Annotated in this window: 90 protein-coding genes, 4 tRNA genes and 1 riboswitch (1 of these 95 running past the window's edge); of the genes, 4 read left to right on the top strand and 90 right to left on the bottom strand. The window is 40.3% G+C overall.

What is annotated here, in order from left to right:
* The 14 genes from ftsH to EO122_RS03365 all read right to left on the bottom strand — a co-directional run.
* Window positions 1-533, bottom strand: partial view of an ATP-dependent zinc metalloprotease FtsH gene (gene ftsH / locus EO122_RS03430; RefSeq protein ID WP_127009381.1) — the 5' end (the start) only. It extends 1,378 nt beyond the left edge of the window; only the first 533 of its 1,911 coding nucleotides appear in the window; it begins with the start codon at window positions 531-533; its stop codon lies beyond the left edge, outside the window.
* A gap of 77 nt (window positions 534-610) precedes the next feature.
* Window positions 611-1,147, bottom strand: a complete 537-nt coding sequence (gene hpt / locus EO122_RS03425) for a hypoxanthine phosphoribosyltransferase (RefSeq protein ID WP_127009380.1) — start codon at window positions 1,145-1,147, stop codon at window positions 611-613.
* Window positions 1,148-1,163: 16 nt separating this feature from the next.
* Window positions 1,164-2,468 (bottom strand): tRNA lysidine(34) synthetase TilS, encoded by a 1,305-nt coding sequence (tilS, locus tag EO122_RS03420; protein ID WP_127009379.1) that lies wholly within the window; start codon window positions 2,466-2,468, stop codon window positions 1,164-1,166.
* On the bottom strand, window positions 2,455-3,369 hold the full coding sequence (locus tag EO122_RS03415) for a phosphatase (protein ID WP_240632643.1): 915 nt from the start codon (window positions 3,367-3,369) through the stop codon (window positions 2,455-2,457). The genes tilS and EO122_RS03415 overlap by 14 nt, the downstream gene beginning before the upstream one ends.
* A gap of 87 nt (window positions 3,370-3,456) precedes the next feature.
* On the bottom strand, window positions 3,457-3,756 hold the full coding sequence (locus EO122_RS03410) for a septum formation initiator family protein (RefSeq protein WP_127009378.1): 300 nt from the start codon (window positions 3,754-3,756) through the stop codon (window positions 3,457-3,459).
* 134 nt (window positions 3,757-3,890) lie between these two features.
* The gene (locus EO122_RS03405; protein ID WP_127009377.1) at window positions 3,891-5,297 is read right to left on the bottom strand and encodes a pyruvate carboxylase subunit B; all 1,407 of its coding nucleotides are present in this window, start codon (window positions 5,295-5,297) and stop codon (window positions 3,891-3,893) included.
* A 254-nt stretch (window positions 5,298-5,551) separates the two neighbouring features.
* The gene (locus EO122_RS03400) at window positions 5,552-5,872 is read right to left on the bottom strand and encodes a hypothetical protein (RefSeq protein WP_127009376.1); all 321 of its coding nucleotides are present in this window, start codon (window positions 5,870-5,872) and stop codon (window positions 5,552-5,554) included.
* 104 nt (window positions 5,873-5,976) lie between these two features.
* Window positions 5,977-6,882 carry a hypothetical protein gene (locus EO122_RS03395; RefSeq protein WP_127009375.1) on the bottom strand — a complete coding sequence of 302 codons (906 nt, stop codon included), beginning with the start codon at window positions 6,880-6,882 and terminating at the stop codon, window positions 5,977-5,979.
* Window positions 6,883-6,890: 8 nt separating this feature from the next.
* Window positions 6,891-7,835 (bottom strand): phosphodiester glycosidase family protein, encoded by a 945-nt coding sequence (locus EO122_RS03390; protein ID WP_127009374.1) that lies wholly within the window; start codon window positions 7,833-7,835, stop codon window positions 6,891-6,893.
* 97 nt (window positions 7,836-7,932) lie between these two features.
* The gene (gene folK / locus EO122_RS03385; RefSeq protein ID WP_127009373.1) at window positions 7,933-8,412 is read right to left on the bottom strand and encodes a 2-amino-4-hydroxy-6-hydroxymethyldihydropteridine diphosphokinase; all 480 of its coding nucleotides are present in this window, start codon (window positions 8,410-8,412) and stop codon (window positions 7,933-7,935) included.
* Window positions 8,412-8,774, bottom strand: coding sequence for a dihydroneopterin aldolase (gene folB / locus EO122_RS03380; protein ID WP_127009372.1), 363 nt, complete (start codon window positions 8,772-8,774; stop codon window positions 8,412-8,414). The genes folK and folB overlap by 1 nt, the downstream gene beginning before the upstream one ends.
* Window positions 8,774-9,607 carry a dihydropteroate synthase gene (gene folP, locus EO122_RS03375; RefSeq protein ID WP_127009371.1) on the bottom strand — a complete coding sequence of 278 codons (834 nt, stop codon included), beginning with the start codon at window positions 9,605-9,607 and terminating at the stop codon, window positions 8,774-8,776. Before folP ends, folB begins: the two co-directional genes overlap by 1 nt.
* Window positions 9,600-10,166: a GTP cyclohydrolase I gene (gene folE / locus EO122_RS03370; RefSeq protein WP_127009370.1), complete on the bottom strand. Its 567-nt coding sequence runs from the start codon at window positions 10,164-10,166 to the stop codon at window positions 9,600-9,602. The genes folP and folE overlap by 8 nt, the downstream gene beginning before the upstream one ends.
* Window positions 10,167-10,175: 9 nt before the next feature.
* Window positions 10,176-11,732 carry an ABC-F family ATP-binding cassette domain-containing protein gene (locus tag EO122_RS03365; protein ID WP_127009369.1) on the bottom strand — a complete coding sequence of 519 codons (1,557 nt, stop codon included), beginning with the start codon at window positions 11,730-11,732 and terminating at the stop codon, window positions 10,176-10,178.
* 209 nt (window positions 11,733-11,941) lie between these two features.
* On the opposite strand from EO122_RS03365, the gene EO122_RS03360 reads away from it, so the two are divergent.
* Both EO122_RS03360 and EO122_RS03355 read left to right on the top strand, forming a co-directional pair.
* Window positions 11,942-12,784: a pyridoxamine kinase gene (locus tag EO122_RS03360; RefSeq protein ID WP_127009368.1), complete on the top strand. Its 843-nt coding sequence runs from the start codon at window positions 11,942-11,944 to the stop codon at window positions 12,782-12,784.
* Window positions 12,785-12,793: 9 nt separating this feature from the next.
* Complete coding sequence (locus EO122_RS03355) at window positions 12,794-13,393, top strand: ECF transporter S component (RefSeq protein WP_127009367.1); 600 nt, start codon at window positions 12,794-12,796, stop codon at window positions 13,391-13,393.
* Window positions 13,394-13,772: 379 nt separating this feature from the next.
* Here EO122_RS03355 and EO122_RS03350 read toward each other — a convergent pair whose 3' ends face one another.
* From EO122_RS03350 to EO122_RS03330, 6 genes are all read right to left on the bottom strand, one after another.
* Complete coding sequence (locus tag EO122_RS03350) at window positions 13,773-14,156, bottom strand: thioesterase family protein (RefSeq protein WP_127009366.1); 384 nt, start codon at window positions 14,154-14,156, stop codon at window positions 13,773-13,775.
* Window positions 14,157-14,278: 122 nt separating this feature from the next.
* Window positions 14,279-14,671 (bottom strand): type II toxin-antitoxin system death-on-curing family toxin, encoded by a 393-nt coding sequence (locus tag EO122_RS03345; protein ID WP_127009365.1) that lies wholly within the window; start codon window positions 14,669-14,671, stop codon window positions 14,279-14,281.
* A complete protein-coding gene (locus EO122_RS08215) occupies window positions 14,671-14,811 on the bottom strand; it encodes a hypothetical protein (protein WP_164725943.1) in 141 nt (46 codons plus the stop codon). The genes EO122_RS03345 and EO122_RS08215 overlap by 1 nt, the downstream gene beginning before the upstream one ends.
* Before the next feature lie 192 nt (window positions 14,812-15,003).
* Window positions 15,004-21,090: a YadA-like family protein gene (locus EO122_RS03340; protein ID WP_127009364.1), complete on the bottom strand. Its 6,087-nt coding sequence runs from the start codon at window positions 21,088-21,090 to the stop codon at window positions 15,004-15,006.
* Window positions 21,091-21,839: 749 nt separating this feature from the next.
* Window positions 21,840-27,032 carry a YadA-like family protein gene (locus tag EO122_RS03335; protein ID WP_127009363.1) on the bottom strand — a complete coding sequence of 1,731 codons (5,193 nt, stop codon included), beginning with the start codon at window positions 27,030-27,032 and terminating at the stop codon, window positions 21,840-21,842.
* Between the two features lie 686 nt (window positions 27,033-27,718).
* Entirely contained in the window at window positions 27,719-43,435 is a 15,717-nt protein-coding gene (locus tag EO122_RS03330; protein ID WP_164725948.1) for a YadA-like family protein, read from the bottom strand.
* Window positions 43,436-44,162: 727 nt separating this feature from the next.
* Here EO122_RS03330 and EO122_RS08410 point away from each other — a divergent pair.
* Window positions 44,163-46,139, top strand: coding sequence for a YadA-like family protein (locus EO122_RS08410; RefSeq protein WP_127009361.1), 1,977 nt, complete (start codon window positions 44,163-44,165; stop codon window positions 46,137-46,139).
* A 113-nt stretch (window positions 46,140-46,252) separates the two neighbouring features.
* On the opposite strand, the gene EO122_RS03320 is transcribed toward EO122_RS08410, so the two are convergent.
* The 4 genes from EO122_RS03320 to metE all read right to left on the bottom strand — a co-directional run bounded on the left by EO122_RS03320 (window position 46,253) and on the right by metE (window position 52,274).
* Window positions 46,253-46,441, bottom strand: coding sequence for a hypothetical protein (locus EO122_RS03320; RefSeq protein WP_127009360.1), 189 nt, complete (start codon window positions 46,439-46,441; stop codon window positions 46,253-46,255).
* A gap of 162 nt (window positions 46,442-46,603) precedes the next feature.
* Window positions 46,604-48,217, bottom strand: a complete 1,614-nt coding sequence (locus tag EO122_RS03315; protein ID WP_127009359.1) for an IS1182 family transposase — start codon at window positions 48,215-48,217, stop codon at window positions 46,604-46,606.
* A 229-nt stretch (window positions 48,218-48,446) separates the two neighbouring features.
* Window positions 48,447-49,529, bottom strand: coding sequence for an Abi family protein (locus EO122_RS03310; protein ID WP_240632640.1), 1,083 nt, complete (start codon window positions 49,527-49,529; stop codon window positions 48,447-48,449).
* Between the two features lie 435 nt (window positions 49,530-49,964).
* Window positions 49,965-52,274, bottom strand: coding sequence for a 5-methyltetrahydropteroyltriglutamate--homocysteine S-methyltransferase (gene metE, locus EO122_RS03305; protein ID WP_240632639.1), 2,310 nt, complete (start codon window positions 52,272-52,274; stop codon window positions 49,965-49,967).
* Between the two features lie 314 nt (window positions 52,275-52,588).
* Between metE and EO122_RS03300 the strand changes: the two genes are divergently transcribed.
* Complete coding sequence (locus EO122_RS03300) at window positions 52,589-53,296, top strand: nicotinamide mononucleotide transporter (protein ID WP_127009356.1); 708 nt, start codon at window positions 52,589-52,591, stop codon at window positions 53,294-53,296.
* Between the two features lie 256 nt (window positions 53,297-53,552).
* On the opposite strand, the gene EO122_RS03295 is transcribed toward EO122_RS03300, so the two are convergent.
* The 66 genes from EO122_RS03295 to EO122_RS02970 all read right to left on the bottom strand — a co-directional run.
* Entirely contained in the window at window positions 53,553-54,344 is a 792-nt protein-coding gene (locus tag EO122_RS03295; protein WP_127009355.1) for an Rpn family recombination-promoting nuclease/putative transposase, read from the bottom strand.
* Window positions 54,345-54,838: 494 nt separating this feature from the next.
* Window positions 54,839-54,915: transfer RNA gene (locus EO122_RS03290), tRNA-Arg, on the bottom strand.
* 103 nt (window positions 54,916-55,018) lie between these two features.
* Window positions 55,019-55,092, bottom strand: a tRNA-Gly gene (locus tag EO122_RS03285).
* A gap of 11 nt (window positions 55,093-55,103) precedes the next feature.
* Window positions 55,104-55,180: transfer RNA gene (locus tag EO122_RS03280), tRNA-Pro, on the bottom strand.
* 289 nt (window positions 55,181-55,469) lie between these two features.
* Window positions 55,470-57,626, bottom strand: coding sequence for an SMI1/KNR4 family protein (locus EO122_RS03275; protein ID WP_127009354.1), 2,157 nt, complete (start codon window positions 57,624-57,626; stop codon window positions 55,470-55,472).
* Between the two features lie 16 nt (window positions 57,627-57,642).
* Window positions 57,643-57,876, bottom strand: coding sequence for a DUF4911 domain-containing protein (locus EO122_RS03270; RefSeq protein ID WP_127009353.1), 234 nt, complete (start codon window positions 57,874-57,876; stop codon window positions 57,643-57,645).
* A gap of 21 nt (window positions 57,877-57,897) precedes the next feature.
* Window positions 57,898-59,127 (bottom strand): U32 family peptidase, encoded by a 1,230-nt coding sequence (locus tag EO122_RS03265; RefSeq protein ID WP_127009352.1) that lies wholly within the window; start codon window positions 59,125-59,127, stop codon window positions 57,898-57,900.
* Window positions 59,120-59,728, bottom strand: a complete 609-nt coding sequence (locus tag EO122_RS03260) for an O-methyltransferase (RefSeq protein WP_127009351.1) — start codon at window positions 59,726-59,728, stop codon at window positions 59,120-59,122. Before EO122_RS03260 ends, EO122_RS03265 begins: the two co-directional genes overlap by 8 nt.
* Entirely contained in the window at window positions 59,718-60,725 is a 1,008-nt protein-coding gene (gene mltG, locus EO122_RS03255; RefSeq protein ID WP_127009350.1) for an endolytic transglycosylase MltG, read from the bottom strand. The genes EO122_RS03260 and mltG overlap by 11 nt, the downstream gene beginning before the upstream one ends.
* Before the next feature lie 282 nt (window positions 60,726-61,007).
* The gene (locus tag EO122_RS03250) at window positions 61,008-63,116 is read right to left on the bottom strand and encodes a DUF4261 domain-containing protein (protein WP_164725947.1); all 2,109 of its coding nucleotides are present in this window, start codon (window positions 63,114-63,116) and stop codon (window positions 61,008-61,010) included.
* Window positions 63,117-63,228: 112 nt separating this feature from the next.
* Window positions 63,229-63,501, bottom strand: a complete 273-nt coding sequence (locus EO122_RS03245; protein ID WP_126937049.1) for a DUF1292 domain-containing protein — start codon at window positions 63,499-63,501, stop codon at window positions 63,229-63,231.
* A 10-nt stretch (window positions 63,502-63,511) separates the two neighbouring features.
* Window positions 63,512-63,922 carry a Holliday junction resolvase RuvX gene (gene ruvX, locus EO122_RS03240; protein ID WP_127009348.1) on the bottom strand — a complete coding sequence of 137 codons (411 nt, stop codon included), beginning with the start codon at window positions 63,920-63,922 and terminating at the stop codon, window positions 63,512-63,514.
* Window positions 63,922-64,182 carry an IreB family regulatory phosphoprotein gene (locus EO122_RS03235; RefSeq protein WP_126937051.1) on the bottom strand — a complete coding sequence of 87 codons (261 nt, stop codon included), beginning with the start codon at window positions 64,180-64,182 and terminating at the stop codon, window positions 63,922-63,924. Before EO122_RS03235 ends, ruvX begins: the two co-directional genes overlap by 1 nt.
* 53 nt (window positions 64,183-64,235) lie before the next feature.
* Entirely contained in the window at window positions 64,236-66,845 is a 2,610-nt protein-coding gene (alaS, locus tag EO122_RS03230; RefSeq protein WP_127009347.1) for an alanine--tRNA ligase, read from the bottom strand.
* A 59-nt stretch (window positions 66,846-66,904) separates the two neighbouring features.
* The gene (locus EO122_RS03225; protein WP_127009346.1) at window positions 66,905-67,708 is read right to left on the bottom strand and encodes a metal ABC transporter permease; all 804 of its coding nucleotides are present in this window, start codon (window positions 67,706-67,708) and stop codon (window positions 66,905-66,907) included.
* Between the two features lies 1 nt (window position 67,709).
* Window positions 67,710-68,420, bottom strand: a complete 711-nt coding sequence (locus EO122_RS03220; protein WP_127009345.1) for a metal ABC transporter ATP-binding protein — start codon at window positions 68,418-68,420, stop codon at window positions 67,710-67,712.
* Between the two features lie 71 nt (window positions 68,421-68,491).
* The gene (locus tag EO122_RS03215; protein WP_127009344.1) at window positions 68,492-69,352 is read right to left on the bottom strand and encodes an NlpC/P60 family protein; all 861 of its coding nucleotides are present in this window, start codon (window positions 69,350-69,352) and stop codon (window positions 68,492-68,494) included.
* 26 nt (window positions 69,353-69,378) lie between these two features.
* Window positions 69,379-70,317 carry a glycosyltransferase family 2 protein gene (locus tag EO122_RS03210; RefSeq protein WP_127009343.1) on the bottom strand — a complete coding sequence of 313 codons (939 nt, stop codon included), beginning with the start codon at window positions 70,315-70,317 and terminating at the stop codon, window positions 69,379-69,381.
* 280 nt (window positions 70,318-70,597) lie between these two features.
* Window positions 70,598-71,314 (bottom strand): thiamine phosphate synthase, encoded by a 717-nt coding sequence (locus EO122_RS03205; protein ID WP_164725946.1) that lies wholly within the window; start codon window positions 71,312-71,314, stop codon window positions 70,598-70,600.
* Complete coding sequence (thiH, locus tag EO122_RS03200; protein ID WP_127009341.1) at window positions 71,301-72,497, bottom strand: 2-iminoacetate synthase ThiH; 1,197 nt, start codon at window positions 72,495-72,497, stop codon at window positions 71,301-71,303. The genes EO122_RS03205 and thiH overlap by 14 nt, the downstream gene beginning before the upstream one ends.
* A 26-nt stretch (window positions 72,498-72,523) precedes the next feature.
* Complete coding sequence (locus EO122_RS03195; RefSeq protein ID WP_127009340.1) at window positions 72,524-73,315, bottom strand: thiazole synthase; 792 nt, start codon at window positions 73,313-73,315, stop codon at window positions 72,524-72,526.
* Window positions 73,316-73,328: 13 nt separating this feature from the next.
* On the bottom strand, window positions 73,329-73,904 hold the full coding sequence (gene thiF, locus EO122_RS03190) for a sulfur carrier protein ThiS adenylyltransferase ThiF (RefSeq protein WP_126937060.1): 576 nt from the start codon (window positions 73,902-73,904) through the stop codon (window positions 73,329-73,331).
* On the bottom strand, window positions 73,905-74,099 hold the full coding sequence (gene thiS / locus EO122_RS03185; RefSeq protein WP_126937061.1) for a sulfur carrier protein ThiS: 195 nt from the start codon (window positions 74,097-74,099) through the stop codon (window positions 73,905-73,907).
* Window positions 74,100-74,355: 256 nt separating this feature from the next.
* Window positions 74,356-74,455: riboswitch (TPP riboswitch) on the bottom strand.
* Between the two features lie 76 nt (window positions 74,456-74,531).
* The gene (locus tag EO122_RS03180) at window positions 74,532-75,188 is read right to left on the bottom strand and encodes a coenzyme F420-0:L-glutamate ligase (protein WP_126937062.1); all 657 of its coding nucleotides are present in this window, start codon (window positions 75,186-75,188) and stop codon (window positions 74,532-74,534) included.
* A gap of 11 nt (window positions 75,189-75,199) precedes the next feature.
* Window positions 75,200-75,739, bottom strand: coding sequence for a hypothetical protein (locus tag EO122_RS03175; RefSeq protein ID WP_127009339.1), 540 nt, complete (start codon window positions 75,737-75,739; stop codon window positions 75,200-75,202).
* Window positions 75,740-75,747: 8 nt separating this feature from the next.
* Complete coding sequence (gene murI / locus EO122_RS03170; RefSeq protein WP_126937064.1) at window positions 75,748-76,566, bottom strand: glutamate racemase; 819 nt, start codon at window positions 76,564-76,566, stop codon at window positions 75,748-75,750.
* Between the two features lie 3 nt (window positions 76,567-76,569).
* On the bottom strand, window positions 76,570-76,980 hold the full coding sequence (locus tag EO122_RS03165) for a thioesterase family protein (protein ID WP_127009338.1): 411 nt from the start codon (window positions 76,978-76,980) through the stop codon (window positions 76,570-76,572).
* A 48-nt stretch (window positions 76,981-77,028) separates the two neighbouring features.
* Window positions 77,029-77,373, bottom strand: coding sequence for a YkvA family protein (locus tag EO122_RS03160; RefSeq protein WP_126937066.1), 345 nt, complete (start codon window positions 77,371-77,373; stop codon window positions 77,029-77,031).
* An 18-nt stretch (window positions 77,374-77,391) separates the two neighbouring features.
* Window positions 77,392-78,465, bottom strand: a complete 1,074-nt coding sequence (locus EO122_RS03155) for a hypothetical protein (protein WP_127009337.1) — start codon at window positions 78,463-78,465, stop codon at window positions 77,392-77,394.
* Between the two features lie 78 nt (window positions 78,466-78,543).
* The gene (locus EO122_RS03150; protein WP_127009336.1) at window positions 78,544-79,314 is read right to left on the bottom strand and encodes an SDR family NAD(P)-dependent oxidoreductase; all 771 of its coding nucleotides are present in this window, start codon (window positions 79,312-79,314) and stop codon (window positions 78,544-78,546) included.
* An 11-nt stretch (window positions 79,315-79,325) separates the two neighbouring features.
* Window positions 79,326-80,105, bottom strand: coding sequence for a TSUP family transporter (locus EO122_RS03145; RefSeq protein ID WP_240632638.1), 780 nt, complete (start codon window positions 80,103-80,105; stop codon window positions 79,326-79,328).
* An 85-nt stretch (window positions 80,106-80,190) separates the two neighbouring features.
* Window positions 80,191-80,481 carry a YerC/YecD family TrpR-related protein gene (locus EO122_RS03140; protein WP_126937069.1) on the bottom strand — a complete coding sequence of 97 codons (291 nt, stop codon included), beginning with the start codon at window positions 80,479-80,481 and terminating at the stop codon, window positions 80,191-80,193.
* Between the two features lie 215 nt (window positions 80,482-80,696).
* Window positions 80,697-81,506: a MetQ/NlpA family ABC transporter substrate-binding protein gene (locus tag EO122_RS03135; RefSeq protein ID WP_127009335.1), complete on the bottom strand. Its 810-nt coding sequence runs from the start codon at window positions 81,504-81,506 to the stop codon at window positions 80,697-80,699.
* Between the two features lie 11 nt (window positions 81,507-81,517).
* Window positions 81,518-82,171, bottom strand: a complete 654-nt coding sequence (locus EO122_RS03130; RefSeq protein ID WP_127009334.1) for a methionine ABC transporter permease — start codon at window positions 82,169-82,171, stop codon at window positions 81,518-81,520.
* Window positions 82,152-83,198 (bottom strand): methionine ABC transporter ATP-binding protein, encoded by a 1,047-nt coding sequence (locus tag EO122_RS03125; protein WP_127009333.1) that lies wholly within the window; start codon window positions 83,196-83,198, stop codon window positions 82,152-82,154. The genes EO122_RS03130 and EO122_RS03125 overlap by 20 nt, the downstream gene beginning before the upstream one ends.
* A 282-nt stretch (window positions 83,199-83,480) precedes the next feature.
* The gene (locus EO122_RS03120) at window positions 83,481-84,002 is read right to left on the bottom strand and encodes an ECF transporter S component (RefSeq protein WP_127009332.1); all 522 of its coding nucleotides are present in this window, start codon (window positions 84,000-84,002) and stop codon (window positions 83,481-83,483) included.
* The gene (gene dat / locus EO122_RS03115; RefSeq protein ID WP_127009331.1) at window positions 84,002-84,856 is read right to left on the bottom strand and encodes a D-amino-acid transaminase; all 855 of its coding nucleotides are present in this window, start codon (window positions 84,854-84,856) and stop codon (window positions 84,002-84,004) included. The genes EO122_RS03120 and dat overlap by 1 nt, the downstream gene beginning before the upstream one ends.
* A 776-nt stretch (window positions 84,857-85,632) precedes the next feature.
* The gene (locus tag EO122_RS03110) at window positions 85,633-86,736 is read right to left on the bottom strand and encodes an acyltransferase (RefSeq protein WP_127009330.1); all 1,104 of its coding nucleotides are present in this window, start codon (window positions 86,734-86,736) and stop codon (window positions 85,633-85,635) included.
* Between the two features lie 49 nt (window positions 86,737-86,785).
* Window positions 86,786-88,537 carry a DUF4127 family protein gene (locus EO122_RS03105; protein WP_127009329.1) on the bottom strand — a complete coding sequence of 584 codons (1,752 nt, stop codon included), beginning with the start codon at window positions 88,535-88,537 and terminating at the stop codon, window positions 86,786-86,788.
* Window positions 88,538-88,665: 128 nt separating this feature from the next.
* The gene (locus EO122_RS03100) at window positions 88,666-89,316 is read right to left on the bottom strand and encodes a trimeric intracellular cation channel family protein (protein WP_127009328.1); all 651 of its coding nucleotides are present in this window, start codon (window positions 89,314-89,316) and stop codon (window positions 88,666-88,668) included.
* A 212-nt stretch (window positions 89,317-89,528) separates the two neighbouring features.
* Window positions 89,529-89,619: transfer RNA gene (locus EO122_RS03095), tRNA-Ser, on the bottom strand.
* 383 nt (window positions 89,620-90,002) lie between these two features.
* Window positions 90,003-90,566 carry a manganese efflux pump MntP family protein gene (locus tag EO122_RS03090; protein ID WP_127009327.1) on the bottom strand — a complete coding sequence of 188 codons (564 nt, stop codon included), beginning with the start codon at window positions 90,564-90,566 and terminating at the stop codon, window positions 90,003-90,005.
* A gap of 106 nt (window positions 90,567-90,672) precedes the next feature.
* Entirely contained in the window at window positions 90,673-92,091 is a 1,419-nt protein-coding gene (locus EO122_RS03085; RefSeq protein WP_127009326.1) for an Rne/Rng family ribonuclease, read from the bottom strand.
* 9 nt (window positions 92,092-92,100) lie between these two features.
* Window positions 92,101-92,790 (bottom strand): TIGR03936 family radical SAM-associated protein, encoded by a 690-nt coding sequence (locus tag EO122_RS03080; RefSeq protein ID WP_127009386.1) that lies wholly within the window; start codon window positions 92,788-92,790, stop codon window positions 92,101-92,103.
* Window positions 92,762-94,645: a TIGR03960 family B12-binding radical SAM protein gene (locus EO122_RS03075; protein WP_127009325.1), complete on the bottom strand. Its 1,884-nt coding sequence runs from the start codon at window positions 94,643-94,645 to the stop codon at window positions 92,762-92,764. The genes EO122_RS03080 and EO122_RS03075 overlap by 29 nt, the downstream gene beginning before the upstream one ends.
* Window positions 94,646-94,682: 37 nt before the next feature.
* On the bottom strand, window positions 94,683-95,786 hold the full coding sequence (rodA, locus tag EO122_RS03070) for a rod shape-determining protein RodA (protein WP_127009324.1): 1,104 nt from the start codon (window positions 95,784-95,786) through the stop codon (window positions 94,683-94,685).
* 9 nt (window positions 95,787-95,795) lie between these two features.
* Window positions 95,796-97,712: a penicillin-binding protein 2 gene (gene mrdA, locus EO122_RS03065; protein WP_127009323.1), complete on the bottom strand. Its 1,917-nt coding sequence runs from the start codon at window positions 97,710-97,712 to the stop codon at window positions 95,796-95,798.
* A gap of 12 nt (window positions 97,713-97,724) precedes the next feature.
* Window positions 97,725-98,216, bottom strand: a complete 492-nt coding sequence (gene mreD, locus EO122_RS03060) for a rod shape-determining protein MreD (RefSeq protein WP_127009322.1) — start codon at window positions 98,214-98,216, stop codon at window positions 97,725-97,727.
* On the bottom strand, window positions 98,213-99,130 hold the full coding sequence (mreC, locus tag EO122_RS03055; RefSeq protein WP_127009321.1) for a rod shape-determining protein MreC: 918 nt from the start codon (window positions 99,128-99,130) through the stop codon (window positions 98,213-98,215). The genes mreD and mreC overlap by 4 nt, the downstream gene beginning before the upstream one ends.
* Window positions 99,130-100,164: a rod shape-determining protein gene (locus EO122_RS03050; protein ID WP_127009320.1), complete on the bottom strand. Its 1,035-nt coding sequence runs from the start codon at window positions 100,162-100,164 to the stop codon at window positions 99,130-99,132. The genes mreC and EO122_RS03050 overlap by 1 nt, the downstream gene beginning before the upstream one ends.
* Window positions 100,165-100,278: 114 nt before the next feature.
* Window positions 100,279-100,443, bottom strand: coding sequence for a 4Fe-4S binding protein (locus EO122_RS03045; RefSeq protein WP_126937086.1), 165 nt, complete (start codon window positions 100,441-100,443; stop codon window positions 100,279-100,281).
* A gap of 412 nt (window positions 100,444-100,855) precedes the next feature.
* Window positions 100,856-101,194 (bottom strand): helix-turn-helix domain-containing protein, encoded by a 339-nt coding sequence (locus EO122_RS03040; protein WP_164725945.1) that lies wholly within the window; start codon window positions 101,192-101,194, stop codon window positions 100,856-100,858.
* 126 nt (window positions 101,195-101,320) lie between these two features.
* Window positions 101,321-102,316 carry a hypothetical protein gene (locus EO122_RS03035; protein WP_127009318.1) on the bottom strand — a complete coding sequence of 332 codons (996 nt, stop codon included), beginning with the start codon at window positions 102,314-102,316 and terminating at the stop codon, window positions 101,321-101,323.
* A gap of 256 nt (window positions 102,317-102,572) precedes the next feature.
* A complete protein-coding gene (locus EO122_RS03030) occupies window positions 102,573-103,841 on the bottom strand; it encodes an O-acetylhomoserine aminocarboxypropyltransferase/cysteine synthase family protein (RefSeq protein WP_127009317.1) in 1,269 nt (422 codons plus the stop codon).
* Between the two features lie 47 nt (window positions 103,842-103,888).
* Window positions 103,889-104,848, bottom strand: coding sequence for a homoserine O-succinyltransferase (metA, locus tag EO122_RS03025; RefSeq protein WP_127009316.1), 960 nt, complete (start codon window positions 104,846-104,848; stop codon window positions 103,889-103,891).
* A 429-nt stretch (window positions 104,849-105,277) separates the two neighbouring features.
* Window positions 105,278-106,696: a [FeFe] hydrogenase H-cluster radical SAM maturase HydG gene (gene hydG, locus EO122_RS03020; RefSeq protein WP_126937090.1), complete on the bottom strand. Its 1,419-nt coding sequence runs from the start codon at window positions 106,694-106,696 to the stop codon at window positions 105,278-105,280.
* A gap of 363 nt (window positions 106,697-107,059) precedes the next feature.
* The gene (rpmA, locus tag EO122_RS03015; protein WP_009353004.1) at window positions 107,060-107,347 is read right to left on the bottom strand and encodes a 50S ribosomal protein L27; all 288 of its coding nucleotides are present in this window, start codon (window positions 107,345-107,347) and stop codon (window positions 107,060-107,062) included.
* A gap of 12 nt (window positions 107,348-107,359) precedes the next feature.
* The gene (locus EO122_RS03010; protein WP_127009315.1) at window positions 107,360-107,674 is read right to left on the bottom strand and encodes a ribosomal-processing cysteine protease Prp; all 315 of its coding nucleotides are present in this window, start codon (window positions 107,672-107,674) and stop codon (window positions 107,360-107,362) included.
* A gap of 5 nt (window positions 107,675-107,679) precedes the next feature.
* Window positions 107,680-107,991 (bottom strand): 50S ribosomal protein L21, encoded by a 312-nt coding sequence (gene rplU, locus EO122_RS03005; RefSeq protein WP_009352881.1) that lies wholly within the window; start codon window positions 107,989-107,991, stop codon window positions 107,680-107,682.
* 213 nt (window positions 107,992-108,204) lie between these two features.
* Entirely contained in the window at window positions 108,205-109,392 is a 1,188-nt protein-coding gene (locus tag EO122_RS03000; protein WP_127009314.1) for an NADP-dependent malic enzyme, read from the bottom strand.
* Between the two features lie 11 nt (window positions 109,393-109,403).
* On the bottom strand, window positions 109,404-110,192 hold the full coding sequence (gene speD, locus EO122_RS02995; RefSeq protein ID WP_126937196.1) for an adenosylmethionine decarboxylase: 789 nt from the start codon (window positions 110,190-110,192) through the stop codon (window positions 109,404-109,406).
* Window positions 110,193-110,288: 96 nt separating this feature from the next.
* Window positions 110,289-111,626 carry a ribonuclease PH gene (rph, locus tag EO122_RS08425; RefSeq protein ID WP_127009385.1) on the bottom strand — a complete coding sequence of 446 codons (1,338 nt, stop codon included), beginning with the start codon at window positions 111,624-111,626 and terminating at the stop codon, window positions 110,289-110,291.
* A gap of 568 nt (window positions 111,627-112,194) precedes the next feature.
* Window positions 112,195-112,962 (bottom strand): amino acid ABC transporter ATP-binding protein, encoded by a 768-nt coding sequence (locus EO122_RS02985; protein ID WP_127009313.1) that lies wholly within the window; start codon window positions 112,960-112,962, stop codon window positions 112,195-112,197.
* Between the two features lie 9 nt (window positions 112,963-112,971).
* Window positions 112,972-113,631 carry an amino acid ABC transporter permease gene (locus tag EO122_RS02980; protein ID WP_206168500.1) on the bottom strand — a complete coding sequence of 220 codons (660 nt, stop codon included), beginning with the start codon at window positions 113,629-113,631 and terminating at the stop codon, window positions 112,972-112,974.
* 2 nt (window positions 113,632-113,633) lie between these two features.
* On the bottom strand, window positions 113,634-114,455 hold the full coding sequence (locus EO122_RS02975; protein WP_127009312.1) for an amino acid ABC transporter substrate-binding protein: 822 nt from the start codon (window positions 114,453-114,455) through the stop codon (window positions 113,634-113,636).
* Between the two features lie 402 nt (window positions 114,456-114,857).
* The coding region (locus EO122_RS02970) for a transposase (protein WP_164725944.1) at window positions 114,858-115,343 on the bottom strand (486 nt) is incomplete at its 5' end.

Raw genomic sequence — 115,343 nt, 5'->3', positions numbered from 1 at the left:
TTACTTGGATTACGCAAGAATTCAACAACTTCTTCTAACTCTTGTTTTGCTTCATCTGCACCAGCGACATCTTTAAATGTGACATTCACTTTGCCTTCTCCTTGCATTTTTGCACGAGATTTGCCAAAGTTCATCACACGACCAGATCCACCTTGTGTAGACTGCATCATAAAGAACCAGAAGCCAATAATTAAGACGATCGGTAAAGCAGAACTCAACAAGCTAATCCACCATGCTGGTTGCTCTGGTGGTTGCGCTGTTACATCCACACCACCTTCAGTCAATTTATTATAGATACTTTCATCGCTTGGTGCGTAGGTTGTAAATTCTGTACCAGTCTTCAACTTACCTGTAATGGAATGATCCCCTGTAATTGTGACACTCTCTACATTTTTTCGTTGTACCTCTTGTAGGAACGATGTATATGTGATTTCTGATTTGCTTTTTGTGCCTTCAGAAAACGAGTTAATAGCTGCCACAGCTGCTACAATAATCAACAGATACAGGAGTACATTTTTTAAGCCTCGCTTCAAATTTTTCTCCTTTCCTAACAATATAAACTATATTGATACTTATTAATCATATCAAATTTTGTCGAATATATCAACGATTATTGATATACCTCTTCTTTTAAAATCCCAATATATGGCAAGTGACGATATTTTTCATCAAAATCCAAGCCATAACCGATTACGAACTCATCTGGAATCACAAAACCTTCATAATCTACATGAACATCAACTTTGCGACGATCCGGTTTATTCAACAAAGAACATAGACGGACACTAGCAGCTTTACGAGATTGTAAGTTTTCCAATAAATAGGACAGTGTGGTACCAGTGTCCACAATGTCTTCTACTACAATCACATGTTTGCCTTCAACAGGGCGATCCAAATCCTTTAAAATACGAACTACGCCGCTGCTCACAGTACTACTACCATAGCTGGAGCAAGAGATAAAATCCATTTTTATATCGCCTTGTATTTGACGTGCTAAATCAGTAAAAAATACGATAGCTCCCTTTAACACGCCTACAAGGACCACTTCTTTACCTGCATAATCTTCTGTAATTTGACGGCCTAATTCTGCCACTCGTTTTTGAATTTGTTCTTCTGTCAGTAAGATTTCTTTTACTTCTTGTATCATAGTAACTCCCTTTCAATCAGGTCTCTTTATTTTCTATGTCACCACATAGAACAACCTTAATTGTATCATATGACGTAAAAACTTGCACCTGACGCCAATGAAATTCTTTTCCTTTTGGCCCTTTCACCAGTGAAAGTAGTGCATCTACTACCTTTTGCCCTAGTTGTTCTCCACGTACATAAGGACTTAGTAGACGTTTCCACAATCGGCTTACCAAAGCATCATGCTCGCCTAACAAGCCTCTCTTATCTAATACGATAGTATTTCCTTCTCGTTGCACGTATTGCTTTTCTAGGCGCTCTACTTCACCTTGCAAATAGGACACATCTTGTTGTACTAATCGACTCATTCTGTTCAGTGCATCCACTGCACTAGGATATCGCTCCTCACAAGTAGGCACAAGGATTTGACGAATCCAATTTCTATCATATGTGGTATCTTGATTCGTTGCATCTTCCCCATGAAAGCAATGTAACCATTGCGCATACTGTATTAACATATCCTTAGGCACAGACAAACAAGGTCTCCATATATCATCCGCAACAGCTTGCATCCCCTGCAACCCTTCTAATCCAGCTCCTCTAAGCATATGAGCTAATACAGTTTCCGCTTGATCATTTTTATGATGGGCTGTCACTATATACTCATAGCCTTCTTCATCTGCAATACGTCGCAAATGCTGATATCGCAATTCTCGACCCATCATTTCAAAGGATACCTTGTGGTGTGCTGCCTTCTCTTCCACCGCCTCTTGCACAGAATAGCAAGGCATGCCGAATTGCAACGCATACCATTCCACGAGAGATACTTCCTCTACTGCTTCAGGGCGAAGCCCATGGTCCATTGTAAAGACCCCTACTTGCGTAAACCCTTCTAGATACAAAAAGTGCAGCAATGCAATGGAATCTACACCTCCAGAACATGCTAACAATACAGGAGTTTCTTTCGTAATGCCCTCTTTCATAGAGGCTGTCACACTAGCTCGCAGCTGTTGTACCATCTTCCAAGATTCCCCATACAGAGTTTTTTCTTGGCTCCGTCTCATAGGCTGGCTACCACTAGCCATTCGATGCCGATACGTATGATACTGATTAATACAGTCCTCTCCATACCATTTACCCAACATGTGGCGACTGTGATCCACTTGCTCCGCCAACTCTTCCATCGTCAGTAAAGGCACCACCATCTTCACATGTTTCCGTGTTTCATTCGCTTTTTCTACTTCTATCACCGTTTGAAAATCACCTTGACTTTCATAGGCATCTAGCAAGCTATCTACTAAGGGTGCCCAAGAATAATAGGAATCTCTATTTGCCACCATATTGTGATTGCCACCCTTCTAATCCATCCGATTCACTGATTACAATAGAGCCAATTTGATACGTATCCATCAGTGATGTAATAATCTCAGCCCCTGGTACAATGATATCTACACGCCCCGGTTGTAATCCTGGCACCTGTAATCGTTCTTCGCGGCTCATATACCGAAGTTGTAAAATCATAGCTTCAATAGCACCCCGTTCTAATCGGTGCCCTTGTATCTGTGCCTGGTCATATGCTTCCATCTTTAAATCGATAGCCGCTAAGGTGGTAGCCGTACCACCTATAGCAATAAATTCTCCCAACGGGCCTTCGATAGGTAAGGGTTCCCACATGGGTGCCGTTTCTTCCCACACCCTTTGTGGGCCTTCTACTGACAAGCTTTGCATGCGAACAGCTCCTGCTGGATAGGATTTTGCCGCGTAGACTTGCCCATCATGGCCTACAGCAATCTCTGTACTGCCACCGCCTACATCAATGGTCGCATAATGAAAGTCTGGCGCTTCATACACCGTTGCCCCTCTAAACCCAAAGACAGCCTCTTCTTCACCGGACAAAATTCGATACTCCATAGGACATACTTGTTGGGCCCGCTCTAAAAAGGCCTTGCCATTTCCAGCTTCACGAATCGCACTCGTAGCAAGACCTATCCGTATAGTAGCGCCATATTCGTCCATGACCCTATGTATTTCTTGCAATGCCTCTAACCCTCTAGCTATCGCTTCCTCTGTCAGCTGCCCTCTATCATCACGTTGCCCTAAGCGTGTGGTCCACAATTGCTTAGGCTGATTTTTCCATGTCCCTCCGTGATACTCACCTAACAAAAGGCGAAACGAATTTGACCCTAAGTCCACAATTCCTATTTTAGTTCCTGTTTCTATAATCACTGACGTTCCCATCATCTCACATCCTATCTATTCTATGTACTATTCTATATACTGTTCTATGTATATGACACAAAAAAAGTGATACAAATGTATCACTTTCCCTTATCGTACATAAGGAACTTCCCCTGGTTTTACAAGGCCTAACTCTTCTCGAGCTACACTTTCAATATGTTTATTATCCTCTAAGAGTTTTTTCTGCTCCGATAAGGTTTCATTCTCTTTTTTAAGATCCTCTAATTGCTGCTCTAGCTGTTGCTTTTCTTGATGCAAGCTATATAATGTATACCCTTGTTGTATCAAGGCAATTAGAAATAATACAGCAAGAACTAGACGCGCCATCCCCCACATTCGTTTTGAGGACTTTTTGACACGTCTTTTGGGAGTTCTTTTTAGGTCAGACATAGTCACCTCTCCTATCATCTAGTAAGTCCTATATTTGTATTATAGCACATCTATTTCTATTCGTGTGGAAAATATAAGCATAACAAAAGCGACCTCCGAAGAGGTCGCCTTTTGTATGTGAATGAAAGGATTAATTATTCACCTTTGTAGTTCAATACTTTTTGAGTTACAGGTGTTGCATGTTTTTCGAAGTATTGAAGTGCCACTTCTGGGAACATAGCGTATGTTAATACGTCTTCTTCAGTTACGCCAGTGAAGCCTTTAGCTTCTAAGTCAGCACGCATTTTATCCATTTCTGGAGCTACATCGTCAGCTGGACGATGAGTGATAGGAGTTTCATCTCCAATGATCAATTCTTTAATTTCTGGTTTTACAGCTGCTGGAAGAGCACCGTATTTACCACGAACTAAGTCTTTTACTTCAGCTGGAGTAGTCATATAACGAGGGTTTCCTTGAGATTGGAACAATACGTTCATCATAGCCATTGTACCAACGATTTGGGATGTTGGAGTTACCAATGGAGGGAAGCCAAGATCTTCACGAACGCGTGGCATTTCATCCATTACGTCGAAGAATTTGTCAGCCATACCCATTTCTTTCAATTGGTTTTGAGTATTGGACAACATACCGCCAGGGATTTGGTAATGACGAACTTCTGGCAATACTTCATGAGCTGGAGTTAAGCCAAATTCATCAGCGATTTCTTTACGAACGCCACGGAAGTATGTAGCTAATTCACGCATTTTAGCAAGGTCTAAACCAGTGTCATATGGAGTGCCTTTGAAGATTTCTACGATAGATTCAGTTGCTGGTTGGCTAGTTGCATGACCGAATGGGCTCAATGCAGTGTCGATGATATCAACGCCAGCTTCTACTGCTTTTAAGTAAGTAGCAGATGCTAAACCACAAGTGAAATGGCTGTGTAAATCGATATCGAATTTGTCGCCGAATTCTTTGCGTAAGTCTTTTACTAAGGATTCTGCATCATATGGAGCTAACAAGCCAGACATATCTTTGATACAAAGGGAATCGATACCCATTTCTTTTAATTCACGAGCTACTTTTACGAAGCTTTCATTTGTGTGAACTGGGCTGATTGTGTAAACCATTGTACCTTGTACATGAACACCAGCTTTGTTACCAGCTTCGATAGCTGCACGCATGTTGCGAGGATCATTCAATGCGTCAAAAATACGGATACGGTCCATACCGTTTTCTTTTGCTTTGCGAACGAAAGCTTCTACAACATCATCTGCATAATGTTTGTAACCCAATAAGTTTTGGCCTCGAAGCAACATTTGTAGAGGTGTATTTTTTAAGTTTGCTTTTAAAGTACGAAGACGTTCCCAAGGGTTTTCGTCCAAGAAACGAATACAGCTATCAAATGTAGCACCGCCCCAGCACTCTAATGCATCATAACCAATTTCATCTAATTGTTGTAATGCTGGAAGCATGTGTTTCATGCGCATACGCGTAGCCAAAATAGATTGATGACCATCACGAAGAACTGTTTCAACTAATCTTACTCTTTTTGCACTCATAATCCTTCTCCTTCACATTGACCCTTTCCTATCAAGACGTTTCCTCTCGATGGAAGGGGAATTATTAAATACATGAGTCTAAGTTATCTCATGTAAATGTACATAACTATATTAGACTACTAAATGTGATATTTGTCAACCAAATTACATGCTTTTTAGTCATATGAATTTTATCGATATGCTTCCATGTTTTTCCACTATTTTAGGGGGATTTTAAGTATTTTTTAACGATATCAATTGTCAACAGCGACGACTTATTTAACCTTTTTGGGAGACGTCTCTAAGACAATATCCTTCCCATTTCTTTTGACTTGGATAGAAAAATCTTTTACGTCTTCTTTGTAGTAATCCATCTTAATAGCTAGTAAGAGCTTGCCAATTTCTGTTTTTATCCGCTCGGTTAAAAATTCTTGATAAAAATCATCATCCGTTTTTGCAGGGTTAGGCTTGTTGTTCGCTTTGCGCACTGTAGTGGCATCATCTTTCAATATAGCAGTTTCAAATGTTTCTTGTTCCTGAAACCCTTTCATCATATCTGCATCGCTTAAGCCTTTTTGAATTTTAAATTTTGCCATTGTATGACTTCCTTTTCATATATTATGTAAAATTTTGTTTTTATTATGACTAATTGTTATAGCTTTTTCTAAAAATAGTGAATTTTCTCATTGCATAAATTCATCTATTGTTTTTTCTTATCCCCAGATTGGCTACCGTTTCCCGCTTCTTTATCCTTTAAAATAGACTCAACAGTAATTTCTGTTAATTCTTTTGGGTTATCGTAGGTATAAATTTTATTAAACCCTACCCCTAGCTTACCTTCATAGGCTTCTAATGCTCTATTTTTGTCATCCACTTTTACAATGTAGATCTGTTGGCCCTGTGTAACACCGATCAATCGGAATTTACCCGGTGGGTTGATGGCACGCCAACCACCTTCTGTGCCGTTGAACATAAACACATCACCTGTACGAGCATTATCATAGAAGAAGCGATCTTCATTATAAAACATGCCAATACGCCCGATATCAGAGGCTTGCATATATACACGGCGAGTATCATAGTTAGCATCCGTCCGATATACACGGTACGCCCCATCACCGACACGAACTTTCATATACACCACATTGGTCGCTGCGGAGTAGGCCACATCTGTAATGCGAGATCCCGCTGGCACCGAATTAATAGTCGTATCAATTTCATGGTCTGGCGCCTCTGGATCAATACGAGCCAGTACAATATCATTGTGATGACCGCCATACAACCCTACAATGGCCAAATTACGGTCTGACATCCATTCAAAATACGACACTTCACGTTCTTTTAAATCTAACGTCACAGGGGCTTCTTTACCCGCTGTATAAATGTCAACTTTATTTTGCTCTACTACCGCCATATACTTATGGTCATGAGAATAATAGCGAGTCCCTTCTTTTACGTCAGGGAAATTCTTATCTACTTCTTCTCCATTTGTCACCTGAAAGTGCGTGGTGGGTGCCAAATATACTTGGTCTAAGTATACATAGATACCACCTTGTAAAACTAAGCCTAACAAAAAGGCTGTTGTTACTTTTCCAAACGTATTCATAGACTCTCCTATTTTACGATAAATACAGTAGGAATCATCCGTTCACCTAATAAATCTGCTGGTTTATTCACAGTTTTTCCATTGTAATACAATGTGGTACTGGAACCACCATCTAAATTGGCCGCAATCACAGCGCCTTCTTGGTACAAGATATCCTGCACATCACGTAATGTGGCCCCTGCAGAGTAAGCTTGACGTCCATCGATAACTAAAAATAATACGGTACCATCTTTCTTTTGCGCAATGGCAGTACGAGGTCCAATACCCCAGCCACCGTCTCCATCAGTGATCATCTTTTTGCCGTTCACAATCAATGGAGGCCCAAATGTAAGGCCTTCTTTGGCTCCCATTTCTTTTAATTCCCGCTTATTATACGTTCCTGCAATCAAGTTACCAGACTTTGTAAAACCGATAAAATCAACTTCTTCATCAGGTCCTACATCTTTACCAATCACGTATTCTCCATCATGCAAAATAAAACCATAAGGAGAACGACCTGTACCAGTCCCATTCGGATCATGGAATCCACCGCCATTAATGGCTGCCACAGCTCCATTCAAGCGAGCAATATTACTAGTGGTTTCTCCTTTTTCATTTAAATGCGGAGCCGTAGCCACTTGAATACGTCTAGGATCTGGGATTTCTAATAAAAATCCTGTGTATCGTGTAGACTCAATTTTACGTAGATTCAAGGAAGTATCATCCTTCACATCGAAGCTAAACAACTCCTGACTTTCACCAGTCCCTACGGTACCTACGATATTTTGTATTTCCTCTGGACTAAACAACCACGTAATATATTGTGGATGACGAGACCGCAATATGGCTCCTACCACTGTGCGTTTAATATTATCAAAGGGCCCAAAGAGAACCACTACTGGCGATGTGACCACTGTAAATATAAACATGAGAAGGATGAACTTTACCCATCCTCTTCTAAAAAAAGAACCCATCTATTCTGCTCCTTATCTATGTATGCATTTCCTATGGTCAGGAAATGTTAGTTATACAACGTTTGAAAGCTATCCCCCTTAGGGATAGTAGTTCTAGTTAGGACTCTACACTTCGTAATTCCTCTAATCGTACACGAATCGGAACCCCCTGATACAAGAAGTCTGGATATACCTCTTGCAAAGGTTCTAACACAAATAAGCGTTCCCAAAAATACGGATGAGGTACTACTAACCTAAGTTCATTCACTCGAACCATATATCCTTGTGTATCTTCTATCCAAACGATATCTAAATCTAATGTTCTTGGTCCCCAATGAATCTCTCGCTGTCTTCCTGCTAATCGCTCAATATGCAATATAGTATCTAACATATCTGCTGGTTCAATACTAGAGACTACTTTCACAATACCATTTAAAAATGGACCTTGTTCTACTGGTCCCCAAGGTGGTGTTTCTATCCAGCTAGAATGAACCACACTGTGAACCCCTTCTGTATTTGTCAATTCTGAAATAGCAAATGACAAATAATTTTCGCGATCGCCTAGATTAGAACCAATGCCAATATAATAGGTATACATTATATGTGTCCTCGTGTAATGACAACTTCTACATGGTCAAAAAGACCAGGAATCGGTGCCTCTGGTTTACGCACTGTCACAGACAGACCTATGAGCCCTTCATAGTGTCCCCAAATGGCTTCCGCAATTAATGTCCCTACTCGCTCAATCAAACGGTGGGGCTTACCTTCCACAATCTGTTTTGTACGCTCATAAATCTCAGCATAATTAATAGAATCTTCTAAGTTATCAGATTGACCCGCTTTGGAAAGATCTAAGGCCATGGAAATATCTACGAAGAAACGTTGTCCTAACTCATTTTCACTGGCTAGATTACCATGGTAACCATAGAACGCCATATTGCACAAATTAATTCTGTCCATCACTCACCTCGTAATAGCACATCTGCCACCGTGATAGCTCGTTTATGCATTTCTACATTGTGTACACGCACCATGTCAACACCTTGAATCATGCCCGTAATACAAGTCGCTACCGTTCCTTCATCCCGCTCTTGTGCTGGCAGGTCATTTAAAATCGTACCGATAAAACGCTTACGACTAGGCGCTAATAACACAGGATATTCATAAACAGTAATCTCACCCAACCGTTGGATCACTTCCACATTTTGGGCATAGTCTTTACCAAAGCCAATGCCTGGGTCAAGCCATATATTTTGTGGTTTTACGCCTTCTTTCAAGGCTAAGTCCACAGATGAGAAAAAGAATGCTTTCATATCGTCGATGATATCATCATAATTTGTGGTGTTTTGATTGTGCATAATAATCACTGGCACATCGTATTTTGCCGCTACTGCCGCCATATCTTTATCATATTTTAAGCCCCAAATATCGTTTAAGATATGAGCCCCATGAGACAAGGCAAAATCAGCTGTTTCTGCACGATACGTATCTACAGAAACAGGTACTGTTGCTACCTCCAAGACAGGCAATAAAATGTCTTGCATGCGCTGAATTTCTTCTGCTACAGAAATTTGTGTATGCCCTGGGCGTGTCGATTCTACCCCTACGTCGAGGATATCTGCGCCTTGCTGTATCATTTCTTTTGCATGCGCTACAGCTGTTTCAGAAGTGTTATAACGACCACCATCGGAAAAGGAATCAGGAGTACCATTCAAGATACCCATAATCAATGTGCGATCTTTTAGCTCTAATTGTTTGCCATCTTGCCAATTGTACTTGCGGTACTTAAACATGATCGTTACCTCCTAATAACACCAACGCTTCTTCCCGTACGGTTCCCACGGGTTCTAATATACCGGTGGCGACGATTGTTTTCGCTACCGTTTCTTGTGCTACTTCACCTTTCATAAGCATGCATAAATGTGTGGCTTCCACCATCACCATCGCTCCCAACGCATCTCCATCTTCTACTAAAGATGTAGCAATATCATGGGTCAATCGTTCCTGTAATTGCGGCCGCTTAGCAAATACATCCACTAAGGCTTTCAAACGGCCTAAGCCAAACACTTTACCATCCCGTGGTTGATACACAATGTGCACTTTTCCATAGAACGGCATCAAATGATGTTCGCAAATCGAATAAAAGGGTATATGATTCACCGATACAAGGCCTGTATGCTCCGTGGGATATACACCGCCTAAGGCCTCTTTTCCGGTTTTGTGACGTCCAGAAAACAAGCCTTCAAATAAGGTAGCTACGCGGTTAGGCGTATCCGTCATTCCTTGTGTATCAAGATCGATATCAAGCCCCTCTAATAGCTGTCGCACACCGGCTACGGCTTGTTCTTTCATAGTCATCTCCTAAATAATCTTTGTTGTCCAATCTTCGATGGTCCAAATATCGGTCACCCAAGATTCATAAAATTCTGGTTCATGGCAAACGAGAACAATCGTACCTCTGAAAGCCTGTAATGCCCGCGCCAATTCTGCCTTCGCGTCTACATCTAGATGATTTGTCGGTTCGTCCAAGACAAGTACATTATAAGACTCTTGCATCAATTTACATAGACGAACTTTTGCATTTTCACCACCAGATAGCACACGCATTTGACTCGTAATATGCTCATTGGTAAGTCCACAACGAGCAAGGGCTGCACGCACCTCTGAATTCGTTAAGGATGGGTAGGCATCCCAAATATAATCCAAGGCTGTTTTCGAATTATCTCGGCTATCTTCTTGGGCAAAGTAACCAATTTGTAAAAATTCTCCTTTTTCTATCTGTCCTGATAGAGCAGGAATCATGCCCAATAAAGTTTTTAATAAAGTCGTTTTTCCTAAACCATTCACACCTTGGATGGCGATTTTCTTACCTCGTTCGATGACCACTTCTACAGGTCTTGTCAACGGTTCATCATATCCCAACACAAGGTCCTTCGCATCCACGATAAAACGACTCGGAGTGCGCCCTTCTTTAAATCCAAAGGATGGTTTTATCTTTTCTTGTGGTTTCTCTAAGATTTCCATTTTTTCTAGGCGCTTCGCTCTAGAATTCGCCATACCACGAGTAGCTACACGAGCTTTGTTGCGTTGAATGAAATCCTTCATATCTGCTACTTCTTGTTGTTGACGCTCGTAAGCGCGTAAAGCTTGTTGCTTTTTCACTTCATAAGCCGCTAAGAATTGGTAATAATCGCCAGTGTATCTTGTAAGCTGTGCTTGCTCGATATGATAAATTACATTGACAACAGAGTTTAAGAACTCCACATCATGAGAGATTAAGATAAAGGCATTTTCATAGTTTTGTAAATAATTTTGTAACCATTTAATATGATCTACGTCCAAATAGTTCGTCGGTTCATCCAACAACAAAATAGTAGGTTGCTCTAATAACAACTTTGTGAGCAATACCTTCGTCCGTTGACCGCCGCTCAAATCCATCACATCACGATCAAGACCAATATCCATCAGCCCTAAGCCTTGGGCAGTTCGCTCTATGGTAGCATCGATTTCATAGAAACCACGTTGCTCTAACATCTCTTGCCATTCACCGGTAAGCTCCATGAGCTCATTCATTCTATCATCCGAACAATCGCCCATTTCTAAATAGGCATCTTGCAATTGTTGTTCAATGCCATACAGAGAATCAAAGGCTCCTCGCAATACATCTCGAATGGTCATTCCTTTTTCTAGGACGCTATGCTGATCTAAATATCCTACCGTCACTTGGTTGGACCATTCCACTTTCCCTTCATCGGGCATCAAGTGTCCTGTAATAATATTTAAAAACGTTGACTTACCTTCACCGTTAGCGCCGATTAGCCCTACGTGCTCACCCTTCAACAAACGAAAGGATGCATCATCTAATATTTGTCTTGCCCCAAATCCATGGGTTACATTAGTTACTGTTAAAACACTCATATTCATTCTCCAAACTATCGTTATGTATCTTTTTATTATACGTTAACATGGAAATAATTTCTAGTTTTTAAGTTTCTGTCCTATCATTTTTATCTTTTCTGTGCATTTACGCATGACACAAAACAGGTTATACTGATTGTAATCCTAGTTATCAACTAGTCACTTTACATGTGCAATTTAATATTCTCTATCGAAAAGGAGACCTTACTATGAAGCATGTACCAACTATTTTATCCATTCAAGATATGAGTTCTGTGGGCCGCTGTTCCTTAACCGTATTTATTCCTTTGGTGAGCGCTTTGCGGTGCCAACCGATTCCTTTACCAACAGCGGTACTTTGCAATCATTTAGAATATCCTAACTTTGAATTGGTGGACATTACTGATCATCTTGAAAGTTTCTACAACTGTTGGAACAAAAATGACATCACCTTCGATGCCATTCAAAGCGGATTCCTTGCATCGCCAGAGCAAATTCACCTCGTAGAAGATGCCATCGAACGATTCGGCAAGGGCAAACTAGTCGTAGTAGACCCTGCGATGGCAGATGATGGCAAACTCTATTCTATCTATAACGACGAAATGGTGAAAGAAATGCGCAAGCTCATCACCAAAGCATATATGATTAAACCTAACTATACAGAAGCTTGCTTCCTCTTAGACATTCCTTATGATCCAACGCCTCAATCAGAAGCCGTGATCTATGATATGTGTCGTCGTTTGCATGCACAAGGGCCTGAGTATGTAGTCCTATCTAGCTTACCATCTGAAGATTCTGCACTCATTGCCGTTTATCGTGGCAGCACAGACACCATCACATGGGTATCCAATCCATTAGTACAGGTGAAAGCCCATGGAACAGGAGATACTTTCACAGCTATCTTAACAGCCCTCGTATTACGTGGCTACACACCGGAAGAAGCATCTCGCATTGCAGGCCAATTTACCACAGAGGCAGTGAAGTTCACTCACGAGGAAATCGGTTCCTTACGTGATGGCTTAGCCCTTGAGTTGCTATTAGATCGTTTAATTTCTATTCCAGATCCACAATAAGGAGATTTTATGAATACTTACAAAACAAAAAAAGAAGCTGCTCAAAGTAACAAACCTACAGCTCCTCAAAATATACAGTATCCAACACACAATCCTCACTCCAAATCCACAACAAAAGATATTATCTACATTGGATTATTATCCGCCCTATGCATTGTATTTACGACTATAAAAGTTCCATTGCCAACCGGCGCTATGGTACACTTAGGAACCGCAGCACTATTCTCTATGGCATCTGTCTTTGGTGGATTCTATGCAGGACTCGCTGGAGCCATCGGATCTGGCATTTTTGACCTCATCATGGGGCACTCCCAATACACCTTATTCTCTATCGTAATCAAAGGACTAGCCGGTGTGATCGTAGGTGTATTAACAGTAGGTTGGAGACCTACCGTTCCGGCTCGTTCCGTATCTACCCCTCGTATCCTATTAGCCATGTTAGTCGGTGCCATCTGGACAGCAGCAGGTTACTTCGTGGCATGGTGGGTCGTATTAGAGAGCTATATGGCTGCCGTGACAAGACTACCAGCATCCTTCCTAACCAGCGGCATCGGCATCTTAGTAGCCTTGCTATTAATCCCGATTTTGCGTCGTATCACTAGTAAATAATTTGGCATACCGTTGAAAGTACGGTATACTAGACATAACAAAAGAGAGCCAATAACGTGTCGAGGCGTTAGGCTCATCTCAAGGTACTAGAATTGAAATAGCCTAACGTATTGAGGTGTGCAAAACCTCATTCGTTAGGCGTTTTCATTGACTATTTACATAAATCAATGATTTGAACTACTAATGTCAAAATACAAATTTAATCTTTAAGGAACGCCGTTAGACGTAGAATGTCTGTGGCATTCTTTTAAGTATACAGGAAAGCACTAAAAGAGCACGATATGTTCCGTAGCAAACCTACCGTAGGATCAGTTTGCGAAGGAATGTATCGTGCTCTTTCCTTACACTTATTAAGCTAGAACGCCACAGACTTCATAGACTAGCCAGTGACGATTTTGGCCATGAATTTCTCATTATTAATAATAAAACGTTCATGTGTACCACGACCGATAACTTTTTCACCTTCTTTAGCCACTACCTCAAAGGTTACTTTTCTACCGTCAACAGCTACTACTGTTGCCATTGCAGTTATAGTTGCACCTAATGGACTAGCTGCTTCATGGCTTGTTTCCATGCGAATCCCCACGGATCCTTCACCGTCTCCTAAATCACCTTGAATCCCAGTATAGCCTGCTTTCTCCATCAATGCCACCATCGCAGGTGTTGCAAACACAGGTAAGGTACCACTACCCATGTACTCCGCTGTATTATTAGCTTCCACTACCACCGTAGCCATACCCACTTGTCCAATCTCGATTGCCATAGAAACTCCTTTCCAATATATTATTTATACAGAATATCATTTGTTTTCATTCTAGCACTTTTGAGGGATATTTTCTATTTTTCGTTATGATATTTCTTCCTTAGATAGAAACACGTTATTGTTCATATTTTCTCTGCATATATACGAAGCCAATTAACAACGTCTTCATAAGACTTCTCACCAGATGCTATATCAATAATTAAAAATTTCTTTTCTTCTAGAGTAGCATTAATTATATATCCATTAGCTTTTAAATATATAAACATACAATGTAAAGCGGTTCTCTTATTTCCATCAATAAATGGATGGTTCTTTGCTATTCCTCTACATAATTGTGCTGCTTTTTCATATACCGTAGGATATAAATCACATCCTCCAAAAGATTGAAATGCTGTAGAGAAAGCTGACTCTAGTAATCCAATATTCCGTATTCCAGGCAATAAGACAAACTGCCTTTCCAAGTCAGAATGAAAGTTCAGTATATCTTGTAATAATAGATGAATAATTGCATGCATTAGCAGTTCTCTAATTCTTTATATAATTCATAGTTTTCTATAATCAACTCTTCTGAAAGTTCTTTAAGTTTTTTCTCTAATTCTTTATTATTCTCACTAGTAATAACTTCAATTTTTTTTGTATCCTCTGTATTCATCATAGCCTCCTAAATCCAATAATATTTCATACATTATAATTAATACAGAATATAATTTGACTCTATTCTAACACTTTTAGGTGATATTTTCTATTTTTTCTTCATGAAGATACGCAAAGTGGGTACCACGTCTTTCGACGTTGGTACCCACTTTTTGGTATGCATAGTTAACTTTTAACTATTGTTATTTAGTTTTTATGCCATACCCATGCGTTGCATAAGCATTTTAATTTGTGCTTTCATTTCTGCATTTTCTGCATCTTTTCTAGCATTTTCTGCTTTCAATTCTGCAATTTCATCTTGCATTACATATACGGAGGAGATTGGACCACCTTTGTAACGTTCTGGAAGGTCATCATGGTCTCCACTGCCGAAGCGATATGTTGCGCCAAGATTTGCCATGCTCTTACCAGATCCCATTGTAAATCCTGCATTAACCATGAAGTTTTCATTTGCATAGTGTGCAATACCTAATGCTAATGCTTGGTTACCAGCATAGGAACCGATACCAGCCATGATTTGAGATTTTCTCAATGGATCGTAGCTTAATGGGTTCATTGCTGCCAATGCTGCAGAGTGTGCACCTACTTGGTCAAGACGTTGAGAAGTTTTTTCCACTAATTCAGCAGTTTTACCGATAGCGGATTTCACTTGACCAACAGTTGCTACGTCAGTGTCTGCAGTACCTGGTTGTAAACCACTGATTTTACCGTCTTTGATAGTAATAGTGGATACATTACCGTCTTTATCTTTAGATGTTACGGAGAATCCATCTTTACCCATAGCTACTGATGAAGTACCATTATCTGCAGGGTTACCATCTTTATCTAATGGAACACCAGCTGTGATACCACCATTTTTGATGTCTACTTTAGATACTTTACCGTCTTTATCTTTGGTTGCCACGGAGAAGCCATCTTTATCCATAGATGTAGCAGATCCTGCGTTTGTTGGAATGCCATCTTGACCTACTGGATCACCAGCGCTTACTCGACCGTTGTTGATTCCTACTGTAGATACGTTACCGTCTTTATCTTTAGATGTTACGGAGAAACCTTTATCTCTGTCCATAGATGTAGCAGTACCTTCTTTTGTAGGATTACCCTCTGCATCTACTGGAGCACCTGCTGTGATACCACCATTTTTGATGTCCACTTTAGAGTCTTTACCGTCTTTACCTTTAGTTGCTACGGAGAAGCCATCTTTATCCATAGATGTAGCAGAGCCTTCTTTTGTAGGAATGCCGTCTTTATCTACTGGATCACCAGCTGTTACACGACCGTCTTTGATACCTACTGTAGCTGGTTTACCATCTTTACCTTTACCTACTACAGAAATACCATCTTCAGTAATTTTTGTGTTATTTTTACCATCTTCAGCTGGAGCACCATTTTCAGCTATTGGAGCACCGAACTCACCATCTTTTGCTGTTACAGTTTTAGCTGTTACGCTGCCTTTTGTACCATCGATAGTAACTTTATTTCCATCTTCACCATTGCCAGCTGTGATAGTTCCATTAGCACCATTGATTTTAACAGCTGTATTGCCGTCTGGATCACCAGCTACGATAGTTCCTTCGTGTCCATCAAGTTCTACACCAGGATCTCCGGAATGATTTCCATTAGGATCATTTGCATCGTGTTTACCAAGTGTAACTTTTTCACTCAATGTAGCATGGAATGTTTTAACTCCATCTTCCATTGTAGAAGAAATAGTAATATTTTTGTCACCTTTAACATCAACAGCATCACCTGCTAATTTTTTAAGTTTCTTTTCCCCTTCAACGGTAAGACCTTCTAGGTTTTTCAATTTTTCAATATCCGCCGCTGCTCCAGCTGCAGTATGGTCTAAGCGATCATTGAGAAGAGTTAACGCATCGCCTACATTATTTTTAGCAACAGGTTGACCATCTTTATCTGTCAAGTTGTATGTAGGAGCTGTGATAGTTCCATCTTCACCAACAGCAGCGCCACCGCCAAGAGCTTCTGCTAATCCATTAGCCGCTTTGTGCAATTGGTTACCAGTCACAGCATCTTTGGAATCAGCTTTAATTTTTCCATCTTTTAAGTTGGATAATGTAGTTGGCTCATCTTTGCCATTTGGATTCATTACACTTGCGCGGATATCATCACCAGTTACTGGTGTAGCTGCACCTTTTTTATTACCATCTTTATCAACTTCATCTGCCAAGTAGTACTCGCCATCATTAGCTTTCACTAGACGTTTACCTTCAGCATTTGTGTACACTAGAGGACCAGCTTCGCCATTACGCAATGCATTTACTTTTTCAGTTAATGTTTTGCCGTTCAAGCCATCTTGACCAGTGATACCTTTATCAGCTGCTGTTGCAGTTGGAGCATCAGCTGCCACACCTGCTGCTGCTTTACCATCACGACCTTCAGATGTTGTATCGCCAAGACCCGCCAATTTAGCCAAATCATCTTTAACAGCTTTAGATAAACCTACAGTGATTGTATCACCTTTTGCTGTTGTTTCGATTTCGTTAGTAGTACCTTTTACTTTTAATGTTTGATCTTTTAAGTTCAAGGACAATTTAGTTGCACTATTGTCATCATCCGCAGTATCATCTGCTGTACCGCCATCATTGATAGTTTTATCGCCAGCAAAATGTAATACTGTGTTAGTACCTAACTCAGTTTTTAAATCATCTAATTTTTTATCTACAGCTGCATTAGATGCAAGGTTATTGGCAATATCTTGTTTGATGCCGTCAATTTTATTATCAGTCTCTGCAAGTTTAGCTGTATGATCAGCTAATGTACCATCAATACCGTCAACTCGAGTTTTCAAGCCATCAACTTTGCCTTTATTGTCGTCTGCAAGAGCTTTTACATCAGTTAACTTTTCATCAAGTTTACCTAATTTTTCAGTGTGGTCTGCTACAGTTCCTTCTAAGCCAGTGATTTTACCTTCAGCTTCAGTGACTTTATCAGCTACTTCTTTTAATTTAGCTTTGGATGCCACACCTTTAATCACAACATTTTCATCTGCTACTTCAGCGTTTTCACCATTTGCTTTTTTCAACGTTACATTGCCATCGCCATCTACTTCATATTCGCCTTTGACAACGTGTAACTCAGCAGTTTTATCCAATTTGTTCTCGCCCATTGTAGTAAGAGCGGCTGCATCAGCTTTGCCATTTACTTTTTCAGTTAACGTATCTAATGCATCTTTATCTGCTTTTTTACCAAGCTCAGTATCTACATAGGATTTATCTGCTTTTTCAGCCAATTTTGCATTTACATCTGCTGCATCTGCTTTTGCATTGATTTGAGTTGTTAAATCAGTCACATCTTTTTTAGTTGCAATACCAGAAATTGTGAAGTTTTTATCAGCTTTTGGTTCATTCAAGCCATTTTCTTGGCGTAATGTAACAGTACCAGCTGTTTGATCTACTTCGTAAGTATCTGGAGCTACATGCAATTCGTCTGCTTTGCTTACTTTATCAGCTGTTGCATTTGTGATCGCATTGTTTAATTCTTCTTTAGCTGCCGTTAATTTATCGTCATTAGCTTTATCTGCAGCTGCTAATTTTTTATTTAAATCTTCAGTGGATACTTTGTTACTCATACCGTTGATAAATTTATCAGCAGTATCTTTATCAAGTTTATTAGCGATTACATCTTTCAATGAATTGATGTCATCACGCGTTGCCAATGTTGCTTTTTCTGCTTCAAATGTAGCCGTATCTAATTTTTTACCAAGCTCAGTATTCACACGGTCTTTCTCGGCTGCGAAATCGTCTTTGCTTACTTTTTTAGCTAATTCTGTGTTAATCGCAGTAATATCAGCTTTTTTTGCAAGACCTTGGATGATAACATCTTCTGTTGCTGCTTCAGCACCAGTACCATTTACTTTTTTCAAAGTTACAGTACCAGCATCAGATACATCGTATGTGCCTTTTTTCACATGCAATTCGTCTGCTTTGCTTACTTTATCAGCTGTTAAGTTAGTAATATCAGAAGCATTTGCTTTTTTGCCTAATTCTTCATTTAATTTTGCTGTGCTTACTTTATCAGCCAACGCTGCGGTCAAATCATCTTTGCTAGCTTTTTTGCCAAGCTCAGTGTCTACATAAGATTTATCAGCTTTACCGTCAACAGCAGTTTTCAATTCATCTAGTTTTGCTTTGCTTGCTAAACCAGTAATTTTTACTGCTTCATCAGCTTTCACAGTACCTGTACCATCTGCTTTGTCCAATGTTACAGATCCATCAGTAGCTACAGCATATGTACCTTTTTTTACGTGTAATTCAGCAGTTTTATCTAATTTATTGTTTGTCAAATTAGTTACATCAGCAGCATTTGCTTTTTTCGCTAATTCTGTATTTAATTTGTCGTTGCTTACTTTGTCAGCTAAGGCTTCTTTTACTTTACCAGCTGTTACCAATTTATTGGCATCGCCAGTTGCATTCACGCTGGATGCCAAGTTAGGAGTAACTGTTACTTTACCATCTGCACTTGTATCGACAGAGATAGCATCACTATTGGCACTTGTAATGGAACCTGCTCCACCTTTGGCATCGATTGTTACAGAGTTACCATTTGCTGTTAACGTGATGTTTTTACCTGCTACTAGTTTTACTTTATTAGCGTCTGCAGCACCTTCTGTTGTATTAGGCACTAAGTCTGTAGATGTAGCACCGTTTACTACTGTTACTGTGCTTAGAGATGCATTACGTAATGCTTTCAATTGTTTTACGTTCACTGCATCGTTATCATTTGTACCGCTGGCAACGCTAGTGATACGACGAACAATGTTGCTACCATTACCTACGGAGATGATACCATTACCAGAATTATTCACAGCATCTTTTGTTAAGTAACCAGTCGTAGCATTGCCATCAGCGTCTGTTGTTGTGGAACCTTCACCTAATGCTACGGAGTGAGCCAATTGTGCTTTCGCTTTTGTACCAATTGCTACGGAGCTAGTTGCTTCTGCATGAGCAGATGTACCGATTGCTACTGCACTATCTGCGGAAGATAATGTTCTACCTTCATCGCTGTTTCCGTTGTTATCGTTACTGGAACCGATAGCTACACCGTTTTTACCAGTTACTTTTACGAAATAACCAAGTGCAGTACCGTATTGTGCATTTTCTTCTACTGTGTTTCGAGCACCCACGCTAAGCGCTTGATTTGCAAAAACGTCAGATGTATAACCAACATTAGTAGAGCCAGCTTTTTTAACGTTAATTTGATAACCAATACCTACTGCTTTATTTGTTTCTACTTTAACTTGATCACCAATAGCTGTAGCGCCTTCTTCTTTTGCTAATACATCATTACCGATAGCCGTAGCAGCTACACCAGATGCTGTTGCTGTGGAACCCATAGCAAGAGCATTGCCAGAGTTAGCAGATGTTTTTGTACCGATCGCAATGGATTGTGTGCCAGATGCATTAGGAGCATCTGCGCCTCTCATAGCACTACCGATAGCAATGGATTGCACACCACTAGCGGATGAACTTGTACCAAAGGAGATTGAGTTTTCAGCTGTTGCTGCTGCAAAAGTACCCATACCAAGAGAGTGTGTTCCTTCCGCATGAGTAGATGTACCGATGGCTACCGCACTTACTCCAGACGCTAATGTTCTTCCTGAATCACTGTTACCTCTGTTATCATTACTGGAACCGATAGCTACGGCATTTTTACCAGTTACTTTTACGAAATAACCTAACGCACTACCATATTGTGCATCAGCTCCAATATTATTTCGTGCACCGATACTAGTAGCTTGGTTCGCCTCAACGGCAGAAATATAACCAATGTTCGTAGCACCTGCTCTTTGTACGCTAATATCGTAACCTACACCGACTGCTTTATTTGTTTCTACTCTAACATTGTTACCAAGTGCAACAGAACCATGTTCTTTTGCATACGCGCCAGAACCTACGGCTACTGCATCTACACCAGTAGCTTTAGAATTATTACCAAGGGCTAACGATCCACCACTAGCAGCCGTAGTGTTAGAACCCGCTGCAAGAGCATTAGTAGCACCTGCTGTTGCTGTGTCACCAATTGCCACCGCACCAGCACCAGTCGCTGTAGCGCTATTTACCAATGCTAAAGATCCACCGCTGTTTCTTGTACCTTCTGGAATTGCCGCTTGAATCGTTGCTACTTGTGCACCCACTGTCAATGCTGCCAATACGCTAGCTACAGCAATTTTCTTTTTGCCGGTTGTGTTTTTTGCTACTTCAGATACTACGATGTAGCATTGCTTGGATTTGCTCCAAATTACTTTGAATAACTTGTTCATTTGTGATGTTTCCTCCTGTTGTACTAATCACTAAAAATAACTATACGGAATTACTTTTGTTATGCCCGCTAATATACATTGTTAGCTAGTTGTTTACATACTTAATGTTTTTTCATGTGTTTCACTATATATAGGTTATAGGCCTATTACACAATCACACATATTGTTTAGTATATTATACCCAATACATCGAAAAGTATCAATACTTATTTTGATTGTTTTATGCATTTTTTACAATAAATATAGGAAATAAGTGTTCACCCCCCCCCTATTATTATCATAAGTTACACATTTTGATAATATCATCAAACCTGTATTCGTACCCTTTCTAATCAAGTATATAACTCCTACTGTATTTTATACACTTAAATTATACCTGTTATATATATGTTTTTCAATGTGGTAATTATCAAAAGTTTATGCAACTTAGTTATAATTAAACCTCACTCACTTAAATATCACGTTTTGTTAATTTTATACAGTATCGTTTATTCATATTTTTCGATGTGAATGTTATGCACTATCTTCATGAAGATAAGATGAATAGCTATAAAATTATTTCAAGGGCTGTTCTAATATATCTCAGCAATCGACTGTATATGGTACATACAAAAGACACCCAGTCTTTCGACTAGGTGTCTTTTTGGTATTTTTTGTATTCTTCCTTGCTTGTGCGTAAACTGAAATGCCAGACGCTAGTTTAGAAAATTCTAGTATCTATGAGCCACACTATTTGCCTGTGATTCTAGTTACTTACTAGCTAACATATCAATTCGTTGCATAAGCATTTTAATTTGATCTTTCATTTCAGCGTTTTCTGCTTTTAATGCTGTCACTTCATCTTGCATTACATATACGGAGGAGATTGGACCACCTTTGTAACGTTCTGGAAGGTCATCATGTTCTCCACTACCGAAGCGATATGTAGCTCCAAGATTTGCCATGCTCTTACCAGATCCCATTGTGAATCCAGCTGTTACCATTAAGTTTTCATTTGCATAGTGAGCAAGACCTAATGCTAATGCTTGGTTTCCACTGTATGTACCTACGCCAGCCATGATTTGAGATTTTCTCAATGGATCGTAGCTCAATGGGTTCAATGCTGCTAATGCTGCGGAGTGTGCACCAACTTGGTCAACACGTTGAGCTGTTTTTTCCAATACTTCAGCTGTTTTACCAATCGCTTCTTTAACTTGACCAACAGTCGCTACGTCAGTATCTGCAGTACCTGGTTGTAAACCACTGATTTTACCATTTTTGATAGTAATTGGTGTAAGCACTTTACCGGTTTCGTCTGTGGAAATTACAGAGAAGCCATCTTTACCCATAGATACTGCTGTAGAATTTTTCTCTGTAGGAATGCCGTTTGCATCTACTGGAGCACCCGCTGTGATACCACCATTTTTGATGTCAACTTTAGATACTTTACCGTCTTTATCTTTAGTTGCTAGGGAGAAGCCATCTTTATCCATAGATGTAGCAGATCCTGCTGCTTTAGGAATACCATTTTCATCTACTGGATCACCAGCACTTACACGACCGTTGTTGATACCTACTGTAGATACGTTACCGTCTTTATCTTTAGATGTTACAGAGAAACCATTGTCTTTGTCCATAGCTGTAGCAGTACCTGCCTCTTTAGGTTCTCCTTTTTCATTTACCGGAGCACCTGCTGTTAGACGACCTTTTTCAATTTCTACTTTGGATTCTTTACCATCTTTATCTTTGTATACTGTGGACAAGCCTTTATCATCAATAGTTGTATGACTCTTCTCATTAGCGAATTTTCCATCTTTATCTAATGGAGCACCAAACTCACCTTTTTTAGCTGTTACACTGCCATCTTTACCGTCGATAGTAACTTTGTTTCCATTTTCACCATTGCCAGCTGTGATAGTACCATCAGCACCATTCATTTTAACTTCATTAACGCCGTTACCAGCTGTCACTGTACCTTCGTGTCCATCAATTTCTACACCAGGATCTCCAGAATGATCAGCATCTGGATTTTTTGGATCATGTCCACCAAGTGTAATTCTTTCACTCAATGTTGCATGGAATGTTTTAACTCCATTTTCCATTGTAGAAGTAACGGTAATGTTTTTATCACCTTTAACATCGACAGCATCTTTTGCTAGATCTTTAATAGCATTTTTACCTTTATCACTTAAGCCATCCATATCTTTTAACTGCTTAATATCAGCCGCTGCTGCAGAGCTAGCATTGTTTAAGCGTTCATTCATGGTAGATAAAGCATCTCCTACGGTATGAGCCTGAACGTCTTTATTGTCTTTATCTTTTACTGTAAACGTTGGTTCTGTTACATTACCATTTTCATCTACAGTTGCACCACCACCAAGATATTTAGCAACTTCATCTTTTGCTGCATGCAATTGGTTACCAGTCACAGCATCTTTGGAGCCAGCAGCAATTTTTCCATCTTTCAAGTTGGATAATGTAGTTGGGTTAGTGGAACCATCTGGATTCACTACACTAGCTTTTAGGTTATCGCCTTCTACAGCTTTAGCTGAACCCACTTTGTTACCATCTTCATCTACATCTTTAGCTAAGTAATATTTACCATCATTAGCTTTCACTAAACGTTTACCATCAGCATCAGTGTATACGACAGAACCAGCTTCACCATTACGCAATGCATTCACTTTGTCTGTTAATGTTTTACCATTCAAACCATCTTGACCAGTTAAACCAGTATCTTTCGCTGTACCATTCGCACCATCACGTCCATCAGCTGTTGTATCACCAAGCTTAGCAATTTTAGCCAAATCTTCCTTCACCTTATCAGATAAACCAACTGTGATAGTATCGCCTTTTGCTGTTGTTTCGATTTCGCCAGTAGTACCTTTTACTTTTAATGTTTGATCTTTTAAGTTCAAGGATAATTTAGATGCACTATTGTCATCATCCGCAGTATCATCTGCTGTACCTTTGTCATCGATCGTTTTGTCGCCTGCAAAATGTAATACTGTGTTAGTACCTAATTCAGTTTTTAAATTATCTAATTTTTTATTTACAGCGTCATTAGTTGCAAGGTTATTAGCGATATCCTGTTTGATACCATCAATTTTATTTCCAACTTCTTCAAGTTTTGTATCATGCTCAGCTACTTTACCGTCAAGAGTATTAACTTTAGTTGTTAATTTACCAAGATCGTCTTTTGCTTTATCAGCAGTTGCTTTAACATCATCAACTTTTGTTGTTAACCCAGCTAAGCCGTCTTTATTTTCTTTAACGCCCTCTTTTAATGTAGTGATATCACCTTCAGCTGCTGTTACTTTATCAGCTACATCTTTTAATTTAGCTTTAGACGCTACACCTTTGATCACAACATTCTCATCTGCGACTTCAGTATTTTCGCCATTAGCTTTTTTCAAAGTTACATTACCTTCAGTATCTACTTCATATTCGCCTTTGACAACATGTAATTCAGCCGTTTTATCAAGTTTGCCTGCTTTTAACTCACTCACACCCGTATCAGAGGTGGCTTTAGCAGCATCTACAGCCTTTTTAAGAGCTGCTGCATTTTCAGCTTTTTCTGCTTTTAAACGTTCATTTAATTCAGTTTCATCAACTTTATTACCCATGGCCGCTACTATTTTATCAAGTGCTGCAGTATCTACTTTACCAGCCAATACATCTTTCAAGTCGCTTATGGCTTTTAAATCAGCCTTTTTAGCCATTTCGTCTCTGAAAGTATCATTACTTACTTTCGTAGCTAATTCAGCATTAACTTCACCGATTTTCGTATCTAAATCAGCTTTGCTTGCTTTTTTATCAACTTCTGTTTTTAAGTTATCTAATGCAGTTTTGCTTGCTAAACCAGTGATTTTTACTGCTTCATCAGCTTTCACAGTGCCTGTGCCATCTGCTTTGTCCAATGTTACAGATCCATCATCAGCTACAGCATACGTACCTTTTTTCACATGTAATTCAGCAGTTTTGTCTAATTTATTACTTGTTAAATTAGTGATATCTGCGGCATTCGCTTTTTTCGCTAATTCTTCATTTAATTTTGCTGTGCCTACTTTATCAGCTAATGCTTCTTTTACTTTACCAGCTGTTACCAATTTATTGGCATCGCCAGCTGCATTTACATCAGTCGCCAAGTTAGGAGTTACACTGACTTTACCATCTGCACCTGTATTGATAGAGATAGCATCATCATTACCACTGGTAATGGAATTTACTTCACTCTTAGATGCGATTGTTACCGCATTTCCATTTGCCGTTAAGGTAATATTTTTGCCAGCAACTAATTTTACTTTATGAGCATCTGCAGCACCTTCTGTTGTGTTAGGCACTAAGTCTGTAGATGTAGCACCATTTACTACTGAAATTGTGCTTAGAGATGCGTTACGTAATGCTTTCAATTGTTTTACGTTCACAGCATCGTTATCATTTGTACCACTAGCAACGCTAGTGATACGACGAAGGATAGTGCCACCATTACCTACGGAGATAATACCATTACCAGTGTTATTAACAGCATCGTTTGTTAAGTAACCAGTTGTAGCATTGCCATCAGCCTCTGTTGTTGTAGAACCTTCACCTAATGCTACGGAGTGAGCCAATTGTGCTTTCGCTTTTGTACCAATTGCTACTGCGCTAGTTGCTTCTGCATGAGCAGATGTACCGATAGCTACTGCACTTTCAGCAGATGCTAATACTTTACCTGCATCGCTGTTACCGTTATTGTCGTTACTAGAACCGATAGCAATAGCATTTTTAGCAGTAACTCGTGTGAAATAACCTACTGCTGTACCATATTGAGCATCCGCTGCCACACTATTTCGAGCACCAATGGCTACTGCTTGGTTTGCATCATTATCAGATTTATAACCAATATTTGTAGCACCTGCTTGACGAACGTTAATATCGAAACCGATACCTACCGCTTTGTTAGTTTCAACTTTAACATTTGTACCGACAGCTGTAGCACCCTGTTCTTTGGCTACTGTAGATAAACCGATAGATACTGCACTAACACCTGTTGCTTTTGCATCAGAACCGATAGCAATAGCATTACCACTATTAGCTACTGTTTTTGTACCAATTGCGATAGATTGTGTGCCAGACGCTGCTGGAGCTTCGTTCGCATCAGCACCGGAACTACCGATAGCGATGGATTGTACACCAGTAGCGGACGCACTTTTACCTGTTGCTATTGCGCCTGCCGCCGTTGCACTAGCACCATTACCAGCAGCCAATGCACTATCTTGTGAAGCTTCACTGGATTTACCTACTGCTATAGCATTGGCGCCTGTAGCTTTAGATCCATCACCCACTGCTACTGTGCTATCTGCTGTTGCTTGTGCTTTGTTACCATAGGCAGCTGCTGCTGTTCCAGTGGCGTTGGATTCGTTACCAATACTAATGGCAGTATCCTTCGTAGCATTCACTTTATTACCAATTGCAATGGCAGACAGCGCCGTTGTCACCGCTTCATTACCGATGGCCACGCCTTTTTCACCTGTAACAGCACGACTCAAACGACCAATAGCGATAGAACTTTGCATACCTGCTTCTGCACGAGTTCCTATGGCAATACTATCATTACCATTGGCTTGTATTGTCCCAAATCGAGCACCCGATCCAATTGCTACAGCATTATCTGCAGTGGCCTTAACGCCAAATCCGACAGCTACCGCGAACCGTCTTGTTACTTCAATATCTTTACCAAGACCGGTGGAACTATCATTGCTGACGTTAACATTGTTACCGATAGCCAGGGCCGCTCCATTTGACGCATTCCCTTCTGGAATGGCTGCTTGTACCGTTGCCACTTGTGCGCCCACTATCAATGCTGCCAACACGCTAGCTACAGCAATTTTCTTTTTACCTGTCGTATTTTTTGCTACTTCAGATACTACGATGTAACATTGCTTGGATTTGCTCCAAATAACTTTGAATAACTTGTTCATTTGTGATGTTTCCTCCTGTTGTACTAATCAATAAAAAATAACTATACAAAACTACTTTTGTTATGCCAGCTAATATACATTGTTAGCTAGTTATTTACATACTTAATGTTTTTTCATGTGTTTCACTTATATATAGCTTTATAGGCCTATTACATAATCACACATATTAACCTGTGTATTATACCTAATACATCGAAAAGTACCAATACTTATTATTTTGATTAATTTATGCACTTTTTACAATAAATATAGGGAAGAAGTATTTACCCCCCCCTAATTTTATCATAAGTTACACGCTTTGATAACGCCACCAAACGCTCATTCGTGCATTTTATAATCAACTATATAATTCCTACTACATTTTATACACTTAAATTATACCTGTTATATATGTGTTTTCAATGTGGTAATTATCAAAGGTTTATGCAACTTAGTTATAATTAAACCTCACTCACTTGAATAGCACGTTTTGTTAAATTTATGCAGTATTATCTATTCATATTTTTCGATGTAGCTATTATGCACTATCTTCATGAAGGTAAGATGAAGAAAGATAAGATTATTTCAAAAGATGTTCAAATCTATCTTTTCATCGATTGTATATAGCACATACAAAAGACACCCAGCCTTTCGACTGAGTGTCCATTTTTGTCATACCCTAAGGCATTCACCTCATGTATGGTGTATTATTTTTTTGCTTCCAGCATTGTTACACGTTCGATAAGCATTTTAATTTGTGCTTTCATTTCCTCATTCTCTGCAACTTGTTTAGCATTTTCTACATCTTTTCTAGCACTTTCTGCTTTCAAAGCTGTAATTTCATCTTGCATTACATACACAGAAGAAATTGGACCGCCTTTGTAACGTTCTGGGATCATGCTGTCTTCGCCGCCAAATCGGTACGTCATGCCTGCATTCACCATGTTTTCACCATTGCCTACGCTGACCCCTACGTTGAATAGAGTATCTTCGTTAGCATAGTGAGCCACGCCGAGTGCCAATGCACTATTACCTTTATAAGCGCCGTATCCAGCCATGACTTGGGATTTTTTAAGAGGATCATAGCTCAATGGATTCATCGCTGCTAGTGCTGCTGCATGAGCCCCAGTTTGGTTCACCTGACGGCTCACCGCGCTGGCTGCTGCCACCACTTGACCAAGGGTCGCCGCATCATCTGCTGCTGTGCCCGGTCCTACATGATGAATCGCATTGCCACCATTATCCAATCCATCTGCCGTTAAGCTAACGGATGGTTTGTTCAAGCCTTTCACTGGAGCAATCCTTATACCTTCTCCATTCACAGTGGTAGTGACAATGGAAATCGGATTACCTTCTTTATCTGTTTGGTATTTCACAGTTCCATCTGCGTTCTTAGCGATGTCCTTCGTACCATCAGGTTTTGTGATTACCTCAGGCAAGTAGTAATTGTAGGACGTAGAACCGTCTTTCATTTGTACATTTTTTGCCAAGCGTACTGTCATGGTAGCTGGTGTTTTGCCGTTAGCTGCCGTTAATTCTACACCAATATTGTGATCTGTTAATGCACCCTTAGCTTCACCTTTAATCGCTAATGTATCTCCTAATGCCACTGTAGTAGACGATACACCAGTATCAGCTGCAAATACACGACCTTTTTGTAATGTATCAGATACATCTTTCATTTGGCCTTGTGTAGCCGCTTTACCACGATCCGCCTCAGTTACTTTTGTTGGATCCCATTTCGTATTCGTCAAGCCAGACACTGTACCATCTTTAATCATCACAGTGGATGTTACCGTACCATCTGGTTGTTTTGTCGTTACAGTGACACCTTCAGGGGTTACCGCCGTATTTGTTGTATTAGCATCACCAACTTGAACTGTGTTCGTATTCACTACATTGATCGTAGCATTTGGTGCCGTAATAGTGCCTGTTGTGCCATCCACAGTGATTTGTTTGTTACCTTGACCGAAGGTCACTTTATCGTCCAGTTTCGCTGTGAAAGTTTTCACTCGTGATGTTGCATCTGCTTCCGGTGTGACAGTAATACCATTGGTACCTACTACATTGACTAAACCTGTTACTACATCTTTACCTGCATTGGTCAAGTTACTCAAATCTTTTGTCGCTGAATTGCCTTGTAATGCTTGAATGGCTTGAGCATTCTTGCTGATGTTAGTAGTATTATTCGCAATATTGGATGTGTTAGTTGCAATGTTACCTGCATTCGTAGCTATATTTTTTGTATTAGTAGCTATGTTGCCAGCATTAGTTGCAATATTCTTAGTGTTTGTAGCGATATTACCTGCGTTAGTTGCAATATTAGTTGCATTTGTTTTGATATTACCGGCATTGGTTGCGATATCTCCTGCATTTTTAGCAATATTGGTTGCATTTGTTTTGATATTGCCTGCGTTAGTTGCAATATCTCCTGCATTTTTTGCAATATTTCCTGCGTTCGTAACGATATCTGCTTTAGCTTTTGTCATATCCCCTTGTAACGTCGTGATATTTCCTTCCGCTGTCGTTAAACGAGTATCAATACCTGAGATTCTATTGATTTCCGCTTTTGCTGCATCCGTCAAATCTACAGCATATTCACGTTCGCCTTTAGCATTTAGATCGCCACCTGTTACAGATACCCTGCCACCTGTAGCTGCTTTCACAGTCGTATCTCGACCATTCACGGTATACGTTGTGACATTATCTTTCGTTTCTGTACCAATCGTTACATTGTTGCCAGCCGCTACCTTAACAGCCCCTTGTGCTGCATCGGTAATTGCTTTTTTACCTGCTGTAGTCAAGTTACTCAAGTCTTGGTTCGCTGCGTTGTCGATAGCGCTACGAGTATCATTGTCTAAACCGATATTGACCACACCATCAACGTCTGTGGAAATAGCAATACCTTTTTTAGTCACCACAGAATCTGTAGTTGCTGTTGGGCTCACTGTACCTGCTTCTAGATGTTTTGGCACTACTGTGCCTGTACCTGCTACAAAGTTCAAACCTTGTTTCAATTTCACAGATTTTGCATTCCCGTCCGTATCATTATTGGCACGATATGTAATGGATGCATCTAAGTTTTTCGCTACTACATTGCTATCACCGAAGTCTACGGTAGCTGGTTTAGCTGGAGTCGTTTCATCTCCAGTAGCAGGATCGTTTACAGCTGGTTTTGCTGGTTTCAACGTAATCGATGCATCGCCATTTTTGATGACTAAATCAGTTTTACCATCACCAGCGATTTCTTTGATGTTCGCAAGGTTTTCGGCTAATTTCACATCGAATCCATCACCGGCGGTATTTTTCACCACATCAATGTTATTCGTACCAGTACGTGTAAAGTTCTCAGCACCTTTCACTTTTAAAGTTTCACCAAGGTTACGGTGTACTTTATCTGTGTCAGCAGCGTCTTTATTACCGTAGAAGTCCAAGCCTTTTGTAGATAACGTGGAGTTTGCATTGTTGATACGAGTATCTAATTTAGAAATCGCATCGCCTACATTTTTAACAGGTTCAGTCCCATTAGTACCATCATCTTTTGTGATGTTGTACGTAGGACCTGTGAAAGAACCGTCACTGTTCACTTTGGAATCACCGCCAAGTGCTGTGGCTAGGTCAGATTTCACAGTGTGTAATTGACCACCGTTCACAGCTTCTTTAGAGTTGGCTGCTACTTTGCCATCTGCAATGTTAGATAAGGTAGTTGCTGTTTTTGTATCTCCATTGCCATTCACCACACGTGCTTGTGGGTTGTCTACTGCTTGCGGTTCTTTGTTATTGTTTTCCGCTGCAGTTTTTACAGTACCGTCAGCTTTTACTTCGTCAGCTTTATAGTACTTACCATCCTTAGCTTTTACAACTCGGTCTCCAGCTTCGTTAGTGTACACCACAGAACCAGCTTCGCCATTACGTAAAGCGTTTACTTTATCGTTTAATGTGGCATTGTTTAAACCATCTGCACCCGTTAAGCCTTTCGATCCAGATACGCCATCTTTGCCATCACGGCCATTAGAGGCTGTATCGCCAACTTTGGCTAATTGGTCTTTCACAGCTTTCGCTAATTCAACAGTAATCGTATCACCTTTTGCTGTAGTAACAATGTTTGTATTATCGCCATTGACATGCAATGTACCCTTTGCTAAGGATAAGCCTACTTTTTCTGTAGCTTGATCCTGTGCATCTTTTGTCACATTACCAGCAAAGTTCAATGTCGCGTTATTTGTTAAAGTTTCACCTAACTTATTGATAGCGTTATCTACGTATTGTTTATTCGTCGCATCGCCATCATTTTTAGCTTCTGCTACATTCGTGATGTTCATGCCACCAGCATTGATACCATCTTTGCCGATCGTTACCGTTTTTGTATCACCAGTTGTCGCACCTGCTGCTGGAGCTTGCGTATTCGTAATCGTTACTCCATCTGCACCAATAGTGATTTTGCTACCTGGTTTTCCATCTGCATCAGCATTTGTGATAGATGTGATATTTTTTAAATCACTTGCTAATTTTACATTTAATGTAGTCGCATCGGTACCATCTTTTTTCACAGTGATGTTATTTTGACCATGGATGTTTAAAGTTTCCCCCAATTTACGGTTTACTTTATCCGCTGTCGCATCATCGCCGATAAACGTCATACCACCATCTACTAAATTGGTAATTCTTGTACCTAAATTCATAATTGCTGTATTTTGACCTTGATTAGCTGCATCCAGTTTTTCGATAGCATCTTTTAAAGTATTTGCAGTATCAGTACCGCCAGTTGCTTTTGTAATATTGAAAGTTGGTCCTGTTACAGTACCATTTTCTGCAATCGTTGTGCCACCAATGACAGTTGCTAAGTTACCTACCGCTGCTAATTTTCCTTTCGTAGCATCAGATAAGTCTAATGTATACGTACGAACTCGATCTGTAGTACCTAAGTCACCACCAGAAATAGCCAATCCATCACCTGTAATAGCTACTTTTGTATCATTTGCATTGACTTTGTAAGTCGTTACACCTTCCGTTGTAGTTACATCTGTATCCACCGTTGTATTGATACCAGGTGCCACTTTAACTACTTCTTTCGCAGCTGCTTTTGCTAAGTTAGTAATTTTATTATTACCAGCATCAGATAAATTGCTCAAGTTTTTATCGGCTGCATTGTCTACTTTACTACGAGTATCTTTATCTAAGCCAAATGTAACTTTACCATCATCTTCTGCTGTAATCGCTAAACCAGATTTAGGACCATCTTCAGTTGTAGTTGCTACGTCGCTTGCTACAAAATTTAATCCTTTTTGCAGTTTTACAGATTTTGCTTCTGTATCTGGTACACTATTCGCACGATATGTAATAGATGCATCTAAGTTAGAAGCTACTAGTTTCGTATCTCCGAAATCGATACTACCTTTGTTTCCATCTTTAGGTGCTTTTACAGTAACCGTAGTATCGCCATTTTTGATCACCAAATCAGTTTTACCATCACCAGCGATTTCTTTGATGTTCGCAAGGTTTTCTGCCAATTTCACATCGAAGCCATCACCGGCAGCGTTTTTCACTACATCGATGTTGTTTGTAGCCGTTGCTTCACGTTTGAAGTTCTCAGCACCTTTCACTTTTAAAGTTTCACCCAAGTTACGGTGTACTTTATCTGTGTCAGCAGCGTCTTTATTACCGTAGAAGTCCAAGCCTTTTGTAGATAACGTGGAGTTTGCATTGTTGATACGAGTATCTAATTTAGAAATCGCATCACCTACATTTTTAACAGGTTCAGTCCCATTAGTACCATCATCTTTTGTGATGTTGTACGTAGGACCTGTAAAGGATCCGTCAGTGTTCACTTTGGAATCACCGCCAAGTGCTGTGGCTAGGTCAGATTTCACTGTGTGTAATTGACCACCGTTCACAGCTTCTTTGGAGTTAGCTGCTACTTTGCCATCTGCAATGTTAGATAAGCTAGTTGCTGTTTTTGTATCTCCATTGCCGTTCACTACACGTGCTTGTGGGTTCTCAATTCCTTCTGGTGCTTTACCATTATTTTCATCCGCAGCTTTTACAGTACCATCTGCTTTTACTTCATCAGCTTTGTAGTATTTGCCATCTTTTGCTTTTACCACACGGTCTCCAGCTTCGTTAGTGTATACAACAGAGCCAGCTTCACCATTCCGTAAAGCGTTTACTTTGTCATTTAATGTGGCATTGTTTAAACCATCTGCACCCGTTAAGCCTTTCGCTCCAGATACGCCATCTTTACCATCACGGCCGTTAGATGCTGTATCGCCTACTTTAGCTAATTGGTCTTTCACAGCTTGCGCTAATTCCACAGTAATGGTATCGCCTTTTGCTGTCGTTACAATGTTTGTATTATCGCCGTTGACATGCAATGTACCCGTTGCTAAGGATAAGCCTACTTTATCTACCGCTTTATCTTGTCCGTCTTTCGTCACATTACCAGCAAAGTTTAGATTTGCATTATTAATAACTGTTGTTTGTAGCTTAGTAATCTCATTATCTACATATTCTTTATTCGCTGCATCGCCATTCTCTGTTGCTTTCGCTACATTAGTGACTTTCATACCACCAGCATTGATACCATCTTTGCTAATAGTTACAGTTTTTGTGTCCCCAGCTGCGCCATCTGCACCTGCTGCTGTATTAGCAATGGATACACCATCTGCGCCTAAGGTAATTTTGCTACCTGGTTTATTATCTGCATCAGCATTTGTGATGGATGTGATACTTTTCAAATCACTAGCTAGTTTTACGTTCAATGTAGTCGCATCGGTACCATCTTTTTTCACAGTGATGTTGTTTTGACCATGAATGTTTAAAGCTTCTCCTAATTTACGAGCTACTTTATCTGCTGTTGCATCATCACCGATAAATGTCATACCACCGTCTACTAAATTGGTAATTCTAGTACCTAGATTCGTAATCGCTGTATTTTGACCTTGGTTGGCTGCATCCAGTTTTTCGATAGCATCTTTTAAAGTATTTGCAGTATCAGTACCGCCAGTTGCTTTTGTAATATTGAAAGTTGGTCCTGTTACTGTACCATCTGTAGCAATCATTGTGCCACCAATGACAGTTGCTAAGTTACCTACCGCTGCTAATTTGCCTTTTGTAGCATCGGATAAATCTACTGAGTATGCACGCACTTTATTAGTATCTGGAGTTGCATTATTGATCGTTAATGCATCACTACCTACTGCTACTGTTGTGTCAATTGCATTCACTTTGTAGATCGTTGTACCTTCTGTAGTCGTTGTATCCGTATCCACTGTTGTGTTGATACCAGGTGCTACTTTTACCACTTCTTTCGCAGCTGTTTTAGCTAATGCACTTACTTGGTCTTTACCAGCTTGTGTCAAGTTGCTTAAGTCCTTGTTCGCCGCATTGTCGATAGCACCACGTGTGTCACTATCTAAACCGATATTAACTACGCCATCAACATCCGTGGAAATAGCGATACCTTTTTTAGTCACCACAGAATCTGTAGTTCCTGTTGGACTTGCAGTACCTGCTTCTAGAATTTTTGGCGCTACTGTACCAGTACCTGCTACAAAGTTCAAACCTTTTTTCAGTTTTACTGTATTTGCAGTTGTATCTTCAGCACTATTCGCACGGTATGTAATAGACGCATCTAAGTTTTTTGCTACCACATTGCTGTCACCGAAGTCTACTGTAGCTGGTTTAGCTGGTGTTGTTACATCACCTGTCGTAGGGTTAGTTACAGCTGGTGTAGCAGGTTTCAATGTAATCGTTGCATCACCGTTTTTAATAACTAAACTATCTGAGCCATTACCAGATATACCTTTCATATTGCCAAGATTTTCTGCCAATTTCACATCGAATCCATCACCGGCAGCGTTTTTCACTACATCAATGTTATTCTTAGCGCCTTCAGCACGAGCAAAGTTTTCTGCACCTTTCACTTTTAAAGTTTCACCCAAGTTACGGTGTACTTTATCTGTGTCAGCAGTGTCGTTATTACCGTAGAAGTCTAAGCCTTTATTTCCAACATTGGTATTGGAATTATTGATAGCATTATTGATAGCATTATCTACATATTCTTTATTTGTTGCATCGCCATTCTCTTTTGCTTTCGCTACATTAGTGACTTTCATGCCCCCAGCATTGATGCCATCTTTGCCGATAGTTACAGTTTTAGTTTCACCAGCTGCTCCATCTGCACCTGTTGCTGTATTAGCAATAGATACACCATCTGCACCTAAGATAATTTTGCTACCTGGTTTTCCATCTGCATCAGCATTAGTGATGGACGTGATATTTTTCAAATCACTAGCTAATTTTACATTCAATGTAGTCGCATCGGTACCATCTTTTTTCACCGTGATATTGTTTTGGCCATGGATGTTTAAAGTTTCTCCCAATTTACGAGCTACTTTATCTGTCGTCGCATCATCACCGATAAACGTCATACCACCGTCTACTAAATTGGTAATTCTAGTACCTAGATTCGTAATCGCTGTATTTTGACCTTGGTTGGCTGCATCCAATTTTTCTATAGCATCTTTTAAAGTATTCGCAGGATCAGTACCACCAGTTGCCTTTGTAATATTGAAAGTTGGTCCTGTCACAGTTCCATCTGTAGCAATCGTTGTACCACCGATGACAGTTGCTAAGTTACCTACCGCTGCTAATTTGCCTTTTGTAGCATCTGTTAAACCGATTGTAACAGCGTCACCTTTTGCAGTTGTTGTAATATCTGTAGCATCACCTTTGATATGTAATGTTTTTGTTGCTAATGGCAATCCTACTTTTTCTGTATCTTGATCTTGTGCGTCTTTTGTTACATTACCTGCAAAGTTTAGATTTGCATTGCCTGTAATTGTGCTATTTAGATTAGCAAGTTCTGTAGCTACATAATCTTTACTTGCAGCATTGTCGATAGCACCACGTGTGTCACTGTCTAAACCAATGTTTACCACGCCATTTTCTGCTGTGGAAATAGCGATACCTTTTTTAGTCACCACAGAATCTGTAGTTGCTGTTGGACTTGCCGTACCTGCTTCTAAATTTTTTGGCGCTACTGTGCCAGTTCCTGCTACAAAGTTCAAACCTTTTTTCAGTTTTACTGTGTTTGCAGCTGTGTCTTCAGCATTATTCGCACGGTATGTAATATCTGCTTCGATATTCTTAGCCACTAACGTTGTATCACCGAAGTTTACACTTCCTGGAACAGCTGGTTTTTCACCCTCTTTTTCTTTACCAGGAGATACTACAATTTTAGAGTCACCATTTTTGATGACTAGATCAGTTTTACCATCCCCGGCGATTTCTTTCATGTTCGCAAGGTTTTCTGCTAGCTTCACATCGAAACCATCACCTGCAGTATTTTTCACTACATCAATGTTGTTTGTAGCTGTTGCTTCACGTTTAAAGTTCTCAGCACCTTTCACTTTTAAAGTTTCACCAAGGTTACGGTGTACTTTATCTGTGTCAGCTGTATCCTTGTTACCGTAGAAGTCTAAGCCTTTTGTAGATAACGTGGAGTTTGCATTGTTGATACGAGTATCTAATTTAGAAATCGCATCACCTACATTTTTAACAGGTTCAGTCCCATTAGTACCATCATCTTTTGTGATGTTGTACGTAGGACCTGTAAAGGATCCGTCAGTGTTCACTTTGGAGTCACCGCCAAGTGCTGTCGCAAGGTCAGATTTCACATTGTGTAATTGACCACCGTTCACAGCTTCTTTGGAGTTAGCTGCTACTTTGCCATCTGCAATATTAGATAAAGTAGTAGGAGCTTTTGTATCTCCATTACCATTTACCACACGTGCTTGTGGGTTGTCTACTGCTTGCGGTTCTTTGTTATTATTTTCATCCGCAGCTTTTACAGTACCATCTGCTTTTACTTCATCAGCTTTGTAGTATTTGCCATCTTTTGCTTTTACCACACGGTCTCCAGCTTCGTTAGTGTATACAACAGAGCCAGCTTCACCATTCCGTAAAGCATTTACTTTATCATTTAATGTGGCATTGTTTAAACCATCTGCACCCGTTAAGCCTTTCGATCCAGATACGCCATCTTTGCCATCACGGCCGTTAGAGGCTGTATCGCCAACTTTGGCTAATTGGTCTTTCACAGCTTGTGCCAATTCAACAGTAATTGTGTCACCTTTTGCTGTGGTAACAATATTTGTATTATCTCCTTTGACATGTAATGTGCCAGTTGCTAATGCTAAACCTATTTTATCCGCAGCTTTATCTTGTTCGTCTTTTGTTACATTACCTGCAAAGTTTAGATTTGCATTGCCTGTAATTGCGCTATTTAGGTTAGTTAGTGCATTTTCTACATACTCTTTACTTGCTGCATTATCAAGAGTGGTACGTGTAGCTTTGTCTAAGCCAAATGTAACCTTCCCATTATCCTCTGCTTTGATCGCTAAACCGGATTTAGGGCCGTCTGCCGTAGTCGTTGCATCGTTACTTGCTACATAATTAAAGCCATCAGCTAATTTAACGGATTTAGCATTTCCTACTGCTTCATCATTGGCACGGTATTTGATAGATGCATCTAAATTAGAAGCTACTAATTTCGTATTTCCGAAGTCAATGCTACCTTTTTCTCCATCTTTAGGAGCTTTTACTGTAACCTTAGTATCGCCATTTTTGATTACTAAGTCATGTGTACCATCCCCTGCGATTTCTTTGATATTACCAAGGTTTTCAGCCAATTTCACATCAAGAGCTTTATCATTTTTCACAACTTTAATATTGTTCCCATTAGCTCCACGAGTGAAATTTTCTCCCCCTTTGATGGTTAAAGTTTCTCCTAAATCACGGTGTACTTTACCATTGTCTGTTGTATCGTCGCCAGTGAAATTCAACCCTTTTGTTGTAGCTGCTGTTCCAGCATCAGTAATTTTTTTAGACAAATCATTATAATTATTAGTAACTGTTGTTCCTAAATCTGTTACTTTGCCTTCTAAGGTTGTTACTTTACCAGCAGTATCAGAGATTTTTGAATTTTGACCTTCATTAGTTGCATTTAACTTATCGATAGCATCTTTCAAGGTAGTTGCATTTTCACTAGTACCATCTGCTTTTGTAATATTGAAAGTTGGTCCTGCCACAGTTCCATTTGCAGCAATTGTTGTGCCACCGATAACAGTAGCCAAACCACTTACAGCTGTTAATTTACCTTTTGTGGCATCGGATAAATCTAAGGAATACTTACGAACTTTATCTGTACCTAGATCACCACCAGTAATAGAAAGGGCATCTCCTGTAACTGCTACTGTTGTGTCATTTGCATTCACTTTGTAAATTGTTGTACCTGCTGTAGTTGTTGTATCTGTATCCACTGTTGTATTAATACCAGGGGCTACTTTTACAGCTGTTTTCGCCGCATCTTTCGCTAATTCTTTTACTTTGTCTTTGCCAGCATCAGATAAATTACTTAAGTTCTTATCTGCTGCATTGTCTACTTTACTACGAGTATCTTTATCTAAGCCGAATGTAACTTTACCATTATCCTCTGCTGTAATCGCTAAACCAGATTTAGGGCCGTCTGCAGTTGTGGTTGCATCGTTACTTGCTACGTAATTAAAGCCATCTGCTAATTTAACAGATTGCGCATTTCCTACTGCTTCATCGTTTGCACGATATTTAATAGACGCATCTAAGTTAGAAGCTACTAATTTCGTATTTCCGAAGTCAATGCTACCTTTTTCTCCATCTTTAGGAGCTTTTACTGTAACCGTAGTATCACCATTTTTGATGACTAAGTCATGTGTACCATCCCCTGCGATTTCTTTGATATTACCAAGGTTTTCTGCCAATTTCACATCAAGAGCTTTATCATTTTTCACAACTTTAATATTGTTCTCATTAGCTCCACGAGTGAAATTTTCTCTCCCTTTGATGGTTAAAGTTTCTCCTAAATCACGGTGTACTTTACCATTGTCTGTTGTATCGTCACCAGTAAAGTTTAGCCCTTTTGTTGTGGCTGCTGCTGTAGCTGCTATTCCAGCATCAGTAATTTTTTTAGACAAGTCATTATAATTATTAGTAACTGTTGTTCCTAAATCTGTTACTTTGCCTTCTAAGGTTGTTACTTTCCCAGCAGTTTCAGAGATTTTTGTATTTTGCCCCGCATTAGTCGCATTTAACTTATCGATAGCATCTTTCAAGGTAGTTGCATTTTCACTAGTACCGTCTGCTTTGGTAATACTGAAAGTTGGTCCTGTTACAGTTCCATTTGCAGCAATTGTTGTGCCACCGATAACAGTAGCCAAACCACTTATAGCAGTTAATTTACCTTTTGTGGCATCGGATAAGTCTAAGGAATACTTACGTACTTTGTCTGTACCTAGATCTCCACCAGTAATGGCAAGGGCATCTCCTGTAACTGCCACTGTTGTATCATTTGCATTCACTTTGTAAATTGTTGTACCTGCTGTTGTGGTTGTATCTGTATCCACTGTTGTATTAATACCAGGGGCTACTTTTACGGCTTCTTTAGCAGCTGCTTTCGCTAATTCAGAGACTTTATTAGTACCAGCTGTGTTTAGATTGCTCAAATCCTTGTTCGCAGCATTATCAATAGCACCACGTGTATCACTGTCTAAACCGATATTAACTACCCCATTTGCTGCTGTAGAAATAGCGATACCTTTTTTAATGGCTACTCCATCTGTCGCCGCTGTTGTGCTTCCCGTACCTGCTGGTAAATTTTTAGGTGCTACTGTGCCAGTACCTGCTACGAAATTAAATCCATCTGCTAATTTAACCTTATTCTTCGCTGTCTCAGTACCCGCTTTATAGGCAATATCCGCTTCTAAATTAGATGCTACAACTTTTGCATTACCAAAGTTAACAGTACCGTTGTCGCCAGTTTTACCCGGTGTGATCGTCACTGTGTTAGTACCATTTTTGATGACTAAATCAGTTTTGCCATCACCAGCGATTTCTTTCATACCAGATAGCTTGTCAGATAATTTAACAAGTAATCCATTGGCTCCATTAGAACCATCTTTTTCGACGCGAATGTTCGTATTCGCTGTGGTAGATGTGTAATTAGCGCCGCCTTTCACTGTCAACGTCGTATCTAATGCACGAGCTACGCCAGCATTATCATCGCCTGTGAAAGTAATTGCTTTGCCTTTGAAAGTATCAAAATCAGATTGGCTAACTTTTCCTCCTACCTCAGTAGTAAGATTGGAGATCTGTGTCGTATGGGTATTCACTGTTGTATTGATACCATCTACTACAGATTTTTGCGCAATGTCCTTAATTACTACACGAGTGCTTTGGTCTTGGTTATTACCATTTTGTTGAATCAACGATGCTTTACCATCAGTACCAACTGTATACTCACCAGTTTTGATATGCATCTCTGCAGTTTTATCAATTTTATCATCAAGCGCTGCTTTCACTTTGCCAGAAGTAACTAGTTTACCATCTTCACCAGTGGCTCCTACAGAGCTTGCAATATTAGGGGTAATGGTCACAGCACCGTTACTTGGATTCACCGTCAATGCTGTACTATTTCCACTAGTAATCGATGTTACTACATTCTTAGCCTTAATGGTAACCGTACCATTAGCATTTTCGATGGCAATGTTATCGCCTGCTTTTAAAGTAACAGCTTTTTTCGTCAAACCATTCACAGTTTGCGGTGTAGCCACTGCCGTAGTAGTTCCATCTTGTGTACGCAATGTCCATTCATCGGATTTTTTCGCTACATCCGTAATTTCAGCTGTTTCACCAGTAACATCTTCTCCTTTACCATTTACGTAATTTAGAGTGATTTTACCATTAGCATCTGGTGTATAGGCAGTAGTTCCCTTTTGGGCTTTGATATGGCGCTCATTGGATTCTAATGCTTTCACCTGTTTCAAGTTTACCGCATCATAATCACTCACACCACCTGCTAAACCTGTCAAACGACGGGCGATAGTTTCTCCATCACCAGAAGATCGTTTTTTACCAATTGCCACAATGCCATTACCAGCATCATTAGCCGCATCTTCCGATGATTTATCTAATAAATAGGCATATGTTTTTTGTGCGTCTGGTACTTTGTTGGAAAGTGTTACTTCATTCTCCCCAATCTCTGTTCCCCAGCCAATAGCTACGCTACCTTGTCCGCCTAATACTTTCGCACTCGTACCAATAGCCACGCTATGGTTTGCTTTAGCTTGTGCAGAATCACCTAATGCAATAGCAGAGTTAGCAGAGGCAGCAGCACTATTACCAAGAGCCACAGCTTTTTCAGAGGAGGCCGTTGCAGATAAACCAAGGGCTACCGTTTTTTGAGCAGATGCACTAGCTGATGAGCCCATCGCCACCGCACTATCAGCAGAGGAATTAGCAGCTGAACCAAGTGCTAAAGAATTAGAAGCCGTAGCTTTTGCCCCTTTGCCCATAGCAGTAGCGCCTTCCGCTTTTGCCTGTGCAGAAGTACCAATGGCTACAGAGTTTGTAGCAGAAGCAATTAACTCATCCCCCGTATCTGGGTTAGAACCAATAGCAATGGCATTTTTGCCTCCTACTTTGGCTTTATAACCAATGGCTGTGGAGTATTGTGCTGCTTTTTCTGTCGTATTCGTAGAGCCGATGTTTACAGATTGGTTGCCCTGTGTTGTGGAGTTATAGCCTAATAACACGCTGGCTGTAGCAGATTCACTAGCAGTTAGATTTAAACCGATAGCCGTTGTATAGTCTTTTGTATTTTGAACATTTTTACCGATCGCAACTGCTCCACTACCACCAGCTGTTGTTCCAGAACCGATGGCAACGGTATAGGATGCTGTCGCACTCGTTGTGTTATCACCATTGTTATTACCAATACTGATGGCGTGATCGCCAGAAGCAGTTACTTTATAACCAATACCGACTGCTGCTGATCCGGATACTGCGGTGTTAGAACCAGCACCGAAAGACTGATTCCCACTTGCATTCACTGTATAACCAATTGCTGTCGATCCACCACCAGTTGCGTTGGCTGCATTACCAAGTGCACTATCATTAGCATTCGACGCACGGGAAGTAGTACCTACTGCAATAGTATCTGCTGCTTGTGCTTGCGCATCATTACCCATAGCAATACCACTTGTGCCACCTGAAATAGCTCCTTTACCAATGGCAACAGCATTGGCTTTCTCTGCATTGGCTCCATCACCGATAGCGGTAGCACTAGCCTCTGCTGCTTCTGCTTCATTACCTACTGCAATGGATTTAGCTTTTGTGGCTTGAGCGCTTTTACCAATGGCAGTAGATGCATCTCCTTTACCTTCTGCGGATGTACCAAGTGCAATGGCATTTGTATTCCCTGCTAGCGCCTCTTTACCAATCGCTGTAGAACTATCATTATTAGCTTGTGCTTTTGTACCAACAGCAATGGCGCTTTCCCCTGCAGCCACTACTTTTCTATCAGCCTTGTCACTAGAGCCAATAGCTACCGCATTATTTCCGGTCGCTCTAACTTCATAACCAATCGCTGTGGATCTAACTTTACTGGCTTGTGCATCTGTACCAATTGAAGTTGCATTAGCTCCACTTGCATTAGCTTTAGTCCCAATAGCTACTGCATTTTCTGCAGAGGCAGATGCCTTGGTACCTAAGGCAGTCGCACTTGTACTTGATGCAGTGGCATTATAGCCAATAGCTGCGGCTTTTTGCCCACTAGCTATTGTATTTTCTACGTTATCATTAGAAGCCTTTCCATCACCGCCACCAATAGCAATAGCATTCGCTGCTGTTGCATTAGCACTACGACCTAGGGCTGTAGCATTTCCGCCTGTAGCCATAGCTCGCAAGCCAACAGCCATATCACCCCATTGTCCATAACTATTAATAGTACTTGCGTTATCGTTATTAATATTATCTCCCGGTCTACCAGCTGTATACACATCAGCACCTGCTAAGGCTTGCCAACCTACTGCAATGGCACCTTGACCATAGCCGCGAGAACTAACACCTAGCGTAGTGGCGCCTTCCTTCAATGCTCTAGCCTGTTCACCAATAGCAACACCATGCAAGTCTGCACGCACATTATAGCCAATACCAATACCATAATCACCTGTTGCCTCGGTACTACGACCGATTGCTACTGCATAAGACTTCCTCGTTTTCGAATTTAAGCCCACGGCTAAAGAAGAGTTGCCTTCCGCTACTGCATTAGCTCCAAGCGATATACTAGGATCTATGGTATTCACACCAGGATATGCTGTACCTTTTGCAAAACTATTACTTCCAATTGCAATTGACCCTGGGCTCGCTGCATTGCCACCATCTAAACCACCTGCATAAACAAAACTAGCCATCTCCGACCCCACAGCCATAGCCGCCAAGATGCTAGCTACTACAATTTTCTTTTTCCCCGAATGATTTTTCGCCACTTCTGATACAACAATATAACATTGTTTAGACTTGCTCCAGATAACTTTAAATATCTTATTCATTGTGTTTTGACTCCTATACATACTACTAACTACGTTCCATATATTCTGCACTCTATGCTACTACACGCTTTCACCTTTGAAAGTCCTACTACGACCAGAGCAACACACACTTCCTATCTCTCTCGTCAGCCTACTATTGAATGCTTATGTATACTATTATGTTTTCTTTCACCATCCTACGTAATCCCATAGATAAACATTCACTACATACACTGCATACCTTATAACCTCCTAAGCTGTTTGCTCTCATTTGATAAAAAACGATTTCATTTAAAACGCAAAATTGACATCATTCCATTCTCAAAAAAACGATGTCTCATAATTACGATTATATACCCAATTAGTATTTTTTACAAATTGAAAAAAATCGACTTTCTTTTGTATTTAAAATGTGTTGCAATTATATCAAATTTAGGCACTACAAGTGCATTGCCTAAAGCACAGATTCACTACTTTGTAATCATTCTAGATTCTATAGATGTGCTTTCTCATTATAGCAAAATACTATAACAATACGCAATCAGATTGTTACATTTTTCACACTTTCATAGTTAAAGCTAACAACTTCTATAGCCTCCCTCTTATGTGATATACTATACATATATACATGTACGCATGCTTGTCCATGGTACGCTAACTCATCATCAGATATTCGCAAAAGGGGGTGCGTATATCCAACGTTTTCTGTGTCCATCGTAAGTCAGTAAGAAAAAGAAACGGGAGAGATATGATGAAAGAAGTATCTACTAACACACAACCAATCCGCAAACACTGTACCTTGGCAGCTTCCACTGCTGCCCTATTCGCATCGACTATGCTATTGTTTCCGTGGAGCCGAGCCCAAGCAGGTTTACCAAAAGATATCGAATTGCATGACGCGACGGGTGTCCTATATGATGCCATGGCTGCCAATACTAGTACCAATATTACGGTAGGCCCGAAAGCAACGGTCATGATGGGCGGTGGCAAGCAAGAAGGGATCTTATCCTTTGGAGAAACTTTCAGTGGCCGAGATATTAAAAATGAAGTAGAAATTTTAAAAAATCTACCCGCCGGTATAGCCGTTGGAGCTAATACCTATGCTCGTACGGGTTCTATTGAAGTGGGTGACCACACGCTAGAAAAGAATGACATTGCCATAGGGGATAGTTCGGCGAGCAAGCTTAAACAGTTTGGTGTAGCCTCTACTACGGTAGGCACGAACTCCTATACAGGTGGAGGTTTTGCTACTACCTTGGGAAGCTATAATGTGCAGTCTAGTCCGTTCAATGCCAATGGATTCTTTGATACCCTGTCGAATGCGACAAAAAATGCCTTCGCCACTGTGGTGGGATCATTGAACTCCAATGAATCTATGTCTAGTCGTTCTTCTACTTCTGGCGTTGCCAATGTGATCACTGGTACAGCCAACTCTGTGAAAAATAGTAATGGTGCCATCACCATGGGAGCTGGAAACCGCATCGAAAATTCCATCGGCGATTTCAGCGCCTCTGCATATAATACTAAATATGCTTCTGTGAAAGACATGCAAACTGCGCTACAAGAAGGGGTTGCGAAAAGTGCGGGTGGCGCTACCTTAGCCATCGGTGGCGCTAATACAGCCGATTATACTTCACACACACAAATTATCGGGGTTGGTAACACCGTAACAGGTACTAAATCTGTGCCCAGCAAATACAACATGGTAAATGGTTACAAAAACACTGTAACCAATGCCAGCCATCTATCTGTGATTGGTGCGGAGAACACAGTCACTGATACTACGTCCTCCATCTTGTTTGGGGATCATCGGACCTTGACCGCCGCTAATGAAAGTGTCCTCATCGGTGGCGCTACCAAGGACATGACTACCAATGTGACACGAGCGACTGCTATCGGTTTTGACTCGAATGTAACCACTGCAGGTGGTGTTGCCATTGGTAGTCAATCTGTGAGCAACACAGCCGCAGGTGCAGCAGGCTATGACCCCGCTACGAAACAAGCTTCAAAGCTGACAGACCACACATGGGTATCTACATTAGGTGCTGTGTCTGTGGGAGATACGGACAAACAACTTACTCGCCAAATCACTGGCGTCGCAGCTGGTACGAACGATACGGATGCCGTCAATGTGGCACAACTAAAAGCGGTAGCGGCAAACAGTCAAGATGGAAATGATACCTTGGTGACTTCCACCACTGGCTTGCAACTACAGGATAAAACATTGTCCTTGACCGTAACTGATACAGCGGGTCATTCAATAACTGGTACAGTAGACTTGTCTTCTATCGCTGCAAACCCTGCTGCCTTTAATCGTATGGAGTCATCTATCAATCGCTTAAGTGGTCGTGTCGATTCCCTAGGAGCTAGTGCGGCAGCTCTTGCTGCTTTGCATCCACAAGATTACAACAGCGAAGATAAATGGGACATCGCTGCTGGCTACGGACATTACCAAGGTTCTCACGCCTTAGCTCTAGGTGCGTTTTATCGACCAAATGAAAAAACTATGGTTTCTTTCAGTACAAACCTAGGTGGTAGCGAACGTTTATTTAACGCTGGCCTTAGCCTTAAATTCGGTGAAAGTAACCCTTATGCGACATACAGCAAATCTCAGCTCGTTACATTAGTCCAGCAACAACAAAAGCAAATCGTCCAACAACAAACAGACATGCAACAAGTACAAGAACAGTTGCGTCGTATCATGGAGCGGTTGGAGATTAAATAAGCTATATAGTAGGTATAACAATAAGAGGAACATCGGTATTGGTGCCGATGTTCCTCTGTTTTGTATTTGCAGTTTGTCAATATCTCTAATAAGCTAGACGAATTATAGTCTTACTATTCACCCAATTCTGCTCGAATCTCTTTTGTTGCTTGTACCATGTTTTGTAAGCTAGCAACGGTTTCTGTTTCGCCACGTGTTTTCAATCCGCAATCTGGGTTTATCCATACATGTTTTACTGGGATTTTTGAAACGATCAAGCGTATGACTTCTTTGATTTCTTCTACGCTTGGTACTCGTGGAATCCAAAAGGGGCCGTAACAAAATGTACTTTTTTACATTTGCGTTACAGTCCCTTTTACATGCAGAAACTACCAAGGCTCTTGAGATAGTGCTATCACAAGATACCTTGGTAGTTTTTCCGTTTCTAGGCGCACTTAAATAAGCCTATGTAAATGGATTACTTTCTAGGCTGACGCAATTTCTTTTTGGCAGAATAATGAGGTATGTATCCTGTTATCTTGGATTCTATGATGTAGTTTCGAGATATTAAATCCCATTGCTAATAGGTATAACATCTTTCGCACATGATCATTACCACGGTGTAGTAATCGCCTAAACTGAAAGTCTTGTTTTAATACTCCGAAGGCGCCTTCCACTTGTATAGAGCGATTGGTACGCAATTGAATCCCTTCTGAACTTAAGATTCGTTCCTGGTTATGTTGCAATACCGAGTCATATCCTGGAGTAACGCAAATTTGCTTAGTAGGATTCTTTGTGCTTTTCTTTGCATATCGTTGGCATTCAGATTTGTATCCACAGCGATTACAAGATTCACATACGTATACCTTACTTTCCCAAGTAAATCCAGTTTTACTTTTACTCTTACGACGGTGAGAATAGTGCAACTTTCGACCTTTAGCACAAATAAAAGCATCTTCATTGGATAGGTATTCCATATTACGAGCTTTACTAATATCTGTTTTCCACTTGCGTTGTTTAGAGCGTTCGTAATCCTTAGATTTAATACAAGATAGGTATCCTTTTTCTTCTAACCATAATAGATTTTCGTAGCTGTCATATCCTGCATCCGCTACTATATATCTAAACTTGGAAGTGTGCAAACTCTCTAAATGATGCAAAAATGGGATTAACGTATTGGTATCGTTAGGATTAGGAAATATACCTACACCCATAATATATTCGGAGTGAACAGCTATTTGAACGTTGTAGCCTGGTTTTAATTGGCCATTTTGCATATGGTCTTCTTTCATACGCATGAAAGTGGTATCAGGATCTGTTTTGGAATAACTATTTCGCTCGCCCATAATGGCTAAATGCGCTTCATATTCTTTGCGTTTGTCTACTAAAGCCTCTGCTCTTTCATATAATCGTTGTAATGCAGTCTTATGCTTGCCCTTACCAAACACAAAATTAATTTGTTGTAGTTCAATTTCTTTCGCTAATATATGGCACAATAATTCATCATTCATCTGTGATGCATCAATCCCTAGTTCTGTATGTACATCTTGTTGTAGTACTACTAACTTAGATGGTAAGGTAGCCAATCTTTTTTGAATCGCCTTCTTCCATACAAACGTATACTTATTAGCGTTGGCCTCTATCTTGGTTCCATCTATAAATACTTCGTTGAAAGTAAGCGTATCTCTTCTTGCAATGGCTTCCATTACTTGTGTAAATAAATTCGTAATTACCTCTAAGGAACAACGAGCAAAAAAACGCTGAAACGTCATATGGCTAGGTGAAGGATAGCCTTGTAGTAGCCACATGTAATTGATATTTTCTTCACATTGTTTTTGGATAGCACGTGTAGAATACACGCCCTCGGACATAGCATAGATAAAAATTTTAAACAGAATATGCGGTGGAACCTTAGATTTTCTCCCTTTGGAAGAATACAAATGCTGTAACTCTGTATAATCCAACTCCTCTAATACAGCATCGAGTAACCGCACTGGCGCTGTTTCTTTGATCAAAATGCCATAATCCAATGGTAAAACTAGTTGGCGAGGTCTCGCCAATTTGGTATAATTATATGAATTGGTATTAGGTTTGTTCATAATTACATTATACCACTGAAAAGGGTCCTTCGGGACCCTTTTGCCTATTAAAAATATAAAAAATAGAGGAAAGTTGATACTTTTTGATCAACTTTCCTCTATTTTATTTGTGGGCTATTTTGTTACAGCCCCTTTCAGTAGGTGATGCCTCCATCACCAAGAGCTCTTAAGAGCCATATCTAATTATCTATTATACTATCAGAATTACTATATTCCGTCAACTCAGTATTTATAGGGTATACTGTATTTTCCCTGATAGGATTTTTTTCCACTGTCCATAATTAGGACATCCCATTTGTTTTAACATTTTTTGATTCAGTTTATTTCCCTCAAGATATCCCATTCTTCGGCGATTAGAATAGAAAAACTTCTTCATCAATTGTTTTAACTCTACCAAGGATTCAAAATATCCTAAAATTTTAAGTACATCAAATAATGACAATTTTGAGTCCTTATACCCATAATGTTTTTGAGGATTTAATAAAAATGTCCTAACTATATTAGCATTAACCTTATAATATGTAGGTGTGGTAAAGCGATTAATTACAGATGCATGTGCACAATTATTTCTTAAGCATAGTAAAAAATCCATCATATTCAGGAACTCTGATCGCTTGCCTTTCTTTAATTTAAAATCACTTAAAACATCCTCTAGTACATCATCCTGCAAATAGTATACTAACCTAATAGTCTCTCCAAATGTTAAAGTTTCTATAGCTACCCAAAAAGGGACTTCTACATCCTTATGATCAATCTTATGAATATCTCTATATACTGCAACATTCGCTGGCGCTATATAGTTTTTTGATTGATAAAACTTCATGTCGATATGATCATTCCTATCAATCAAATTCGTTAAGTAATATGGCTTAAAAAGACTAAAGTCAGTAAACTTACTATATATTTTTTTATTTTGTTCCTTAACAAAGGGATAATTTAGTGAATATGGGCAATATGTAACACTCGATGTATTGGTATCACTAGGGTCCATAAAGTTTGATTTATTTGTATATTGCATCGTATCACTAAGTATCGTACAATGCCGTTTCGTAAAATGATATGCAATTGAGGTCTTTAACTTTTCTTCTACCTTATTTAGCTTTGAAAATATAGCATTAGAAAATCTTTTATCAAAAGAGTGTACTGCCTTAAAATCATCTAAAGTAATATTTTTATAAGTTTTAGGATGTAATGTATCTAAGAATAAGTTTTCAAATCCATTAAATAGAGAATAATAATTTTGCTCTACTAGTACTTTATTTAATTCATCATCCTTAAAAGTAGGCCCTCTACTTTTTAATCTATTTTTCAAACTTTCACGCGATAAAAATATTTTTATTCCCAATTAAATCACCCTTTTTTGTAACTTTCCTTATCCCTTCATCTTTAACCCTATAATACTTAAACTTCGTCTATACATGCTATTATTATCCACTAGGAATATAGCGATACAATTTGTCTATACCAAAAGTCTATCATATTTCTACAGAAAAATCAGAATTTTTATCGGAAACTATGTAAGAGTAGAATACATTTGTGACAAAACAATTGAAAGAATCGTAATGCTCTATTAACGGCACATCAACGATATACGATCAACTATAATACCCTAGCACAGAAAGGTGCCTATAACAATAAAAGGAACATCAGCATTACTACCGATGTTCCTCTGTTTTAGGTTACATTGTTTTTTCAGTATAGGATTTATCATTCACTCTAATTCCCCAAGAAGGAAACAGATTTATTTTTATCCTAATTCTGCTCGAATCTCTTTTGTTGCTTGTACCATGTGTTGTAAACTAGCTACGGTTTCTCTTTCGCCACGTGTTTTCAATCCGCAATCTGGGTTTATCCATACATGTTCTACTGGGATTTTTGAAACGATCAAACGAATTACGTCTTTGATTTCTTCTACGCTTGGTACTCGTGGAGAGTGGATATCGTATACGCCAGGTCCTACTTCTGTTTGGAAGTTATTTTCCAATAAGGCATCTAGCAATGTTAATTTAGATCGTGACGCCTCAAAGGTAATCACATCTGCATCCATGGCATCAATTTCAGAGATAATATCTTCAAACTCGCTATAGCACATATGCGTATGAATTTGCGTTTCCACTTTCACTTTTGCATGGCATAGACGGAATGCTTTGATGGCAAAATCTAAGTAATCACTATACCAGTCCGCACGGCGCAATGGCAACTTTTCACGAAGGGCTGCCTCATCGATTTGAATGATACGAATACCTGCCGCTTCTAGGTCAAGTACTTCTTCACGGATAGCCAACCCGATTTGGTACATCATTTCTTTCGTGGAAATATCTTCACGAGGGAAGGACCAGTTCAAGATAGTCACAGGACCTGTCAACATCCCTTTTACTTCTTTATCTGTCAAGCTGCTAGCATACGCATTATAATCTGTGGTGATCGCTTGTTTCCGTTTGATGTCACCGAACACGATTGGCGGTTTTACGCCACGTGTGCCGTAGGACTGTACCCACGCATTAGACGTAAACACATATCCTTCCAAGTTTTCTCCGAAAAATTCCACCATGTCATTGCGCTCGAACTCGCCATGCACCAGCACATCTAAGCCGATGTCTTCTTGTAATTTGATACAGTCTTTAATGAACTCTTTCGCTTTTGCACGGTATTCCGCTTCAGAAATCTCACCTTGACGATACAATTTGCGATTTTCTTTCACCGCCTTTGTTTGTGGGAAGGATCCAATCGTTGTGGTCGGCAACAATGGCAATTGGAAAACAGCCTTTTGCGCCGCTTGACGTTCTTTGATATTTTGTGGACGGTTGAAATCTTCTTCTACCAAGGCTGCTACTGCTTGTTGCACCCTTTCATCGGTGCGAAGTTCAGATTTGGCAAACAACGCTTGGTTCGCTTGGAATGCTTCGTGAGATGTATACTCTGAAAGCTCTGCTAGATCGGTGATTTCTTTCAATTCTCCTAGTTTTTCATAGGCGAATGAGAAATGTTGTAACACCTCTTGTGAAAGTTTCGGCTCATTCGCCACCGTATATGGCACATGTAGCAAGGAGCACGATGTACTAAGCACCACATCGATGCCAGCTGCTCTTAATTCATCTACCTTTGCCAACACTTTTTTATAGTCAGTACGCCAAATATTTTTACCATTTACTAAGCCTGCAAAGAGCAGTTTACCTTGCGGGAATCCATAAGATTTCACTAAAGATTCTGTTTGCTTACCTTCAATGAAGTCCAAGCCAATGCCGTCAAAATCAAGCCCTGTCACTACTTCATAAGCATCGCGGATATCTCCGAAGTAGGTTTGCAACAATACATGTAAGCCTTGTTTTTGTGGGAGCAAGCTTTCATAGATACGACCAAACAATGCCACGTCTGCTTCGCTAAGATCGTACACCAAGTACGGCTCGTCTAGCTGAATCCAGGACACGCCTTCCTCTTTGGCTGCCTTGAATATATCCGCATAGGCTGTGATGACATCATTCACCACGTCGTCGATACCTTTAGTACCTCTAAAATCTGCTAATTGCAAGAATGTGAAAGGTCCCACCAAGACAGGTTTCGTTTCGATACCTAATGACTTCGCCTGACGATACCCATCTAGAAAGTCTGTAGACCGCAACTGCAAGTTCACATCATCGTCGATTTCTGGCACCAAGTAGTGATAGTTCGTGTTGAACCATTTCTTCATGGAGAAGGCTTTCACATCACCCTTCTCACCTTGGTAACCACGAGCCGCCGCAAAGTATGTATCTACTTCGCCTAATCCTAAGTCTAGATACCGTTTTGGAATCGCATTTAACGTGAACGCTGTATCCAGCACGCCATCGTATAAGGAATAGTCATTGGATGGAATGAAATCTGCCCCAGCCGCTTGTTGCACTTTCCATTGTACCTCTCGTTGCTCTTTCACAACCTTCGTCAAATCCTCTAGGCTCACATCACCACGGAAATAAGATTCAGTAATAAATTTTAACTCTCGTTTCGCCCCAATACGTGGGAATCCAGTTACAGAATATTTCATATATACAACACCTCCATAGTGTACATCGATAAACATCAATCTGATATCTATACTATACTCCTGGAGTAGGGATTTGTATAATATGTATAAAAGATAGTTGGTTATAGGTAAAAGTTATAACTTACTTATTTTGGTAACACTTCTGTAATAATGGGATCTATAAAATTTTCTAGCTATACGATTTGTGATTTCCTTATCAACTGTGATATGATTAAACATATAGTAAAATTTATATTATTTTTCTTTTAAGAATGTAACCCTATAGTACTTTTCACATTACCCAAAACATATAATGCGTCTGACAATACAACATTCCTGAAAGAACATATCTCCTTAGAAAGGATCCTCTCATGCAACAGTATTTAAAACAGTTTGCCACTTCAAAATGGTTTGATGCCATTGGTGTTATACTGGTTGTTAGTATCGCTATCTCCGCTGGATATCTTAATACTCGACTTGAAAAGTATGTCGATTGGGGCCCATGGACTTCGTTAGTTCCATTCGGCATTATTTCTGTCATCAATGTTGGCATTTCCATGTTATCTACACGATTTACAGGAAAATTAAGCAACTGGGGAAATTATCTGGGTATTATAAACACAATTCTCTCCGGCGTAATAGACTTTATACTAGGAAATAAAGCAGCTATTATTACCTATCCTATTACATTTTTCATCTACACATTTGCCATCAAAAAATGGAAAGACTCTCATGAAGGCATTCCTAACACGATGACTGCATCCCAAAAATATCTAATAGGCACTATCATTACTATCGTCGCTTTTACCATATCAAGTGTAGCAAATTACGTCGGCTTTAATGGGCATATGACTTTCTTATCAACACTAACAACTATTGTATTTGCCTTCTCACTCATTGCTAACCTATTCAATGCTTTGAAATTAGATACACAATGGCCATTTTGGATGGTTTATAATATCGTTCAACTACTGAAAGCTTTCACCCAAGGCAACTTTGCGAACGTTGGAAAATACATATTCTATATCATCAACGCCATCGGGGCCTTGCTATTCTGGAAAGACAAAGAACAAGCATAACTCAATTCCAACAAGAAATTGACCTAACGCGTGAGGTAGTCAGACCTCTTTTACCTTAGACCATTTTCACTTAAGGAATGCAGTAATGGGTAAAAATCGTGATACCCATATTGACTGAATTGCACAAATACAAAACGAGCGTGGCATATTCCGGAGCAAACCTACCGTAGGAGCAGTTTGTGGAGGAATGTGTCGCGCTCGTTCGTTTAAGCACTCAATGGGTGCCACAAGTTTTCATAGCATCACAAGAGACATTTTATAAGAGCGCATGCTCTTTTCCAATTTGAATCACCTGTTCTACAGACATATTCGTAATACGGGCAATCATCTCTACCGATAATTTTTCATGCAACATACCAATAATAGCCTCTAACATACCTTCTTCTTTTCCCTCACGCCAGTATTTCTTCCGATCCATTTCTAGCTTCATATACTCGCCCCTCCATTCCTTACTTTGTTTCACTATATGCACAATCTCATCCATCTGTTGTACTAAACCATCCACTGGTGGTCTACCATCTACATAGTCTAAAAAATTCTGTAATAATTCCGAAACATCATTCATTTGTGCCTTAGTACTTAAAAATATAGTAGTTAAACCATCTCCCAACTCTCTGCCCGGTTCTTCTGTACATTTTTTTGTATACGTGTATTTATGCCGCTTGCCAGAAAATATAGGAAACGTACAGATAAAAATGACAAAACAATCATTCAATGTCATATAGTCAGCGCCCTTTTCCATAGAGTAATGGTCAATCGCACTATGATAAAATCGCGACCGCTTCACTAACTCATGCATATTCTTATACGTTTGCATTTCAATATTGTAGATGGTTCCTTTGTCATCATTCACATACACATCCAAGCGTACACCTTTATCATCAAGACCAGATTCCATTGTCTTTTCTGTTTCAATATACGCAATATCAAGAATTGAAATCTCTAACAACCGTTCTAATAATTCCTTACAAATTGATTTTTCACGCATTACCTTTTCAAAAATAAAATTATCTTGAATACTCAGATCATCAAAGGACTTGAATTGCATAGATATACCTCATTCTTTGCGTTAACTAAATTATACCACATCTATAATGCAGTACGGTAGCACACCATGCACCACCTATTTATACAATTCATAAACTGTCACTTATACTCCTTTAAAATTTCCTACTAGTATATATTCCACAAAGGAACGCAGTTAGACGTAGAAAACTTATAACGAAGCGTACTAACTAGCGTTATATATATCATATACAAAAGCAGATAGCTCAATCTGAGCTATCCGTCTATTTACTTGGTGATCCAGGAGGGATAGCGGCAAGCTTAGTTCTCTAGAAGCGTAGCGACGCAGAGAACTTAGCGATAGCATCCCTGCCACATAAAAAGGATCCCACATCAAGTAGAATCCTTTGTGCTCTGGTGATTCAGGAGGGATACGTAAGCAACTTAGGTCTCTAGGAACGCAGTGACGCGGAGACCTTAGTGCGTCGATCCCTCTAACATAAAAAGGACTCTAGAAAACATAGAATCCTTTGTTAGTGGTGATCCAGGAGGGATTCGAACCCCCGACCCACGGCTTAGAAGGCCGTTGCTCTATCCAACTGAGCTACTGAACCATATGTAGTTATGCCATGTTATTTTACTGTAAATAATAAAATAACCCATCACATAGACATTGTCTCTGTATGGGAACGTATTAAATACAATCACATGTATAAGTGGAGCGGGTGAAGGGAATCGAACCCTCGCAACCAGCTTGGAAGGCTGGGGCTCTACCATTGAGCTACACCCGCACATAAGAAAATGGTCGGAGCAGCAGGATTCGAACCTGCGACCCCCTGGTCCCAAGCCAGGTGCGCTACCAAACTGCGCTATGCCCCGATATCTTCTATCCATAGTAACGATCCATCTTAGCTGTCCTTGGGAAACACTGTTTCGCTACCGTTTGTTACTTACCGTAACAACAAATATATAATATCATATCCCCCACATCTATGCAAGTATTTTTTTATAATTTATTAAACTTTTTTCTAAGGTTAACTGTATAATGAAATTGAACAATTAACCACTTTTTTCTAATAAACAACTATACAATACCATTGACCTATCGACAATGTTTCTAACCAAAAAGGACACCGCTCATCACAGTGTCCTTTTCTTATACAAAGTATTATCCATCTATTTCATCAGAATCACCAATATAGATTTGTAGAGTTTGCACATCCTCTGTATGTACACTTTCACTAATCCGTACTGTATAGTTCGTTTCCTCATCAATCGTTAATATATCTCCATCTTGTACATCCGATTCCAAAGATAAAACAACCGCTGCAATTGCACGCACAGATGCACACATCTCTTCCACATCTCCGGGATAATGTAACAATTCAATGTTTAGCTTTCCATAGGATTCCATACCCGTTGTATGTCCAGATACAGTACCGTCTTCTTCAAAATCGAAATCCACCCAAATCATGTTTCCCACAGGCAATTCATCATGACGCAATTTATCAGTTTCTGCAATATACGCCATCGGCTCATACACAAGCCCATTTGTATAAATGCCTACTGCATCGCCTTGTTGACTTACTACTGAAAGTAACTTCATCAACAATGCTTCTTGTGCCATGCGATCACTAGGACCATCTACAATACTGATCGCCACATGATTTGTATGGCCTGTGACAGCACCCATAGCATCGTCCCATAGATAATTTTTCATCGCCGCTCCTTCGGCTATGATCGGTGGCATAGCAAATGGAAAGGGAACGATAACAACTTTATAGTCATCAATGAGTAAGAAATGTGCTTCTTCTAATTCATCTTCCGTGATAGACTGTATATCTTTTCGAGCCATAGCTGCACGCACTTGTACACCTTCTGGGCTAGTCACAGAGGAAATATCCCATAGGGTAAGCAAGTCTTTTTTTAACCGGGGGAAGTTAAAACTATCATTCTCTAGCATGACCATCCCCATACATCCTCGCTTACCGATTGTTGGCGGCTCTACATGCTCTAACACCTTATCTGTAAGACTAGCCATAGCGCTAACCAATAAACGGTTCACATCATCATGGAGATCAATGGTATCTAAATCTATGGACAATGACTTTTCCATCACTACTTGTACTACATGATCTACAAAGGCATCTAAGCCATTTTGCAACAACTGTAATAGGAATCGATTAAAGGACGGGGCTACTACTTCTAATGCTTGACTTTCACCATCATATAATAGTATTTGTCCCACATGACCTTGTTTCGTTGGATTGTAGTCGATGTACAACCGAGACGCCTCTGGTCCATCCCCTGTGACTGCCAGCAAGCAGGCATCCCACTGACTAGTACGAGCACGTACTTGCTTAGGTTTAGCCACAGACAACGCCATTTGTAGTACATCTAAATCTTCTGCAGTCTGAGCTAGCATTTCCTTAGCCGATAAGGAGTAAAACTTTTTCCCTTCATGAATATACATGGGGAAAGGAACCTGTAAAGACGTAAATTGCTTCCCAAAGGTCCCATCCAACATATTTAGAAAATAGGTCACTCCTTCTGGTGTGTATGGATACTTGCGCAGTAACTGCATCCAATCAGTAGGTATAATCGCTTTCCATTCCTTATGAATTTCTTTCCACAGCTCTAAAGCCATAGATCTATATACACGGCATACTTCAGACATATATCGTTCTTGTACAGTCATGCCAGAATCTACTACTTCAATGTTTGCGGTTTGACCAAAGCAGCTGCGATCTAGGAAAGAACGAACTATTTCTAGTGCCATATCTAGATCTGCCACGTAATAAAAGTAGGAGGCAATACCATCCGGTACACTCATATAGGTGGAGCTCACTACATTAATTCCCTCTAAGGCCTTAGAAATCTTAGCATCCAATCGAGTGAACTCACTTTTAGATATGGGTTTTTCTTGTGCCATATCGAAGTTGACACGAATATGATGCAACGTTCCTACTTCCGCTATCATATGTTCATCGAAATACAATTTAGACCCATATGGCAAGGCGATTTCTTCCAACGCTTCTGCGACTACCGGTATCAAGGTAGGATCACCATCCATAGAGAAGCGAATAATACAATAGTCAATTTCTCCATTGTCTAAGTATACGCTTTCACCTTCTTCTACGGTACCAACATGCTCTAATTGATAGCGCATCAACGTTTCTAACGATTTACGGCAATCATCATCGAATTTAGCTGGAATATGTAGGGTATAGCGATATCTCTGTCCGTTGCTATCGCTTTTTTTACCATTCGTATCCAGTTCCTCATCGTAGTCTATACCTATACTTTCATAATTTTTACGTCCCATGTATATCTCCCTTTACTCATTCTATTGTATCTAGCAAAGTAACGGATACAGGCAAAGATTGTAAGATTTGCTTTGCAAGTTCTCGCGTCGATTCTGTGGTACGGATCATACAAAGTCCCTCTGCATTCACCGTCGTCATAACTCCTACATATTCATAACCTTCCAAAATGCGATTCACATAATTGGTTTGGCTTCGATCAATCTGAAAGTACACATACTGCGGATCATAGGCAATTGCTTGTGTGTGCATAGTCTGCCTCCTTAGAACCTATTATTTCTTTGTTTCACGGCGCATCATAGAAAATTCTTCTAATGGTGTGTCAATATACAAGCGCAATTTCATTTGTGCATGTTTAGCCACATCGATGTCATTGCCATCTTCATCAGTCATGCGAGTAATCACATGTTTTACCAACGGTCCATGAGGCTGACAGAACTCTACCTCTTCTCCTACTTTGAAATTATTACGTTGCTCCATGTAAGCATAGCCTTCTTCTGCATTGTATCCTTCTACAAGGCCAATGAAATCATGGGTTTGCGTATTGGAAGATTTACCATAGTTTTGTGCCTCTTCACCTGGTTTCTCCATAGCAAAAGCTTCTGTGTAAGGACGATGGGAAATTTTTTCTAACTCTGCATACCATTCGTCACGTACGTACCAGTCATCGCCCTCTTCTAGGAATGCATCGATGGCCTCACGATACACTTTAGATACTGTAGCTGCATAGTGAACAGACTTCATACGACCTTCGATTTTCAAGCTATCTACGCCCGCTTTATACAATTCTGGAATGTATTTCAACAAGCACAAATCTTTAGAGTTAAAGATATATGTACCATGTTCATCTTCTTCAATTGGATAGTATTCACCTGGTCGGTTTTCTTCTACTAAATTATACTTCCAACGGCACGCTTGTGTACAAGCACCACGGTTTGCATCACGATTTGTCATATAATTACTTAACAAACAACGGCCTGAGTAAGAAATACACATAGCACCATGTACGAAGGCTTCGATTTCCACATCTGCCTTTTCACGCATTGTTTTGATGTCTTCAATACTTACTTCACGGGCTACGACGACACGAGCCGCCCCTTGTTCTTTCCAGAATTCCGTAGTCAAGTAGTTTGTTGTATTCGCCTGCGTACTCACATGCAATTCTAAGCCAGGAGCTACTCGCTTTGCCAACAAGAAAATACCTAAATCTGCTACGATGATAGCATCTACCTTAATGCTTTCCAAGAATTTCAAATAGTCTTCTAGGCCTGTTAAGTCCTCGTTATGAGGAATGATGTTACAAGTCACATAGATTTTTTTGCCATGACTATGTACAAACTCCACAGCCTCTTTCAGTTGCTCATTATCAAAGTTTGAACTAGCCGCTCGCAACCCGAAGGCACGGCCTGCACAGTATACTGCATCCGCTCCATAGCGAATGGCCATTTTTAATTTATCCATATTGCCAGCAGGTGCTAACAATTCCATATGTCGTTTACTCATGATTATGTCCTTTCCAAACACTGACACTCATTCCATCCCCCATAGGATAGATGGTGGTGTTGTATTTATCTTTTTGTTCTACATATTCTAAATAGTGTTGTAATCGTTTCACGATAGTCTTGAATCGACGAGGTGGCTCTTTACCGCCTCGCACATAATCGCGAAACAGTACATTATCTGCTAGTACCACAGCCCCATCAGATAGTTTTGGTTCTATGATTTCCAATTGTTTTAAATATTGACCTTTAGGGCCATCTAAAAACACTAGGTCAAAGGGCCCTTCTATAGTATCTACTAGTTCTGTTGCATCTCCCTGCAGCAAAGTCATTCGATCTGCATAGTCCGACTGCGAAATAAAATGTTTTGCCATACCATGACGTATGTCATCTAGTTCAATAGAAATCAGCTGACCTTCTTTATCCATATGTTTTGCCAATAACAAGGAAGAATAGCCTATGGCTGTCCCTACTTCTAATACTCGTTTTGGCTTGTACAGACCGATTAAATCTTCAAACAGTTCTACTTCCGATTCTCGTAAAATAGGTACATCATGCAACAATGCATAGATTCGTTGTTCATTTAAAATATCTTTAATTTTCATAAATTTGATCCACTATTTTTAAATGTTCTTCATAGGTTTTACTAAAATGATGATGCCCCTCTTTATCTGCAACAAAGAATAAATAGTCTGTAGTTGGTGCATACAGTACGGCTTCCATCGATTTTAACCCAGGGTTCGCAATCGGTCCTGGCGGCAAACCTTTGTGCAAGTATGTATTATAAGGGCTTTCTAATTTTGTATCTTCAATGGTAATCAATGGTTTTGGATAGCCTAGAATATATTGAATACTAGCACACGATTCAAGTGGCATCCCCTCTTTCAAACGTTGGCGGAATACAGCTGCGATAATAGGACGATCTTCATCAAATTTCGCCTCTTTTTCTACCAGCGATGCCAAGGTGATAAATTCGAAAATTGTCATGCCTTGAGCTTCAATATCTTGACGCATTTTAGGTGTTAATTGACGATTCATTTCATCAGCCATCATCTTCATTACATCTGCCGCAGTACTACCTACAGGCACTTCATAGGTGCTAGGGAATAAGAATCCCTCTACACGATAGGTCACTGGCTTTGGTCCGTACATGTATAAATACGGAGAGTATAGTTTTCCTTGCTCCATGAACGCAGCCTGCGTATCGATGCCTTGTTCTTCAATGCGCTTTCCAATTTCACCAATCGTAAAGCCTTCTGGAATCGTTAAGGTAATACTTTGAATCTTACCTTTTTGCAATCGATCAATAATTTCTTTCAAACTAGAATGATGCGGAATTTGATACGGTCCATGTTGCAACGTATCCATGGCACCTGTCAATCGCAGTGCTGCCCGGAATACCGTTGGCGACACAATCAATCCTTTTTCATATAACGCTTTGCCTATTTCCGCTCCTGTTTGGTTTTCACTAATGACGATGGTTTCCACATCATCCTTAGATCCTCCCGTCCAAGGGATATAATATAGGCCTGCTAGTGTGCTCAGTACCAACAGTAAGATGATACTAAGACTTATCCATGTGTATTTTATATATCGTTTCACAGCAATCTCCTTTTCAATTAATACTATATTATACCATTTTACAGGTATATATAGCAATTTTTCTATATAGCAGGTGTCAATCCATACACCATTTTACATTGCAAGTCAAAATTGAGCATATGTAATCCATACTTTTAATACAAATCATTTCTTAAGTTGTCAATAGAAATCGAATAGCTTTAAAGCACACTAACAATGCAAATATTCTTGTATCCAAATAAATCTATCCAGACGTTTATACGACAAAAGGGGCTGTTACTATTCTACAGCCCCTTTCATTATTTATTCTTCTTCACTTTCAGCAAAGAAAATTTGTATACTTTGCAATCCATCTGCATAGACTGGTTCATCGATATGAACTATCAGTTGTTCTTCCTCTGTTCTACCTATAGAATGGCCGTCTTCTACTTTTATATCTGATGTCAGTACATATTCCGCCACGCTAAGGATATAATTCCAGGCACGCTCTGGATCCCATGGACAGTGCAAGAATTCCACATTAAGTTGGTCAAACTCTTCCATACCACTAGTATACAAAGATATGGTTCCATCTTCTTCAAAATCGATATCAACCCACACTAGGTTCACCATAGGCAACGCATCAACTCGTAGATGCTCTGTTTCTTTGTAGTACATGTCCGATTCATAGAGAACGTCATTCGTATAGATAGCTGTAGCTCCCGTTTGCTCCGTCGCCACTGAAAGTAATTTCGCTAATAAGATTCCTTCTTCTAATGGCTTGCCAGGTCCTTCTACAATGCTAATCGCCACATGGCTTGTGTGTTGGATTACAGCATCCAATGCATCGTCCCAAAGATAATTACGAGTAGCCCCTTGCATAACAATTTCCATCGGCATGGCATAGGAAAATGGTGCTACCATTACTTTATAGTCATCAATGACTAGGAAGTATGCCTCCTCCATCTCCTCTTCTTCGACGGTATCCACATCTTTTGTGGTAACGGCTGCACGGACTTTCATCCCCTCTGGACTCGTTACGGAAACAATATCCCATTGAGCGAGCAAATCCTTTTTAAATTGCTCCACATCAAAGGAAGTATTTTCTAACAATACTATGCCCATACATCCACGTCTGCCAATCACGGGGCCCATACCATATTCCAAGATAGAGCCAATGTCATCTCCCATGATTGTTTCAGCTAATCTAGCCATGGTACTAATCATGAGCTGATTATCATCACTGTCGAAGTCCAATGTTTCTATATTTACATTCATGGTACGTTCCATAACGCTTTCTAGAATGGAATCCGCTAAATTGTCAGACATTTCATTCATAATCTCTAATAAGGCGTGACTGAAAGACGGCCCCAACACTTCTAGCATATGCGTGTCCCCATCGTAATAGAGCACTTGTCCTACATGACCGGATTTTGTCGGATTATAGTCAAGGTAGAAACGCGATGCCTCTTCCCCATCCCCAGTCGCTGCAAACAGGCACATATTTCTCTGTTTAGAAGAACCTCGTACTTGTGACGGTTTTACATCAGACCCCAGTATATCCATGTTCATCACATCTTGTCCGTGAAGATCAAATTCTAACATTTGACGTGCTGACAGCAAGTAGAATCGTTTACCTTCATAGAGGAACATAGGGAATGTGACCTTCATAGAGGTGTATTTCTGTTGGTACGTACCATTCACAATATTGAGCAAGAAACTAAGCCCTTCCGGCGTATCTGGATATCGTCGCAACAATTGCATCCACTCTCGGGAAGAGATACCTTTCCACTCACTTTGAATGGCAGACCACAAATCAGGCACTACCCCACGATAGATACTGTATATATCTGTCATAAACCGTTCATGAATCGTAAGGCCAGAGTCTACCACATCAATCGTAGCCCCTTTTCCTAGCGTACTTCGACGAAGATACTTCTCAATGGTGCTTACTGCAAGGTCCTTGTCTGCTACATAATACGCAAAGGTAGCCACTCCCTCTGGGATACGTAGTGTGGTACCGCTGACAACGTTATTTTCTTTCAAGGCCCTAGAAATTTTTGTATCCAACCGTTTGAACTGTTTCGCATCGCCTAATGACGCGTCCAACACAACATAGATATGATGTAAATTGCCTAATTCTGCAATGACATTTCCATCTTGATATAACTTAGCACCATAAGGTATGCCTGCTTCTCTCAAACAGATGAGTATTTCCTCTACGAATTCATCTCCTTCATCCATGGAAAACCGAAGTACGCAATGGTCAATGACACCATTTTCTTTATACACCGATTCCCCTTCATGGACAGTACCTATATCTATTAACATATCCTCCATCAGCGTTTCTAATGACTCTCGCATTACCTTGTTAAATTGGGCGGGAATATATAGTTCATACTGGATTTGTTTCTTTTTTTCTTCTGTTGCCATATCTCTTAGTTCTCCACTATACTCATTATTTCTAAACATGATTACCACTATACGGAAAAAGGACTGTAACCGACCTGCCTTTTCGACAATCTGTTACAGCCCTAAAGACTAATTAGTCCATTTCTTCATACAACTTAATCACTGCATCGAATTCTTCATCTGTTGGAGCTACATATACTTGCTCTCCTTCTTCGTCATCAATGCGTGCGATGATCACTTCTGGCTCATCATGTTCTGTTTCTTCTTCTGGTGGAAGAGATACTAGAATGGCAAATGCTTTTCCATCATGTTGAATCAACATTTCTTCTTCATAATATCTTTCTTCTCCATTTTCGTCTTCAATGACGATAACAGAAACTTCACCTTCATACCCTTGCTCGATCATAGTAACCTCCTTATGAACGACTATCTAAATAGCCTTGTAAGATAACAACTGCTGCCATCTTATCAATGACTTCTTTACGTTTTTTACGACTTACATCAGCGGCGATAAGGGATTTTTCTGCCATCACTGTAGATAAGCGTTCATCCCAAAATACAACCGGGGTGGAGATGACTTCTTTCATCTTCTCTACAAAGGCTTCTGTTTTTTCCGCTCGTTCCCCTTTGGTACCATTCATATTTTTCGGCATGCCCACCACAATGGTGTCTACCTCATATTCACGGATTAATTCCGCTATACGCTGAAAGTCTTTTTCGTGAGATGTGCGGCGAATGGTTTCGATGCCTTGTGCTGTAATATACAGAGCATCACTGCATGCTACACCAATGGTCCGACTTCCCACATCAAGTGCCATAATACGCATTATAACTGTTTCGCTTTCACATACTCTTTCACAAGCTCTTCAATGAGTTCATCACGTTCGATACTACGAATATCTTTACGTGCATTGTTGTAACTTGTAATATACGTTGGATCTCCAGAAATTAGATATCCTGTAATTTGGCTAATCGGATTATATCCCTTTTCTGCCAATGCTTGGAACACATGTTGAAATACTTGTTCTGGTGTTAACGGCGTTGTTTGTACCGGTTTAATCACCATTGTTTTATCTGAAAGATTCATATAATCCCTCCTTATCCTAAGTGTTCTACTGAAAGTCGCATCTATGAATACGATTATCCAACCATAGATTGGATTGCTTCTTTACCTGCTGCTAAGGCTTGGTCCATCGCCGCTGGGTCTTTACCACCAGCTTGTGCCATATCTGGACGTCCACCGCCATTGCCACCAGCGGCTTGGGCTGCTGCTTTTACGATGTTACCGCAATGGATGCCTTTGCCCACTACATCTTTCGTAGCCATGCAGACGAAGTTTACTTTATCGCCACCAGCTGCGCCCAAAAGAACTACGCCAGAGCCGATTTTGTCACGAACCATGTCCGCCATATCGCGCAATTCGCCCATATCAGATACTGGTACAGACGCTACTACAGCTGTCACATCGCCTACTGTGAATTGACTAGCTAAGAGACCATCAAGGTTGCCGCTATTCAATTCTTTTTTCACTTGCTCTAACTCACGCTCTACGGCTTTCGCATGATCAAGCACTTGTTGCACTTTACCTACTACTTCTTGCGATTTTGCTTTCACAAGAGAAACTATAGATTTGACTGTATGTTCTTCTTGTTGTGCTAACGCAAGAGCTGCTTTACCTGTAACAGCTTCGATACGACGTACGCCAGATCCGATACCGCCTTCAGATGTAATACGGAATTGACCGATAAAGCCTGTATTTTCTACGTGAGAACCACCACACAATTCGATGGAGAATTCTGGCACAGATACGACACGTACTTCGGAACCATATTTTTCACCGAACAATGCCATAGCCCCTTTTGCTTTCGCTGCATCAATGGACATAGTTTCTACTTCCAATGTGGAAGCACGAAGAATTTGTTCGTTCACCATGTTCGTAATAGTTTGTAATTCTTCTGCTGTCACTGGAGAGAAATGTGTAAAGTCAAAACGCAAGTAATCAGGCGTTACTAAGGAACCTGCTTGGTTAACGTGCGTCCCCAATACGGAACGCAATGCAGCATGCAATAAATGTGTTGCTGTATGGTTACGTGCCATATGTTGACGGCGTTCTACATCCACTGCGAATGTTACTTCGTCGTTCACAGAAATACTACCTTCTACCACAGTCCCTACATGGTAAGTAGTGCCTTCTGGTAATTTTTTCGCTGTATGTACTTCTACTTTACCCAATGGACCTACAATGAAACCTGTATCACCTAATTGTCCGCCTCCTTCTGCATGGAATGGAGTCGTTTTTACGATGATCGTCACATCTTGGCCATCTTCAGCACGGTCGATAGCTTTCGCCCCTTCACCGATAAGAAGTACTGTGGATGCTGCAGCACTTTCATCATCAGAAATATGTTCATTGGATAAATGTGTAATATCTGGAGTGGCCACTTTTGCATCTACATCTTCACGAGCTTCACGAGCACGAGTACGTTGTTCGTTCATGGCACTTTCAAAACCGGCTTGGTCGATGGTGAAGCCTGCTTCGTGAGCAATTTCTTCTGTCAATTCCCAAGGGAATCCGTAAGTATCATATAACTTGAATACATCTTGACCTGGTACAGTAGTCGTACCATCAGCCTTTAATGTATCCAACAATTGGCTTAACATATCAAGACCAGATGCCAATGTTTGGTTGAATCGTTCTTCTTCGTTTGCCACCACTCGTTTGACGAAGTCTTGTTTTTCCACGATGTTCGTGATAGCTCCACCCAAGATATCTACTACGATATCTACTAATGGTACCAAGAATGGTCCTTGAATGCCTAATAGGCGACCATGGCGAACAGCACGGCGCAAAATACGGCGAAGTACATATCCACGGCCTTCATTGGATGGTAATACACCATCAGCAATCAATGCTACAATAGCACGAATATGGTCAGCAATAACTTTTAAAGAAATATCTGTGCTCGCATCAGTATGATACGTAACACCAGCTTTTTTCGCTGTGGCCTCAATGATTGGGAAAATCAAGTCTGTTTCAAAGTTACTTTCTTTATTTTGCAATACAGATGCCAAACGTTCTAAACCAGCGCCAGTATCGATATTTTTCTTAGCTAATGGTTCGTACGTACCTTCTGCTGTACGGTTAAACTGTGTGAATACAAGGTTCCAAATTTCAAGGAAGCGATCACAGTCACAACCTGGTGCACAGTTCGGATCATCGCAACCACGTTCTGGTCCTAAGTCGTAGAAAATTTCGCTATCTGGACCACATGGACCTTCGCCAATTTCCCAGAAATTATCTTCCAAACGACTGATATGGTCTTCTGGTAACCCGATTTCATTGTGCCATGTATCGTATGCTTCTTGGTCATCTGGATATACAGTAACGTATAATTTTTCTTTATCTAGTTTGATGACTTCTGTTAAGAATTCCCATGCCCAATGGATGGCTTCTTTTTTGAAATAATCACCAAAAGAGAAGTTACCCAACATTTCAAAGAATGTATGGTGACGTGCTGTACGTCCTACGTTTTCAATATCACCTGTACGAATTGACTTTTGGCTTGTCGTAATTCGTGTACAAGGTGGCACTAATTTACCTGTGAAAAACGGTTTCAACGGTGCCATACCTGCACCGATTAATAATAAAGATGGGTCGTTATCTGGAACAAGAGAATAACTCTCTTGCTTTAAATGTCCTTTACTTTCAAAAAAATTCAAATACGCTTGGCGTAATTCATTTCCTGTCATGGTTTCCCTCCTAAAATTGTCTATTGCTTTTATTATATCATATACGGCGCTGAAAGTATCTACTTTCCTTGTACCATGGTCACAAAAAATGTAATGACATAGAGTCCTATGGCCGTTAATACAATAGTACCACCTGGTGCAAAATCAAGCCAAAAGGCACTGCATAGTCCACCAATGACAGATAGTACGGAGTATACGGTGGCAATGCCCCATGTAGCTTTAAATCCTCGTTTCCATAAATGAGCAGAGGCAACGGGCACAATCATAAGGGCACTGATCAACAGAATCCCTACTACAGTCATCCCCATCACAACGACTAAGGCAGTTAATACAGCAAAGATCATATTGACACGATTTACATTGATACCTACGGTACGAGCAATTTCTTCATCAAAAGAAGTGAGCATTAAGGAATGATAGACAAATTTCATAATAATACCCACTACGATCGCTACAATGCCGATACTATAAATATCTGTCATGGTCACCGTCAAGATACTACCAAACAAGAAATTCAATAATCCTGTACTAGGCATCTTTACCATCGTAGAAAATACGATGGCTAAGGATAGGCCGCCATAAAAGAATAAAGCCATAATCATATCTGCATATTGTTTTTGGTAACGGCGTACTAATTCTATCCCCAGCGCAGAGGTCACTGTCAATACGATGGCTCCTAGCGGTGGATATACTTTCAACAAGGATGCCCCTGTCACACCAGCAAATGCAATATGCCCTAATCCATCGCCGAGCATGGATTGTCGTTTAATGACGATGAACATACCGATTAAGGGACACATAAGGGCTACAATCACCCCTGCTAAGAATGCACGTTGCATAAATGTATAGGATAAAATGTCCATATTAGCCTCCTACATGCCATGCCAACCGAGATCCTTGATGACTATCCATAAAGCCTTCGCAAGGTCCATAGTAACATGCATGTCCATCCACACATAAAATCGTATCTGCCACTTCCATTGCTTCCGTTACATCATGGGTAACCATAATAACGGTAATATTTTCATTTTTTAAGGAGCGCAACACTTCATAAATTTTCTTACTTGTTTCGTAATCGATGCCACTGGTCGGTTCATCTAGTAAGATATAGTTCGGTTTACGCGCTAATGCTTGGGCTAGCATAACACGTTGTTGTTGTCCACCGCTGAGTTCACCGATACGACGAGTTAAAAACTCTTGCATGCCAACTAATTTCAAAGCATCCAGAATCCACCCTTTTTTATCTTTCTTCGGCACATGAAACAAAGCCAGTCCTACCACTTCTTCTACGGTAGCTGGAAATTGGGCTGCATTTTTATTGTAAATTTGCGGCACTAAGTGAATAAGCCCTTTCATTTGTGCTTCTTTGGGACTAATTCCATCTAAACAGAGGTGTCCTGCCGTAGGTTCTAATAAGCCTGCTACCATGCGAAGCCATGTAGTTTTACCAGAACCATTGGGTCCCACCACGAGCAAAAATTCACCTTTGGGAATCGTAATGGTCATATTGTGAATGACCGGCTGTGTTCCATAAGAAAATTGCACATCTTGTATATGAATGCCTGCGTGTGTCATAGTTAACTCCTTTATGTTGCAACCGCATATATGGCAAAAGCTGTAATGACAGTATCATTACAGCTTGTGTATTATAGTACGCGTTTAGCGCCTACATAGCGTGGTCCCCAATAGCTATCATCAATATCTGCTACGGCAACACCGCTACTGGATGTGGCACTGATAAACTGTCCATCTCCAATATAAATACCCGAATGGGAAACGCCTGGTTCATAGGTTTCAAAAAACACTAGATCGCCGGGTTGCAAATTTTGTTTCTCTACTTTTTTTCCCACCGTGTATTGTTCATCCGCTTGGCGCGGCAATTGAACGCCCACTTTCTGAAAGACATGACGAATGTATCCAGAGCAATCGAAACCTGCTGGCGTAGTACCACCAAATTTGTACGGTACTCCTGTAAAGGTATTTGCATAGGTCAATATTTCCTTTACATTCCCTGAAACTGGTACAGTTCGCAATGGTTTCGCTGTATGATTCGTCACCTTATGTTTCACTTGAACCGTTGCAGGTTTGCCTTGTGTAGTCGGTTTCTTTTGTTGCTTCACAGATGTCGTAATGGCTTTTGAATTGCCTTCTTTTTTCGCTTGGATTTTCGCCATCAATTCTGCATCTTTTTTAGAAATTTCTTTCACCTTTGACACTGTTTTGGTAGCGCTAGGCATCGGTTTACCCATCAGTTTTTTGTAGGTCGTATCCCCTAAGATACCATCTACTGGCAAGCCCTGATCTTTTTGATACAATCGTACGGCCCACTTTGTATTGGCATCATATTCGCCTGTTTCTCGTGCTTTGTAGCCTGCTGCAATCAGCTTTTTTTGAATGGCTACAATCTCACTTCCCGTATCACCATATTGATACGCCCCTTGTACAGAGGCACCTAATACACCTACAAATGCAGCAAGTATTAGGCATTTCTTTGTATACCCTGTCATAGAGACTCCTCTCGTAGTGTATCTGCTTACTTACGTTCTAAGTCGCAGTTTATGGCATCTTTCACCCAATATAATGGTCGTTGTTTCACTTCTTCAAAAATTCGTCCTACATATTCACCGATAATACCAATACCCACTAGTTGTACACCTCCTAAGAAGAAGATTGCCACACCAAGTGTAGCCCAACCGCTGATAACATTATCGGAGAAGAAATGAACGAATAGAATATGTCCAATCATAATGAGGCTCAATAGTCCACATAATAGTCCAATGTACAGCGCCAAACGCAAAGGCACTCGTGAAAATGCCGTAATTCCATCTAAGGCAAAGCGCATCATTTTCTTAACGCTAAATTTTGAAGTCCCTGCAAATCGTGGAGGGGCCACAAAATGGAATTCATGCTGTACAAACCCTAAGTCACCTACGATGCCACGCAAGAATCTGCCATGTTCTCGAAATGTTTTCAAGACTTCTAAAGATTTGCGATTCATCAAACGGAAATCGGATCCACCCTCAACGATAGGTACATTGGCTAACTTATTTAATATCTTATAGTAGTATTTAGACGTAAAGGATTTGGCCCAGCTTGCATCTTCTGTAGAGTCACGAATGGTACGAACCACATCGGCTCCTTCCTCCCAATGTTTAACTAACTCAGGAATCAACTCTGGTGGATGTTGCATATCTCCATCCATAGTAATCACCGCATCACCTTTGGCATAATCAAGCCCACAAGTCAATGCCAATTGATGCCCAAAGTTACGCGCTAAGAGCAATACTTTTACCTTCGGATCTTCTTTACCAATATAGCGCAACATAGCTGCACTATCATCACTCGACCCATCATCAACGAAAATAATTTCATGGTCATAGTCAAGAGTTTGCAATACTTCTTTTACTGTCGTATAAAATTTTCGAATGTTATCTTCTTCGTTATATACAGGCACAACAATGGATAGTAACATAGATCCTCCTTTTACTTCTTTACCTATCTATTTTACAGGATTGAGCCATGTTTTGCAAACTCCGCTGTTTATGGCGTTCTTTCCCCGCTTTTGCACCTAGAACGTAAGGTGAGAACGCCATACGCTTCTCCACAAATTTACGTTCCACTGAGAGTGCTCCGCTGTTTATGGCGTTCTTTCCCCGCTTTCGTGCCTAGAGCGTAAGGGGCGAACGCCATACACTTCTCCACAAATTTACGTTCCACTGAGATTTGCTCCGAAGTGTATGGCGTTCTTACATCTATATATTACTATGCACTTGCTTCATGAAATCAGACATAATAGCTACGCCATTGAATGTATGAAGTAAGCATTCAATATAATTATTCTTATGTATACCACCTAATGCAATGCCTTTGACATATGGGTAATGATTCTGTATTTGTTGTAGTAATATTTCCCCTCTACTAACACCGATACCAGGATGTCCCTCTTTACATACTGTGGAAAAGATTGGGCTAATCAAGACACACTCCAAATTGGGGATTGGCAACGATGTTAACAACTGGACATCTTCTTCATCATGAATTGTGCTCCATAGTGCAACATGGGCCCACTGTTGTTGCAATGTATTCCACAGTTCTTGCTGTTCCGATTGCCAATACCGTAGTAGGTTGCTTGGCATATGAATTCGTTTTGCTTTTTCCAAGACAATCCTTAATTGCTCTCGATTCGTAATACCCTTACCATGGTATACCACGGTACTACCAATGGTATCACAGAGCTGGAGATACTCCTCAAATGGGAGGTCTGTGTCACGACACAGGGTGTACAAGTGCGGAAACTTCCCCATCCAGTTGCCTTCTTCCAAGTCATCTACAGCCTTATCATTCTGTTTAATCTTTTCTATGCCACGTGACAAAGCTTGTCCATATAAATCTAGGCTAATGTCATCATTTAGTAGCTGTCGATTCGTAATAAGTACTAAGGTATCTATGGTTGGATTATCGCTCTTCATAAAGTACATCCACATAATCACTCATCACCACTTGCATACCTAGGGCTTTCACATCTTCCATTGCTTCCGCTACCGTTCTACTATCAGCGATTTCAAATTGAGCATCCCCTTCTTCTTGTTTCTTTTCTTCTGAGGAATGTTCTCCAATACCTGTGCTCACGCCAGCTGAAAGTTTTGTCGCTGCCAAGGGCAATACGCCATTTCTGAATCGAGCCGTCTCACGAGTCGAGATTGTAATATTGGCATAAGGCAAGAACAAGCGATAAGCCAGAATCACTTGCAATAATTGAGCTTCCCCTACATCACCGGGGTTAATAGTATCATCATTGACGATCGGTCGAAGTCGAGGGCATGAAATACTAATTTCTCCATGGGGATAGGCTCGCTGCAATAGATGTGCATGCAAGGCTGTGGCAAAGGCATCTTTTCTAAAATTGTCCAATCCCAACAAAGCGGCTAGCCCAACACCACGCATACCGCCTCGTAAAGCACGCTCTTGCGTTTCTAGTCGGTAAGGAAATACACTTTTATTGCCCAGTAGATGCAATGTTTTATACTTTTCCCAGTCATAGGTTTCCTGAAAAACAGTCACATAATCACAGCCACATGCTCGCAAGTATTCATAATCTGCCACATTAGCAGGATATATTTCAACACCTACTACTTTAAAATATTTTTTTGCCAATTCACAGGCACGACCAATGTACGAAATGGGACTATGACGCTCACTTTCACCAGTAAGAATTAAAATATCTTGCAATCCTGTTTTTGCAATACTCTTTAGTTCTTCTTCAATGCCTGCTTCATCTAATTTAGCTCGATGAATTTGGTTTTTACAGTTAAATCCACAGTACACACACAGGTTATCGCAATAATTCGAAATATATAAGGGGGTAAACAAATAGACAGAGTTTCCAAAGTATCGTGTACGCACTGCTTTTGCTTTCTCTGCCAAGTCCTCTAAGAAAGGTTCTGCCGCCGGAGAAAGCAAGACTTTTAGTCCCTCTACATCAATGGTATCTTCTTTGAGAGCACGGCGCACATCATCAGCCGTATAGTGGTCATACGTATAGTGTTCCCGTTCTCGTAATACAGTGTCTAAAATAGGGCTTTCAATTTGGTCCATATGAGGGCGATAAGTCCAACATGGATCATCTATATGAGGTCTTGTTGTAGTAGACATGACATTTCCTTTCTATAGCTTTTCCATTACCGTAAAAATCCAGTCAAAGGTGAAGATGCACTTCCACCTACTTCAAGGGTTGGCCCTAATTTTGACAAATATGCCAATCGGCCCGCTTGGATGGCTAAGCCAAATGCTTTTGCCATGCCCCGAATATGACCTGCGGAAGCGACTGCTGTATTGGCCATAATCGCTGTAACGCCCATTTCCATAGCTTCTGCCGCCTGGGATGGAGCCCCAATTCCTGCATCTACAATAATAGGCAAATCAATTTCATTTACTAATATTTTGATAAATTCCTTCGTTTGTAAACCGCGATTAGATCCAATTGGTGCTGCTAATGGCATCACTGCAGCTGCACCTGCATTCACTAAATCACGAGCTACTTCTAGATCTGGATACATGTAAGGCATAACGATAAAACCTTCCTTGGCCAATATTTCTGTAGCCTTAATAGTTTCTCCATTATGTGGAAGGAGGTATTTAGAATCTTTCATAATTTCTATTTTCACAAAATCTCCGCAACCTGTGGCCCGTGAAAGTCTAGCAATGCGTACTGCTTCCTCTGCATCTCTAGCGCCACTTGTATTAGGGATTAATATGGTATCTTTCGGGATAGCATCTAATATATTTTCTACATCTCCACCCACCGCACGGCGCAAGGCAAGAGTAATCATCTCTGCTCCTGCCTCTTCTAAAACGGCTTCAATTAAATCAATAGAAAATTTACCCGACCCCAAAATAAATCGGGATTGAAATGTATGACCACCTAAAATCCATGTATCTTGTACTTGCATTGTTGCTACAGATTGTGACATATCTAGAGTCTCCTTAATCAATATCTTCTCCATGTAATAATTGAATCACTGCATTCGCCATGTGCCCTGCACACACCATCACACGAGCTGCTGTAATTTTTCCAATCGAATCGATGTCGCTTACGCCATCTCCGCAAAGGTACCAACGATGGTGTCTGCGTTCACGACGGATACCATTACTATCACCCCAACCCGCCATACCAGAGCAGCCTACTAGCAATGGCTCTGTAGGATGCGTTAAAATGACTTCTGTCATCCAAGCTTTTGTCACAGCTTGGTCTACGGCTTCCACAATCATGTCATGGCCTTCTACTAACTCTGCCAATCGCTCCGGCGTTAATCGTTCATCATGAGCGATGACTGTACAGTTTGGATTCATTCGATTGAGATGGGCTTTCATAGCCTCCACTTTGACAACCCCTACATCATTCACATCGTAATATTGACGACCTAGATTGCTTTCATCTACTACATCAAAGTCTACGATTTCCAGTTGGCCAATTCCAGCACGACATAGGGCCGCTGCTACATGAGAGCCTACGCCACCAACACCAATGAGAAGTACTTTTTTATCCCCTAATGCTTGCATTTAGCCACCTCCTACGAATGTAACTACTTCCATCGTATCTGCGGCACTCACACGTGTAGATGTCCAATCCGATTTTGAAAGAATCTTGCCATTATATTCCACAACAATACGATCGAGGCGGAATTGCAATGCTTCCAATACCTCTTGTACAGTTTGACCTGTATATTCATAATTGTTTCCATTTACTTTCATCATGTCCTCCTTATTATATGCGGATATACTCTATTATCCATCACACTGACACTGCATGTAACGCACTATCACTTCCTAGTAAAAAAACAGCACGAAAAACCATACCCGCGGTGGTATGCCCCTTCATGCTGTAGCACTCTATCGTCTCACTATTCTGTTCCTCTTTACATCCACTGAGATGCACCTTCATTCTGTATCTACCGGTGATATACCCCCCTGTAAAACATACAAAAAAGGACATCCTGTTGGATGTCCTCGGTATGACGAATCAAACTTATCCTACGTTGGCATTATCCAAATCAGGTTATGGGTCAAAACTAACGTTTACTCTCAGCCACAGGGCTCCCCAAAGTTCACTTTCAGTATACGCTGATACGACATATTTTGCAAGTATGTGTATCAATCTTTCTACCTATTAGAGTATCTACTCTCGCATTATCCTCTGCGAGCAGATACAGAGGCATAATTTTTAATCACTACGATCGGTGTCATTTGACTGTCATTACCAAATGGATTGTCAATCAAAATCTGTGCAATTTGTTGTGGTTTTAGTCCACGGCTGTGCCCTAAAATCGCAGCTCGTTTCAAGTCATTCACGTCCGCTACACAAGCTCCATAGGCTCCCGTAGCTTTCATAATGGCATCTGCTACTGCATGTGGTTGCTTCGGACCATACACAATGCATTTATCAAATGGTGGCATAGTACCTGTCACATCATCAGTTAAAGACGCAGTGCGTGCCATTTGATAAAACACACCAGACTTTTTAAATAGCTTTGCCACAGCCCCGCACACAAAGGCGAACATCATTTTCCATTCCCCTTCTTTGTCCATAGCTGCCTGCATACCATATACAGAAGCCATCGAACCATCAGGATGAATGAATCGATTTAAAAATTTTGCTTGCCATGATAGACGTAACTCTTCTGGTCGAGTAAATTCTCGTTGCGTAATGGCCACTACGGATTCTGCAACACATACAATATCTTCTGGTCCCACATAAGGGCCTGCAAATTCTACGATGGCTTCTACGATATCATCTTTTTCAGTTAAAATGCGCGTAGGTATTGGTAAAAGTTCTAATTCTGCCATAGTGCCACCTCCTATTTACGCATAGCGACTTCTAACTCTTCTGCAGTTAGAGTAATTCTAGTTTTTGAAATACGGTATTCCTCACGGCCTACTACTTGATGATAAATGTCGATAGGCATATCTGGGAATCCCACTACATCTTTACGAACATTGCCATTTTTACCTATCAAAATAACACGTAAGCGAATGGTTCCCCCTTTTCGTTGTTTATACACTAAGGCTTCCCAATACCCATCATGGCGTTCTTTATTCGCATCTGTCAGCCAAGAATGAATCTGCACATTGTCAAACTGCTCTTGTGGTAATAAATGGCGAGGAAACATATCCATAATCGTTCCATATTGCTTGCCTTTATTCACAAAGGGAATATCTGTTGTTAATACAACTTGATCAAAGCTAATATCTTCTACTACAAATGGAGTACGACGCTTCACTAAAATCGTAATTCCTTCATTTCCTTGGCGCCATGCAAACACGCGATATGCAATATAAATAATCGCAATGATACAAGCAATCCACACAAGGGTATCTAATAGTGTGTAAATATACATAGTCCCTCCTATAATGTAACTAGCTCAGCTCGCAATGTAGTGTCACAGAAAATTTCCTGTACAATCGGCGTGACTCTCTCTGCATGACTTGTTACATAAATCTTCATAGAACCAATTCGACCCGACTCTCGTTCCAAGTCTTCTCCATATAAAATAGCCCCTACTGCATCTGATGTTTCCCATGCAGGGTCTACAAATCGAATTTGATGATTCGTTAACTCTCGGAGTACAGGTTCCACCAAAGGATAATGGGTGCAACCTAAAATCGCGACCTCCACCCGAGCTTCTAACAATGGTTTTACATAGGCCTCTGCACAAGAGCGCAATTCATCATCGTTTAAATGACCTTCTTCGATACAAGCCGCTAAGTGTTCACAACCTTGCTCCACAACTTTCGCATGTGGTTTCAAACTGTGAATCGCATCAAGATGTTTATGGCTTCCAATCGTAGCTACTGTGGCCATAATCCCCAATGGACCTTTTAACTTACCTTTCATCTTGACTCGCAACGCATCATGAATCCCTTGTGCCATTCCTACAATCGGTACCGAAACATGGTGCGCCAATGTATCTAAGGCTACTACGGAAAAGGTATTACAGGCAATTACGATTAGTTTGACCGGCTGCGCTACTAAAAACTGTGCAATCTTAGTAGCAATGGTTTTAATTTCTTCTATCGGTCTATTGCCAACAGGATTGTTAGCACTATCTCCAACGTAGACAAAGTCTTCTTCTGGAAATTCCTCTCTTAGCACCGATAATACAGATAATCCACCAATACCAGAGTCAAACACTCCGATTGGTAAGTCTTTCTGTATGGGCGTCATTCCCTATTCCTCCTCTGCTACGGCTTTCATAGGTTTGAAAAATACATCTGGCAACCGTACAATTTTACCGGTTTCTTTAGAAGTAAACACATTCTGTGTTTCCCCTGTGCAAATAAGAGCCTCATCTGACTCTCGTATGATCCGATACGTAAATGTACATTGTGCACGAGACAAAGATGCCACTTGTAATTCCACACGCAATACATCATCAAAACGAGCTACTTCTTTATATTCACAGCTCACTTTTGTGATAGGAAATACAATACCTTCTTGCATCATATCCCACAAACTAATACCACAGCAGCGAAAATATTCAATTCGCCCCATTTCAAACCATCGTAAATGATTCGTGTGGTGAGCAATCTCCATCATATCCGTTTCATAAAATCGGACACGTAACGATGTAGAAATCATGTATGTTACCTTTCCTATGCAAGAAGAGGCTCCAAGGAGCCCCTTTTACTAATCCATTGATCCAATAGGCACAAATTTTTGTGCTTGTTCTTTGTGTGATGCTTTGATATATCGATTAGCTACTTTCATAGCGATTGCTAATACAGCTACATCATCTAACCAACCAAGGCCCGGTATACTATCAGGAATAAAATCGATTGGTAGTACCAAATATCCTAAGGCACCAGCAATCACTCCTTTTACGAACTTAGGTGTATCTTCATCACGTAAACAATAATACAGCATAACTGCTTTTCTAGCAAACATAATATTACGGCCCATACGATTTATAGTTGCTAAAAATTTGTCAGATGTAAAGGCTTTTCCATACTTAAGGATTTGTAATAGTTTCATTAGTATCAACCTCTCTGATTAGTTTTTGAACTTATCTTTAGTTTGTTCCGCTAAATCAATTGCTGTTTCTTTGACAACTTCTGCTTTTTCACGAATTTCTTGTACTGCCTCATGTGCTTGATCGATTGCTTTTGCTGCCGCTGCAGAGGCTTTTTCTTCGATTTTTTGCAATGTTGGTTCTACTGTTTCTTTTACGCCTTGTACGACAGTGGCTGCTTTTTCTACAACTGGTTCCACTGCAGTTTGTAAGGATGCATTCAAAGACTGACTCACAGATTCTGCTTTTTCATACGCTACTTGTGTGTACATATTCGCTTTAGAAGCCGATGTACCAACCATAGCAGCTGTTAAAGAGAATGCTTCTGCTGCTAATATTTTTAACAAAGAACCTACACCACTTGCTGCATGACGAACATTGTCCAACAATTCATCGTTACCACTTTTTTCTAATGTATCTTTTACGGTAGCACCCAAGATAGAGAGTACGCCTAGAGCTGCATCTTTCACAGCTCCCATATTGCTTAACACATCAGAAGAAATGAAAGAGCTAGCAAAGTTTTTTGCGCCTCCTAAATAGTCGCTACCAGAGATGTTCACGTCACCCAAGAAATCCGTAGATTCATTTCCCAACGGTTTGTCACGAAGAGGTGTGTTGGCCAATGTGACTACTGTTTCTTTATTATGCTCATAAATTTGAACTAATCGATCACGATACTCTTCAAAATTTGGACACGCTGGCATGCCATCTTCCACCCATTTGGCAGCCATTTTACCAACGCCATAGGTAATCGCTGCTGCCACTGGCACACGTACCACAGCCGTTGGTACCAATGTGCATAACAAGGCTGCTACCGCACTTCCACCAAGGCCTACTAAAAAGCTAGTCACACCATTGGTAACAGGACATTGTCCATGGGCCTGTGCAATACGCGTTACCATATATACATCATTTGCCAATAAACCTGGATAATTAAATTTTGGCAGTGCCGCAATACCCGCAGCACGTGCAGCTGCCCAACGGCAGATCGCTTCTACTTCTTCTTGTACATTTGTTTGAGCTAGTTCCGCTTGATTGTAGTTCAACTGTTCCATATCTGACTCCTATACTTACAACGATACGCTAAGTGTCAATGTACTTACTACCCCTATTGTATCAAATTTCACCATGAATTACCAACTTGTTAATCCGCCATCTACTGTCCAAGCTGCGCCTGTTACAAAAGAGGCTTTTTCGCTGATTAAAAATGCAATGACTTCTCCCACTTCATGAGGTTGAGCAATGCGTCCCAATGGATAATGTAGCGCCATTTCTTCTTTCGCTTTTGCAATATCCCCCGATGGTTCATTGGCCAATTGCTTCGCCACTAACGATGTATCTACATCCCCCGGACACACGCAATTAACACGCACCCGATGGGGCGCCATTTCTAAAGACAAAGACTTAGTAAAGCTTACTACGGCCCCTTTAGAGGCACCATATACTGAGCATGCCACATTTCCTTGTAATCCTGCATCACTAGAAATTGTGACGATACTACCATGTACTTGTTTCAAGTACGGTGCCGCTGCCTGGCACAAGAACACAGTCCCTTTCACATTTGTCCCTATCATCTCATCAAAACTTTGTTCATCAACCTCCTCTAATAAACATTCTTCATAATATCCAGCGGCCGTAACAAGTGCATTGAGATTGCCAAATAGTTGAATCGTTTCTTCAACGATGCGTCGACAATTCATCACTTTACTCACATCACCTTGTACAAATCTAACTTTCGAAGAAATTCGTCGTAATTTTACAACAGCTTCTTGACCATCTCTTTCATTTCTACCATTGACTACTACACACCAGCCTTGTTCCAATAGTAGTTCCGCTGTGGCAAACCCAATACCAGAGGTACCTCCGCTAATGAGCGCCACCTGATTATCAGAAAACGCTTTCATATTCGCTCCCATTATATGATTCCCTGTGAAAGTAAATAATCATAGGTTAATTTTAATAACATAGCTAAGGACATAGTAATAAATAACACACGCACTAACCCAGCTCCTTTTGCCATCGCTAATTTAGAACCAGTCGTAGCACCAATAATCTGTCCAGCTGCTACGGCTAATCCATATCCATAATGCACTTGATCCATCATCATAAAGACAACCAAGGACCCAAAGTTACTCACTGTATTTAGCGCCTTTGCATTACCGGAAGCTCCTAAAAAGTCATATCCCATAAACAGAAAATAAAAAATCAAAAACATCCCTGTTCCAGGTCCCATAAATCCATCATACAGAGCAATGATAATGGCCATCCCCATGTATGCTACTAGCTTCCAACCATGCATACGTTCTACTTGGTAGATAGCACCCCAGTCTTTTTTCATAACTACAATGACTAGTACGACCAGTAACAAGGCAATAATAACAGGTTTTAAAAATGTCGGTGGCACATAGACTGCAATATAGGCTCCAGTCATAGATACGATAAGAGTAAATGGCATAATCCATTTTAAAAATGACCAGTTAACTAATCCATTCTTAGCAAAGTTAATCATAGCTGTACCAGACCCAAATACACTAGAAAGCTTATTGGTTCCTAGACAGGTTGCGATAGGTAAGTTTGTCAGCATAATAGCTGGCAAGGAAATCAGGCCTCCGCCTCCCACGATAGAATCTATAAACCCTGCGAGGGCTCCTGTAAAAAATAAAATCCCACCAATGAGCAATTCACTTTCCATCATATAAAGCCCTCCTCTCTTAGGCATGACTATCATGCATTTCTTCACATAGTTTGAGACTTACAAACTAAACTGTATATCTTTTCATCTATTCTATACGGGGTAGTATTTTATTGTACCCATCTGCCCCATAATTTAAGCATCGTTTAACACGGCTAATTGTTGCTGTACTAGCCCCCGTTAATTCTACGATTTGATCATATCCAGTGCCAGACTTTAATAATCTAGCTACTTCTAAACGTTGAGAAATCGACTTCAATTCTCCGATAGTGCAAATATCTTCAAAAAATTCATAGCACTCATCCATTGATTCCAAGGATAAAATGGCTTTAAATAATTGGTCATGCATCGGATTTTTTAATTTTTGATTAGATCCCATAGGTCCTCCATTGGTTCTATTCATAATGTACTTTATTACACTACCATTATACCATATCAAATGACTTACATATATCATATAATTGATTTTTATTTATTGATGCCATAATTACCATTAGCAACCTTGATTGCTTTTGAACTATTCATTATATAGTAAAGAAAAAGGATAGACAATGGAACTCCATCATCTATCCTTGTATAGGTAGTTTTTATATATTAGAATGCAGGAATAATCGATCCTTTAAATTCATCTTGAATGAATTTACGTACTGGTTCAGATTGATAAATAGACAATAATTTTTTATATGTTTCATTATCTACATCTTCTGTACGAACAGCCATTACGTTAGCATATGGAGAGTCAGTGCTTTCCACTACGACAGCATCTTTTTGTGGATTTAAACCAGCTGGAATTGCGTAGTTTGTGTTTACTGCTGCTACGTCAACGTCGTTCAAAGAACGAGCAATTTGTGCCGCTTCTAATTCACGAATATCAATGTTTTTAGGGTTGCTTGTAATATCTGCTACGGAAGATTTAACATTCCCTCCATCTTTTAATGTAATCAAACCAGCTTGTTGTAATAATAACAAGGCACGACCACCATTGGTAGGATCGTTAGGAATCGCTACAGTAGCGCCATTTGGCACATCTTTCAAATCTTTATATTTGTTAGAGTAAATGGCCATTGGTAACAAGATTGTTTTACCGATAGATTGAATTTTCAAACCTTTATCTTTTACTGTGTTATCCAAGAATGGTTGATGTTGGAAAGAGTTCACATTCAATTCTTTTTGATCTAAGGCAATATTCGGTTGAATATAATCGCTGAACTCAACGATTTCGATGTTCAAGCCTTGTTTTGCTGCTTCTTGTTTTACAAATTCCATAACTTTTGCATGCGGACCTGCTGTCACACCTACTTTAATTGGCGCATCTGCTGCCTGTTTTGCATCTTCTTTACCGCATCCTGCTAGTAAAAGTACTAAGGATGCAATTGCTAATAAACCTACTAAAATACGTTTCATGTATATCTCCTTTATTTTTTATTTACCTTGCGAGATAAATAGTCACCTAAACTTTGGATGACTTGGACTAAGACAATTAAAATAACGATAGTTGCTAACATCACATCACCTTGGAAACGTTGGTATCCATAACGGATAGCAATATCCCCAAGGCCACCACCACCGATAGCACCTGCCATAGCAGAATAGCTAATCAAGTTAACGATCAACACGGTAATATTATCAATCAATGTTGGCAATGCTTCTGGTAGTAATACTTTCCAAATAATTTGCAATGGAGTAGCCCCCATGGACTGCGCTGCCTCAATAACACCGCCATTTACTTCTTTGATAGCTGTTTCTACTAAACGAGCCAAGAATGGGATTGCCGCCAAAGTTAATGGCACGCAAGCTGCGGTAGTACCAATGGATGTGCCTGCCACTAAGCGAGTAAATGGAATGATGGCTACCATCAAAATGATGAACGGAATGGAACGTGTGGCATTTACGATAGCACCTAGCACTTTATTCACTGCTTCATTTTGCATAATATGACCACGACTTGTAATCACCAAAATCACGCCCAAAGGAACCCCTAAGAGAACGGCTACTACTGTAGAAATCACCGTCATTTGTACCGTTTCTAAGAAACCTTGTATCAATAAATTAATGATTTGCTGTGACATAACCGATCACCTCGCTTCCAATTGGTAAATTATGTAAGTAGTCGATAGCCGCTTCTGATTTAGCACGCTCGCCTTTTAATTCTACAATCAAATGACCAAAGTTCATATCTTGAATGTAATCTACGCCACCAAACAAGATACTCACATCTGTATCAAACTTACGGATAATACTTGCTACTACTGGTTCGTCCGTCACATTACCTTTAAATGTCAATCGAACAATTGGATTAGCACCTTCTACCCACGTTTCATTCATCGTTAAATGAGCCAACGCGTCTTCTGGCAAATCATGAGTGATGATAGCAGACACAAACTCTTTTGTAGTGGCTTGCTTTGGTTCTGTAAACACATCCACTACCGGACCTTCTTCGATGATAGTGCCACCCTCGATAACCGCTACACGATCACAAATTTCTTTGATGACATTCATTTCATGCGTGATTAACACGATAGTCAAGTTCAATCGACGATTGATATCTTTCAACAATGCCAAAATAGATTTTGTCGTTTGTGGATCTAATGCGGATGTAGCTTCATCACATAACAACACTTTTGGATTACTAGCTAAGGCACGAGCAATACCAACACGTTGCTTTTGACCACCGGACAATTGGGATGGATAGTTATCTAAGCGATCCGACAATTTAACAATGTCTAAAATTGGCAAAATACGTTCTCTAATTTCTTCCTTTGACAACCCTTGCAATTCCAATGGAAATGCTACATTTTCATAGACTGTGCGGGATGAAAGTAAATTAAAGTGTTGGAAAATCATACCAATATGTTTGCGCTCTTCACGAAGTTCTGCTGTGTTCAACTTCGTTAAATCTACACCGTCCACAATAACGGCTCCAGATGTAGGACGTTCCAACATATTGATACAGCGAATCAAGGTAGATTTACCGGCCCCAGATTGACCAATAACGCCAAAAATTTCGCCTTCTTCTATAGTTACATTAATTTCTTTCAAGGCTTCCACGCGGACAGCACCTTCATAGACTTTTCGAATCTGTTTAAGTTCTATCATGAAATCCTCTCCTTTTCAAACTAAATAAAAAAGAGCTCTCAGTTACCTAAGAGCTCTTGGGTATGCATAAATTGTACAATGTGAGTAGACAGACTGTCAACAATTCCCACTATACTACTTGCCTATTGTTTATTATAGCTTAAATCTATAGCTCCATAATCAGAGATGCTTGATCTTTATAACAAACGTGCTCCCGCCTAGGCAGGATCCCCTATGTTAACTCACTCTATACTTATTATATAATGATGAAATACACTCCCTTACATACAATTCACATACTAGCTAGTCTTGTTTCTGTAGCTTAATACCACCACGTTTTGCAATGAATGCAGCTAAGAAAATACCACAAGTGCCTGTAATTAATTGTGGCCAACCCATGCTAAATAAAATCCCTTTTTGCATGGCTTCCGGAATACCCGGCATCAATTGGAATAACTCCAAGAATAGTCCATATAATACGATAGATTTAACAATGGCGCCGCTAATAGCTGTCACCCAAATTCGCTTTTGCCCTAACATTTTCACAGTCACGGCGTAAGCCATACTGCCAACCGCTACCACTGGTACAAATACTGGAATTGTCAACATGCCTTGTACAAAAGCCATCAATGGTGTGACGCAAGCTACTACAAAACCACTCCATAATCCATAGCGCCATGTAGCAAGCGCTGTACAAGCGCCAACGATGGAACCCACCAAAAATTGCACTAAACCATGCACAGGAATAATCATGCGAAGAAACCCTTGACTGAGCAAGGCAATCGCTAATAGTAACGCACTACCCGTTATTGTTTTAACTGACATTATGCTAGCCCTTCTTCCATTAAATGATGTAATTGTTCTGCCAATACTTTTGCTGCTTTACCTGGAGTACCATCTCCTACAGGTTCACGATTCAATGTCACTACAGGAATAACGCCACCAATCGTATCAGTAAAGAAAATTTCATCGGCATCTTTTAAAAACGCTTCATCAAATTCACGTTCAATCACAGTGATTCCCGCTGTCGGTGCTACTCGTGTCAAAATTAGTTGTCGCGTAATCCCTTTTAAAATATGATGATCGGCAGGATGGGTATAACACACACCATCTTTCATGACAAATAGATTCGATGTAGCCCCTTCTGTGACAATACCATCACGCACTAGGATCGCTGTATAAGCACCTTTTTTCTCCGCTTTTGTCTGCGCCAAAATATTAGGAATTAAATTTAGCGTTTTAATATCCACACGAGCCCAACGATCATCTGGCAAAGTAATCGCTTTTACACCATTTTGTAAGGCCCCTAGGTCCGTTGTAATTGGCTTGATGAACATGTACATTTGTGGTTCTAATTTAGAGCGCTCAAAGGCATGGTGACGCGGAGATACACCACGAGTGATTTGCAAATAGATGTATCCATCTGTAATTTCGCTTTGCTCTATCATAATTTCATGTAACTCTTGTAATTCATCCGGTGGCATGCGTACAGGAATATCCATTTCACGCATAGAACGATACAAACGATCTTGATGATAGGAGAAGGCAAACGCACGACCATTGTACACACGCACTACCTCGTATACACCATCACCAAAACAATACCCTCTATCATCAAGACTAACCACCTTAGCCCCAGATTCCACCATTTCTCCATTAAAATATGTTAATTCTTTCATAGTAACACCTCATAGTATACATACGATTCAAGTATCACTTTCATTATAGTACAGACAAGTATAAAATTCTATAACTATTTTACAGTAGAGCCTCTGCAAAACACGCCCTCGGTTCCAAAGCAAACTAAACAAAGCGCAAGATTGCAGATGACATCACCACATGTTCCCCTTCTCTGAGGAACACAGTTATGCGTAGCAGCCTTGTGGCGTTTCTTATTACCTAAATCACACAAACACAGAAGACCATAACATGCTCCAAAGTAAACTAAGCAGAGCACGAGCTTACAGATGACATCACCACATATCCCCTTCTCTGAGGAGCGCAGTTATAAGTAGCAGCCTTGTGGCGTTCTCTTATTACCTAAATCACACAAATACAGAAGACCGTAACATGCTCCTGAACAAACCTACCGTAGGATCAGTTTGAGAAGGAGTGTGTTACAGTCTTCCTTTGTTCTATTTAGTTACGAACGCCACAGACTGCATAGCGAAACAAGTGACGACCCTACCGTAGGATCAGTTTGTGGAGGAATATGTCGTGCTCTTCCCAACCCCTGAGGAGCGCAGTTACGAGTAGCAGCCTCGTGGCGTTCCTTACTATCTAAATCACACAAACACTAGAAGAGCACGGCGTGTTCCGAAGCAAACCTAACCACTGTATCAGTTTGTGGAGGAATATGCCGTGCTCTTCCCTTTGCATATTCAGTTACAAACGCCACAGGCTGCATAGCAAAACTAGCGACGATCCACAGGCGCATAGCATCACAAATGGCGACCTATTTCCCCATGATATACTCTCTAATTTGTTTTGGTAGGGCACCTAATAATTTTGTCAATCCAAATGACAATATAACTGCACTTATATACATGACAATGACGGTCATAGCGGTATATCCTAGCCCTGCTATTTGTAGAACTTTATCGAATGCTATCAGTACAAACGGATGCACTAAATAAATTCCATACGATGCATCTCCTAATTCTGCCCAAAAGGTCTCCACTACATCACTCATGGATGACACTGTAAAGGCCCACACAAAGAAGACACAGCCCATGGCTGTATATACCAAACCTTGTGGACTTAATTGATGGACTGTGTAGATAGCCTCTAACCGAGTATATCCCCACTCTGCCATTACATAGTAATAAGATCCTAGCATAGCCACTAAAGATACGATAAATCCCACTGTGACAGCAAATCCATGAGCATCAATCCATTCTAACATGGCGTCGAATTTCTCAGCTAATAAACCACCTAATAGGAATATCCACACATAAAATCCTACAAAATAATTAAGGCGCATGCTAAAGATGTACTGCAACCATTCTTGTGAAAATTGCACAGAACCTGCCATATAAGAGGACCAATAATTCACTGCCATTTGCACAAAAAATACTACAGTCATCAACAATATTGGGGCTTTCAGTATAGACCGCAGTGCCCATCGCCACAGTGGCATCAAGGCATAGAACCAAAGTAATATGACTAAGAAGTACAGATGATACATACCATTTCCAAAGAGTAAACTTAACCCTAACACATGTGGCATCAATCCCCACGCACTATGAGCTACACTCGCATTATATGCCGTGTATAGTATGGTCCATACAATGTATGGATAGAGCACCACCTGTATACGCCGACGTAAAAAATCAGCGTAGGAAAATTCATCCTCCACCGATGTATGATACAACAATCCAAAGGCAGATAAAAAGAAAAATGCAGGCACAGTAAATCGAGATACGATTTCTAATAGGCCCAACAGATGTATGTTAATATGAGGGTTGCTAAGTGCATAGGACCCTACATGAATCCCAATCACCCCTAGCATACAAAGCCCCCGCATATAGGTAATCGCAGGTACAGCCGGTTTTCTCATAGAACCTCCAAAAAAGAGGGGCTAGGCCCCTCTCTATCTTTACTATATGTTATGTACTCGCTTTTGCCGTTGAGCCAGCATCTGCTGTACCCTTCTTCTCGGCTTTAGCCTTAGCTTCTGCTGCCGCTTTAGCCTCTGCTTCTGCCTTGGCTTTTGCTTCCGCTTCTGCTTTTGCTCGTTCAGCAGCTTCTCGTTGCAAGCGCAATTCTTTTTGCAGTGGCGCTACTGGTTCACGATAGACAGTAATATCTGTTTCAAACAGGCGTTTCCAAGGGAATCGAGCCGACACAGTACGAGGGTCTATTTTTAAATAGGTAGCTGCAAAGTCTTGTACTCGTTCTCCTAGATAACTTTCTAACGTATCATTCAATGTACCTGTATATTTCACATTATCTGTACGAATTCTATCCTGCATGCGATACACATCTTTACGAATATTAGCTTGGTATGCCCAATTGTCTAAATATTGTTGAGTCAACATATTACGATGTTCTTGTTCATCCATATGGATGCCTAGAATACCTTGTGCAATGGCGTATCCAATCGTATTACTTGCTGTGTTCCAACCATTATAAGCGCTCAATTTATAGAGCAAATCTCGTTGATATAATCCATACACCAATGTATTATCTGACCCATTTGAGTACGAAATATCTGCAATGCTCACTGGCACACCTTGGGCCAAAGATGCTTGAATATGGTCTAAGAACTCATTCGTTCTTCTAGAAATCATTGGAAAGTTTTCAAAAGCTTCCGATTCACCTGTCACCACACCGAGCGGCGTGTTGACTGCTAACAACACTGTTGGTTTTCCTTTGGCTTTCATCGTGCCCCCAACGGCCTCTACATGTTCAGCAATCGTTTTTTCTACTTTTTGGTCTTCATAATGTGGTACCGTATCTCCGCCACCACCTAGTGGATACATGACTTCAAAAGTTGGATGCAAATGATTTCTATCTACGTGGTCCCGAGCAATCAATAGCAACCCTAATTGATCCGCCCCTGGAAAACTTCCATATTGTTTCGGTGAAAGTCCCTTACTATGCTTTTGCAAATATCGACCTTCCATAGCCGATTGGGATAAATTACTAGTATCATCATGTCCCAGTGCAAAATACGTAAAGACGCCTTTTTTTGTGATATCGATTAATTCACGATTCACCATCATATTTTTTTGACGTCGCTGGAACCAATCTTGTAAAAATTCAACAGGTACTGTCGCTTGTAGGGTGAACAATTCTTTTTGTTCATCTACCGTCAACGGTTGACTGTCCATTTTATCTTGTAACGCTGCAATGCGAAATATAGTTGGACCATATTGATCATAATAGGATGGCTCCACACCACCTCCACTAGCTCTAGGAGATCGCATCACCGTACCAAATGCATAAATTGGTATATTAGGATACTTCGTATGTAAATCTTCAATATGATGCACTCGATATGTCAATGTATGCATATCTAAATGGTGCTTTCTGGAATCTACTAAGCCTCCATAAATTAATGTATCAGTGCTCAATACCAACACATCTGCTTTGCTAGCATTCTCATCGACCCACTTCCATATCGCCTCTGCATTTCCCTGAAAGTTACGACCAGAAATAAAATACTCTGGTGGAGTCAAGACTGTGTACCCTGCATCTTGTGCTGTTGCCACCGTATAGGCTAAACTCACTGGTCTATCATCTTGTGGTACATATAATACCGTTGTAGCCTCTGCTACAGACATACTACTCAATACAGCGGTTGCCAATGCAGTCGCTGCCATAGCGAACTGACGTCGCCATTTATGTAAATTCATCACGTATTTCTCCCGTGTTTAACAATATAAAACTCTTACTATTATATCTCTAGAGTATCCTCTATGACAACTCCATATCATCACATATGACAACAGAAGATATAACAACCAAAGGTATAGTTATCACCTTATTTTGTATCCGTTCTATGTTTCCGCTCAATACGAGGCAAATTCCAATGATATTCCATAGCTACCATTCGAATCATAAATACGATACCAAATGTAATATAGGCTGCTACAATTTGATGATCGTTTTCATATAGATAAAAGTAAGAAACACTTCCTAATAATGCTGGTAACGCATAGACTTCTTCTTTCAACACACTAGGCGTACGATGCGCTAAGATATCTCGAATGATACCTCCCCCCACAGCGGTAACAACGCCAAGAATCACTGCCAACACCAAGTTATGAGGATTCGTGGCAATCCCTACACGAGCCCCAGTAATAGTAAACGAAGCCAGCCCTAAGGCATCTGCTGTAAGATATATTTTTGTCATTCCTTTACTTTCAAGATACCGATTCCAACCATATCGATACATCATAAATACAATGCCTACCGTAACCAATGTAATGGAAATGTACAAACCTGTTTGTAACGATGTTGGAGGAATACGACCTACTAACACATCACGAACAATCCCACCACCAATAGCCGTCACCAATGCTAGGATTAATATACCAAAAATATCCATACGCCTCTGAATACCGAGCAAAGCCCCCGATATAGCAAACGCAATCGTGCCAATCACATCAAATAATAGCCATAAAACATCCATACAATGCCTCCTCATATGAATTTAGTATACCATTCTTCACAGGAAGATTCTATACAAAATAAAACATAAAAAGCAAAAAGGACGGGGGCAACCGTCCTTTTTTATTTGACCCTATAATAAAGGGAACTAAATATTCATTGAGTTAATTATATATCATTTTGCCACAAAATACAATAAAAGCGCCTATGCAATGCATAAACGCTTTTAAAATTTGGCGGAGAGAGAGGGATTTGAACCCTCGGTACGGTATCACCGCACACATGATTTCCAATCATGCTCCTTAAGCCGCTCGGACACCTCTCCAAGTGAATACCTAATAAGTATAAACTATACAGCACATTTCGTCAAGCACTTTTTCCACCAGAAAATGCAGTTGCAATTTGCAACCTTCCTCCCCGTGAGGAACGCAGTTATGAGTAGCAGCCTTGTAACGGTCCTTACTACATAAATCACACAAACACAAAAGACCGTAACATGCTCCTGAACAAACCTACCGTAGGATCAGTTTGAGAAGGAGTTTGTTACGGTCTTCCTTTGCTCTACGTAGTTAAAACCGCTACAAGCTGAATAGCATAACAAGAAACGACCCTACCTTAGGGTCAGTTTGCGGAGGAATATGTCGTGCTCTTTCCTTTATCATATTTAGTTACATACGCCATAGGCTGCATAGCACAACAAGAGACGACTTAGCGAGGCAAATACCCCAAATGCTGCATCAATATTTTCACTCCAATGATGATTAATATCACTCCACCAGCCATTTCTGCTCGCTCTCGAAAGGCTTTCATCATGTGATATCCACTGAATATACCTACTAAACAAACAAAGAAAGTAATGACTCCAATAGTGAGAGAAGCAAAATAGACATCTACATGTAGCAAGGCAATCGTCACGCCCACCGCCAAGGCATCAATACTTGTTGCTACTGACAGTGCTAACATTTCTTTCCAATCTACCGCTGTTGTATCTTCCTCTTCATCACTGAGAGAAGCACGAATCATATTAATCCCTAAATAGCCTAAAGTAATAAAAATTACCCAATGATCCCATTCATCGAAATTCTGCGAAAATTGAGCACCTACGATAGCCCCAATAATCGGCATCACACATTGAAAGGCACCAAACAAAAACGCTAATGTTGTTTTCTTATAGGCAGAATCTTCTTTCATCTGCGTGGATTTACAAATAGAAACAGCAAAGGCATCCATAGCCAAGCCAAAGGATAAAATTAAAATTTCTAGGTACGACACAAGAAGCCTCCAAAAAAGCAAAAGTGCCTGGAACCCCAAGCACTTAATGAATACAAAATAATGTCTTCCTCGAGACAAAATTTCTTTCTTACTACTTATTCTCTTATTATACATCACCTAAGGCCAATAGGGAATAGGCTTCTAATCCCATTGTGGAATCATTTTCAATCTGTATAGTTCGTTGTAATTCCCTATGCAATGACTCTAACACTGGTTTTGTAAAGAATAGTCCTACATCTGGATGAACCACGATGGCTACATCTGTTTTTAATCGACCAAATCGATATAGTTCTCGCAAACGTCGTATAATCTGCAAGTACACCGTTTCTCCTTTTAATACATGCCCTGTCCCACCACAAGAAGAACAAGCATCAAAGAGAATGGACGGGATACTTTGGCGTTCCCGTTTTCTAGTAATCTCTAGTAACCCCAGAGAGGTCATACCACATACAACAGTTTTAATCGGATCTTTCTTAACCAATCGATTCATCAATTGGACTAACTCTTCCACATCAGCTTTTGGCATATCGATAAAGTCGCAGATAATGATACCGCCTAAATTACGCAAACGTAATTGCCGGGCAATCATATGAGCCGCTTCTAGGTTCACTCGTTTCGCCACTTCACCAACTTTTTCATTCTTACCGCTATAATGCGCAGAGTTTACATCAATGACCGTCAATGCTTCTGTTTGATCAATTTGCAAGGAACCCCCAGATGGCAAGTCAATACGATGGTTTAGCAACGCATCGATTTGTTCCTCTATTCCATGCGTTTTAAAGATATCTTCTTTTTGATTCCACAGAGTGATATCTATGGTGTTACCAAATCGCCCAGCACCCAACAGTCGTTGTAACTCTTCATAGGCGGACATATCATCCACCATGATAGCATCTACGGTCGGTCCCATATAATCTCGAATGACACGATACCAAAGATTTGCATCTCCATAAATTTCCGTCTTATTTTGTGCTACTTTATATCGCTTTTGTAGATGTTCCCATGTCTGATGTAAATAGGCCATATCATTGGCAATCTCTTCTTGCGATGCATCCATAGCGGCGGTCCGCAAAATAAATCCTACACCCTTTTCTAAGTACGGTTGTGCCATATCTTTCAAAGATTGACGTAGCTCTGGGTCTGTAATTTTTTTCGATATATGAATTTGTCTATCTTCTGGCAACAATACCATATAATGTCCTGCTAAGCTTACATCTGTAGTCACTCGTGCACTCTTACCAAGCATAGCATCTTTCACGACCTGCACCATGAGAACTTCACCCACATGGACCTTTTTTTGTTTCCCATGTTCTTGCAGATTCAGATACACATTTTGACCAATGCCAATGTCAAGAAAGGCTGCGCTCATACCTGGTAAGACATTTTTTACAACACCTTTGTAAATATGATTCACACGATTCGACAACTGTGGTCGTTCATATATAATTTGTTGCAATGCTCCTGTCTCGTCCACAATAGCAAGACGGGTTTCCTCCTGCATTACATTGGCATATAATCGGTTCATAGTATCTCCTTATTCCACTTCTAAAGGCGTAATACACGTACCCTCTGTTTCAATCAAAATGGCTTCACGATGGATAGAATAACTATCTGTTACAGGCCAACCATATTGGTCTTTTCCCAATTTCCACATATCGCCAGGCTTCATGGTTCCCTCAGGGTACACACCAATCGCCATGCGAATGGTCACCATATCGCCATCTACCTTTGCCACCAATGGTTCTTTAATAAAATGCTTTACATCAATGGTTCTTGTCTTTTTCGGCGTTACTTTTTCGTATAACACTTCTTCTGCACTATTAAAAGGCTCCAACAACTGATCCCAGTTGGCATCTGCTTTCGCAGGCCCTGTCACTTCATAGACTGCATAATTGCAGATAGCCATCATCTTTTTCACTTTGTCCGGCATGAAACGACCCTCTAACACTTCTAGCCCTTTTGGTGCAGCCTGTGAAAGTCGTTCCATCAATTCCTCCAAGGAACCTTCTTCTAAGACATCCATATCGCAATATTCAGCGCTGGCTGTAATACCCAAGGCAAGAGCAGAAGAAAAGCTAATTTTCATATGTGGATTGAACCCTTCAGAATAGGCCATTTTAATGCCACTGCGGCGAATCATACGCTCGATAGCTGAGGCATAATCTAAATGGGATAAGAATCGAAGTTCTTCCCCCTTATGTAAGGCCAAACGTAACTTTCTCAACACGTCCACCCTCCTTATAATCAATAATTGGTGTGCCTAACTCTGGACACGCATTACAGCCATTGCACGGTTTGCGACGACAATCCCATGTCAAGGTACCCTCTACAGCACGTTCCCATTCACGTTGTAAAAAGGCTTTACTTACCGTGTCATCAATGTGTTCCCATGGCAATGCCTCTTCAAAACTACGGTCACGGCGCGCATAATAATCTGGATCAATATTTGTATCTTTGAAAGCTTGCATCCAAGTATCGTATTTAAAATACTCTGTCCAGCCATCAAACTTACAACCATGTTTCCAAGCTTCGATGACAGAGGGAGCTAGTCGTCTATCACCACGAGCAAAGATAGCCTCTAAATAACCCGTATGACCATCATGGTAATGGTAGGAGATATTGCGATTGTTAATGAGGGATTTTAAATAGCGTTGCTTGCGGTGAATTTCCTCCACATCTTGTTGTCCATACCATTGGTATGGAGAATGTGTTTTAGGAACAAAGAAAGAACAACTCACTGTGACCTTACCATTGCGTTTGCCTGTAATATCACGGTGCAAGTCTAACACTTTATACGCTAAATCAGCAATGCCTGCTACGTCTTCATCGGTTTCCGTCGGTAAGCCCATCATGAAATAGAGCTTTACTGTATTCCATCCAGACTTAAAAGCATTTTCACAAGCTGCCATTAAATCTTCTTCGCTAACCCCTTTGTTGATGACATCACGCATGCGTTGCGAGCCCGCTTCAGGAGCAAAGGTTAAGCCACTTTTACGAACTTGTTGTACCTTTTTAGCAATATCAATAGAGAATGCATCAATACGCAAAGACGGCAAGCTAACACTCACTTGTTTGTCTTTAAACTCTTCCATCAACATATCTACTAATTCTGGCAATTTAGAATAGTCTGCCGAGCTAAGAGACATTAAAGAAATTTCGTTATACCCTGTATTGGCGATGATATCTTTTGCCATCTGTAACAATCGTTCCGGCGTTCTTTCACGAACAGGACGATATAACATACCAGCTTGGCAGAAACGACAACCTCGTAAACAGCCACGGAATAATTCCAACACAGCCCGATCATGGACTACATCTAAATACGGCACAATAGGCGCTGTTGGATAGTAGGAGTTTTCTACATCTTCGACGATACGTTTTTTGACTACTGGTGGAGCCTCTTCTGCCAATACTTGCAACCCTTTAAAATGGCCTTCCTCTGTATATTCTGGCTGGTATAAAGCCGGTACATAGGTACCTTCGATTAAGGCCGCCTTGCGCAAGAATGCCTCTTTGCCCCCTGGAAACCCTTTCGCTTTTTCTGTCTTAAATAGTTCTACAAATTCCACTAGCCATTCTTCAGATTCGCCGATAGACACAACATCAAAGAAATCTGCTATCGGTTCAATATTATACACACAAGGTCCCCCTGCTAAGAGCAATGGGAAAGACATATCTCGATCTTTGCTATAAAACGGAATATCTGCCATATCCAACATATTTAAAATATTGGTATAGCTCATCTCATATTGCAACGTAAACCCTAACAAGTCGAATTCACGAATTGGTGTTTTTGTTTCCAAGGAGAATAAAGGAATCTTACGATCTCGCATTTCCTGTTCCATATCATGCCAAGGCGCAAAGACACGTTCTGCCGCCACATCTTCTCGTTCATTCAACAAACCATATAAAATCTTTATACCTAAATGGCTCATACTGACTTCATATACATCAGGAAAAGCTAATGCCATTGTCACATCCACTGTACTGTGGTCTTTCACAATGCTATTCCATTCTCCACCCGTATAGCGAGCCGGTTTTTCCACATGTTGTAACCATGATGGATCTAAGTGAATCATACAACCTCACAAGAGGCACAAGCCTCATTTCTAATAATTAAAACATGCGCTTTTTCTGACGCATTACTATATTTAATAATAAGCCTATACTCAATAAATTGGTAGTCAAGGCGCTGACACCATAACTGATAAATGGTAAAGGAATTCCTGTAACAGGCATAATGCCCGTTGTCATTCCTACATTGACTAACACTTCAAACAGCAGCATAGAGCCAATACCCGTTGCAATTAGCATACCAAAAGGATCTACAGATCGCTTAGCAATTAAAAAACTGCGATACACAACTACCAACAGTAACCCTAAAACTACACAGCAACCGAGGAGACCTAATTCTTCTCCTACTACAGAAAAAATAAAATCTGTATGATTTTCCGGTAAAAAGTTCAGCTGACTTTGGGTGCCTTCAAAAAGGCCTTTTCCGAATAACAAGCCTGAACCGATTGCAATTTTCGATTGGATAATATGATATCCTGCCCCAAAGGGATCTACATTAGGGTTTAAAAACACCATAATCCGTTGCTTTTGATACTCTTGCAATACAAACCAGCTCAAAGGAGCTAATGCTACCATGGTTCCTACCATAATCTGCACTAAGCGCATGCGAATACCACTGACAAATAACATGCCTGCCAAAATGGCTACATACACCAACGATGTACCCAAGTCTGGTTGCTTGAACACCAACAAGGCAGGAATTCCCAAAAACAGAAATACAGGAGCTAACTCTTTAAATGTATTTAACTTACCTACTCTGCTCTCTAACATATTGGCCAAACTAATAATCATCATTAGCTTAGTAAACTCGGAAGGTTGGATTGTGATGGGCCCGATTTGAATCCATCGTTGTGCCCCCAATGCAGATGTACCCACAATCATAACCGCAAGCAACATCACAATAGTAGCTCCATAAATCCATTTTCCGTAAGTGCGCAATCGTTCATAATCTAACCATTGCAAGCCTATAATCGCGATTAGGTTTAACCCAAAGAACAGCAATTGTTTTGAAACTAATCCTGTCAATTGCAGCCCTTCTCGATTGACATGTGTAGCACTACCAATGACAACACATCCAATGAGGATCAGACTAATGGTAGACAGCACTAGTATCCAATCCCATTCTCGTATAATTCTTTGCCACATAATGCACTCCTAGTCTTTGTTATCTTTCGTCTCTGTCTTAGATGTTGAAGTATCTTTATTATCGTCTTTTCCATCTTCTTTTTTAGCCGTCACTGGTGGTATTGGCTGTTTTGGTATATGAAAATACTCTTCCAAGATAGGACGGACAATAGATCCTGCAGAAATCGCTCCGAATCCGCCTTGCTCTACCAATGCCACTACTACAATGCGAGGTTTATCATACGGTGCGTAGGCGACAAACCAACCATGGTCACGACCAGTAGCATTCTCGGCAGTACCGGTTTTACCAGCTACTGCTAAGGATAACCCTTTAAAGATTTCGCCGGCTGTACCACCTTCTAATGTTACATCGCGCAATCCGTTACGTACAATATCCATGACGCTTTTAGAAACTTGAAGAACGCCTAACTTCTTAGGCCCAAAGATTTCTTCTGGAGTACCATCCGCATTGTCAATACGACTCACCACATACGGCTGATAGCGAATCCCTCCATTGGCAATCTCAGACATAACAACTGCCATCTGTATCGGCGTTACTAGCGTAAAAGATTGTCCTATGGCGGCATCAAACGTTTCGCCTAAATACCAATCTTGGTCAAATACTTTTCGCTTATATTCAGGACTAGCTATATTACCTGTACCTTCATCATATAACTTAATCCCTGTTTTTTCACCGAGGCCAAAAATCTTCGCATATTTATCGATATTCTCAATCCCTAACCGATTGCCCATTTCATAGAAATATACATTATCTGATTTGGCCAATGCCTTATTAAAATCTAGCCATCCAAGGGCTTCTCCCTCGGCATTTCGTTTGTCGATTAACCAGTGCTTACCACTGTCATAAATCATTTCATTAGGAGTTACTTTTTTCAATTCTAATGCAGCTGCACCAGTAATAATTTTGAAAGGAGACCCCGGTGGATATTCCCCTGTGACTACTTTATTTTCAAATGGATGGTTCGCATCTGTATTCAACTGATTCCACTGCTCTGTGGTGATCCCCTTGGCGAACCAATTCGGATTAAATCCAGGCGCACTCACCATGGCCAATACGGCACCCGTATTAGGATCCATAGCAACTACTGCGGCCCCCTTGGCAGGAATCCCCTGTTTTCTGAGCGCCTCCAATTGATCATACACAGCTTTTTCCGCCACCTTTTGCAGGTTCAAATCAATTGTTAAATGAATATTACGACCTGGTACCGTATGTTTACGACCTACTTCTTCTATAGGTCTACCACTAGCATCGACCTCTACTTGTCGACCTCCATCGACACCACGCAATATGGGATCATACATTTTTTCCAGACCAGAGCGACCTAATATCGTTCCCGGTCCGATAGAACCACCTGTATGTGTACCATCTAACTCTGCTTGCTTAGCCGCTGCCAGTTCATCTTCACTCACTTCACCCACATAGCCTAACAATTGCGAAGCCATTGTATCATGAGGATAGTACCGAAGTGGCTCTACATCGACGGTAATACCCGGTAACTCATGGCGATGCTCCTCAATTTTAGTGACTTTATCCAATGTCACATCACTAGCTAAGCGAATCGGTTCATATCCACCCTTATGCGCTTCAACTTTATCTTCTAAAGTTTTTACAGGCACTTGTAAATACGTAGCTAGGGTCTGCAAAACTTGTGGGTCTGCCTGTTTGCCTGTAGGCAACATAGATACCATGTATGCCGGACGTGATCCTACTACAATTTGACCATTTCGATCATACATAATACCTCTAGTGGCCGTCATCGACAGCATCCGCAGTCGATTCCCCTCAGCTTTGCCTCTATAATAGTCACCTTCAATAGCTTGCAAGAAAAAAACGCGGCCTAAAAGGATTAGAAATATAATGACAACTATTGTTAGAAGCACATCAAAACGTGTAGTCTTCTTCTTTTTATACAGTGCTCTTAACATAGTTCCTCCTTTCTACCACATATATTCATCTTTTTCTTCCCAACGCCATAGTACGTGATGAATGACGACCCCTATACAAGCATCCACTCCTATAGAGGGAATTCCATGATTCCATACATAGGTATACAGGATTACTGGCTCTTGTACAACCCACAATAAGCCCACCTGTACCAACATCGCCAAAGAAGCTCCTAGACCTGTCCACCAAGCACTAGCGTACCATTGTTCTTCATAAATCGTATAGTTCATAGACCCTAACATATAGGTCACTACTGCATACGATACCACATGTAATCCAAAATAGTTTCCGATAAGCACATCTTGTACAATACCGCCTATAATCGCCAATATCATCCCCGTAGGTCGGCCTTTCAATATAGCTACCACAATGGCGATATCCATCAATATATGAGGCGCCCAAGATGGAGCAAACCATCTAGGTACCACTAAAGATTGTATAATCACAATACAAATCATCAGTAATGTCAACGCAAATCGCTTCATTGTTGCACCGTTCCTTTAGCCCCTTCCACTTGATCTCGTTGTGTGCGAGGAATCAATTTAGGCTCTAATTTAGGCACCTCTGGCGTAGCCGTAAAGGATTTAGTTATGACAAATACTTCTTCTAAACTTTGAAAGTCTACTGTAGGCTCTATAATCGCATGTTTTACAAAGCCTTCTTCATCAGTAACAATGTCTTTTACATGTCCGAAGATAATCCCTTTCGGATACATACCACCAAAGCCAGATGTCACAATCGTATCACCTTTTAGCACATCACCATTTAACGCAATATTCACCATTTGCGGTTCTAGCGGATGATTGCCATTGCCTTTCAAAATAGAAGCAATTCTAGACTCTGGGCGCTGTACAATCACTCCTGTAGCCGATCTTGGATCTAGAATCGTTTGTACTCTTGCAGAATGTTCATATACATCAGATACAAATCCTACTACACCACGTGGGGCGATAACCACCATATTCGGAGCAATCCCATCCGCTTGTCCTCTGGAAATAGTAAATGTATCAGTCCAAGCACCGCGATCACGAGTCACTACTGTCGCCCCTATCATAGAAAATTGTGGTTGCTCCGTTTGGAACTGCAACAATTGGCGCAGTCTAAGGTTTTCGGCTACTAATTCATCATAGGCGGACTGTTTTTGTTCTAATGCGGCATTACGCGCCTCTAAATCAGAGGTGTCTTTCACTCGCAAAATACCAGCATCTAACACTTCAATACCCGTATGAAGACCTTCCAACAATCGACTCGACCCATACGTAAAAGGAGCCATCATATTTTCCAAGGCCACTGTTACAACAGGAACTTGGGTGCGCTGCTTCCATATGAAGCCAAACACGCCTAATATACAGCATATAAGGACGATCATTGTCAGCCATTTTCGTTCTGATTGTTGCATTAAGACCGCCCCTTTCGTAATTTACTTGCCACTAATAGCCTTTCAAGCCGTTCTACATCAGATGCTGCCTTTCCTAATCCCAAGGCCACCGTAAGGTCTGGTGCATCCGCAATACGAACAGGTACACCTAGCTCTTCTCGCATATGCAGGTCTAACCCTTCTAAGAGCGCTGTTCCACCTGTAAGTAGCATCCCACTTTCCATAATATCTGCCACTAATTCTGGTGGTGTTTTTTCTAAAATACTTCGAACTACTGCTACCATCTCTGCAATAGGTTGTCGTAAAATTTCATACACTTCACTTTTTCGTATGATGCAACGTTTTGTAAGCCCCGTCTCTGAATGACGACCAACAATCGTATATTCTCCTTCTACAGAAGGAGGCATGGCCGTTCCCAATGTAAGTTTGATATCCTCCACTGTTTCATCAGATACCATAATAGAAAACTCACTGCGGATATATTTATAAATCGCCTCATTGAGCTCATTACCACCTACTCGAGAAGTTTTACTGGCCACCTTTCCACCCATGGATACAATCGCTACATCTGTGGTACTACCACCAATATCGACAGCCATACTGCCTCTAGCTTCCATAATTGGCAAGTTAGCACCAATGGCAGCAGCTACAGGACTTTCTAATAAATATGCCTCTCGGGCTCCTGCTTGTATAATGGCATCGGTCATCGCTCTTCGCTCTACATCAGTAATACCACAAGGAACAGCCATGACAACACGGGATCGTCGCACAGCCTTTGAAGCTTTATTCATAAAATATTTCAACATAGATAGCACTATCCGATAGTCCACAATAAAGCCCTCTTTTAAAGGACTCATAGGCGCTAATGTTTCTGGATTGCGCAACAATAAACGATGGGCATCTTCCCCCACCGTTACTACTGATTCTTGCTTTGCATCAGTAGCCACAATAGATGGTTCAGATACCACTACACCACGACCTTCTACAAAAATATGCGTGTGAAAGGTCCCAATATCTATTCCTAAATCTCTTCCTAATGAAGAAAATAATCTCATCGAATCTCTCCTTATAAAGAATTCCGTATTCTATTAATTGTAACATACTTTAGGAAGATTATAAATAAAAAACCCCTCGAACACTTATGTTCAAGGGGTTTTGTTTGTTGTTGATTACTCAGCTGTGATTGTAGCTACTGGGCAAACGGATTCGCAAGAACCGCAATCAATGCAAGTTTCATTGATTTCATATTTTAATTCGCCTTCAGCAATTGCTCCTACTGGACAAACAGAAGCACAAGAACCACATTTAATGCATGCATCACCAATAACGCGCATGAGACACCTCCATAAAAATACATATTCGCTAACTTTATAATTATCATTTACGTAAGGTACTTACCTTTTTTACATTCTCATTATTGCACGTTTTTTTTGTATTGTCAAACTTTTCTATATATTTTTCCTATGTGATTTTAACATCTATTTATGCGTTTTTCGTATTATAAATCGCACTGTTAAGCTATTTGATAGGATTTATCATTTAAATCGTCAAAAATAAAGGTCTACTCCATTTTATTTATAAATTCTCAATTAATATTATCAATTTTATATTTGAGAACGATTGTATTCTCAAATAAAGCTCAAAATAAAATTAGGAGTATCTAAGTTCATAATTAGATACTCCTAATAAACGTTGTCTCTTCCAGTAAACTTTCTCTATTGTATGGAAAGTTATTGTATGATACACCTACATACTGTGATCGTGTTCTGTTTCATAGGAAGAAACTTTCCTCTTAATCTTAAATAGCCGCATTCTATGATAGTCATCAGCCGTATGCGATAAGAGCACTCCTAAATCGACCTGTAGTACACCTGCAATTAAATATAAAATTTGCAACGTGGTACCAAGGCTCCCCTTGGCTCCTTCAATCTTGGCCAAATAGCTTGAACTAATACCACACAATTCCGCCAAACGCTTCTGGGAAAATCCTTTACTTCTACGTATCCAGGCAATTTTACGACCTAAACAGACACAATAATCCCCATAGGCTGGCACTGAATCAATTGCCTTTACATGACTACTCACAGGAATGCACCTCTTTTCAAACATAGATTAGAACAAAGACTCTTTGCTAACTGTATTATATACACAATATGTTTAAAATTCAAGTTCTTTATAGCATACATTCCTAATAAGCATGTGCATTTCAAATTACTGTATATGCTTCGTTAGCTCCACTTGTCCCTCAGTATCTATCCGCACAGAGGTAAACACAGTGTCACCTTCTGTTTCATCTCTGTCTGCACCACGAGCAGTTGATTCACCTGTTTCACTCATACTATCCACTATATCAGTAGTTTCTATATTGACAGATGTATCATAGATGTAAACGTTCTCTTTATGTTGTTTTGTCTGTTTACCTCGTAATACTTCGTTTCTATACAGATCAGCCAACTGTTTGCCGTCTTGAATCGGAAGATCCTTTGCTACTACTGGCAAACTAGAAAATTTGTACCCTCCTCTACTATGAGATCTATCTAACTTAGAGATCAATGGTTGCAATTGTTTCTCCAATCCTCTTAGAGCCTCTAGCTGATAGGCTCCTTCCTTTGCATATTCTAATGTCATTACATAGCGATGCTGAGGATCTGTTTTAGGAATCAAATCCAATTCAAAACGGACCGGCAATGGATATGTCTCGCCTTTCACCACATAACTCCAACGGGCTGCCGTCATCCTTTCATCTGGTAAATACCCTCCAGTCACATACGGATAGGCCGCTACCTTTGGATCAAATCGCTTCCACACATCGACATACTCCGCATCTGAAAGTCCTTCTATTGGTGTATCATACCAAGTTGAATTCCACTCCTCCAAGGAGACCCCCTCTTGCGGTTGATTACTACGACGTGTTACCGTCATCTTAGCACCATCTTGTAACTGCAATACAAAGCCCACTGTACTACCTTCAACGGTCCCTTGCTTAGATAGCGTCACTGTATCTATCGTCTGTGCACTTGAAACTTCCCAAGGAAACTCAAATGTAAACTGCCCTTTATCACTTGTTACCACTGTTGTATGTTGAACTACTTTATTTGTCTGTGTCAGTGGTATCCCTACCGCTTCTATACTAGCCCACACAGGTAACACAGTACACAAACAGAACGCAGCACCTATTACAACCGTTTTCAAACCATATCCTTTCATGGAACCTCCTTATAATATCTAGCACAATATGTATCATTTTCACTAAACATGGTTGTATAGTTCCTATATGAGTAGGACTATACTCTCAAATCACAATGTATACTATCCTTTATTGCATTAACGCATGATATAACCCTATATAGTATAACACAACCAGAAACCCTACGAATATAAACAAATAAAACGCCACAGGCTACCGCTTATCGCTACATAGCCTATGGCGTTATATAGTATGTGTTAACTACACCTATGAATCTTATAGTTTGTCTAATGCTTGCGCTAAATCGGCAATGATATCGTCAATGTTTTCGATACCGATGGATACACGCAATTGTTCTGGTTTAACACCTGCTGTCAATTGTTCCTCAGGACTCAATTGCGCATGCGTTGTACTTGCTGGGTGAATAACTAAAGATTTTGCATCTGCTACGTTAGCAAGGTTAGAGAAGATTTCAAGAGCATCTACGAATTTGATACCTTCTTCTTTACCGCCTTTCACACCGAACGTAAACACAGCGCCTACCCCATTCGGGAAGTATTTATTAGCCAATACTTTGTACGGGCTGTTTGGCAATTCAGGATACTCCACGTAAGCGATTTTGGGATGGTTTACTAAGAAATCTACTACTTTACGAGTGTTTTCTACATGACGTTCTACACGCAAGGACAATGTTTCGATACCTTGGATAATCAACCATGCTGCTAGTGGAGTAATAGCTGCTCCAGTATCACGCAACAATTGAGCACGAACTTTCACTGTGAAAGGAATTGGAAGATCGCCGTATACTAAACCATTGTAATGTACATCTCCTTCTACGAATCCAGGGTAACGACCGCTCGCTTTGTAGTCGAACTTGCCACTTTCCACAATGACACCAGCGATAGTTGTGCCATGACCGCCTAAATATTTAGTAGCAGAGTGAACTACTACGTCTGCACCATGTTCGAATGGACGGAATAAGTATGGAGTACCAAATGTGTTATCTACAATCACGATAATGCCATGTGCATGAGCGATTTCAGCGATTGCTTCTAAGTCTACCAAGTTAGCGCCTGGGTTACCAACGGATTCTACATAGATTGCTTTTGTGTTATCATCGATGGCTGCTTTGAACTCATCTAAATTGTCTGGATTCACAAATTTTGTTGTAATACCAAAACGCGGCAATGTAGCACTGAACAAGTTGTAAGTACCACCGTACAATGTGGAAGCTGCCACAATGTTGTCACCAGCAGATGCTACGTTTTGGATCGCATATGTAATCGCTGCAGAACCAGATGCTACAGCAATAGCCCCAGCACCACCTTCTAATGCTGCTACACGACTTTCTAATACGTCTTGTGTAGGGTTACCTAAACGAGTGTAGATAGGACCAGCATCAGTTAAAGCAAAACGACCTGCTGCTTGTTCTGCATCTTTAAATACATAGGAAGTTGTTTGATAGATTGGCACTGCACGGGAACCTGTCGCGTCTACTGTATGACCTGCATGTAATTGTAATGTTTCAAATTTGTAATTGCTCATGTTAATTTCCTCACTATTCTTAAATCTTTACTACTTTTTTACTAGGATTAAATGACCCAATCCTGTATATATGGTTGTTCATATTCTCTCGACTGTAATTCACTTACTTCATACGGTGTTTCTTGGTATACATAATAATTTAACCAGTTTGTATAGAGTATGGTCGATGCCGATCGCCATCGTATCATCGGGGTCTTTGTCGGATCATCATCAGGGAAATAATTTTCTGGAATATCAATGTCCAGACCTAACTTCCGATCCCGATCATACTCTTGATACAACGTATCTCGATCATATTCAGGGTGTCCAAAGATAAAAATATGTTTATTATCATAGGACCTGGCCACACCAACACCGGTCTTATCCGCGCGGGCTAGCACTTCTAGCTGAGGGTGAGCGTTAATTTCGCTTTCACTCACCGTCGTATGCCGTGAATGAGGCATATAGAAGAGTTCATCTAGGCCACGCATAAGCATGGGCTTACCATTTTGCACTTCTTGTTCGTACACGCCGAATAACTTGCTTGGCAAGTCTTCCTTGTGAATACCAAAGTGTTTGTAAATTCCTGCTTGTGCTCCCCAACAGATATATAGTGTCGAGCATACATGTGTTTTGCTCCACTCCATAATCTCTGAAAGCTCTTGCCAATATTCTACCTCTTCAAAAGGCATCTGCTCTACAGGGGCTCCTGTAATGATGAGTCCATCAAAATATTCTTCTTTAATTTCATCAAATGTTCGGTAAAACGTTTTCAAGTATTCTTGTGAAGTATTACTTGATTTATAAGACGCTGTGTACAAGAAGGTGACTTCCGTTTGTAACGGCGTATTGCTCAATGCTCGCAAGAGCTGAATTTCCGTTGTTTCTTTTCTAGGCATCAAATTCACAACTACAATATGTAATGGCCTAATGTCTTGTGATTCCGCCCGTTCTGAGTCCATAACGAATATATTCTCTTGTGAAAGTTCTCCAATCGCTGGCAGTCCTTTCACCACTCGTATTGGCAATCTGCTCACCTCTCTTTCCAACTACATCTCTTTTTGGCGATGAATTAAGTATACTAGGATGTCCATCATATGTCAACAATATATGGACTTTTATCCTTATACAGGATACATATTATTATATATAGGAAAAAACTATATCGCCATTTGTTGTCATATATTTTATAAATATATACCTTCCATAACCCTTGGCTACAGTAGTTGTATCTATATCCCACTCCTAAGCAAGATTTACATAATATCCATGATACTCCACTGTCATCCCCTATCACACCCTAGATTAGACAGGCATCAAAATATACTATATCCATGATTCTATACACAGAAAAATGCAGCTGCCCTCTGGGCAACTGCATTTTGCGTTATATTATATTTTTTAATTAACCTATGGTACACCTAAACCATATAGGTGCAACAGTCTCTAATCTCCACTTAGAATCGGAAGTCTCGTTCTCCCTCTTCCATTTGTGCAATATAGGCTTTGGATTTTTCTTTTACTAGATCATTTTTAATGGAATCTAATTGTACATCAATGACAGCATCTCCTACGGCTTTTGTTTCATCATCTGCATAATCTAGTAAATATTCTTTCAATGTCATCAATGCGTTCGGTTGGCAACAGTTTGAGATTTGTCCACTCTTAGCCAAAGCCATAAAGCGATCTCCTGTACGACCTTCTCGATAACAAGCTGTACAGAAACTAGGCACATAACCTAATTCCAATAACCACTCTACAATTTCATCTAAGGAACGACGATCACTCGTATCGAATTGAGCAGAATTTTCTTCTTCTGGTTCTTCTTCTACATAGCCACCAACGGATGTACGAGAACCACCAGAGATTTGGGAAATACCCAATGCTAAGCCCCGCTCACGCATGGATTGGCTTTCACGGGTAGACATAATCATACCTGCATATGGCGCAGATACACGAATCAAAGCTACGATTTTTTCAAAAATATCGTCTGGCACAGCATTACTGAAATCATCTACATCGATATCATCGGCTGGGCAAATACGAGGCACACTGATGGTATGCGGACCTACACCAAACTTTGCTTCTAAATGTTCTGCATGCATCAACAAACCTACGAAATCGTATTTGTAATGTTCCAAGCCATAGAGCACACCAATCCCTACATCATCAATGCCGGCCTCCATAGCACGGTCCATAGCCGTTGTATGGTATGCATAATCACTCTTAGGTCCCGTTGGGTGAAGAGCTTCATAATTTTCTTTATTGTACGTTTCTTGGAACAATGTGTACGTACCGATACCTGCTTCATGCAATTTTCGATAATCTTCCACTTCACAAGCGGCGATATTCACATTCACACGGCGAATCTCTCCATTATCTTTTTTAATGGAGTAAATCGTATTGATACATTCTAATATATATTCCAATGGATTTTCTAATGGATGTTCACCAGATTCGATAACAATCCGTTTATGTCCCATCGCCTCTAGAGCCATTACTTCTTCACGAACTTGGTCTTGGTTCAATTTCTTGCGAGTAATCGTTTTATTTTTCGCATGGTATGGGCAATAAACACAACCATTGATGCAATGGTTAGATAAATATAAAGGAGCAAATAAAACAATTCGATTGCCATAAATCGCTTGTTTAATTTCTTTTGCTAACGCAAATAATTTTTCTTTATATTCTGGCAATGGGCATTCCAACATCACCATTGCTTCACGATGATTCAAGCCCACACGTGTTTTTGCCTTTTCTAATATAGCATCCAACAAAGGTCTATTCTCTTTATTTTCTTCTGCATATTGTAACGTGGCTAGAATCTCTTCATGATTAATAAATTCTTCCGCCTTGGAAGAGTGTACATCATACATAGTAAACTCCTTTTCTACTGACTTAGTAGATCTATGATAGCCTATATCCTTCTAGGCTTCGTCCTAATAGATTCGCTATACCGATTTTATTAGATATAGCACTCTCTTTATTATACTCCACTTAGTAGGCTATGTATACAAGATTAGTATGTATTTTGAAAGCAATTGTTAATACTATGTATGCATAAATAGAAACACACGTGTATTCATCTGTTCATCATTTGTCAGACTGTATGTATGCTTCTTATACACATATCACAGATTCCATAGTATATATCTAGCATCAAAATTTGCTAAAGAATCATATGACAGCACAAAAAAGGCCACCAGATATTGCTATCTAGTGACCTCTTATATGTGTTATTAAGCTTCTACAGGGTATACAGAAACTTTACGGTTATAACGACCAGCACGTTCAAATGCTACACGGCCAGGAACCAATGCAAACAAAGTATCATCTTTGCCGATACCTACGTTAGCGCCTGGATGGAAATGTGTACCACGTTGACGAACTAGGATGTTACCACTTTTTACAGTAGAACCGTCATGGCATTTAACTCCAAGACGTTTGGACTCGGAATCACGACCATTTTTTGTACTGGAAGCACCTTTTTTAGATGCGAATAATTGTAATTGGATATTGAATAACATGTAGTTCACCTCCTATTGTTCACTCACTCTAACAAAATCACTATATTGATTCGCCACATTCTTAATACCAAGAAGCATGGTTTCTAATATAGTTTGTCCTCTTTCAGTAATGGGTTCTGAAAGTAGGATATCTAACTCACCGTCTTCTATACGATACTCCACAGATTGCTGAGCTACCTCATGAAGTCCTAAGAGCGATGTCTGTGAAAGCATAGAAATGGCTGCACATACAATATCTTCTCCGTAGGGACCTGCCTCGGCATGCCCTCGAAAATGACATTCTACAATGTGTCCGTCTACATTGCGTTTCACATCAATGTGAGTCATGATAATTACGCCTCGATTTTTTCGATGCGAACTTTAGTGAATGGTTGGCGATGGCCTTGACGACGACGATAGTTGGATTTCGCTTTGTATTTGAAAACCAAGATCTTTTTCGCTTTACCATGTTCAAGTACTGTACCAGTAACTTTTGCACCGTCCACAAGTGGTGTACCAACTTTAACGTCACCGTCTTTAACTACAGTTACAACTTCGTCAAAAGAAACAGTTCCTTCAGCTGCTACATCCAATTTTTCAATAGTGATTACATCGCCTTCGGAAACGCGATATTGTTTACCACCAGTTTTAATAATTGCGTACATTATGACACCTCCTTGTATTCGTACTCGCTGAATGCGGTTATCTAGCCGAAGCCAAATATTATTGACCTCTTCATGCGGCTTGCAATAGTTGGGCGTACCCAAACTATGACTAATTTATTATATATGATAGCACTACAGATGTCAACGAATTTTATAAGAAAACACCCTCAATTTTTACCATTGAGGGCGTTCTATCATTCACGTTATTAACGATTAGTATGGTACTTCTGTTTTACGAGCTACACCAGTTTTAATCGCTGTTTCAGCTACTGCTTTTGCCACTGCTAATGGAACACGTTTGTCGAATGCATTGGCTACTACGTAGTCTTCTGCTAATTCTTCATCTGTTACAAGAGCTGCTAGCGCCTCAGCGGCTGCCAATTTCATTTCATCATTGATTTCACGAGCTTGTACGTCGATAGCACCGCGGAAGATACCAGGGAATACGTTTACGTTATTAATTTGGTTAGGCGCATCGCTTCGACCTGTACCCATCACACGTACGCCAGCTGCTTTCGCTTCTTCATACATTACTTCTGGCACTGGGTTAGCCATGGCAAATACAATGGCATCATCTGCTAAGCTTTCTAAAATCTCTTTTGTGAAAGCACCAGCTGCAGATACACCTAACAATACGTCTGCACCTTTAGCAATCTCTGCTAAATTGCCAGTTTTTGTTTCTTGTCCTAATGTTTTGATCAATTCAGCTTGTAGGGAATCAAGACGTTTGTAATCTTTATTCAATACACCGGAGCTTACCATTAAAGTAATATCACGGGCACCAGCTAAGTATAACAAGCGAGCAATATTAGCACCTGCTGCACCTGCCCCATTCACCACGATTTTCACTTTGGATAAGTCTTTTTTCACAAAGCGAAGAGCTGCTTTTACACCTGCCAAACAAGCAATAGCTGTACCATGTTGGTCATCATGGAACACAGGAATTTCTAGTTCTTCTTTCAAGCGATTTTCAATTTCGTAACATTTAGGGGAAGAAATATCTTCTAAGTTAATACCTGCAAAGTTTTTTTGCACTAATTTTACAGTGTTAATTAGCACATCTGGATCTTTAGTGTCGATGACTAAAGGAATACAATCTACATTACCAAAACGTTTGAACAGTAGGGATTTACCTTCCATTACTGGAATCGCTGCGGCTGCTCCGATATCGCCTAAACCCAATACACGTGTACCATCGGATACAACAGCTACCATGTTGGAACGACATGTTAAATCGAAGGATTTATCTTCATCTTCTTTGATGTGAAGGCATGGCTCTGCTACACCTGGTGTGTAAGCTACTGTCAAGTCATGAGCATCTTTCAATTCATATTTTGTACCAGTTTGTAAGAAACCTTTTAGTTCCAAGCGTTTTTCAATTGCCTCTTGCTTTACGTCCATGGTAAAACCTCCTAGATTTTTAATGATGGTAAGTTTCTACCGTAGAATATTTCCGCCATCTCTTGTTTGAGTTGTTGGTTGATTTGTTTACGCTCTTTCAGCGTCAAATCTTCTTCGGTGATACCAAACAAATAATTATTAATATCGTACTCTTTCAGCATCATTTTGGTATGGAAAATATTTTCTTGATACACATTCACATCGATCATATTGTAAAGATTACGAGTTCTAGAATTAATGTAGTTTTGGATAGAATTCATACGATGGTCGATAAATAATTTTTTACCGTGAATATCGCGAGTAAATCCACGCACTCTGTAATCTAAGCTAATGATATCGGAGTCAAAGCTATCAATTAAATAGTTCAATGCATTCAACGGAGAAATCTGTCCACATGTAGACACGTCAATATCTGCACGGAATGTACTTACCCCATTGTCTGGGTGACTTTCAGGATAGGTATGCACTGTTAAATGGGATTTATCGAGATGCATAACAACATCATCTTTATCAACATGATCAACAGGCTCTTCCGAAATCAGAATGGTTACACTGGCTCCTTGTGGGTCATAATCTTGCTTCGCCACATTGAGTACATTAGCTCCAATAATATGTGAAACTTCTGTCAAAATATCAGTCAAACGCTGTGCATTATAAACTTCGTCAATGTATTCGATATATTGGCGTTTTTCTTCTTCTGTACGCGTGTAACAAATATCATAAATATTAAAACTCAAGGTTTTTGTTAAATTATTGAACCCATAGAGTTTCATTTTATTTGATTTTACAGATGTATCCATAATGTAATATATGCCTTCCTTATAATACTTATCTTTATTATATCGAACTTCATCCATATATTCAAGTCTTTCGATATATTTTTTAACTATTATTAATTACTTAACTATTGTCTGCTGCAACTGCTCTACTAATGCCCGTAGCGCTTTACCTCGATGGCTAATCGATTGTTTTTGTTCCATCGATATATTGGCCATCGTTGTTTTAAATTTAGGAATATAAAAGTGTGGATCATAACCGAATCCGCCTTTTCCCATTGGTTCCAATTGGATGATTCCTTCACAAGTCCCTGTAGCTCGAACTAACTGTCCATCTGGATTGGCCCATACTAGAGCGCATACGTACCGAGCTTGCCGCTCCTCTTTAGGTATCTCTGCCAATTCTGCGACAAGTTTTTTGTTATTGTCTCCATCATTTCCATGACTACCTGCATACCTAGCAGAATAAATACCTGGAGCACCACCTAAAACGTCTACTTCTAACCCAGAATCATCGGCTACGCAAGGTAGGCCACAAGCCTCTGCATAATACATCGCTTTTAGTTCTGCATTTTCTATGAAAGAAGATCCTGTTTCCTCTGGCTCCTCCACATCTACGATGTCATCGATGGTGCGCACTTCGAAGCCGAGCTCTTCAAAGGCTGCTGTAAATTCACGAATCTTACCTTTGTTACGTGTAGCTAAAACCACTGCTTTCGGAGGATTTTCACGACCTACCATATGACCTGCTTCGCCTAATGCGTCTCGTTGTATATCCATCAATTGTTTTGTGGCACTTTCACCTAAATCTAACAGCGCATTCAGTTCATCACGAGTAAACGTTCCATGCTCCCCTGTGCCTTGTACTTCCACTAGCTGACCTTTACCCGTACACACCACATTCATATCAACGATGGCTGCACTATCTTCTTCGTAGCATAAATCCACCATAGGGCCCTCTTGCCCGATACCCATGGATATAGCGGCTAAATAGTCCGTCACTGGGAATTTGCCATACCCATCGTATACTTTATGAATGGCATCCACTAAGGCCACAAATGCACCTGTAATAGACGCTGTCCGCGTACCGCCATCAGCTTGTAACACATCGCAATCTACAGTAATGGATACTTCGCCTAACGCTTCCAAATCCACTACTGCTCGCAAAGCTCTACCAATGAGACGCTGAATTTCCACAGTTCGACCTGTTTGCTTGCCTTTTGCCGCCTCTCTAGGTACCCGAGTATGTGTAGCCCGTGGCAACAATGAATATTCAGCTGTGACCCAACCAGTTCCTGTACCCTTTAAAAACCGTGGCACTCGTTCTTCCACACTGGCGGTACAAAGCACTTTTGTATTGCCACATTCAATGAGGACGGAACCCTCTGCATAGGCTGTATAGTTTCTAGTTATTTTCACGGGGCGCACATCTTGAAGCCCACGACCATCAATTCGCATCGTCATTCCTCTTTCCCATCTATTGGATTACATATACCTATTATTATACACAATCTCATGGCTCATTGGCAATTTATGTTGAGTCTTAGGCCGTCCGTTGTTTTGTGAGTAGGCGTTGTTTAGCTTATTTTAAGAAATACAGAATACGGTGCACCCCCGCCAAACTGTCCTACGTAAAAGTTTGATCGAGGGTACACCGTATTCTGTCTAACATTCGTATGAATTTGTCATAAACGCCTACTCACGTCACCACACCAGCTATCGAAAGGCTAACATCTCTTGCCGTCCCTAACCGCTTGGCGATTGTGTATGATAATCGGCATATGAGGGGGGATCCTCATGGGGCCCAGTGTCCGCAATATGCTTAGTATCAAACATACAAATGCTACATGCCAAGTGACAGGTACAAATAATATCCTTCCATCAGTAAGCACATACAAAATACGACATACCTAGTGATAAACACAAAGTAAATCCTATCATCAGCGAGCAATTATAAAATGCGATATGCCAGGTACAAACTATGTAATACTGTTTGTGCCTGGCTATGTCGCATTTTCTTTTATTGTTATACTCGTAACATAGAGTTTAAGAACGATTGTGTTCTTGGGTTTTGTGGATTTCCAAATACATCTTCAGGGGCTCCTTCTTCTTGTATCTTGCCATCAGCCATGAAGATCACTCTGTCTGCTACTTCACGGGCGAATGCCATTTCATGGGTGACGATAATCATGGTCATATTTTCTTCTGCTAATTCCTTGATAGTTCGTAGTACTTCACTAGTGAACTCTGGATCCAATGCGGAGGTAGGTTCATCAAAGAGCATAATTTTTGGTTTCATTGCTAATGCCCTGGCAATGGCTACCCGTTGCTTTTGTCCACCAGATAAGGTGCTAGGATACACATCTCGCTTATTCCAGAGACCCACTTTTTCTAGTAAGGACTGGGCGATAGGCAAAATATCTACCTCTTTCATTCCTTTCACCATTCTCGGTGCCACCATGATATTTTCTAATACTGTCATGTGTGGAAACAAATTAAAAGACTGAAATACCATCCCCATATTTAATAAAAGTTGTTGCTGTTCTTCTTTGGATGCGTATATCGCCTCATTTGCATTGGCTGGTGTATCCACCAAGATCGCCCCATCGATCCTGATTGTCCCTTTTTGTATCGTTTCTAGTTGTCCTAAACAACGAAGAAAAGTGGATTTACCTGATCCAGAGGGACCAATGATGGACACCACTTCCCCTCGGTCCATGGATAGTGACACGTCTTGCAAGACCGCCACCGAGCCAAAGCTTTTTTCAATATGTAACATGTCTATGAAAGCCATGGTTTCCTCCTAATCTTCGTAAATCGCCATACGACGTTCTAAATATTGATATAACTTCGTCAATACAAATGTCATCGCCAAATAAAATACGCCGGCTACGATGAATGCAGTAATATCGAAATCTCGTTGTACAATGCTGCGCGTGATACGCAAAATATCATTCATGGCTAATACATACACCAAAGATGTATCTTTCAGTAATGTAATCGTTTCATTCGCTAATGGTGGCAGTACTCGTTTGATGACCTGTGGCAAAATAATTTTATACATGGTCTGTACATAGGTAAAGCCCAATACTTTTGCCCCTTCATATTGCCCTTTCGGAACAGATTGAATGCCGCTGCGGAATATTTCACACAAGTACGCAATGTAATTCAACACGAAGGACAGCACCGCCGCTGTCATATCTGTTAATTCAAAACCGTCAATCATGAATGGCAAGCCGTAATAGATGAGCAAAATTTGCAACATCAATGGGGTGCCACGCATAACATACACATAAGCATCCACAATAGTTGTAATCACACGATTTGTACTCAATCGAAGCAGCGCCAAGAGTAACCCTCCCGGCACCGACAAGACGATAACAATAAAGAACAAGGACAAGGTCACTTGGAATCCGCCCGCAATAGCCGGGACTATCTGTAACATATATTCCAATACATCCATGTTTATTTATACTCCTCTTTCGTCAAGATGGATGTGCTACCAAACCATTTTTGCGCCAATTTGTCAGCCGTACCATCATTCATCACTTCTTGTAACGCAGCATCCACTTTTGCTTTCAACGCTTCATCTTCCTTGCGCATACCTACACCTACTTTTTCACTGGCAAAGGAGCCAGTGGCTACGGTGAATACATTGTTACCTTTTTTACCGATTAAATAACGGCCTACCATTTCATCCACCACGACCGCATCAATACGGCCAAGTTCTAAATCCATGAAAGCATTTACATAATCTCCATATTCTTTGATTTCTCTAAAGTTCTTAGATTGCGGATCATTTTTGACAGCTTCCAGACCAGTAGAACCAGATTGAACCCCTACACGTTTACCATCAAGCTGCGATTTATCAGCAATACCAGAGTCAGATTTAACAGCGATGATTTGGTCTCCACGAAGATATGGTTTAGAGAACAAGATATTGCGTTCTCTTTCTTTCGTAATGGTTAACCCATTCCACAACACATCAATACGTTTTGATTTTAACTCCGCCTCTTTACTATCCCAATCGATGGATTTAAATTCTACTTCAGAGCCAATGCGCTTAGCTACTTCTTTTGCTAAATCGATGTCGAAACCTACTAGTTCACCTTTTTCATCTTTAAATCCCATAGGAGGGAAGTTATCGTCCAAACCGATGACAATTTTCTTAGGCACTTCTGTATTTACATGATTTGTCGATGCCCCACAACCCGCTACTAACCCAACAATTACTAATGCACTAGCCGCCGCTAATACTGTTTTAGAACACTTTTGTAACCAATTCATACTACTTCTCCTCTCTACAAATATGTAACCTCTATTTCATGATTACATTATACTTTAGTTAATTAAAGTTGTAAAGAGATAAAATGCTAAATTTTGTTATTTATTCTAAAAGTAATTGATACTGAAAAAGCCACCAACAGCCAACTGTATAAACAAAAGCGATATGGTAAATTATATACTCACCATATCGCTCATTTTCGGCTCTTTATCAAGTTTTGGGGACAGCAATTAATCTGTTCAGTTTCTTTAATATAAGAACTGTATAAAAATGTAAATATAATAAAATACTAGGAAACATAAGTGAGATACAATGGATGTAACTAATTTTAGGCACTACAAAGTAACCCCACTTATGTTTCTTTTTTTGTGGAGAGTCTACTATCATATAATATAGTTAATAACCTATGTAGCGACAGATACAGGTGTATCAGGCTTGTTGTAGATACTAGGCAAGATCATCAGTAATCTAGCTCTAAATCGACCGAAATGACGAACACCATAGCTATTCCGTTTCAATACTTTAGTTTTGTTGTTACAACCTTCTGTAAAACCGTTAGAGTATGGTAATAGGAAAGCATTAACTACTTCGTCATGCCAACTTGTAAACGATCGTAGCAGGTTGTTAAATTCGTTAAGATTCGCTACTTTCACAAGAGCCAAAAAGTTAGATAATGTATCTTCAATGGCTGTTCGACCCTTGGCAGTAAATAGGTACTCAAAGTAATGCTTCAATGCGTATGCTTGTCTTAAGTCATCAGACTTTCGTAGAACTTCAAATAAGCGAATACGTTCCCCCTCAGAGAGGGTGTGGAATGCCTTACGACATAGCTTGCGAGAACGTTTAATGTAAGATCCGGACTTCTTTAAACGCTTCTGTTCTCGTTTTCT

It is taken from the genome of Veillonella sp. CHU110, from assembly GCF_003992255.1.
Classification (GTDB): Bacteria; Bacillota; Negativicutes; order Veillonellales; family Veillonellaceae; genus F0422.
The sequence above is the reverse complement of the archived record's forward strand: the minus strand, read 5'-3'. Positions and strand labels throughout refer to the sequence as shown.

Bases quoted from the DNA above. Each gene is read 5' to 3' on its own strand.
- EO122_RS03145 (WP_240632638.1), bottom strand. From the start codon at position 80,105: ATGATGGAAAGTGAATTGCTCATTGGTGGGATTTTATTTTTTACAGGA.
- EO122_RS03085 (WP_127009326.1), bottom strand. From the start codon at position 92,091: ATGAACCGATTATATGCCAATGTAATGCAGGAGGAAACCCGTCTTGCT.
- folB (WP_127009372.1), bottom strand. From the start codon at position 8,774: ATGGACAGAATTAATTTGTGCAATATGGCGTTCTATGGTTACCATGGT.
- EO122_RS03345 (WP_127009365.1), bottom strand. From the start codon at position 14,671: ATGCATGCAATTATTCATCTATTATTACAAGATATACTGAACTTTCAT.
- EO122_RS03250 (WP_164725947.1), bottom strand. From the start codon at position 63,116: ATGGCAACAGAAGAAAAAAAGAAACAAATCCAGTATGAACTATATATT.
- EO122_RS02980 (WP_206168500.1), bottom strand. From the start codon at position 113,631: ATGGATGTATTGGAATATATGTTACAGATAGTCCCGGCTATTGCGGGC.
- EO122_RS03160 (WP_126937066.1), bottom strand. From the start codon at position 77,373: ATGAAACTATTACAAATCCTTAAGTATGGAAAAGCCTTTACATCTGAC.
- EO122_RS03415 (WP_240632643.1), bottom strand. From the start codon at position 3,369: ATGATGGGAACGTCAGTGATTATAGAAACAGGAACTAAAATAGGAATT.
- EO122_RS03330 (WP_164725948.1), bottom strand. From the start codon at position 43,435: ATGAATAAGATATTTAAAGTTATCTGGAGCAAGTCTAAACAATGTTAT.
- speD (WP_126937196.1), bottom strand. From the start codon at position 110,192: ATGGATACATCTGTAAAATCAAATAAAATGAAACTCTATGGGTTCAAT.
- alaS (WP_127009347.1), bottom strand. From the start codon at position 66,845: ATGACAGGAAATGAATTACGCCAAGCGTATTTGAATTTTTTTGAAAGT.
- EO122_RS03045 (WP_126937086.1), bottom strand. From the start codon at position 100,443: ATGCGCGTTATTGGTGATGCATGCATTAAATGTGGTTCTTGTGCTTCT.
- rodA (WP_127009324.1), bottom strand. From the start codon at position 95,786: ATGTGGCAAAGAATTATACGAGAATGGGATTGGATACTAGTGCTGTCT.
- EO122_RS03165 (WP_127009338.1), bottom strand. From the start codon at position 76,980: ATGATTTCTACATCGTTACGTGTCCGATTTTATGAAACGGATATGATG.
- hydG (WP_126937090.1), bottom strand. From the start codon at position 106,696: ATGTATGATGTACACTCTTCCAAGGCGGAAGAATTTATTAATCATGAA.
- EO122_RS03265 (WP_127009352.1), bottom strand. From the start codon at position 59,127: ATGAGTAAACGACATATGGAATTGTTAGCACCTGCTGGCAATATGGAT.
- EO122_RS03355 (WP_127009367.1), top strand. From the start codon at position 12,794: ATGAATACTTACAAAACAAAAAAAGAAGCTGCTCAAAGTAACAAACCT.
- EO122_RS03000 (WP_127009314.1), bottom strand. From the start codon at position 109,392: ATGGACGTAAAGCAAGAGGCAATTGAAAAACGCTTGGAACTAAAAGGT.
- EO122_RS03130 (WP_127009334.1), bottom strand. From the start codon at position 82,171: ATGTCACAGCAAATCATTAATTTATTGATACAAGGTTTCTTAGAAACG.
- EO122_RS03365 (WP_127009369.1), bottom strand. From the start codon at position 11,732: ATGAGTGTTTTAACAGTAACTAATGTAACCCATGGATTTGGGGCAAGA.
- EO122_RS03395 (WP_127009375.1), bottom strand. From the start codon at position 6,882: ATGAATACGTTTGGAAAAGTAACAACAGCCTTTTTGTTAGGCTTAGTT.
- EO122_RS03335 (WP_127009363.1), bottom strand. From the start codon at position 27,032: ATGAACAAGTTATTCAAAGTTATTTGGAGCAAATCCAAGCAATGTTAC.
- EO122_RS03205 (WP_164725946.1), bottom strand. From the start codon at position 71,314: ATGAAGAGCGATAATCCAACCATAGATACCTTAGTACTTATTACGAAT.
- EO122_RS03010 (WP_127009315.1), bottom strand. From the start codon at position 107,674: ATGACTCACATTGATGTGAAACGCAATGTAGACGGACACATTGTAGAA.
- EO122_RS03260 (WP_127009351.1), bottom strand. From the start codon at position 59,728: ATGAAAATTAAAGATATTTTAAATGAACAACGAATCTATGCATTGTTG.
- EO122_RS03390 (WP_127009374.1), bottom strand. From the start codon at position 7,835: ATGGGTTCTTTTTTTAGAAGAGGATGGGTAAAGTTCATCCTTCTCATG.
- EO122_RS03175 (WP_127009339.1), bottom strand. From the start codon at position 75,739: ATGTATATTTACACACTATTAGATACCCTTGTGTGGATTGCTTGTATC.
- mrdA (WP_127009323.1), bottom strand. From the start codon at position 97,712: ATGTTAAGAGCACTGTATAAAAAGAAGAAGACTACACGTTTTGATGTG.
- EO122_RS03195 (WP_127009340.1), bottom strand. From the start codon at position 73,315: ATGTCACAATCTGTAGCAACAATGCAAGTACAAGATACATGGATTTTA.
- folK (WP_127009373.1), bottom strand. From the start codon at position 8,412: ATGTATACCTATTATATTGGCATTGGTTCTAATCTAGGCGATCGCGAA.
- EO122_RS03135 (WP_127009335.1), bottom strand. From the start codon at position 81,506: ATGAAACGTATTTTAGTAGGTTTATTAGCAATTGCATCCTTAGTACTT.
- EO122_RS03210 (WP_127009343.1), bottom strand. From the start codon at position 70,317: ATGTTACTATCCATTGTTGTGCCTGTATATAACGAAGAAGATAACATT.
- EO122_RS03400 (WP_127009376.1), bottom strand. From the start codon at position 5,872: ATGGCAAAATTTAAAATTCAAAAAGGCTTAAGCGATGCAGATATGATG.
- ruvX (WP_127009348.1), bottom strand. From the start codon at position 63,922: ATGCGTATTATGGCACTTGATGTGGGAAGTCGGACCATTGGTGTAGCA.
- EO122_RS03405 (WP_127009377.1), bottom strand. From the start codon at position 5,297: ATGAGTGCAAAAAGAGTAAGATTAGTTGAAACAGTTCTTCGTGATGGT.
- EO122_RS03340 (WP_127009364.1), bottom strand. From the start codon at position 21,090: ATGAACAAGTTATTCAAAGTAATTTGGAGCAAATCCAAGCAATGCTAC.
- EO122_RS03075 (WP_127009325.1), bottom strand. From the start codon at position 94,645: ATGATTCACTTAGATCCATCATGGTTACAACATGTGGAAAAACCGGCT.
- EO122_RS03155 (WP_127009337.1), bottom strand. From the start codon at position 78,465: ATGGAACAGTTGAACTACAATCAAGCGGAACTAGCTCAAACAAATGTA.
- EO122_RS03295 (WP_127009355.1), bottom strand. From the start codon at position 54,344: ATGCAATTCAAGTCCTTTGATGATCTGAGTATTCAAGATAATTTTATT.
- EO122_RS03180 (WP_126937062.1), bottom strand. From the start codon at position 75,188: ATGGCAGAATTAGAACTTTTACCAATACCTACGCGCATTTTAACTGAA.
- EO122_RS03300 (WP_127009356.1), top strand. From the start codon at position 52,589: ATGCAACAGTATTTAAAACAGTTTGCCACTTCAAAATGGTTTGATGCC.
- EO122_RS02975 (WP_127009312.1), bottom strand. From the start codon at position 114,455: ATGAATTGGTTACAAAAGTGTTCTAAAACAGTATTAGCGGCGGCTAGT.
- EO122_RS03100 (WP_127009328.1), bottom strand. From the start codon at position 89,316: ATGGATGTTTTATGGCTATTATTTGATGTGATTGGCACGATTGCGTTT.
- EO122_RS03270 (WP_127009353.1), bottom strand. From the start codon at position 57,876: ATGCACACACAAGCAATTGCCTATGATCCGCAGTATGTGTACTTTCAG.
- EO122_RS03410 (WP_127009378.1), bottom strand. From the start codon at position 3,756: ATGTCTGACCTAAAAAGAACTCCCAAAAGACGTGTCAAAAAGTCCTCA.
- EO122_RS03220 (WP_127009345.1), bottom strand. From the start codon at position 68,420: ATGACACACGCAGGCATTCATATACAAGATGTGCAATTTTCTTATGGA.
- rpmA (WP_009353004.1), bottom strand. From the start codon at position 107,347: ATGTTATTCAATATCCAATTACAATTATTCGCATCTAAAAAAGGTGCT.
- EO122_RS03235 (WP_126937051.1), bottom strand. From the start codon at position 64,182: ATGAATCTTTCAGATAAAACAATGGTGATTAAACCGGTACAAACAACG.
- EO122_RS03140 (WP_126937069.1), bottom strand. From the start codon at position 80,481: ATGGGATCTAATCAAAAATTAAAAAATCCGATGCATGACCAATTATTT.
- EO122_RS08215 (WP_164725943.1), bottom strand. From the start codon at position 14,811: ATGATGAATACAGAGGATACAAAAAAAATTGAAGTTATTACTAGTGAG.
- EO122_RS03050 (WP_127009320.1), bottom strand. From the start codon at position 100,164: ATGAGATTATTTTCTTCATTAGGAAGAGATTTAGGAATAGATATTGGG.
- EO122_RS03245 (WP_126937049.1), bottom strand. From the start codon at position 63,501: ATGATCGAGCAAGGGTATGAAGGTGAAGTTTCTGTTATCGTCATTGAA.
- thiF (WP_126937060.1), bottom strand. From the start codon at position 73,904: ATGCAAGCATTAGGGGATAAAAAAGTACTTCTCATTGGTGTTGGTGGC.
- EO122_RS03105 (WP_127009329.1), bottom strand. From the start codon at position 88,537: ATGAATTTACATAAATGGCGACGTCAGTTCGCTATGGCAGCGACTGCA.
- mreC (WP_127009321.1), bottom strand. From the start codon at position 99,130: ATGCAACAATCAGAACGAAAATGGCTGACAATGATCGTCCTTATATGC.
- EO122_RS03225 (WP_127009346.1), bottom strand. From the start codon at position 67,708: ATGGACATTTTATCCTATACATTTATGCAACGTGCATTCTTAGCAGGG.
- murI (WP_126937064.1), bottom strand. From the start codon at position 76,566: ATGACGCCCATACAGAAAGACTTACCAATCGGAGTGTTTGACTCTGGT.
- rph (WP_127009385.1), bottom strand. From the start codon at position 111,626: ATGCGAATTGATGGTCGTGGGCTTCAAGATGTGCGCCCCGTGAAAATA.
- EO122_RS03215 (WP_127009344.1), bottom strand. From the start codon at position 69,352: ATGACAGGGTATACAAAGAAATGCCTAATACTTGCTGCATTTGTAGGT.
- EO122_RS03150 (WP_127009336.1), bottom strand. From the start codon at position 79,314: ATGAAAGCGTTTTCTGATAATCAGGTGGCGCTCATTAGCGGAGGTACC.
- EO122_RS03120 (WP_127009332.1), bottom strand. From the start codon at position 84,002: ATGTCAGTTAAAACAATAACGGGTAGTGCGTTACTATTAGCGATTGCC.
- rplU (WP_009352881.1), bottom strand. From the start codon at position 107,991: ATGTACGCAATTATTAAAACTGGTGGTAAACAATATCGCGTTTCCGAA.
- mreD (WP_127009322.1), bottom strand. From the start codon at position 98,216: ATGAAGCGATTTGCGTTGACATTACTGATGATTTGTATTGTGATTATA.
- EO122_RS03275 (WP_127009354.1), bottom strand. From the start codon at position 57,626: ATGGGACGTAAAAATTATGAAAGTATAGGTATAGACTACGATGAGGAA.
- thiS (WP_126937061.1), bottom strand. From the start codon at position 74,099: ATGATGAAAGTAAATGGAAACAATTATGAATATACAGGTCAAACTGTA.
- folP (WP_127009371.1), bottom strand. From the start codon at position 9,607: ATGTTTAAGTACCGCAAGTACAATTGGCAAGATGGCAAACAATTAGAG.
- folE (WP_127009370.1), bottom strand. From the start codon at position 10,166: ATGAAAGAACAAGCCGTAGCCGGTGTGCGACAGCTATTAGAGGGGCTT.
- EO122_RS03035 (WP_127009318.1), bottom strand. From the start codon at position 102,316: ATGAAAGGATATGGTTTGAAAACGGTTGTAATAGGTGCTGCGTTCTGT.
- EO122_RS03030 (WP_127009317.1), bottom strand. From the start codon at position 103,841: ATGAGCAATTACAAATTTGAAACATTACAATTACATGCAGGTCATACA.
- EO122_RS03350 (WP_127009366.1), bottom strand. From the start codon at position 14,156: ATGGCAATCGAGATTGGACAAGTGGGTATGGCTACGGTGGTAGTGGAA.
- tilS (WP_127009379.1), bottom strand. From the start codon at position 2,468: ATGGTGGCAAATAGAGATTCCTATTATTCTTGGGCACCCTTAGTAGAT.
- metE (WP_240632639.1), bottom strand. From the start codon at position 52,274: ATGTTTATCGATGTACACTATGGAGGTGTTGTATATATGAAATATTCT.
- EO122_RS03110 (WP_127009330.1), bottom strand. From the start codon at position 86,736: ATGAGAAAACCGGCTGTACCTGCGATTACCTATATGCGGGGGCTTTGT.
- EO122_RS03315 (WP_127009359.1), bottom strand. From the start codon at position 48,217: ATGAACAAACCTAATACCAATTCATATAATTATACCAAATTGGCGAGA.
- EO122_RS03125 (WP_127009333.1), bottom strand. From the start codon at position 83,198: ATGATAGAACTTAAACAGATTCGAAAAGTCTATGAAGGTGCTGTCCGC.
- thiH (WP_127009341.1), bottom strand. From the start codon at position 72,497: ATGTCTACTACAACAAGACCTCATATAGATGATCCATGTTGGACTTAT.
- EO122_RS03360 (WP_127009368.1), top strand. From the start codon at position 11,942: ATGAAGCATGTACCAACTATTTTATCCATTCAAGATATGAGTTCTGTG.
- EO122_RS02985 (WP_127009313.1), bottom strand. From the start codon at position 112,962: ATGGCTTTCATAGACATGTTACATATTGAAAAAAGCTTTGGCTCGGTG.
- hpt (WP_127009380.1), bottom strand. From the start codon at position 1,147: ATGATACAAGAAGTAAAAGAAATCTTACTGACAGAAGAACAAATTCAA.
- EO122_RS08410 (WP_127009361.1), top strand. From the start codon at position 44,163: ATGATGAAAGAAGTATCTACTAACACACAACCAATCCGCAAACACTGT.
- dat (WP_127009331.1), bottom strand. From the start codon at position 84,856: ATGAAAGAATTAACATATTTTAATGGAGAAATGGTGGAATCTGGGGCT.